The sequence below is a fragment of the Streptomyces sp. NPDC058246 genome, assembly GCF_042881985.1.
In the GTDB taxonomy this organism is placed as follows: Bacteria; Actinomycetota; Actinomycetes; order Streptomycetales; family Streptomycetaceae; genus Streptomyces.
The window spans coordinates 397784-510342 of the sequence record NZ_JBHVWZ010000001.1 but is presented as its reverse complement, the minus strand read 5'-3'; the positions used below and the strand labels follow the sequence as shown (position 1 = coordinate 510342).

At 70.7% G+C, this 112559-nt stretch carries 99 protein-coding genes and 2 pseudogenes (1 of these 101 cut by a window edge); 44 read left to right on the top strand and 57 right to left on the bottom strand.

Translation table 11 applies throughout. From position 1 onward, the window contains the following. A protein-coding gene (locus tag ACFVXA_RS02245; protein WP_383909654.1) for a peroxiredoxin crosses the window boundary here: on the top strand, nucleotides 1-147 show its end. The gene continues 321 nt to the left of window position 1, outside the view; only the last 147 of its 468 coding nucleotides appear in the window; the start codon falls outside the window, past its left edge; its stop codon occupies nucleotides 145-147. A gap of 349 nt (nucleotides 148-496) precedes the next feature. Then, the gene (locus ACFVXA_RS02240; RefSeq protein WP_383745659.1) at nucleotides 497-1444 is read left to right on the top strand and encodes a TauD/TfdA dioxygenase family protein; all 948 of its coding nucleotides are present in this window, start codon (nucleotides 497-499) and stop codon (nucleotides 1442-1444) included. Between the two features lie 352 nt (nucleotides 1445-1796). On the opposite strand, the gene ACFVXA_RS02235 is transcribed toward ACFVXA_RS02240, so the two are convergent. The 9 genes from ACFVXA_RS02235 to ACFVXA_RS02195 all read right to left on the bottom strand — a co-directional run bounded on the left by ACFVXA_RS02235 (nucleotide 1797) and on the right by ACFVXA_RS02195 (nucleotide 10926). Further along, the gene (locus tag ACFVXA_RS02235) at nucleotides 1797-1946 is read right to left on the bottom strand and encodes an FG-GAP repeat protein (RefSeq protein WP_383745657.1); all 150 of its coding nucleotides are present in this window, start codon (nucleotides 1944-1946) and stop codon (nucleotides 1797-1799) included. Between the two features lie 141 nt (nucleotides 1947-2087). Further along, nucleotides 2088-3287: an SPFH domain-containing protein gene (locus ACFVXA_RS02230; RefSeq protein ID WP_383745655.1), complete on the bottom strand. Its 1200-nt coding sequence runs from the start codon at nucleotides 3285-3287 to the stop codon at nucleotides 2088-2090. Nucleotides 3288-3299: 12 nt separating this feature from the next. Continuing rightward, nucleotides 3300-3551 carry a hypothetical protein gene (locus ACFVXA_RS02225; protein WP_362029934.1) on the bottom strand — a complete coding sequence of 84 codons (252 nt, stop codon included), beginning with the start codon at nucleotides 3549-3551 and terminating at the stop codon, nucleotides 3300-3302. A gap of 97 nt (nucleotides 3552-3648) precedes the next feature. Continuing rightward, nucleotides 3649-4527 (bottom strand): hypothetical protein, encoded by an 879-nt coding sequence (locus ACFVXA_RS02220; protein WP_362029931.1) that lies wholly within the window; start codon nucleotides 4525-4527, stop codon nucleotides 3649-3651. Nucleotides 4528-4698: 171 nt separating this feature from the next. Continuing rightward, complete coding sequence (locus ACFVXA_RS02215) at nucleotides 4699-5613, bottom strand: ROK family protein (protein ID WP_390023543.1); 915 nt, start codon at nucleotides 5611-5613, stop codon at nucleotides 4699-4701. 32 nt (nucleotides 5614-5645) lie between these two features. Next, nucleotides 5646-7292, bottom strand: coding sequence for an ABC transporter ATP-binding protein (locus ACFVXA_RS02210; protein WP_362029928.1), 1647 nt, complete (start codon nucleotides 7290-7292; stop codon nucleotides 5646-5648). Further along, the gene (locus ACFVXA_RS02205) at nucleotides 7289-8170 is read right to left on the bottom strand and encodes an ABC transporter permease (protein ID WP_362029925.1); all 882 of its coding nucleotides are present in this window, start codon (nucleotides 8168-8170) and stop codon (nucleotides 7289-7291) included. Before ACFVXA_RS02205 ends, ACFVXA_RS02210 begins: the two co-directional genes overlap by 4 nt. Then, nucleotides 8167-9126 (bottom strand): ABC transporter permease, encoded by a 960-nt coding sequence (locus tag ACFVXA_RS02200; protein WP_384021179.1) that lies wholly within the window; start codon nucleotides 9124-9126, stop codon nucleotides 8167-8169. Before ACFVXA_RS02200 ends, ACFVXA_RS02205 begins: the two co-directional genes overlap by 4 nt. A gap of 6 nt (nucleotides 9127-9132) precedes the next feature. After that, entirely contained in the window at nucleotides 9133-10926 is a 1794-nt protein-coding gene (locus ACFVXA_RS02195; RefSeq protein WP_362029919.1) for a peptide ABC transporter substrate-binding protein, read from the bottom strand. A 176-nt stretch (nucleotides 10927-11102) separates the two neighbouring features. Here ACFVXA_RS02195 and ACFVXA_RS02190 point away from each other — a divergent pair, with 176 nt between their 5' ends. The 3 genes from ACFVXA_RS02190 (at nucleotide 11103) to ACFVXA_RS02180 (ending at nucleotide 14903) form a co-directional block, all read left to right on the top strand. Next, nucleotides 11103-12374, top strand: a complete 1272-nt coding sequence (locus ACFVXA_RS02190; RefSeq protein ID WP_390023489.1) for an ROK family protein — start codon at nucleotides 11103-11105, stop codon at nucleotides 12372-12374. Nucleotides 12375-12776: 402 nt separating this feature from the next. Next, nucleotides 12777-14300, top strand: a complete 1524-nt coding sequence (locus ACFVXA_RS02185; protein ID WP_390023487.1) for a M81 family metallopeptidase — start codon at nucleotides 12777-12779, stop codon at nucleotides 14298-14300. A 396-nt stretch (nucleotides 14301-14696) separates the two neighbouring features. Further along, on the top strand, nucleotides 14697-14903 hold the full coding sequence (locus ACFVXA_RS02180) for a hypothetical protein (RefSeq protein WP_362029910.1): 207 nt from the start codon (nucleotides 14697-14699) through the stop codon (nucleotides 14901-14903). Nucleotides 14904-14998: 95 nt separating this feature from the next. On the opposite strand, the gene ACFVXA_RS02175 is transcribed toward ACFVXA_RS02180, so the two are convergent. Then, entirely contained in the window at nucleotides 14999-15649 is a 651-nt protein-coding gene (locus ACFVXA_RS02175; protein ID WP_384403822.1) for a DUF4360 domain-containing protein, read from the bottom strand. 434 nt (nucleotides 15650-16083) lie between these two features. Here ACFVXA_RS02175 and ACFVXA_RS02170 point away from each other — a divergent pair, with 434 nt between their 5' ends. Beyond that, nucleotides 16084-16902, top strand: coding sequence for an SAM-dependent methyltransferase (locus ACFVXA_RS02170; RefSeq protein ID WP_384403819.1), 819 nt, complete (start codon nucleotides 16084-16086; stop codon nucleotides 16900-16902). Between the two features lie 115 nt (nucleotides 16903-17017). Further along, nucleotides 17018-17560 (top strand): hypothetical protein, encoded by a 543-nt coding sequence (locus ACFVXA_RS02165; protein ID WP_384403816.1) that lies wholly within the window; start codon nucleotides 17018-17020, stop codon nucleotides 17558-17560. Nucleotides 17561-17570: 10 nt separating this feature from the next. Here the strand turns inward: ACFVXA_RS02165 and ACFVXA_RS02160 are convergent, their stop codons facing one another. The 3 genes from ACFVXA_RS02160 to ACFVXA_RS02150 all read right to left on the bottom strand — a co-directional run bounded on the left by ACFVXA_RS02160 (nucleotide 17571) and on the right by ACFVXA_RS02150 (nucleotide 19382). Next, a complete protein-coding gene (locus ACFVXA_RS02160; RefSeq protein ID WP_384403813.1) occupies nucleotides 17571-18089 on the bottom strand; it encodes a hypothetical protein in 519 nt (172 codons plus the stop codon). A 202-nt stretch (nucleotides 18090-18291) separates the two neighbouring features. Further along, nucleotides 18292-18795: a DUF6624 domain-containing protein gene (locus tag ACFVXA_RS02155; RefSeq protein ID WP_362029896.1), complete on the bottom strand. Its 504-nt coding sequence runs from the start codon at nucleotides 18793-18795 to the stop codon at nucleotides 18292-18294. Between the two features lie 107 nt (nucleotides 18796-18902). Continuing rightward, nucleotides 18903-19382, bottom strand: a complete 480-nt coding sequence (locus ACFVXA_RS02150; RefSeq protein ID WP_362030078.1) for an ATP-binding protein — start codon at nucleotides 19380-19382, stop codon at nucleotides 18903-18905. A gap of 411 nt (nucleotides 19383-19793) precedes the next feature. Between ACFVXA_RS02150 and ACFVXA_RS02145 the strand changes: the two genes are divergently transcribed. After that, nucleotides 19794-20552 (top strand): SDR family NAD(P)-dependent oxidoreductase, encoded by a 759-nt coding sequence (locus ACFVXA_RS02145; protein WP_390023541.1) that lies wholly within the window; start codon nucleotides 19794-19796, stop codon nucleotides 20550-20552. A 23-nt stretch (nucleotides 20553-20575) separates the two neighbouring features. On the opposite strand, the gene ACFVXA_RS02140 is transcribed toward ACFVXA_RS02145, so the two are convergent. Continuing rightward, a complete protein-coding gene (locus tag ACFVXA_RS02140; protein WP_383745638.1) occupies nucleotides 20576-21988 on the bottom strand; it encodes a hypothetical protein in 1413 nt (470 codons plus the stop codon). 252 nt (nucleotides 21989-22240) lie between these two features. Between ACFVXA_RS02140 and ACFVXA_RS02135 the strand changes: the two genes are divergently transcribed. From ACFVXA_RS02135 to ACFVXA_RS02120, 4 genes are all read left to right on the top strand, one after another. After that, on the top strand, nucleotides 22241-23107 hold the full coding sequence (locus tag ACFVXA_RS02135; RefSeq protein ID WP_383909683.1) for a helix-turn-helix domain-containing protein: 867 nt from the start codon (nucleotides 22241-22243) through the stop codon (nucleotides 23105-23107). 3 nt (nucleotides 23108-23110) lie between these two features. After that, nucleotides 23111-23347: a DUF397 domain-containing protein gene (locus ACFVXA_RS02130; RefSeq protein ID WP_362029888.1), complete on the top strand. Its 237-nt coding sequence runs from the start codon at nucleotides 23111-23113 to the stop codon at nucleotides 23345-23347. A 146-nt stretch (nucleotides 23348-23493) separates the two neighbouring features. Next, nucleotides 23494-23991 carry a hypothetical protein gene (locus ACFVXA_RS02125; protein ID WP_390023485.1) on the top strand — a complete coding sequence of 166 codons (498 nt, stop codon included), beginning with the start codon at nucleotides 23494-23496 and terminating at the stop codon, nucleotides 23989-23991. Nucleotides 23992-24026: 35 nt separating this feature from the next. Next, nucleotides 24027-24836 (top strand): SAM-dependent methyltransferase, encoded by an 810-nt coding sequence (locus ACFVXA_RS02120; RefSeq protein ID WP_362029883.1) that lies wholly within the window; start codon nucleotides 24027-24029, stop codon nucleotides 24834-24836. 18 nt (nucleotides 24837-24854) lie between these two features. Here the strand turns inward: ACFVXA_RS02120 and ACFVXA_RS02115 are convergent, their stop codons facing one another. The 3 genes from ACFVXA_RS02115 to ACFVXA_RS02105 all read right to left on the bottom strand — a co-directional run bounded on the left by ACFVXA_RS02115 (nucleotide 24855) and on the right by ACFVXA_RS02105 (nucleotide 29111). Continuing rightward, entirely contained in the window at nucleotides 24855-26258 is a 1404-nt protein-coding gene (locus tag ACFVXA_RS02115) for an FAD-binding oxidoreductase (RefSeq protein ID WP_383745632.1), read from the bottom strand. A 173-nt stretch (nucleotides 26259-26431) separates the two neighbouring features. Beyond that, nucleotides 26432-28546, bottom strand: coding sequence for a glycogen debranching protein GlgX (glgX, locus tag ACFVXA_RS02110; RefSeq protein WP_390023539.1), 2115 nt, complete (start codon nucleotides 28544-28546; stop codon nucleotides 26432-26434). Nucleotides 28547-28595: 49 nt separating this feature from the next. Continuing rightward, the gene (locus ACFVXA_RS02105) at nucleotides 28596-29111 is read right to left on the bottom strand and encodes a pep a2 (RefSeq protein ID WP_362029874.1); all 516 of its coding nucleotides are present in this window, start codon (nucleotides 29109-29111) and stop codon (nucleotides 28596-28598) included. 298 nt (nucleotides 29112-29409) lie between these two features. Between ACFVXA_RS02105 and ACFVXA_RS02100 the strand changes: the two are divergent. From ACFVXA_RS02100 to ACFVXA_RS02070, 7 genes and pseudogenes are all read left to right on the top strand, one after another. Then, nucleotides 29410-29613: pseudogene (locus ACFVXA_RS02100) on the top strand (DUF5133 domain-containing protein); the annotation flags it as partial. A gap of 150 nt (nucleotides 29614-29763) precedes the next feature. Then, nucleotides 29764-31743, top strand: coding sequence for an alpha-1,4-glucan--maltose-1-phosphate maltosyltransferase (locus tag ACFVXA_RS02095; RefSeq protein WP_383748445.1), 1980 nt, complete (start codon nucleotides 29764-29766; stop codon nucleotides 31741-31743). Beyond that, nucleotides 31740-33461, top strand: coding sequence for a maltose alpha-D-glucosyltransferase (gene treS, locus ACFVXA_RS02090; RefSeq protein WP_389472999.1), 1722 nt, complete (start codon nucleotides 31740-31742; stop codon nucleotides 33459-33461). Before ACFVXA_RS02095 ends, treS begins: the two co-directional genes overlap by 4 nt. Nucleotides 33462-33546: 85 nt before the next feature. Further along, the gene (locus ACFVXA_RS02085) at nucleotides 33547-34926 is read left to right on the top strand and encodes a phosphotransferase (RefSeq protein WP_390023483.1); all 1380 of its coding nucleotides are present in this window, start codon (nucleotides 33547-33549) and stop codon (nucleotides 34924-34926) included. Nucleotides 34927-35054: 128 nt separating this feature from the next. After that, nucleotides 35055-37268, top strand: coding sequence for a 1,4-alpha-glucan branching enzyme (glgB, locus tag ACFVXA_RS02080; RefSeq protein ID WP_390023481.1), 2214 nt, complete (start codon nucleotides 35055-35057; stop codon nucleotides 37266-37268). Between the two features lie 195 nt (nucleotides 37269-37463). Beyond that, nucleotides 37464-38051 (top strand): sigma-70 family RNA polymerase sigma factor, encoded by a 588-nt coding sequence (locus ACFVXA_RS02075; protein ID WP_362019828.1) that lies wholly within the window; start codon nucleotides 37464-37466, stop codon nucleotides 38049-38051. Next, on the top strand, nucleotides 38041-38796 hold the full coding sequence (locus ACFVXA_RS02070; protein WP_390023479.1) for a hypothetical protein: 756 nt from the start codon (nucleotides 38041-38043) through the stop codon (nucleotides 38794-38796). Before ACFVXA_RS02075 ends, ACFVXA_RS02070 begins: the two co-directional genes overlap by 11 nt. A gap of 53 nt (nucleotides 38797-38849) precedes the next feature. Here ACFVXA_RS02070 and ACFVXA_RS02065 read toward each other — a convergent pair whose 3' ends face one another. The 3 genes from ACFVXA_RS02065 to ACFVXA_RS02055 form a co-directional block, all read right to left on the bottom strand. Next, nucleotides 38850-39761: a serine/threonine-protein kinase gene (locus tag ACFVXA_RS02065; protein WP_362019755.1), complete on the bottom strand. Its 912-nt coding sequence runs from the start codon at nucleotides 39759-39761 to the stop codon at nucleotides 38850-38852. Next, complete coding sequence (locus tag ACFVXA_RS02060) at nucleotides 39758-41620, bottom strand: ABC transporter ATP-binding protein (protein ID WP_389467469.1); 1863 nt, start codon at nucleotides 41618-41620, stop codon at nucleotides 39758-39760. The genes ACFVXA_RS02065 and ACFVXA_RS02060 overlap by 4 nt, the downstream gene beginning before the upstream one ends. Nucleotides 41621-41991: 371 nt before the next feature. Beyond that, nucleotides 41992-43416, bottom strand: a complete 1425-nt coding sequence (locus tag ACFVXA_RS02055) for a M1 family metallopeptidase (RefSeq protein WP_383746974.1) — start codon at nucleotides 43414-43416, stop codon at nucleotides 41992-41994. A gap of 414 nt (nucleotides 43417-43830) precedes the next feature. On the opposite strand from ACFVXA_RS02055, the gene ACFVXA_RS02050 reads away from it, so the two are divergent. Together ACFVXA_RS02050 and ACFVXA_RS02045 are read left to right on the top strand one after the other, a co-directional pair. After that, entirely contained in the window at nucleotides 43831-44724 is an 894-nt protein-coding gene (locus ACFVXA_RS02050) for a Gfo/Idh/MocA family protein (RefSeq protein ID WP_383746972.1), read from the top strand. Between the two features lie 86 nt (nucleotides 44725-44810). Further along, nucleotides 44811-45776, top strand: coding sequence for an ATP-dependent DNA ligase (locus ACFVXA_RS02045; RefSeq protein ID WP_384026671.1), 966 nt, complete (start codon nucleotides 44811-44813; stop codon nucleotides 45774-45776). A gap of 71 nt (nucleotides 45777-45847) precedes the next feature. Here the strand turns inward: ACFVXA_RS02045 and ACFVXA_RS02040 are convergent, their stop codons facing one another. From ACFVXA_RS02040 to ACFVXA_RS02025, 4 genes are all read right to left on the bottom strand, one after another. Then, on the bottom strand, nucleotides 45848-46282 hold the full coding sequence (locus tag ACFVXA_RS02040; RefSeq protein WP_390023477.1) for a DUF6479 family protein: 435 nt from the start codon (nucleotides 46280-46282) through the stop codon (nucleotides 45848-45850). Nucleotides 46283-46325: 43 nt separating this feature from the next. Further along, entirely contained in the window at nucleotides 46326-47144 is an 819-nt protein-coding gene (locus tag ACFVXA_RS02035) for a methyltransferase domain-containing protein (RefSeq protein WP_389467479.1), read from the bottom strand. Nucleotides 47145-47181: 37 nt separating this feature from the next. After that, nucleotides 47182-48510, bottom strand: a complete 1329-nt coding sequence (locus ACFVXA_RS02030; RefSeq protein ID WP_383746969.1) for an MFS transporter — start codon at nucleotides 48508-48510, stop codon at nucleotides 47182-47184. A gap of 127 nt (nucleotides 48511-48637) precedes the next feature. Then, nucleotides 48638-49249, bottom strand: coding sequence for a LysE family transporter (locus ACFVXA_RS02025; protein ID WP_362019730.1), 612 nt, complete (start codon nucleotides 49247-49249; stop codon nucleotides 48638-48640). 69 nt (nucleotides 49250-49318) lie between these two features. Between ACFVXA_RS02025 and ACFVXA_RS02020 the strand changes: the two genes are divergently transcribed. The 3 genes from ACFVXA_RS02020 to ACFVXA_RS02010 all read left to right on the top strand — a co-directional run bounded on the left by ACFVXA_RS02020 (nucleotide 49319) and on the right by ACFVXA_RS02010 (nucleotide 53672). Beyond that, a complete protein-coding gene (locus ACFVXA_RS02020) occupies nucleotides 49319-50251 on the top strand; it encodes a LysR family transcriptional regulator ArgP (RefSeq protein WP_383746966.1) in 933 nt (310 codons plus the stop codon). Nucleotides 50252-50447: 196 nt separating this feature from the next. Beyond that, a complete protein-coding gene (locus tag ACFVXA_RS02015) occupies nucleotides 50448-52988 on the top strand; it encodes a SpoIIE family protein phosphatase (RefSeq protein ID WP_389467483.1) in 2541 nt (846 codons plus the stop codon). 330 nt (nucleotides 52989-53318) lie between these two features. Beyond that, nucleotides 53319-53672, top strand: coding sequence for a hypothetical protein (locus tag ACFVXA_RS02010; RefSeq protein ID WP_362019716.1), 354 nt, complete (start codon nucleotides 53319-53321; stop codon nucleotides 53670-53672). Nucleotides 53673-53706: 34 nt separating this feature from the next. On the opposite strand, the gene ACFVXA_RS02005 is transcribed toward ACFVXA_RS02010, so the two are convergent. From ACFVXA_RS02005 to ACFVXA_RS01985, 5 genes are all read right to left on the bottom strand, one after another. Next, a complete protein-coding gene (locus ACFVXA_RS02005) occupies nucleotides 53707-55596 on the bottom strand; it encodes a discoidin domain-containing protein (RefSeq protein WP_389517209.1) in 1890 nt (629 codons plus the stop codon). Beyond that, nucleotides 55569-55991, bottom strand: coding sequence for a hypothetical protein (locus ACFVXA_RS02000; protein WP_390023475.1), 423 nt, complete (start codon nucleotides 55989-55991; stop codon nucleotides 55569-55571). The genes ACFVXA_RS02005 and ACFVXA_RS02000 overlap by 28 nt, the downstream gene beginning before the upstream one ends. Nucleotides 55992-56084: 93 nt before the next feature. Continuing rightward, on the bottom strand, nucleotides 56085-57080 hold the full coding sequence (locus ACFVXA_RS01995) for a LacI family DNA-binding transcriptional regulator (RefSeq protein ID WP_362019707.1): 996 nt from the start codon (nucleotides 57078-57080) through the stop codon (nucleotides 56085-56087). 245 nt (nucleotides 57081-57325) lie between these two features. Beyond that, nucleotides 57326-58198 carry a universal stress protein gene (locus ACFVXA_RS01990; protein ID WP_390023473.1) on the bottom strand — a complete coding sequence of 291 codons (873 nt, stop codon included), beginning with the start codon at nucleotides 58196-58198 and terminating at the stop codon, nucleotides 57326-57328. A gap of 110 nt (nucleotides 58199-58308) precedes the next feature. Continuing rightward, entirely contained in the window at nucleotides 58309-59349 is a 1041-nt protein-coding gene (locus tag ACFVXA_RS01985; protein WP_362019701.1) for a LacI family DNA-binding transcriptional regulator, read from the bottom strand. A 364-nt stretch (nucleotides 59350-59713) separates the two neighbouring features. On the opposite strand from ACFVXA_RS01985, the gene ACFVXA_RS01980 reads away from it, so the two are divergent. Then, complete coding sequence (locus tag ACFVXA_RS01980; protein ID WP_390023471.1) at nucleotides 59714-61513, top strand: coagulation factor 5/8 type domain-containing protein; 1800 nt, start codon at nucleotides 59714-59716, stop codon at nucleotides 61511-61513. A 22-nt stretch (nucleotides 61514-61535) separates the two neighbouring features. On the opposite strand, the gene ACFVXA_RS01975 is transcribed toward ACFVXA_RS01980, so the two are convergent. The 7 genes from ACFVXA_RS01975 to ACFVXA_RS01945 all read right to left on the bottom strand — a co-directional run bounded on the left by ACFVXA_RS01975 (nucleotide 61536) and on the right by ACFVXA_RS01945 (nucleotide 71757). Next, nucleotides 61536-62792: an SGNH/GDSL hydrolase family protein gene (locus ACFVXA_RS01975; protein WP_390023469.1), complete on the bottom strand. Its 1257-nt coding sequence runs from the start codon at nucleotides 62790-62792 to the stop codon at nucleotides 61536-61538. Continuing rightward, nucleotides 62789-65206 (bottom strand): glycoside hydrolase N-terminal domain-containing protein, encoded by a 2418-nt coding sequence (locus tag ACFVXA_RS01970; RefSeq protein WP_390023467.1) that lies wholly within the window; start codon nucleotides 65204-65206, stop codon nucleotides 62789-62791. Before ACFVXA_RS01970 ends, ACFVXA_RS01975 begins: the two co-directional genes overlap by 4 nt. Before the next feature lie 204 nt (nucleotides 65207-65410). Next, nucleotides 65411-67258, bottom strand: coding sequence for a carbohydrate-binding protein (locus ACFVXA_RS01965; protein ID WP_362019689.1), 1848 nt, complete (start codon nucleotides 67256-67258; stop codon nucleotides 65411-65413). Nucleotides 67259-67379: 121 nt separating this feature from the next. Further along, the gene (locus ACFVXA_RS01960; RefSeq protein WP_362019686.1) at nucleotides 67380-68300 is read right to left on the bottom strand and encodes a carbohydrate ABC transporter permease; all 921 of its coding nucleotides are present in this window, start codon (nucleotides 68298-68300) and stop codon (nucleotides 67380-67382) included. Further along, on the bottom strand, nucleotides 68297-69220 hold the full coding sequence (locus ACFVXA_RS01955; RefSeq protein WP_362019683.1) for a sugar ABC transporter permease: 924 nt from the start codon (nucleotides 69218-69220) through the stop codon (nucleotides 68297-68299). The genes ACFVXA_RS01960 and ACFVXA_RS01955 overlap by 4 nt, the downstream gene beginning before the upstream one ends. A 26-nt stretch (nucleotides 69221-69246) precedes the next feature. Next, nucleotides 69247-70560 (bottom strand): ABC transporter substrate-binding protein, encoded by a 1314-nt coding sequence (locus tag ACFVXA_RS01950; RefSeq protein ID WP_383746943.1) that lies wholly within the window; start codon nucleotides 70558-70560, stop codon nucleotides 69247-69249. Nucleotides 70561-70578: 18 nt separating this feature from the next. Then, nucleotides 70579-71757, bottom strand: coding sequence for an ROK family protein (locus tag ACFVXA_RS01945; protein WP_389932941.1), 1179 nt, complete (start codon nucleotides 71755-71757; stop codon nucleotides 70579-70581). A gap of 184 nt (nucleotides 71758-71941) precedes the next feature. On the opposite strand from ACFVXA_RS01945, the gene ACFVXA_RS01940 reads away from it, so the two are divergent. Beyond that, nucleotides 71942-74050, top strand: coding sequence for an alpha-galactosidase (locus ACFVXA_RS01940; RefSeq protein WP_390023465.1), 2109 nt, complete (start codon nucleotides 71942-71944; stop codon nucleotides 74048-74050). Between the two features lie 135 nt (nucleotides 74051-74185). Here the strand turns inward: ACFVXA_RS01940 and ACFVXA_RS01935 are convergent, their stop codons facing one another. The 5 genes from ACFVXA_RS01935 to ACFVXA_RS01915 all read right to left on the bottom strand — a co-directional run bounded on the left by ACFVXA_RS01935 (nucleotide 74186) and on the right by ACFVXA_RS01915 (nucleotide 80081). Continuing rightward, entirely contained in the window at nucleotides 74186-74821 is a 636-nt protein-coding gene (locus ACFVXA_RS01935) for a hypothetical protein (protein ID WP_390023463.1), read from the bottom strand. Nucleotides 74822-74978: 157 nt separating this feature from the next. Next, nucleotides 74979-75926, bottom strand: coding sequence for a hypothetical protein (locus ACFVXA_RS01930; protein ID WP_390023461.1), 948 nt, complete (start codon nucleotides 75924-75926; stop codon nucleotides 74979-74981). A 155-nt stretch (nucleotides 75927-76081) separates the two neighbouring features. Then, entirely contained in the window at nucleotides 76082-77917 is a 1836-nt protein-coding gene (locus ACFVXA_RS01925) for a GMC family oxidoreductase N-terminal domain-containing protein (RefSeq protein WP_390023459.1), read from the bottom strand. Continuing rightward, nucleotides 77914-79398: a hypothetical protein gene (locus ACFVXA_RS01920; protein WP_390023457.1), complete on the bottom strand. Its 1485-nt coding sequence runs from the start codon at nucleotides 79396-79398 to the stop codon at nucleotides 77914-77916. The genes ACFVXA_RS01925 and ACFVXA_RS01920 overlap by 4 nt, the downstream gene beginning before the upstream one ends. Beyond that, nucleotides 79395-80081: a FadR/GntR family transcriptional regulator gene (locus ACFVXA_RS01915; protein ID WP_390023455.1), complete on the bottom strand. Its 687-nt coding sequence runs from the start codon at nucleotides 80079-80081 to the stop codon at nucleotides 79395-79397. Before ACFVXA_RS01915 ends, ACFVXA_RS01920 begins: the two co-directional genes overlap by 4 nt. A gap of 415 nt (nucleotides 80082-80496) precedes the next feature. Between ACFVXA_RS01915 and ACFVXA_RS01910 the strand changes: the two genes are divergently transcribed. Both ACFVXA_RS01910 and ACFVXA_RS01905 read left to right on the top strand, forming a co-directional pair. Next, nucleotides 80497-81693: a glycoside hydrolase family 64 protein gene (locus ACFVXA_RS01910; protein WP_383903403.1), complete on the top strand. Its 1197-nt coding sequence runs from the start codon at nucleotides 80497-80499 to the stop codon at nucleotides 81691-81693. A gap of 542 nt (nucleotides 81694-82235) precedes the next feature. Beyond that, nucleotides 82236-83036 (top strand): NPP1 family protein, encoded by an 801-nt coding sequence (locus ACFVXA_RS01905; protein WP_390023453.1) that lies wholly within the window; start codon nucleotides 82236-82238, stop codon nucleotides 83034-83036. On the opposite strand, the pseudogene ACFVXA_RS01900 reads toward ACFVXA_RS01905, so the two are convergent. The 3 genes and pseudogenes from ACFVXA_RS01900 to ACFVXA_RS01890 all read right to left on the bottom strand — a co-directional run bounded on the left by ACFVXA_RS01900 (nucleotide 83027) and on the right by ACFVXA_RS01890 (nucleotide 85474). Beyond that, nucleotides 83027-84164: pseudogene (locus ACFVXA_RS01900) on the bottom strand (sulfite oxidase). The gene ACFVXA_RS01905 and the pseudogene ACFVXA_RS01900 overlap by 10 nt on opposite strands. Before the next feature lie 127 nt (nucleotides 84165-84291). Further along, nucleotides 84292-84696 (bottom strand): TraR/DksA family transcriptional regulator, encoded by a 405-nt coding sequence (locus tag ACFVXA_RS01895; RefSeq protein WP_383903394.1) that lies wholly within the window; start codon nucleotides 84694-84696, stop codon nucleotides 84292-84294. 109 nt (nucleotides 84697-84805) lie between these two features. Further along, nucleotides 84806-85474 (bottom strand): TetR/AcrR family transcriptional regulator, encoded by a 669-nt coding sequence (locus ACFVXA_RS01890; RefSeq protein ID WP_383903391.1) that lies wholly within the window; start codon nucleotides 85472-85474, stop codon nucleotides 84806-84808. Nucleotides 85475-85591: 117 nt separating this feature from the next. On the opposite strand from ACFVXA_RS01890, the gene ACFVXA_RS01885 reads away from it, so the two are divergent. Both ACFVXA_RS01885 and ACFVXA_RS01880 read left to right on the top strand, forming a co-directional pair. Beyond that, on the top strand, nucleotides 85592-86155 hold the full coding sequence (locus tag ACFVXA_RS01885; RefSeq protein ID WP_362019648.1) for an NAD(P)H-dependent oxidoreductase: 564 nt from the start codon (nucleotides 85592-85594) through the stop codon (nucleotides 86153-86155). Between the two features lie 147 nt (nucleotides 86156-86302). Then, nucleotides 86303-86980 carry an AIM24 family protein gene (locus tag ACFVXA_RS01880; protein WP_362019645.1) on the top strand — a complete coding sequence of 226 codons (678 nt, stop codon included), beginning with the start codon at nucleotides 86303-86305 and terminating at the stop codon, nucleotides 86978-86980. A gap of 109 nt (nucleotides 86981-87089) precedes the next feature. On the opposite strand, the gene ACFVXA_RS01875 is transcribed toward ACFVXA_RS01880, so the two are convergent. From ACFVXA_RS01875 to ACFVXA_RS01865, 3 genes are all read right to left on the bottom strand, one after another. Further along, a complete protein-coding gene (locus ACFVXA_RS01875; protein ID WP_390023451.1) occupies nucleotides 87090-88865 on the bottom strand; it encodes a M4 family metallopeptidase in 1776 nt (591 codons plus the stop codon). A gap of 364 nt (nucleotides 88866-89229) precedes the next feature. Next, nucleotides 89230-90282: a polyprenyl synthetase family protein gene (locus ACFVXA_RS01870; RefSeq protein WP_390023449.1), complete on the bottom strand. Its 1053-nt coding sequence runs from the start codon at nucleotides 90280-90282 to the stop codon at nucleotides 89230-89232. Beyond that, nucleotides 90279-91349 carry a tetratricopeptide repeat protein gene (locus tag ACFVXA_RS01865; RefSeq protein ID WP_390023537.1) on the bottom strand — a complete coding sequence of 357 codons (1071 nt, stop codon included), beginning with the start codon at nucleotides 91347-91349 and terminating at the stop codon, nucleotides 90279-90281. The genes ACFVXA_RS01870 and ACFVXA_RS01865 overlap by 4 nt, the downstream gene beginning before the upstream one ends. A 326-nt stretch (nucleotides 91350-91675) precedes the next feature. Here ACFVXA_RS01865 and ACFVXA_RS01860 point away from each other — a divergent pair, with 326 nt between their 5' ends. Beyond that, nucleotides 91676-92647, top strand: a complete 972-nt coding sequence (locus ACFVXA_RS01860) for an aminoglycoside phosphotransferase family protein (RefSeq protein WP_383903385.1) — start codon at nucleotides 91676-91678, stop codon at nucleotides 92645-92647. Nucleotides 92648-92665: 18 nt separating this feature from the next. Here the strand turns inward: ACFVXA_RS01860 and ACFVXA_RS01855 are convergent, their stop codons facing one another. After that, nucleotides 92666-93508, bottom strand: a complete 843-nt coding sequence (locus ACFVXA_RS01855) for a helix-turn-helix transcriptional regulator (RefSeq protein WP_383903382.1) — start codon at nucleotides 93506-93508, stop codon at nucleotides 92666-92668. A 102-nt stretch (nucleotides 93509-93610) separates the two neighbouring features. On the opposite strand from ACFVXA_RS01855, the gene ACFVXA_RS01850 reads away from it, so the two are divergent. Both ACFVXA_RS01850 and ACFVXA_RS01845 read left to right on the top strand, forming a co-directional pair. Then, complete coding sequence (locus ACFVXA_RS01850) at nucleotides 93611-94318, top strand: SDR family NAD(P)-dependent oxidoreductase (protein WP_362019632.1); 708 nt, start codon at nucleotides 93611-93613, stop codon at nucleotides 94316-94318. A 94-nt stretch (nucleotides 94319-94412) separates the two neighbouring features. After that, nucleotides 94413-95039, top strand: coding sequence for an alpha-ketoglutarate-dependent dioxygenase AlkB (locus ACFVXA_RS01845; protein ID WP_362019630.1), 627 nt, complete (start codon nucleotides 94413-94415; stop codon nucleotides 95037-95039). A 57-nt stretch (nucleotides 95040-95096) separates the two neighbouring features. Here the strand turns inward: ACFVXA_RS01845 and ACFVXA_RS01840 are convergent, their stop codons facing one another. Genes ACFVXA_RS01840 through ACFVXA_RS01830 form a run of 3 tightly spaced genes read right to left on the bottom strand, consistent with a single transcriptional unit; the run spans nucleotide 95097 to nucleotide 98442 of the window. After that, nucleotides 95097-95696 (bottom strand): TetR family transcriptional regulator, encoded by a 600-nt coding sequence (locus ACFVXA_RS01840; RefSeq protein ID WP_362019627.1) that lies wholly within the window; start codon nucleotides 95694-95696, stop codon nucleotides 95097-95099. Next, entirely contained in the window at nucleotides 95693-97189 is a 1497-nt protein-coding gene (locus ACFVXA_RS01835) for an MFS transporter (RefSeq protein WP_362019816.1), read from the bottom strand. The genes ACFVXA_RS01840 and ACFVXA_RS01835 overlap by 4 nt, the downstream gene beginning before the upstream one ends. 50 nt (nucleotides 97190-97239) lie before the next feature. Then, complete coding sequence (locus ACFVXA_RS01830) at nucleotides 97240-98442, bottom strand: FAD-dependent monooxygenase (protein WP_383903374.1); 1203 nt, start codon at nucleotides 98440-98442, stop codon at nucleotides 97240-97242. Nucleotides 98443-98780: 338 nt separating this feature from the next. Between ACFVXA_RS01830 and ACFVXA_RS01825 the strand changes: the two genes are divergently transcribed. From ACFVXA_RS01825 to ACFVXA_RS01815, 3 genes are all read left to right on the top strand, one after another. Beyond that, nucleotides 98781-99185: a tyrosinase cofactor gene (locus tag ACFVXA_RS01825; RefSeq protein ID WP_362019622.1), complete on the top strand. Its 405-nt coding sequence runs from the start codon at nucleotides 98781-98783 to the stop codon at nucleotides 99183-99185. Nucleotides 99186-99218: 33 nt separating this feature from the next. After that, on the top strand, nucleotides 99219-100043 hold the full coding sequence (locus tag ACFVXA_RS01820) for a tyrosinase family protein (protein ID WP_383903372.1): 825 nt from the start codon (nucleotides 99219-99221) through the stop codon (nucleotides 100041-100043). A 112-nt stretch (nucleotides 100044-100155) separates the two neighbouring features. Beyond that, on the top strand, nucleotides 100156-100773 hold the full coding sequence (locus ACFVXA_RS01815) for a hypothetical protein (RefSeq protein WP_390023535.1): 618 nt from the start codon (nucleotides 100156-100158) through the stop codon (nucleotides 100771-100773). A gap of 12 nt (nucleotides 100774-100785) precedes the next feature. On the opposite strand, the gene ACFVXA_RS01810 is transcribed toward ACFVXA_RS01815, so the two are convergent. The 3 genes from ACFVXA_RS01810 to ACFVXA_RS01800 form a co-directional block, all read right to left on the bottom strand. Next, a complete protein-coding gene (locus ACFVXA_RS01810; protein WP_390023447.1) occupies nucleotides 100786-101487 on the bottom strand; it encodes a ribonuclease H in 702 nt (233 codons plus the stop codon). A gap of 143 nt (nucleotides 101488-101630) precedes the next feature. Further along, the gene (locus tag ACFVXA_RS01805) at nucleotides 101631-102629 is read right to left on the bottom strand and encodes an ArsR/SmtB family transcription factor (RefSeq protein WP_390023445.1); all 999 of its coding nucleotides are present in this window, start codon (nucleotides 102627-102629) and stop codon (nucleotides 101631-101633) included. A 111-nt stretch (nucleotides 102630-102740) separates the two neighbouring features. Then, entirely contained in the window at nucleotides 102741-103538 is a 798-nt protein-coding gene (locus tag ACFVXA_RS01800) for a VOC family protein (protein WP_389756343.1), read from the bottom strand. 142 nt (nucleotides 103539-103680) lie between these two features. On the opposite strand from ACFVXA_RS01800, the gene ACFVXA_RS01795 reads away from it, so the two are divergent. From ACFVXA_RS01795 to ACFVXA_RS01785, 3 genes are all read left to right on the top strand, one after another. Next, complete coding sequence (locus ACFVXA_RS01795) at nucleotides 103681-104697, top strand: zinc-binding alcohol dehydrogenase family protein (protein WP_390023533.1); 1017 nt, start codon at nucleotides 103681-103683, stop codon at nucleotides 104695-104697. A gap of 61 nt (nucleotides 104698-104758) precedes the next feature. Beyond that, nucleotides 104759-105985, top strand: a complete 1227-nt coding sequence (locus ACFVXA_RS01790) for a GAF domain-containing SpoIIE family protein phosphatase (RefSeq protein ID WP_362019608.1) — start codon at nucleotides 104759-104761, stop codon at nucleotides 105983-105985. A gap of 277 nt (nucleotides 105986-106262) precedes the next feature. Continuing rightward, nucleotides 106263-107204, top strand: coding sequence for an SGNH/GDSL hydrolase family protein (locus ACFVXA_RS01785; protein ID WP_390023443.1), 942 nt, complete (start codon nucleotides 106263-106265; stop codon nucleotides 107202-107204). Nucleotides 107205-107311: 107 nt separating this feature from the next. On the opposite strand, the gene ACFVXA_RS01780 is transcribed toward ACFVXA_RS01785, so the two are convergent. After that, a complete protein-coding gene (locus ACFVXA_RS01780; RefSeq protein ID WP_390023441.1) occupies nucleotides 107312-107599 on the bottom strand; it encodes a hypothetical protein in 288 nt (95 codons plus the stop codon). Between the two features lie 10 nt (nucleotides 107600-107609). Between ACFVXA_RS01780 and ACFVXA_RS01775 the strand changes: the two genes are divergently transcribed. Continuing rightward, on the top strand, nucleotides 107610-107753 hold the full coding sequence (locus ACFVXA_RS01775; protein ID WP_383903362.1) for a hypothetical protein: 144 nt from the start codon (nucleotides 107610-107612) through the stop codon (nucleotides 107751-107753). 60 nt (nucleotides 107754-107813) lie between these two features. On the opposite strand, the gene ACFVXA_RS01770 is transcribed toward ACFVXA_RS01775, so the two are convergent. Beyond that, nucleotides 107814-108296: a VOC family protein gene (locus ACFVXA_RS01770; protein ID WP_383744723.1), complete on the bottom strand. Its 483-nt coding sequence runs from the start codon at nucleotides 108294-108296 to the stop codon at nucleotides 107814-107816. A gap of 125 nt (nucleotides 108297-108421) precedes the next feature. Between ACFVXA_RS01770 and ACFVXA_RS01765 the strand changes: the two genes are divergently transcribed. The 4 genes from ACFVXA_RS01765 (at nucleotide 108422) to ACFVXA_RS01750 (ending at nucleotide 111978) form a co-directional block, all read left to right on the top strand. Then, nucleotides 108422-109618, top strand: a complete 1197-nt coding sequence (locus ACFVXA_RS01765; RefSeq protein WP_389746234.1) for an epoxide hydrolase family protein — start codon at nucleotides 108422-108424, stop codon at nucleotides 109616-109618. A gap of 160 nt (nucleotides 109619-109778) precedes the next feature. Continuing rightward, nucleotides 109779-110186: a (2Fe-2S) ferredoxin domain-containing protein gene (locus tag ACFVXA_RS01760; RefSeq protein WP_362019595.1), complete on the top strand. Its 408-nt coding sequence runs from the start codon at nucleotides 109779-109781 to the stop codon at nucleotides 110184-110186. Nucleotides 110187-110720: 534 nt separating this feature from the next. Next, entirely contained in the window at nucleotides 110721-111374 is a 654-nt protein-coding gene (locus tag ACFVXA_RS01755; protein WP_384396709.1) for an ATP-dependent Clp protease proteolytic subunit, read from the top strand. Nucleotide 111375: 1 nt separating this feature from the next. Beyond that, the gene (locus ACFVXA_RS01750; protein WP_362019589.1) at nucleotides 111376-111978 is read left to right on the top strand and encodes an ATP-dependent Clp protease proteolytic subunit; all 603 of its coding nucleotides are present in this window, start codon (nucleotides 111376-111378) and stop codon (nucleotides 111976-111978) included. A gap of 14 nt (nucleotides 111979-111992) precedes the next feature. Here the strand turns inward: ACFVXA_RS01750 and ACFVXA_RS01745 are convergent, their stop codons facing one another. Beyond that, the gene (locus tag ACFVXA_RS01745; protein WP_390023438.1) at nucleotides 111993-112487 is read right to left on the bottom strand and encodes a helix-turn-helix domain-containing protein; all 495 of its coding nucleotides are present in this window, start codon (nucleotides 112485-112487) and stop codon (nucleotides 111993-111995) included. Nucleotides 112488-112559: the final 72 nt, after the last annotated feature.

Here is a 112559-nt window from a genome sequence, read left to right as displayed (position 1 = left end):
AAGCGCGGCTTCTCCCTGGCTCCCACCAAGCGGGTCACCTTCGTCATCGCCCGGGACCGCACGATCCTGGAGGTCGTCCGCAGCGAACTGCGGATGAGCGCGCACGCCGACCGCGCTCTCGCCGCCCTGCGCGACCACAAGGACTGAGCCGCTGACGACACGGTGGCGCCGCAAGCGCCGAGTCGCTCACGACACCGTGGCGTCACGTACGTGAACAGGCCCCGCCCCTTCGCGGATGGTGGGCGGGACCCGTTCACTGCGCCTCATTGTCGGCGCCTCGCCCCGCCTGCGGCAGGGAGTGAGATCCGGCAGGTCAGCAGGGCGCCGCACACCCTGTGCGGGCGGCGCGCCTCCCGTGTGAACCGCCGGCCACGACCCCGCGCCACCTGCCCGGGCCCAAGATCCGCGTCACTCGCCGCGCTGCGCCCTGTGCCAAGGCCGGTTCAGCGTTCATGCTGGACACGGACGAGTCGACCGCACGATCAACGGAGCCCCCATGACAGACGAGGTCGCCCCTCTCGAGGTGAAGCCGGCCGCCGGTCACATCGGCGCCGAGATCACGGGGGTCGACCTGACGGAGGAGTTGCCCGACGAGGTCGTCGCGCGGATCCGGGCAGCGGTGCTGCGCTGGAAAGTGGTGTTCTTCCGGGGACAACGGCTGGATCACGCCTCGCACATCGCCTTCGCGCGGCGGTTCGGCGAACCGATCCGCCTGAGGTCGCGCGGCAGCGCGTCACCTGGGGACTTCCCCGAGGTCGAGACCACGGCCGACCGGCTGGAACTGGGCGGTCGTTACGGCATGGACCACGAGGAGTGGCTGCGGCGGCGCCGCCATTCGCTGCTGCGCGGGTGGCACTGCGACCACGGCGCCCGGATCGATCCGCCGGCCGCGACGATCCTGCGCGCCGAGACCGTCCCCCCGTACGGCGGCGACACCACCTGGTCCAACCTGGCGGTCGCCTACACGGGGCTCTCGGAGCCCGTACGGGAGTTCGTCGACGGTCTGCGCGCCGAGCACCGGCTGGGGGTCGGCTACCAGGCACGGCCCGGCGACGACGCATACGTACGGCATCTGCTGGATCACCAGATCGCCTCCGACCATCCGCTGGTCCGCGTGCACCCGGAGACCGGCGAGCGGGTGCTCTTCGTCAACGGCTACTACATCGAGCAGATCCTCGGGGTGTCCCGGATGGAGAGCCAGGCGCTGCTGGAAATGCTGCTGGAGCAGGCGACCCGCCCCGAGTACACCGTCCGGTTCCGGTGGGAGCCGGGCAGTGTGGCGTTCTGGGACAACCGGGCCACCATCCATCTGGCGCCCAGCGACACGGCCCATGTCGACCACCCCCGGGTCATGCACCGTGTGATGCTCGCCGGTGACGTCCCGGTGGGGGTCGACGGCAAGCCCTCGGTGGCGATCGTGGGCAGCGAGCCACAGCGCTGGTGAGGCGCGGCCGCCGGCCGCGGGGGGTACGGTCGGTCGCCGCCCCTGACGGGGCGTGAAGCCACCGGTCCGGACAGGACGGAGGCTCGGCGCCGAAGCGGACGGCGCCGGCCGAGTTGCCCAGCGATCCCGCGCCGTAGAGCCATGAGCCCGTCCGCCACGAGGCCGTTGGTGCCCGCGGGCAGTTCCCCGACCACGCCGTCCTCGGTGTCCTCGCCGGGCGCGGCGGCCAGGAGTTCGGCGGAGCCGTCCCTGTCCGTGTCGGCGAGCCGTACCTGTGCGCCCCACTGGTCGCCGGCCTCGGCGGTGCCGGGGACGTCCTCGCCGCCGTAGTAGACGCCGATCAGGCCGCCGGTCATGCCTTCCTCTGGCCGACGACGAGGTCGTCGTAGCCGTCCTTGTCCAGGTCGCCGGAGGCGGTGGAGGGCTCGAAAAACCGGGCTGGTGGTCGATGCGGTGAAGGAAGCAAGTTCCTTTCATCTGCGCCCGGTTCGACACGAGACATGCCAACGGAGTTGTGGTGCCCGAAGGGGTCGTGACACAGCAGTGACGCCTGTTGCGGGACGTGGACTTCAGGTCGGTTCGACGCGGGTGAGGGCGGCCGCCGCCGTGCGGCTGAGGTCGTCGAGGGCGGCCGCCACTCGGCTCAGTTCGCCGAGGACCGACCGTCCTTCGGCTCGTCCTCGTCGGTGTCCCGCGCCGGCGTACGCAGGAATCCCGGCAGTTCGAGCGGTCCGCTCGCCTTCTCGGAGCGGCCGTCGGAGTTCTGGCCGTTCAGGTTCTGCCGGACCGAGTCCAGGATCGTCAGGCCCTGGGCGACCAGGCCGGCCGCGATCTCGCCGAGACCGTCCGCGCCGTTCAGGACGTTGACGTTGGCTCCGGCGAGCCCGCCCGCCGCTTCCTTCACGATCTGCGGGAGCTGGTCGATCAGCATCCGGTCGAGTGCGACACGGTCGTACGAAGCGGCGGCCTCGGCCTGGATCTTCATGCGCTCCGCCTCGGCGATGGCGAGCACCTTGATCCGCTGGGCCTCCGCCTCGGCGGGCTTGACGATCTCGGCGACCAGCTGCTGCTGACGCAACTGGGCGGCACGCTGGGCCAGTTCGGTCTGGGCGAGGAGCACCTCCTGCTGCGCGTGGGCCTGCGCCAACGGTCCGGCCTGGGCGGCCTCCGCCTGCGCGCGGTCCACCTGAGCCGAGTACTCCGCCTTCACCACGGCGGTCTGCCGGGCGTATTCGGCCTGGTTGCGCGCGGCCACCTGTTCCGCCTCGACCGAGGCCTGGGTGGCCTGGGCCTGCGCGATCTGGGCCTGTCGCTGGATGGCCGCCTTGTGCGGTGCGGACATGGCGTCGATGTAGCCGACGTCGCCGTCGTCGATCGACTGGATCTGCAGCGAGTCGACGATCAGGCCGATCTTCGCCATCTCGGTCTTCGAGGTGTCGAGGACCTCCGCGGCGAGCTTCTGCCGCTCGGTGACGATCTCCTCGACCGTCATGGAGCCGATGATCGCGCGCAGGTGCCCGGCGAAGATCCGCCCGGTCAGCACCGACATCTGATCCTGGTCGGAGAGGAAGCGCTGGCCCGCGTTGATGATGCTCTCGGTGTCGTTGCCGACCTTGAACGCGATCACGGCGCGGACGTGCAGCGCGATGCCCTGCTTGGTCACGCAGGTCTCGGTGACCTCGGCCTCGCACATCGACAGCGTGAGAAAACGAGTCTTGCGGAAGATCGGGAGCACGAATTTTCCGTGCCCCGTCACCACTCGGAACGGCGCGCCCCCCAGTCCCCGCCTGCCTCCCGAGATCAGCATCGCCTCGTCGGGAGCGGGAACGCGGTAACCGAACATCCTGAATTCTCCTTAGCCGGCGTCGGCGGTGTCCCCGCCCAACGCGTCCAACGGATCGACCCACTCGATGACGTCGACCTCACGGCATCCACGTGATTCGATCACAAGCACAGTCGCCCCTGTCGGCAGGGGCTCCTGCGACCAGGCGAGGAAGGTCTCGGATCCGCCTCTGACGCGCACGAGGATCTCGCCGGGACCGGCGGTTCCCCGTGTGCCGATGAGCAGCTCCCCCGTGCAGCCGATCACGGCCTCGTCCTCCACCACTGCCGGCCGCCTCCCCATCCATCTGGTTCTGCTTCCGACCTTAGACCTCACCCGCGTCGGACGCCTACGCTCCTGTCGCTCCCTGTATCCGCAGGCCTCAGCTCCTGGTGAACCGGTAGGTCTTGCTGTCGGTCAGGACGCAGAAGCCCGGCGACACGACGATCACCCGCAGAGTGCCGGTGCGCCGGTCGTAGTCGATGCCCTCCGCCTCGAAGGTGCCCGAGCAGGAGCTGCGCAGCGGGAGCTGGCGCAGGGCCGTGACATGGCCGGAAACGTCCGAGCCGCCGGGCTCACCGGACAGGTCGATCTGGAGCAGCGGCTTGGTGATGCCGAAGAGCGTCCCGGCCGGGTCGTCGGACGAGCAGAGCAGCTGGGTCGCGGTGACGAAATCGCAGCCCTGTACGTCGCGTACGGCGTGGTCCAGGTTGATCGTGGACGCCTGCGGCAGGTTCGCTGAGGGGGAGGTGCTCGGGTTCACGCCGGGGGTCGGGAAGACCAGGAGCCGGCTCATCGTGCCGTACTCGCCGGACACCATCCACGAACCGCTCGGTGAGACGGTGACGAACGAGTTGTTCAGCGCCTCCCCCGCGCTCAGTGTGTGGACGTACTCCGACCAGCCGCCGCCCGGCGCCTGCACCCGGAACATCTTCGAGCCGCCGGAGTCGCTCTGGTACGGCTCGATGTAGTAGCCGTTGTAGGAGGCGTCGGGGTCGCCGACGTGGTTCCAGCCGCGGCTGCTCACGTCGGCGGGGATGGTGCCGATGCCCGTGTAGCGGTTCGCGCTGCCGGCCGGGACCTCGACGGAGGTCAGGCCCTGGCTCTCGGTCAGCGGGTCGGCGCGGTCCGAGCCCACCTCGTTCCAGGTGTCGGCGGCCGTGGCGGGCGCGCCGGTTGCGACGGACAGGACGGCGGCCGTGGCGAGCGTGACGAGACCGGCCAGGGCCGCGTGACAACGTTGCCGAGCGGGCATGCGCATGAGGTCGACTCCTCGGTGGGGGTGTCTGTTCGGCGCACAGTCTGGCCCGACAGCGTGGTCATGTACAGACCAATGAATGGACGTCAGTTGTCGGCTTACGGTCCGGAAGGCGACGCGCACGGCCTCTCCGCACGCCTCACCTACAGCTCCGGACGTGTCACCGTCAGCGCCCTACACCGGTGTCACCGCGCCGAGTTCCGTAAGCGCACGGGACGCGGCGCCTATCGCGACGGCTCCGGCGCCGAGCCGGGCCCGTACGACCCGGATCGGCTGCCCGCTGACGGGCGGCTCGGCGGCAAGGGCGGCCATGATCGACGGTTCGAGGAGGTCCCACGCACCGCTGACACCGCCACCGATCACGCAGGTCGCGAGGTCCACCAGGCCCGTCGTGATCAGCATCGCCCGGGCGATGCCGGCGCCCGCGGCCTCGTACACGGCGATCGCGTCGGGGTCCCCGTCCGCCGCCGCCCCGGCGACGCCCCGTGCGGTGAGGGTCCGTCCCGTCCGCTCGGCGTAGCGCGTCGCGAGGGAGCGGCCCGAGGCGAGGGTCTCCAGATGCCCGCGCCCCCCGCAGGTGCACGGGAGGTCGCCGAAGCCGGGGATGTGCCCGATCTCGCCCGCGGCCCCGTGCGGTCCGTCGAGCAGCGCGCCGTTCATCCACAGCGCGCCGCCCACTCCGGTGCCGAGCGTCATCCCGAGAACGTGCGGTTCGCCCGCGACAGCGCCCGTGGCCACCTCGCCGCGCAGGAAGGCGTTCACGTCGTTGTCGAGGAAGGCCGGGACGCCGAGCGCGTGCTCGATCGTCGCCGTCACCGGGAATCCGGCCCAGCCGGTGAAGGAGTCGCTCGCCACGAGGACCCGCCCGGTACCGGCGTCGACGACTCCCGCCGCACCGACTCCGACGCCGAGCAACCGCGAGGGGACGCGGCCCTGGAGCAGCCTGAGCGCGTCGAGTGCGGCGCGGACCATGGCCTGCCCGCCCTCGGCGGCCGGCGTGGGCACCTCGAAGCCTTCGACGACGGTGAGGTCGGCGGTGCACAGCACGACCTGGGTGGTCGTACCGCCGATGTCGACGCCGGCGTACACCTCGGGCGTCGGACGGCCGGTGCGGGATGCGGTCACGCCTTGACCCCCAGGGCGGCCCGGCGCTCCTCGCGGCGGCGGCGTTGCAGGACCGGGTCCGGTACCGGCACGGCGGCGATGAGCCGCCGCGTGTAGTCGGTACGCGGACGCAGGAGCGTGGTCGCGGTGCTGCCCTCCTCTTCGACGCGCCCGGCACGCAGGACGACGACGTGCTGGGCGAATTCCTGGACGACGGCGAGGTCGTGGGAGACGAACAGGCAGGCGAAGCCGAGTTCGTCCTGGAGTTCACCGATCACCTCCAGCACCGACCGCTGCACGCTGACGTCCAGTGCGCTCGTCGGCTCGTCGGCGACCAGCAGCCGCGGCCGGAGGACCAACGCACGGGCGAGGCTCACCCGCTGACGCTGACCGCCGGACAACTCGCGTGGCCCTCGATGCGCCAAGTCCCTTGGCAGCCGTACGAGTTCGAGGACATCCGCGACGCGGGCCCGGCGTTCGGCCGACGACATCCCCGCGCGGTGGACCCGCAGCGGCTCGGCGACGCACTCCCCCACACTCATCCGGGCGTCCAGCGACGCCACCGGATCCTGCAGCACGACCCCGACCCCGGCCAGCAGGGCCCGACGGGGCCGCCCCCTGGTCCTCGCGAGGTCGGCGCCGAAGAGCGAGACCGAGCCGGCGGACGGCGCGACGAGGCCGAGCGCGACGCGGGCGGCGGTCGACTTGCCGGAGCCCGACTCGCCGACGAGCCCGACGGTCTCGCCGGGGCGGACCGTGAGCGAGACGCCGTCCAGTGCCCGTACCGCCCGGCGTCCGCGGCCGAACCGCACCGAGACCTCACGCAGATCGACCACCGGGTCCGCGACGGGCCGGTCACCGGCGCCCCGTGCCGGCTCGGCGAGGGACAGCCTCGGCACCGCCCCCAACAGCCGCGCGGTGTAGTCGTGCGTGGGCCGCAGCAGTACGTCCTCCACCGCTCCCGTCTCCACGACCTCTCCCTGGAGCATCACGGCGACACGGTCCGCGAAGTCCGCGACGACGCCCATGTTGTGCGTGACCAGCAGGACGCCCGTGCCCGAGTCCGCGGCGAGCCCGCGCAGCAGGTCCAGGATCTCTGCCTGCACGGTGACATCGAGCGCGGTGGTCGGCTCGTCCGCGATGAGCAGGCTCGGCGCGTTGGCGATCGCCATGGCGATGACCACGCGCTGCCGCTGCCCGCCGGACAACTGGAAGGGGAACGCGGCCGCCCTCTTCTCCGGCTCCGGGATGCCGACCCGGCGCAGCAGGTCGACCGCCTCCCGGTGGGCCTCCTTGGCCCGGACGGTCCGGTGATTGCGTATGACTTCCGCTATCTGCGCGCCGATCCTGGTGAGCGGATCCAGGGCGGTCGCGGGTTCCTGGAAGACCATCGACGCCGTACGACCGCGCAGGCCCGCGAGGTCGGCCTCGGGGGCGTCGATGACGTCGGTCCCGCCGACGCGGACGCGCCCGGTGGCACGGGCGCTGCCCGGCAGCAGCCCCATCGCGGCGAGCGCGACGGTCGACTTCCCGGAGCCGGACTCGCCGACCAGGGCGAGCGTCTCGCCGGGCCGGACACACAGCGAAACGTCACGGACGGCGGGCACGTCGCCCGTCTCCGTCGAGAACGTGACGCCCAGGTTCTCGATCTCGAGCATGCTCATCCCCGCCCCCTCACGTCGAACGCGTCCCGCAGCCCGTCCCCGATCGCGTTGAACGCGCACACGACGAGGATGATGGCGAGGCCGGGCGGAACGATGAGCCACCAGCGTCCGGAGTACGCGGCGGTGAGCCCGGCGGACAGCATGCCGCCCCAGTCGGTCGACGGCGGTTGCACGCCCAGGCCGAGATAGGACACGTAGGCGACGAGCAGGATGGCGTCGGCGACCTGGAAGGTCGCGGCGACCACGATGGTCGACACCGAGTTGGGCAGGATGTGCCGGGCGATCGCCCGCCCGTGCGTGCCGCCGATGGCGCGGAGGGTCAGCACATAGTCGCGGTTCTTGAGGGTGAGTGTCTCCGCCCGGACGAGCCGGGACGGCACGAGCCACGACACCAGACCGAGGATGACGATGAGTCCGAGGGTGTCCGGGGTGGTGATGGCGGAGACCACGAGCAGGATGAACAGGGCCGGGATCGCGATACCGGCGTCGACGACGCGCATCATGACCGCGTCGATCCAGCCGCCCGCGTATCCGGCGATCGCTCCCCAGAGCGTGCCGATGACGGTGGCGAGGGTTCCGGCCGCGAGGCCGACGAGAAGCGACACCTTGCCGCCGTACATCAGCCGCCCGAGTTCGTCGTGCCCGACGGCGTCGGTGCCGAGCGGGTGGGCGCCGCCGGGGGCGAGGTTCACCTGCGTGAGGTGGGTGTGGGTCTGGTCCGTCGAGTACAGCAACGGGCCCAGGAAGCAGAGGAGCAGGAAGAGTACGACGACCACGAGGCCGGCGACGGCGAGTCCGTTCCGCCGGAACCGGCGCAGGGAGAGCCGGTATCCGGCGCTCGCCTCCATGGGTGGTGTCACCGGCAATACGGCGCTCATGCGCGGCCCGCCTTCACTCGGGGATCGATGATCCGCTGGACGACGTCGGCGAGCAGGGTGCCGACGACGGTCGCGACGGAGATGACGAGGACGCAGCCGAGCAGCACCGGATAGTCGGAGGACTGCGCGGCGCTCCAGAACAGCAGCCCCATTCCCGGGTAGTTGAAGAGCTGCTCGACCACCAGGGCTCCGCCGAAGAGCACGGGCACGTAGTAGCCGAGCATCGCGACGACGGGTGTGAGCGAGTTGCGGAACACGTGCCGCCACAGGATCGCGCGGGGACCCGAGCCACCGGCGCGCGCGGTGCGTACATAGTCCTCGGAGAGGTTCTCCAGCGTCGCGGCGCGCATGTACCGGCTGAACACGGCGACCATCGACGCGGCTCCCGCGACGACCGGAAGGACCAGCGCGTTCGGCTGCGCGAGCACCTGCCCGAGCGAGTCGCCCTGCGGCGCCTGCGACGGGAACCAGGGCAGCAACTGCGTGAACACGAGCACCAGGACCAGTCCGAGGAAGTACACCGGTGTCGAGTACGCGACGAAGCTCAGCGTGGTGATCACGTAGTCGACGGGCTTGTTGCGCCGGACCGCCTGCCACATACCGAGCGGCACGGCGAGGGCGAGTCCGACGAGCGCGGACAGCACGGTGAGGACGAGTGTCTTGGGCAGCCGCTGCTCGATGAGCCGGGAGACCGCCTCGTTCAGCGTGTACGAGGTGCCGAGGTCGCCGTGCAGGAGGGTGCGCAGGTAATAGACGTACTGCACGGGCAGCGAGCGGTCGAGGCCCTGTTCGTGGTCGAACTGGGCGATCTGCTGCGCGGTCGCCTGCGGGCCGAGGATTCCGCGCGCGGGCCCCCCGGGCAGCGCGTGCAGCAGGCAGAAGACCACCACGGTCACAATGAGGATCACCACGAGCGACTGGAGGACACGCCGGGTCAGATAGAGGAAGGTGTCCATGCGGCGTCAGCTGGTCCACTTCCACTGCGCGGGGTGGAAGTTGGCGAGCGAGTCCTGGGAGAAGCCGCCGAGCCCGTTCCTCACCACCGAGATCTGGTAGTCGGGCTCGGGCAGCCAGATCACCGGCAGGTCCTTGGCGACGGCGGCACTGTAGTCCCGTACCGCCTGCGGCGAGTTCGACGTGGTGGACGCGCTGATGAGCCGGTCGACCTCCGGGTTGGAGTAACTGCCGAAGTTCGAGCCGCCCTTGCTCTGGAAGAGCGAGTCACCGGTCGGGAAGGCGCTGAAGTACCAGCTGCCCGCGGTGCCGAAGAAGGAGAGCTGCCACGCGCAGATGGACTGGCTCGCGGTGCACGGTGGGGTCTGGGACAGCACCGAGTTGACGGGCGCGGTCTTGATCGAGAACTTGATCCCGGTCTTCTCCAGCGAGGACTGGATCGCGCTCATCATGTTGTCGGTGACGCTCGAGCCGGACTGCGACAGCACCCGCAGCTGGAATTTCGTGCCCTTGGCGACCCCCGCACCGCACTGGCGGGAGCCGGTGCCGGGATCGGTGCACACCATCACGCCGCCCTGCTCGCTCCATCCATGGCCGGTGAGCAGCTTTCGCGCGGCCGTCGTCGAGAACGGGTACGGGTTGCTCTGCTGCGTCGGCGAGAGGAAGTCCGAGGACTGGGCCTGGGGGATCGGGCCGTAGCCGGGTACCGCGGTGCCGTTGAAGATGACCTTCGCGAGACCGGCCTGGTCGATCGACCTCTGGACCGCCTGGCGGGCGTAGAGCTGCTTGAACACCGCGCCCATGGAGGGGTTGTTGAAGTTGTACGGCATGTACGTGATCGCCCAGCCGGACCACGGTTTCACCGTGTACCCCTGCGCGGTGAACCGGTCCTTCTGGTCGAGGTCGGTGGCCTCGATGTAGCCGTAGTCGACGCTTCCGGAGCGCAGCGCGTTCTTCTCGGCGTCCGCCGTCGTGAACGGCAGCAGGTTCACGGTCGCGATGTTCGCCTTCTCACCGCCGTCGTACTTCTTGTTTGCGGCGAGCACGACCTTGCCGGAGGTGGAGAACGACTTGACGGCGTACGGGCCGCTGATGGTCTTCCACAGCGCGTCCTTCTCGTAGCCGGAGATGTTCTTCGCTGCGGTGTTGAGGTACGTCCAGACCTTCTTCGCGCCGTCAATCGTCCGGTCGGCGTCCGAGACCCCGGCCGACGCGCCCGTTCTGTCCCAGGCGTGCTGCGGCAGCGGTGTGATCTCGCTCAGCTCGTTGGCCAGCATCCACTGGGAGTTGTAGGCCTTGTCGAAGGTGATGGTGAAGTGGCGGTCGTCGATGGTCTTGAAGGAGGTCCAGTTGTCCGGTGCCTTGCCGGGCGTATAGCCCGCCCACTGCGCCTTGTCGGCCTTGATGAGGTTGAACCAGAACTCGACGTCACGCGAGGTGATCGGCTTGCCGTCACTCCAACTGCGGTCGCCCAGCGTGATCTTGACGCTCTTTCCGTCGGAGCCGAAGTCGGCGGCGGTGGCTATGGACGCCTTCTTGTTCCAGGCGACCTCGCCGGTGGAGCCGTCGTACGCGACGAGCCGTTCCCACAGGCTGGCCGCGATGGAGATGTTGTTCGTGTTCAGGTGCGCGGCGGTGCCGATCGGCAGGATCCAGTTCGGCGTGAAGTTCGCTGGCAGCGCGTAGTCGATGGAGTCGCGTGACGCGGACGACGTGCCGCTCGTGCCGGAGCAGCCCGCGAGCAGCAGGGTGCCCGCCGAGACGACGGCACCGGCGACGAGTGTCGGGCGAGCAGGGGACATGGCTCTCCTCGGGGTGAGCGATGGCGTGTGGCGGAGCCAGTCAACGGCCCGACTGTTCGAAGAAACAGACGGCTCTCTGTAAAAAGCCTGTTTCTGCTGTTCTGCAAAAAGTCGCAGGGCCGCCCTTTGGCCGTACGCTCCCCCTCTCGGACCCCACGTCGGAAGTTACTTCGTCCATGTCTGAAAAAAGTGCGGCGCACCGCAGAGGCGTCACGGGCGTCTCCTCGCTGGCCGAGCGCGTCCTCGAACTCCTCGCCTCCGGGCAGGCCACCACGCGCACCGAACTGGCCGAACTGCTCGGTGCCGCGCCGTCGACGATCTCGCTCACGGTCGGCCAGCTGGTGGCCCATGGGCTGGTCGCGGAGCAGGGCACCCGGTCCTCCGCCGGAGGGCGTCCGCGCAAGGTGCTGCGGCTCGGCGGCAGCGAGGGGTTCGCCGTCGCGGCCGAACTCGGCGGCAGACACGCCCACGTCGGCGTGGTGCTGCCCGGGGGCGGACTCACCGATGTGTCGACGGTCCCGTTCGCGACGGCCGAGGGGCCCGAGGACGCGCTTCCCGGACTCGCCGAGACGCTGGAGGCCCTCGCCGAACGGCACGGCCGGGAACTGCTCAAGGGGGTCGGCCTCTCCCTTCCGGGTCCGGTCGACGTGGCCCGCGGCGTGGTGACGCTGCCCTCGCGGATGCCGGGGTGGAACAGGTTTCCCGTGCAGGCCTGGCTGGAGGACCGGTTCGGCGTTCCGGCGGCGATCGAGAACGACGCCAACTGCATGGCCGTCGGCGAACACAGCGTCCGGCCCGCCGAGCGACGCCAGTCGATCATGGTGAAGATGGGGTCGGCCATCGGCGCGGGCGTGATCGCCGACGGTCGGCTGTACCGGGGCGGAACCGGCGCGGCGGGCGAGATCACCCACGTACGCGTGGAAGCGGGCCACGACATTCCCTGCTCCTGCGGCAACACGGGGTGTCTGGAGACCGTCGCCTCGGGCGCCGCGCTGGTGCGCATCCTGCGCGAGCGGGGCCTCGACGTCGCCTCCATCGAGGATGTCGTCCGCCTCGCGCACGACGCCGACCCGGAGGCGACGCGCGCGGTCCGCCAGGCCGGCCGCTACCTCGGCATGGTGCTCGCCGCGAACGTCAACTTCTTCAACCCCGACGCCGTCTACCTCGGGGGCATCCTCTCCACCCTCGAACCGTTCGTCGCCGCCGTGCGCAGCCAGTTGTACGAGGGCTGCCATCCGCTGGTGACCCAGCAGCTGGTGATCGAGCGGGCGAGCCTCGGCGCGGACGCGGGGCTCGTCGGCGCGGGCCAGTTCGCGCTCCAACGCGCGCTGGCGCACGCGCTCCAGGCCGTGACCGGCATCGGCATCAGCACCGGTGCCGGCACCGGCACCGGTGAGACGACCCTGGGGCCCGTGGCGCGACGCGGCGTCGCGCGGACGGAGGCCTGACATCGACCGTCGCTCGGCTCGGGCCGGTTCGACTCAGTTCGGCTCGGCCTGGCCCGCTCGGCTCGGTCCGGCCTGGCCCGCTCGGCCCGCTCGGCTCGGCCCGCTCGGCTCGGCTCGGCCCGCGGAGGCATCCCGCGGGACAGGGGGAGGAGGAGGAACAGCCCACCCCACAGCCCGCCCGCCGCCCACCCGCAGGTCGTACGGGCAGCGGTGCCACAACGGGCCGCCCAACCGGCCCACAGGAAGTTCCGGCCGTCCCACAGGACGTCCGCCCCACCGTGCAAGAAGCCCGCGCCACCGCGCAGGACGCCCGCGTGCAGCCCCTCGCCAGGAAGCAGAGCAAGAACGACCAGCCACGCCACGCCCCCGCCAGCAAGTGCAGCCATGCCGCAAGGAGGAGCCATGCCGCAATCGCGTACTCCCGTCGCCCGCCCCGTCATCGCCATCGCCGGGCTCGGCATCGAGTCGTCGACGTTCTCGCCGGCGCGGACCGAGGCCCCCGCCTTCCATCCGCTGCGCGGCGCGGGCGTGCTGACGCGCTATCCCTTCCTCACGCCCGGGACACCCCTGCTCGCCGCCGCCGACTGGCGAGGCGCGCTCGTCGGCAAGGCGCTGCCCGGCGGCACGGTGACGGCCGCCGCGTTCGCCGAGCTGTCCGGCGAACTCATCCAGCGGCTCGCGGCGATGCCACGTCTCGACGGCATCTGGTACGACATCCACGGCGCCATGACGGTGGAGGGCGTCGACGACGCCGAGGCCGTCCTGCTCGCCCGGATCCGTGCGACCGTCGGTCCGGACGTGATCGTGTCCACCTCCATGGACCTGCACGGCAACGTCTCGCGCGAACTCGCGCACATGAGCGACCTGATCACCTGTTACCGGATGGCCCCGCACGAGGACCACATGGAGACGAAGGAACGGGCCGCCCGCCATCTCGTGGACCTGCTCACCACCGGTGCGCCCCGGCCGGTCAAGGCCTGGGTCCCGGTGCCCGTACTGCTGGCGGGAGAACAGACCTCGACCCGCATCGAACCCGCCAGGAGCGTATACGCGGCGATCGGCGACGTGGAGGCGACGGACGGGGTCACCGACGCGGCGATCTGGGTCGGGTACGCCTGGGCCGACGAACCGCGCAACCGCGCCGCCGTCGTCGTCACCGGCCCCTCGGAGGCCGCCGTGAGCGCGGGCGCCGAACGGCTGGCCCGGGGCTTCTGGGAGGCGCGGCGCTCGTTCGCGTTCGTCGCGCCGACCGGATCGCTGGACGAGTGCCTCGACGACGCCCTGGCCTGCGACGACCGGCCGTACTTCATCAGCGACACCGGCGACAATCCGACGGCCGGTGGTGCCGGCGACGTCACCTGGGGGCTCGAACAGGTCCTGAATCGGCCCGAGTTCAAGGACGCGTCCGGCCCTACCGTCATCTACGCCTCGGTGCCCGGCCCGGAGGCCGTGGACGCGGCGGAGCGGGCGGGTATCGGCGCGACCGTCACGGTCACGGCCGGTGCCGAGGTGGACAACCGGCATGCCGGGCCGCTCACCATGACGGGCATCGTGCACGCGGTCCGGCACGGTGACCGGGACGCCGAGACCGAGGTGGTGCTGCGGGTGGGCAGTGTGTACGTGATCATCACCAGGCTTCGCAAGCCGTACCACCACGAGCACGACTTCACCGGCCTGGCGCTCGATCCGCGCGGCGCCGACATCGTCCTCGTCAAGATCGGCTATCTGGAACCGGAACTCTTCGACATGTCCGCCGGCTGGAAACTCGCGCTCACTCCGGGCGGCGTCGACCAGGACCTCGTCCGGCTGGGGCACCGACGTATTCGCCGCCCGATGTTCCCGTTCGACCCGGACATGGCCGAACCGGACCTCACGGCCCGGATCATCCCGCCCTCGAACACACCGCTCACCGGGGACGACGAGTGACCGATCGGGTCCTCCCCGAGCTCCTCGGTGCTCCCGGCCGTCCGCCGGGCGGGGACACTCCTGTCCGATGTCCGGCGGAGCGGGGCAACGTTGCCGGACGGGGCTCCGGGGCTGTCGGCCCCACGCGGCGGCCATCAGGCGCACACGCAGGGCAAGCCCTGCTCAGCCGCAGGGGCGCGAGGGTCCTCCCCCAGCACATCCGCGGGCCGCGACCGACATCGCCTTACGCCCGAACGGGGCCCGTCCCTCCGAGGGGCGCCCCCGACCCGCGTCCGCGCAGGGGCACAGCTGCCCCCGGACACCGGCGCGACCCGCGTCCGCCCCACGTGACGCGTCGCGCGGGGCGTGCGGAATGCCCGTAGCGTGAGAACAGGTCAGGTGGAAGAGGGAGAGATCATGTCAACCAGCCAGCCCGATTCGCCCGCGCCGTCCGACGACAAGGCGACCCCCGACTCCCTGCTGCACACCGGCTCCGACGGCCCCGTGACCGCCGAGGACCTGGTACTCGCCGCGGGTCGCGACATCACTCCGAAGAGCCTCGCCTGGGCCGAGCGCAAGCTGAAGGAGGAGGGGCCCGCGGCCATGGACAAGCTGCTGCCCTAGCTCTACGGCCCTTGACCGGCTCTGATGCGGCGGAGCCGGTCAAGGGCCTGCGGGAGGCGGTACTGGATGTGGCGCGGCAGGTCAGGAACGGTGGTTCAGGAAGCGGGGCACTCCTTCCAGGCCAGGTGGTAGATCGTGCTGATGTCGCCGTCCGTGGAGTCCATGGTCATGAAGCTGCTGCTGCCCGGAGCGGATGTGCCCGCGCTGACGCGGAGCTCCGTGTTGATGTTGAAGTTCCGCTGAACACCGCAGGGCGCCCACACCAGTTGTGCCCAGTCGGTGGTGTCCGTGGCTTGCCAGTTGTCGTCGTACGGACCCTTGAAGGGGTGGGTGATGGCGGCCGTGTTCGGGGAGCCCTGGAAGTAGTACGAGGCCTTCTCCGAGCTGCTCGCGCCCTGCTGGAGTGCGGCGAAGCCGCGGTAGTCCGCGCTGGCGATGGCGTACGTGAAGCCCTGCGGGACGTGGACGATCAGATTGAGCTGGCAGTTCTTGCGGAACGCGGTGGGGTCGGCGTTGCCTCCGACCTGGGCGAGGTACTCGCTGTAGGTCACCGTGAAGGCGGTGTTGTCCGGGGAGACCGCGACGGCGGCGGTCCCCTGGGGACAGCCGGAACCGTTCACCGTGGCGACCTTGATGACGATCTTGTCCGGGGGCGGGTCGACGATCCCGGAGGACGGGTCGTGCGTCGGCAGCGCCGAGGCGAGCAGGGCGGCGATGGCGCCACCCAGAAGCGGCCAAGCAGCCATGGTGCTCCAATCCGTTGCGTGGTGTTCCGGCGGCAGCACGGGACGTGTGCCGCCGTGAAATGGGGGGTGCGGTTCCCCGCGAGGGCGAGGGACCGTCGCTGACCAGTGCGTGGGATCAAGCGTGGCTCGTTGAATCATGCACATGACAAAAGCGCATGCGCACTCCACTCCCGGTTGTGAAGGAGCCGTGAAGACCGGGAGTGACCGGATCGTACGTACGGACGCCGGGGGCGGCCAGGGTCATCTCCGGCCATTCGATGGGATCGGGTGTCCGGTGCCGGATCGGGTGTCCGGTGCCGGATCGGGGGCTGGGTCAGGGTGGCCAAAACTCGTGCGTCGGCGCGGAGTTGAGGCGGCGGAGCCGGGCATCGGCCGCACCGGTTCGTCTAGGTTGATGTTCGGCCGTCGAACATCGCTGCGCAGGAGGCGCTCTCGTGTCAGATCCCGACCCCCAGTTCGCTGCCGCCGCCGAGACGCGTGCCCGGATCGACACCACCAAGCCCCACTCCGCGCGCTTTTGGAACTACTTCGTCGGCGGCAAGGACAACTACGAGGTCGACCGCGAGATCGGCGACCACATCAAGGAGATCTTTCCCGGCCTGGTGGATGTGGCGCGTACCAGCCGGCACTTCCTGGGCCGCGCGGTCCGCTATCTGGCGGTGGACCAGGGCATCCGCCAGTTCCTGGACGTCGGTACCGGTCTGCCGACCGCCGACAACACCCACGAGGTGGCGCAGCGACTGGTACCGGACGCGCGGATCGTCTACGTCGACAACGACCCGATGGTGCTCGCGCACGCCCGTGCCCTGCTGACCAGCACGCCCGAGGGCGAGACGGCGTACCTGGACGCCGACCTGTACGACCCGGACGCCATCCTGAAGGCCGCCGCGGGCACGCTCGACCTCGAGCGGCCGGTCGCCCTGATGATCCTCAACACGCTCGGCCACGTCGCCGACTACGCGCAGGCGCGAGCGCTGGTGTCCCGGCTCATGGACGGTCTCCCGTCGGGCAGTCACCTGGTCATCAGCGACAGCACCTCCACCAGCGAGGGCATGATCGCGGCATCGGAGGCGTACAACTCCAGCGGGGCCGTGCCGTACTACGTGCGCAGCGTCGAGGAGATAGCCGGCTTCTTCGACGGTCTCGAACTGGCCGAGCCGGGCATCGCCCAGGTCACGCGGTGGCGCCCGGACGGTCCGTCGAGCTCCGACGGCGCCGTCGACGCGTACGGCGGCGTCGGCCGCAAGGCGTAGTGATCCGGCCATACGGGGGCGAGGGCGGGGGCCTGTGGCAGGGCGGCGGCCGGGTGACCGCGCGAATCACCCGCCGCCTCATCGCGCCCACCCCGCCCCTGCGAGACTGAGCCGCATGGATCCTCGACACCTGAGACTCGGTCGCCGGCGCATATGGATGAGCAGCGCGGCCTGTTTCCTGGTGCTCGGGCCGATCGGCTGGTTCCTGGGTGGCTGGATTCCCGTCGTGTTCCTGGCGATCGCCCTCGCCGCGGCCACCTGGGTCTCGCACTGGCGGGCTCCCGGATGGCTCGCGCCCGCCATCGAGAAGGGGCAGCGGGAGAGCCGTCGGGACGTGGCGACCTTCTGCGTGGTCATCGCCGTCAGCGGCTACGCCCAGCCCCTGACTCTGCCTTCCCACGCCTCCCGGGACATGGCGGCCCTGCGCCTGGAGGCGTATCGCGCCGCCGCCGACGACGATCTGTCGGAGGAGCTCCGCCACCTGGCGGCCGACGCGCTGGCCGCCGCCGACCACGCGTACGCGGAGGACACCCCGGCGGGCTGGCGGGCGGCCCGCGCGAGCGCTGAGCGACTGGCGCACGCCGCCCAGGAAGGCAACCCGTACGTCCGCCAGCTCCTCATCCAGTGGGTGGAACAGAACCCCGCCGAGGGGCGCTAGCGGGCGGCCTTCACGATTCCGCTTCCCTGCGCAGGAAGTTGCTCACCTGGCAGGCGAGGCTGTCCCTGGCCGTGTCGGCACGTGTGGCCGCGTCGACGGACGCCTCGTACGGGTCGATGCCGCCCGCCCAGAGGTAGCGCTCGGTCCACTCGTCGTCGACCTTCAGCTGGATCTGGATGTCCAGGCGGTGCAGGAACGCGTCGGGGCCCGCGGCGTGGAGGACGGCCGTGGCCCGGCGCAGCGGATAGACGTCGTAGCCCTCGATGAACTGTGAGTTCCGCCAGTCGAGGAACGCGCTCTCGCCGTCGGCGCCGATGCGAATATCGATCTGCCCGTCTTCGAGATGGACCCCGAAATGCTCGGTCGTACGGTTTTCCACGGTCACCCGAAATCGGAAGTAGGTGAGCCCGTCGGCGGCGTCGTCGCGTCCCTGCGGGGGCTCCGCCCTTTCCACACCGTGAACGCGGACACGCAGGCCGGCATGCTCCTCGTACTCCTGCCAGTCCCCGACCACGTTCGGCTCGCGCACAGTCCACCTCTCCACCTCAGAGAGATGTTTCCTATCTGTGCCGTCAACGAAGTGTCAAATGAGCGGAACATCTCGGGCCGGTGATTTCCCTTTTCTTGATCGGCGATCAAGCCGTGCCCAGCCGGAATCTTTCCGGTGCGGCCCCGACGGCATTTCGCCGCGTGCTGCACATCACGTTCCACCCGTCACCGTCCCGGGTGACTCATCCCCCCTCGCGCAGCGTCCGCATCTGCTCGTCGAGCGGCCCCAGGCCGACGTCCCGGCGGCGTTCGTCGAGGGTCTGCGGACTGCGGACGGGGTACGGGCGGAGGGTCAGGGGGTTGACGCGGGTGCCGTAGAACTGCGGTCGGCCCTCTTCGACGGCGCAGTGGTCGGCGATATACGCGTGGTGCACGGCGGGACAGCGCCCGTCCGCCGCGGCCTGGGCGATCAGATCGCGGCACCTGAGCTGGAGGTCGAGGTCCGGGGCATGCAGCAGGATCATCAGGGCTGCCGTCGAGGCGGGCGCCCCGACCAGGTCCGCGGTCGGCCAGCCGTACCGGCGCACGATCGTCCGCAGCGCGTCGGCATTGGTGTCCCGGTACTCGGTGAGGGCGCGCCGGTACTCCGAGGTGGGGTCCACCCGCGCCTGCCGCATCAGGTGCCGCTCCTGGTCCGCGCGTCGGACCAGTTCCCGGGCGAGCGCCGCCGCCAGCTCCGGGACCATCCGTGGCACGTCCTCGTGCCCCGACGACCTGCGGCCGGGCCCCGGCCGCGCACTCTCAGGCCCCGGCCCGACGTCGCCGTCGACCGCGAGGTGCCCGGGAACACCCTTCACGGCATCCCCCGAAGCGTCAGCGTGAACCACACCTTCTTCCCCGGGGTGCCCGGGTCGGGCGGTGCGGTGCCCCAGTCGTCGGTCAGCGCGGCGACGATGGCCAGTCCACGCCCCGACTCCTCGGCATCGTCCGCCGTACGCAGACACGGCAGGGTCGGCGAGCGGTCCGCGACCGCCACCCGCAGCTCGTGCTCGGTGCACTCGGCGATGACGGTGATCATGTCGCCGCGGTCCGGGCTGCCGTGCTCCACCGCGTTGACGAAGAGCTCGTCCACCGCCAGGACAGCGTTGTCAAGGTGCTCGCTCGGCAGCCGCGTCTGGGCGAGGTGCTCGGCGAGCATGCTTCGTACCCCCGCCGCGCGGGAGGGATGGGCGGGGACGGTGATCCGCAGGAGGCGGCCTTCGCTCGCGGGCCGCACCGGCATCGCGGGCGCCACCCGGATCGCGGGTGTCACCGAGGTCGCCGCGGGTGTCACCGACGTCAAGGGGGGCACAGGGACGGTGGCGGCCTCAGGGGACCCGGACCGCCCGGGCGACGGCGCCCGGTCGTCCGCGCGGGCGTCGGGCCCCGGTGCCAGGGGTTCGCGGGCCGGCGCGGGCGCATCGTGTGCCAGTGAGGGCGACGGCCCGCGGCGATGTGCCCTGGATGCCGTCATGGATCCTCCTTCTGATGCAGCACGGGTGGGGGCGGTCTCGGTGGCTGCCCGTGCAGCCAACACGCCGGACAAGGGCCCGGACCAGGGGGTATCGGGGTTGTCCGGTTGCAGGCACGTAGTGGTGTGGGATGTATGTTCGATCGCGTGAGGAACGTGAGCGGGGGCCAGGCCGCGGTGCGGCGGAGCGATGGCGCCGCGGCGCAGCGAAGCGGTGGCACCGGATGGCCGGGGATGCGCGGCAAGCGCGTACTGGTCACCGGTGGGACGCGCGGACTGGGCGAGCAGATCGTGCGGCTGCTGGCCGCCGAGGGCGCGCGGGTGGCGACCTGTGCGCGCACCGCGCGGGATCTGGCGGACCTGGCCGCGTCGATGGGCCCCGCCGTGTTCACCCGGTCGCTCGACGTCACCCGGCGGGGCGAGCTGGAAGGGTTCGTCACCGCTTCGGCGAAACGTTTCGGCGGTCTCGATGGAGTAGTGGCCTGTGCGGGCGGGTCTCGCGGGGGCGGGTTCGAGCAGGCCGACGCCGAGGACTGGGCGGCGACCTGGGAGGTGAACGTCGGCCACGCGGCACGGCTGGTGCGGGCCGCGGTCCCGCATCTGCGGGCGGCGGGCGGCGGCTCGGCCGTGGTGATCTCGTCGATCTCCGGCTGGAAGCCCGGTCCGCACGTCCAGTACGGGGTCGCCAAGTCCGCGCAGATCCATCTGGCCGCGTCGCTCGCCCGCGAGCTCGGCCCCGACGGCATCCGGGTGAACGCCGTCTCCCCCGGGTCCATGCTCATCCCCGGCAGGCGCTGGGAGCGTATGCGCAGGGAGGAGCCCGAGGCGTTCGCCCGGTTCGCGGCGACGGAGCTGCCGGGCGGGGAACCGGTCGCGCCGCAGGAGGTCGCCCGGGTGGTGGCGTTCCTGCTGTCGGACTGGTCGAGCGGCATCTCGGGCGCGCATCTGCCGGTCGATCGCGCCCAGAACGCCCCCTCCCCCGACGGGTACTAAGGCACCCGGCGCACGCCCTCCGGTCATGCCACTGCCCCCAGTACGGCACGGGACGTGCGCTCGAACTCCTGCACCACGGGCTCATGGCGGCGCGGCTCGAGACGTCTGCGGAAGTCGCGCAGGGCCTGGATCGACCGCTCGCTGTGCACGGTGCTGAGGGTGTCGAGCGCCTGGGTCGCGGTGCCGACGGCCTCGTCGAGGCGGTTCTGCTGGAGGTGCGCGGTCGCCAGGACCGAGCGGCTGATGGCCTGGCGCCTGCGCCGGTCGGCGTTGGCGCGGAGCGACTCACTCGCCGTCCGCTCCGCCTGCGCGGCCTGCCCCAGGTCCCGGAAGCACAGGGCGGATTCGGCCTGCAGATAGTGGTGGTCGAGATAGCGCACCCACACCGACTCCTGCGCGGCTCCCTTGCTCGCGTCCAGCTGTTGCTCGGCCAGGCGCAGCGCCTCGGACGCCTCCTGCGAGCGGCCCTGCGCGGCCTGGCCGCGCGCCGACATGGCGTACAGCCGCATCATCCCGAGCGGGCTGCCCGCCCCCTGCGCGGTGACGATCCCGGCGCGGGCCAGGGCCACCCCTTCGTCGGGGCGGCCGAGGTTGGTGGCCAGATGGGAGAGTCCGGCCAGGATCTGGCCGCCCAGCACCCGGTCGCGCCCCTCGGCGCACAGTCTCAGTGCCTGGGTCATGTACCGCTGGGCCAGGCCGTACTCCCCCGCGTCGTACGAGCTCCAGCCGGCCATCGCGGCGAGGCGCGCGGCGGCGGCGTACAACTGGCGGCGCAGTCGGGGCGGTGTGCCGCGGCGCTGGAGCATCGGGACGACCTCGGTGGACAGGTAGTGCACGATGCTGGTGCGCACTCCGCCGCCGCCGTAGTGGTTGTCCATCTGGTCGAACATGGCGATCATCGCGTGCACCTGCTCGACCGGGCCGCCGCTCGCCATCAGGGCCGGCTCGACGGCGTCCTGGTGTTCCAACAGCCAGAGCAGCCACTCACGCTGAGGGTGCGTCAGGGCGGCGGCGACGAAGGGGACCGAGCCGAGGAGGCTGCGGCGGGAGATGTCGGTGGACCCCAGCTCGGCCAGGGTGTGAAGGGTTTCTGCCACGTCTTCGCCATAGACGAGCGCCCTGCTCACGACCGGACGCTGCTGATCGGAAGGGAAGCCGAGGTCCGCGGGCGACACGGCGCGGCCGAGCCGCTCGGACAGCACGGCGGCGATCAACTCCGGTGTGCTGCCCCTCGGTTGCTGGCCCTGGAGCCAGCGGGTGACCGACGCCTTGTCGTAGTGGGAGTCCGTGCCCTGGCGACGGCCCAGCTCGTTGACCCGCAGGGCGAGTGAGGCGTAGGAGCAGCCGGCTTCCTTGAGGGCGTCGGCCAGCACCTTGTTCGCCCCGGTGGGGGCCTTGCCGGCGTTCCTTGCTTGTCCGTCGGTCACGGTGGCCATCCCGGTCTCGCCTCACGGTCACGTGCGACTGCGCCCGTACGCACCTGGCGAGACATCAATTCCCGTACGGCCGAGCACAGTTAGACGCCGTCGCCACGAAGGGTGCGACACGTCACTCGATCACTATGGTCGCCGACACACTCACCTTGCAACCGGCGTTCTGATAATTTCAGAACGATTCGCATCGCCCTGTCTCTGTCATCCACCGCGTGGCACACTGCACGCTGTGACAGCCGTTCCGGGAGGTAGGACGTGAGCGAGAACCGCTCTGGCGGCAGCGCACCCACCGTCCTGCGGATGGTTCTCGGAAAGCGGCTGAGGCAGCTGCGGGAACGGGCGGGCGTGTCCTTCGAGGACGCGGCCCGGGCCATCGAGGTCACTCCATTGACGGTCCGCCGGATAGAGAAGGCCGAGGTCGGACTCCGTATCCCGTACGTGCGGGAGTTGCTGCACACCTACGGGGTTCCGGCGGCGGAGATCGACGACTTCCTCGCCCTGGCCAGGGAGGCCAACCAGCCCGGCTGGTGGTACACGTACCGCGACGTCCTGCCGGAGTGGTTCAGCGCCTATGTGAGCCTGGAGAGCGAAGCCAGCGTCATCCGCCTCTACGAACCCCACTACGTTCCCGGCCTGTTGCAGACGCACGACTACGCCACCGAGCTGATGCGCGTCGGCTTCCCCAACGAACCGAAGGAGGACATCTCCCGCCGTGTCGCCCTGCGGATGAAGCGCCAGGACCTGCTCGCCAAGCCGGACGCGCCCGCCATCTGGGCCGTCCTGGACGAGACCGTGCTGCGCCGGCCGGTGGGCGGGGCCGAGGTGATGCGGGCCCAGATCGACCGGCTGCACGAGGCCCTGGACATGCCGAAGGTCCGGATCCAGATCATGCGATTCCACGTGGGCGCCCACCCGGGCGCCTTCGGACCCTTCCACCACTTCCGCTTCGGCTTCTCCGAACTCCCCGACGTCGTCTACACGGAGAGCCTCGTCGGCGCGGTCTACGTCGACCGGCCCGACGACGTCGTCAGCTATCTCGAAGTACTGGACCGGATGTCCGTGCAGGCGGAGCCGGTCGCTCGGACCAGGGCCATCCTGGGTGAACTGCGTAAGGAGTTGTGATCCATGGGATCCGTCTACAGCGGCATGCGCGCCGTCGAACTGGGCACCGAGGGCTGGGAGAAGCCCTGGAGCGGCACGAACGGCGGAAGCTGTGTCGAGGCCAAGCGGCTGCCCGACGGCAGCGTCGCCTTCCGCCAGTCCAGGGACCCCGAGGGGCCCGCGCTCATCTACTCGCGGGACGAGATGATCGCGTTCCTCCAGGGCGCCAAGTCCGGGCAGGCCGACTTCCTGGTCGTCTGAGCACCGTCGCCGTACCGCCCGCACAACCGCGCCACTACGGCCGCACAACCGGACAACCCGCACGCAGCCTCCCGCCGTGCGGGTTGTCCCCCGCACACTGAGGGAGTCGGTCGTCCGGGAGGGAGTCGGAGGGAGTGGGTGCGGGGATGATCCTCCACCAGGCCCTCGCCCAGTGCGGCACGCTCGTCGTCGAAGGTCCCGACGGCATCGGCAGGAGCGGACTGATCACCGAACTGGCCCGCCACGGATTCATGATCCGCCGCTCGAGCGGGCACCTTCACCATGTGGACCCCACCCAGCCGTACCGTGAACTGCTCGCCGCACCGGGCCGATTGGCCATCGACGGCAGCCTGATCCACGAACTGGTCTACGGGCCGCTGCGCCGCGGGCGCTCCCGGGTGACGTGGATCCAGGCACTCGACTTCGCCGAGGCGGTGGCCGAACGCGATGGCGCCCTCGTCCATGTGACCGGCGAGACGGACGACACCGAAGCGGTCCGCGCGTTCGAACGGGCACTGAACACGCTGGCCCAGCATGTCCCCGTCGTCACGGTCGACGCGGCGGAGCTGGGCCATCCCGTCCGCGCCCCCGCTCTCCCTGTGTCCCAACTGGGCGGCTACACACAGGCGTTGACGATAGGTTAGAGACCGACCGCGTGACGTACGGCAGGAGACATCCCATGGCAGACGGCCACCCCACCCCCGACCAGGACGCGCTCTCCAAGATCGACACCACGGTGCCGCACTCGGCGCGCATCTGGAACTACTGGATGGGCGGGAAGGACAACTACGAGGTCGACCGGGCGGCGGGCGACGCCTATCGCGAAGTCGCCCCGAACATCGAGACCATGGCCCGGGCATCCCGCGACTATCTGATCCGCACCGTCACCCTCGTGACGGGCGAGCTCGGCATCCGCCAGTTCCTCGACATCGGCACCGGCCTGCCCTCGTACGACAACACCCACCAGGTCGCGCAGCGGGTGGCGCCCGAGTCGCGCATCGTCTACGTCGACAACGACCCCCTGGTGCTCCGCCATGCCCAGGCGCTGCTCACCAGCACCCCTGAGGGCGTCACCAACTACATCGACGCGGACCTGCACGACCCCGAGAAGATCATCGAGGCGGCGAGCCGCATCCTGGACTTCGACCAGCCCATCGCCCTGATGCTCATGGGCATCCTCGGCCACATCCAGGACTACGAGGAGGCCAAGTCGATCGTCCGCCGCCTCCAGGCCGCGCTGCCCTCCGGCAGTTACTTCGTGCACTACGACAGCACCGACACCGACGCCGCGCTCAAGGAGGCCCAGCAGGGTTACGACGACACCGGCGCGATCCCGTACGTGCTGCGCAGCCCGGCGCAGATCAGCGCGTACTACGAGGGCCTCGAACTGATCGAGCCCGGGATCGTCTCCTGCCCCCTGTGGCGCCCGGAGCCCGGCACCTCGCCCGAGCCCACGGACGTCCACGGAGGTGTGGCCCGCAAGCCCTGATCAGACCGCTGAGGCAGTTCAGGCCAGGGCCGGTGTCGCCGGCTCGATGTTCTGGTTGAGGCGGAACAGGTTGCCGGGATCGTAGGCGGCCTTGATCCGGGCCAGGCGTGCGTAGTTGTCGCGGTAGCTGGCCCGTACGCGCTCCTGGCCCTCGTCCATCATCATGTTGACGTAGGCCCCGCCCGCGGAGAAGGGGTGCAGGGCCTCGGAGTAGTCGACGCTCCACCGCTTGATGATCTCGGCGTTGGCCGGATCGGGGTCCACGCCCGCGAACACCGATGCCCAGCGGGAGTCGCGGTAGCTCCACGCGGTGTCCCCGGGTGCGTGGTCGTGGACGGCACAGTCGATGGGGTACATGTGCATGGTCGACTTCCACGTGGGCATCTCGGCACCGAACCGGGCGTGCAGGGCGACCGCCTCGTCGGGGATCTCGTTGACGAAGTCCGCGCGCCAGTACCACTGGTCGCCGGGCGGGTAGATCCCGTCGAAGGCGGACTGGATCGCGGGGTGCGGCATCGGCGCCGGGCCGTGCACCAGCGGCGCGGGCAGCGCGTCGAGCAGGGGGGCCATCTCGGCGGCAGCCGCCTCCGCGTCGTCGCCGACCCGGCACCACACGACGCCGCAGACCTTGCGCAGGTGGATCTCCTCCGGGAACGGCGGGCCGGGCGGGACCGAGGCGAACAGGAAGAAGCCGTTCAGTTCGCGGGGCGCCTTCGGCAGGAAGTCGCGGTACGCGCTGAGGACCTCGGCGCCGAGTTCGACGGGCCAGAACGTGGGGCCCGCGACGACCGTGCTCACCTCGTGCAGCCGGAACAGGAACGAGGTGACGACGCCGAAATTGCCGCCACCCCCGCGGATCGCCCAGTGGAGATCGGCGTTCTCGTCGGCGCTCGCCCGCACCTTCTCCCCGCTCGCCAGGACGAGCTCGGCCTCCAGCAGGTTGTCGATGGTCAGCCCGCACTTGCGGGTGAGGTGCCCGATGCCGCCGCCGAGCGTGATGCCTCCGACGCCCGTCGTGGAGATGATGCCGCTCGGCGTGGCCATGCCGTGCTCGTGGGTGGCACGGTCGACCTCGCCCAGGAGGCAGCCGCCGCCCACCCGCACCGTGCGGGCCTCGGGGTCCACCTCGACGTCCTTGAGCGGGGAGAGGTCGATGACCACCCCGTCGTCGCAGGTACCGAGGCCCGCTCCGTGATGGCCGCCGCCGCGCACCGCGAGCGGCAGGCCGTGGTCACGGGCGAAGCCGACGACCCTGGCGACGTCCTCGGGTCCGGTGCAGCGCGCCACCAGGGCGGGCCGCCGGTCGATCATCGCGTTGTAGACGGTACGGGCCTCGGCGTATCCGGAGTCGTCCGGGCCGATCAACTGCCCTTTGAATCCCGTCAGTTCCTGGCGGGCCGCCTGTGCTGGTGTGGTGTCCATGTGCATCCCCGCATCTGGGGACCCGCTCCGCGTTCCGGTGCCCGGGACCCTTGGCCGGTCCCCGCCGATAGGTCCGATATACCCCTTATGGCCCAGTCAAGCAAAAGCCTACCCCCGCGCCCTCCGCCCAGCTCACCCGAGCGCGCGCGGCTCCCCGTGGTCGCACACCGCGCCTAGACCGTCGCCGCCGCCGGGGGCCGGGAGAGGAGTACGAGGCTGCGGGGCTCGACGCGGACCTCGGTGCCGGCCTTGCGTTCCGACTCGTCCGGCAGACCCTGGGGGTCGGCGGTGTCGATCCGTGACGTCCATCGCTCGCCGTAGCCGGCGTCCGGCAGACGGAAGGTCACCGGCTCCCAGTAGCTGTTCAGAAGCAGCAGGAAGGAGTGGTCGACCACGGGGGCGCCGTACGGGTCGGGTTCGGCGATGGCGTCGCCGTTGAGGAAGACGGCGACGGCGTGGGCGTCGGGGCGCAGCCAGTCCTCGTCCGTTATCTCGCGCGCGTCCGGTCGCAGCCACATCAGGTCGGGCAGGGGCTGGTGTGCGTGCGTCGCGGTGTCGCCGAGGAAGAAGCGACGGCGCCGCAGTACGGGGTGGGCGGCGCGCAGCTCGATGGCGCGCCGGGTGAAGTCCATGAGGTCGCGCTGTTCGTCGCTCAGGTTCCAGTCGATCCAGGAGATCTCGTTGTCCTGGCAGTAGGCGTTGTTGTTGCCCTGCTGGGTGCGGCCCAGCTCGTCGCCGTGGGCAAGCATCGGGACGCCCTGGGAGAGCAGCAGGGTGGCGAGGAAATTGCGCTGCTGGCGGGCCCGCAGTTCCCGCACCCCCTCGTCGTCGGTGGGGCCCTCGGCACCGCAGTTCCAGGAGCGGTTGGCGCTCTCGCCGTCGCGGTTGCCCTCGCCGTTGGCCTCGTTGCGCTTGTCGTTGTACGAGACCAGGTCGTGCAGGGTGAAGCCGTCGTGCGCGGTCACGAAGTTGATGCCGGCGCGCGGCCGGCGCCGGTCGTGCTGGTAGAGGTCGGAGGAGCCGGTCAGCCGGGAGGCGAACTCGCCGAGGGTGCGATCGCCGGACCGCCAGAAGTCCCGTACGGAATCACGGTACTTTCCGTTCCATTCCGACCACAGCGGCGGGAAGTTGCCGACCTGGTAGCCGCCGTCCCCGACGTCCCACGGCTCGGCGATGAGCTTCACCCTGCCGACCACCGGATCCTGCTGGACCAGGTCGAAGAACGCCGACAGCCGGTCCACCTCGTGGAACTGCCGCGCGAGTGTGGCCGCGAGGTCGAAGCGGAAGCCGTCGACGTGCATCTCGGTGACCCAGTAGCGCAGCGAGTCCATGATCAGCTGGAGCACGTTGGGGTGCCGCATCAGCAGGCTGTTCCCGGTACCGGTGGTGTCGTAGTAGTGCGCCGGGTCCCCTTCCACCAGGCGGTAGTACGCGGCGTTGTCGATGCCGCGGAAGGAGAGCGTGGGGCCGTTCTCGTTGCCCTCGGCGGTGTGGTTGTAGACGACGTCGAGGATCACTTCGAGGCCGGCCGCGTGCAGCGCCTTGACCATGGCCTTGAACTCGTCGACCTGTTCGCCGTGGGTGCCGTGCGCCGCGTAGCCGTTGTGCGGCGCGAAGAAGCCGATCGTGTTGTAGCCCCAGTAGTTCGACAGACCGCGGTCGCGCAGGAAGCCGTCCTGGGCGTACTGGTGCACCGGCATCAGCTCGACGGCCGTCACGCCCAGTGAGGTCAGATGCCCGATGACCGCCGGGTGGGCCAGGCCCGCGTAGGTGCCGCGCAGTTCGGCGGGGACCTCGGGGTGCGTGCGGGTCAGACCGCGCACATGGGCTTCGTAGATCACCGTCTCGGCGTACGGCCGCATGGGTGGGCGGTCGTGGCCCCAGTCGAACTCGGGGTCGGTCACCACGCCGAGCAGGGTGTGGCCCGCGGTGTCGGCCCGGGAGGGCCCGTCGGGTGCGTGCTCGAAGAGCGAGGGGTGGTTATCGGCCTGCCCGTCGACGGCTCTGGCGTACGGGTCGAGCAGCAGCTTCGCCGGATTGCACCGGTGGCCGGCGGACGGGTCCCAGGGGCCGTGCACCCGATAGCCGTAGCGCTGCCCGGGACCGATGCCGGGGAGGTAGCAGTGCCACACGAAGCCGTCGACCTCGGTGAGCGTGACCGTACGAGAGTCGCCGAACGCGTCGATCAGGACGAGATCGACGCGTTCGGCGACTTCGGTGAAGAGGGCGAAGTTGGTTCCCTCGCCGTCGAATGCCGCGCCCAGGGGATAGGGGCGCCCGTTCCAGATGCGCACCTGATCACCGTAGGGCGATCACGGCCTCCGTGTCGCCACGGACTCACCCGACCGCGACGGCGGCCTCCGTGGTGTCGCGGAATCCGGCGAGGGCCGGCTCCGGCAGGGGCAGGCGGCGGGGCGCCTTGCGCGCCTCCCGCAGGCTGGGGGCGGGTTTCGGCGGGACCAGCGGGGCCCGTTCGGCGGCCGGGGCCCGCCAGGAGAACCAGATGATCTTTCCGCCGGCACCGGTGGCGCAGCAGCCCCACCCCTCGCTCAGCGCGGCGATCTGCGCGAGGCAGCCCTGGGGGGCGTTGTGTGGCCGGATGTCCTGGCTGTTGTCCGAGACGGCCGCGATGAGGCGCTGGCCGTTCCACCACATCTCGATGGTCGTGTTCTTGTCCGTCGCGTGCTCCTCGATGGTGTGGAGCAGCGCTTCGGCGCAGCGACAGACGGACTCGACGAGAATCTCCAGGTTCCAGTACCGGAGGTGTGCGGCCAGAATGCGCCTGACCTGTCCGACCCGTTCCGGGCTGACCTCCACGTCGAGGTGGTAATAGCAGGGCACTGCAGCTTTCATCGTCGTTGGCTCCTCACGGCGAAGCTCTCGCCTCTCCTCGCCCCTGCGGGCCGAGCCCCGAACACGAAGCGTGAGCACTGATCGCTTCTGAGTCAGTCCCAGAGTGCGAGTGCTACTCCATTCGTGCAACACGAGAGCGCCATCCGATGTTGTTGAAGAGCCAACAAGACGCTCGGTGTCGGTACGGGCACCATGGGTGAGGGCTCTGATCTCCGTAACGGATCGGTGCCTCTGCGTGTACGGCCCCCACTCGCCATCCAGGCGAGCCGTGCGCTGTCGAGAAAGGGTGACCAGCGTGATGCTGCTGCCTGCCAAAGCCGAGGTCGCGAGACATCTGGAGCGATACCGGGCCTGGGAACGCCTGTTGCTCGCGGCCCCCGCCGACCATGTGGTGCGGGGCAATTTCGAGAACACCGGGTACACCCTGTGCGTCCTGATGGGAAAGCGCTGCGCGCGCGAGGCCGCGGACGCCGCCGAGCACTATGTGCGGGACGTTCCGGCAACGATCTGAAGGCGGGTCGGGCCCACGGATGTGAAGGGCACCGTGGGCCCTGGAAGGTGAAGCGCGGGTTCGACTCAGGGATCTGACCCGCCGGTTGGGCGCGGCAATCCGAAGCGCACGTTGGGCTCGAGGACGGTGGAGGCGAAACGCATGGACGCACAACCGGACACCGGTCGTATCCCGATCGTGGATGTCCGCCCGGTCGTCGAGTGCGGCAGGCGCCCCGCGAAGGCGGTCTCCGGCGAGACCTTCCAGGTCACCGCCACCGTCTTCGGCGAGGGCCACGACGCCGTCGCCGCCAACGTCGTGCTGCGCGACCCGGGCGGCCGCCCCGGCCCGTGGACGCCGATGCGTGAGCTGGCCCCCGGCAGCGACCGCTGGGGTGCCCACGTCACACCGGGCGAAATCGGCCACTGGACCTACCTGGTGGAGGCGTGGAGCGACCCCGTCACCGCCTGGCGCCGCGCCGCCGAGATCAAGGTCCCGGCCGGGATCGACATCGGGCTGGTCCTGGAGGAGGGCGCCACCCTGTACGAGCGGGCCGCCGCCGCGGTCCCGGAGCCGGCGGGCCGGGACGCCGTGCTGGCGGCGGCGAACGCCCTGCGCGACGAGTCCCGGCCGCCGGCCGCCCGACTCGCCGCCGCCCTCACCCCGGAGGTGGACTCCACCCTCGCGCGGTATCCGCTGCGCGAACGGCTCACCCGCTCCCTGCCGCAGCCGCTGCTCGTGGAACGGAAGCGGGCGCTGTACGGCTCCTGGTACGAGTTCTTCCCGCGCTCGGAGGGCACCCCTGAGCGGCCGCACGGCACATTCCGTACGGCCGCCGAACGCCTGCCCGCGATCGCGGAGATGGGCTTCGACGTCGTCTACCTCCCGCCGATCCACCCCATCGGCACCACCTTCCGCAAGGGCCCCAACAACAGCCTGTCGGCGAGCCGTTGGGACGTGGGAGTGCCCTGGGCGATCGGCTCCTCGCAGGGCGGTCACGACGCGGTCCACCCGGATCTGGGGACGATCGACGACTTCGATTCGTTCGTACGCCGGGCCGCGGACCTGCGCCTCGAAGTCGCCCTGGACTTCGCGCTCCAGTGCTCCCCCGACCACCCGTGGGTGGAGAAGCACCCCGAGTGGTTCCACCACCGGCCGGACGGCACAATCGCGTACGCCGAGAACCCGCCGAAGAAGTACCAGGACATCTACCCGATCGCCTTCGACGAGGACATGCCGGGCCTGATCGCCGAGACCGTACGACTGCTGCGGTACTGGATGGATCACGGTGTCCGGATCTTCCGGGTCGACAATCCGCACACCAAGCCGGTGGTGTTCTGGGAGCGGGTGATCGCGGACATCAACCGCACCGACCCCGACGTGATCTTCCTGGCCGAGGCCTTCACCCGGCCCGCGATCATGCACAGGCTCGCGGCGGTCGGCTTCCAGCAGTCGTACACCTACTTCACCTGGCGCAACACCAAGGACGAGCTGACCGAGTACCTCACCGAACTCTCGGGCGAGGCCGCCGCCTATATGCGCCCCAACTTCTTCGTCAACACCCCCGACATCCTGCCGGGCTACATCCAAGGCGGCGGACGCCCGGCCTTCGAGGTGCGGGCGGTGCTCGCCGCGACACTGTCACCGTCGTGGGGGATGTACGCCGGATACGAGCTCTGCGAGAAGGCCCCCGTCACGGAGGGCAGCGAGGAGTACCTCGACTCCGAGAAGTACCAACTACGGCCACGTGACTGGGAGTCGGCCGCGCGCGAGGGCAGGTCGATCGCACCGCTGATCACCCGGCTGAACCGGATCAGGCGGCAGCACAAGTCCCTGCAGGAGCTGCGGAACCTCCATTTCCACTCGGCGGACAACGACGCCCTCATCGCCTACAGCAAGCGCACGGGCGACGACACGGTCGTGGTGGTGGCGAACCTCGACCCTCACCACAGCCAGGAGGCCACGGTCTCGTTGGACATGCCCCGACTCGGCCTGGACCGGCACGAGTCGGTACCGGTGCGCGACGAGCTCACCGGCGAGACCTACCGATGGGGCAGGGCCAACTATGTGCGGCTGGGACCGGGCGGTGCGCATGTGCTCGCCGTCGGCCCCGCACCGCGGATCGGAGGGTCACCCGCATGATGGTCAACGAGCCCGTACCGGACACGTTCGAGGACACACCCGTCAGGGAGCGCGACCCCGAGTGGTTCAAGCGCGCCGTCTTCTACGAGGTCCTGGTCCGCTCCTTCCAGGACAGCGACGGCGACGGTGTCGGCGACCTCAAGGGCCTGACCGCGAAGCTGGACTACCTCCAGTGGCTGGGCATCGACTGCCTGTGGCTGCCCCCGTTCTTCAAGTCCCCGCTACGGGACGGCGGGTACGACGTCTCCGACTACACCGCCGTCCTGCCCGAATTCGGTGACCTCGCCGACTTCGTCGAGTTCGTCGACGCCGCCCACCAGCGCGGCATGCGCGTGATCATCGACTTCGTCATGAACCACACCAGCGACCAGCACCCGTGGTTCCAGGAGTCCCGCGCCAACCCCGACGGCCCCTACGGCGACTACTACGTCTGGGCCGACGACGACAAGCAGTACCAGGACGCCCGGATCATCTTCGTCGACACCGAAGCCTCCAACTGGACCTTCGACCCCGTCCGCAAGCAGTACTACTGGCACCGCTTCTTCTCCCACCAGCCGGACCTCAACTACGAGAACCCCCGTGTCCAGGAAGAGATCCTGGCGGCGCTCCGTTTCTGGCTCGATCTGGGCATCGACGGCTTCCGGCTGGACGCGGTGCCGTACCTCTACCAGGTGGAGGGGACGAACTGCGAGAACCTCCCCACCACCCATGAGTTCCTCAAGCGGGTCCGTACCGAGATCGACGCTCTCTACCCCGACACGGTGTTGCTGGCGGAGGCGAACCAGTGGCCCGAGGACGTCGTCGACTACTTCGGCGACTTCCCCTCCGGCGGCGACGAGTGCCACATGGCCTTCCACTTCCCCGTCATGCCCCGCATCTTCATGGCCGTGCGCCGCGAGTCCCGCTACCCCGTGTCCGAGATTCTGGCGAAGACCCCCGCCATCCCCTCCGGCTGCCAATGGGGCATCTTCCTGCGCAACCACGACGAGCTGACCCTGGAAATGGTCACCGACGAGGAACGCGACTACATGTACGCGGAATACGCCAAGGACCCGCGTATGCGCGCCAACATCGGCATCCGCCGCCGGCTCGCCCCGCTACTGGACAACGACCGCAACCAGATCGAACTGTTCACCGCCCTGCTGCTCTCCCTGCCCGGCTCACCGATCCTCTACTACGGCGACGAGATCGGCATGGGCGACAACATCTGGCTCGGCGACCGCGACGCCGTCCGCACCCCCATGCAATGGACCCCCGACCGCAACGCGGGCTTCTCCTCCAGCGACCCCGGCCGCCTGTTCCTGCCCACGATCATGGACCCCGTCTACGGCTACCAGGTCACCAACGTCGAGGCATCGATGTCCTCCCCGTCATCGCTGCTGCACTGGACCCGCCGCATGATCGAGATCCGCAAGCAGAACAAGGCGTTCGGACTCGGCTCCTACACGGAACTCCAGTCCTCCAACCCGGCCGTGATCGCGTTCCTGCGCGAATACAAGGACGACCTCGTCCTGTGCGTGCACAACTTCTCCCGCTTCGCACAGCCCACCGAACTGGACCTGCGCACCTTCAACGGACGCCACCCGGTGGAACTCATCGGCGGAGTGCGCTTCCCGGCCATCGGCGAACTCCCGTACCTGCTGACCCTCGCCGGTCACGGCTTCTACTGGTTCCGGCTCCGCCGCGCGGTCACGCCCAGCATCATCAGGCGATCTTGACGGTGCGCCTGAGTGTGCGTCCGTATCCCCGCGAGTACCTCGGTGTACCTCCCCAGCACGCCCGCCTCTGAAAGGACGTGTCGCCATGGCGAAGACCGCACTGCACCGTCCGAGCGGCCTCGGCCTCGACTCCGCTCCGCTGCTGACCTCGCTCGCCGAGCTGCTGCGCGCATGGCTTCCGCGGCAGCGCTGGTTCGCGGGCAAGGGCAGGCCCGTCACGGATCTGACCCTGGTGTCGTCGACCGAGCTGTATCCAGGGTGTCTGCATCTGCTGGTCCGCACCGAGCACCTCGACCCGCCGCCCCATGGCGGCCCCGGCACTCCCCCGCCCGACGACTGCTACCAGCTGCTCCTCGGCGTGGGGGACGTCCTGCCGCCGCGCCTCACTCACGCCGTCATAGGCCGGCCCGACACGGGCCCGCTGGCGGACATGGTCGTGTACGACGCCCTCCACGACCCCAAGGCGGCGGGAAAGCTCCTGGAGTGCCTCCGCCGTCCGGGCACGGCGGGCCCCCTGCGTTTCGAGCGTGACACGCGCGTGGCCGTGCCCGCCGGTCTCGCCCCCCGTCTCCTGGAGACCGAGCAGTCCAACTCCTCGCTGGTGTACGGGGATTCCTTCATCCTGAAGATCTTCCGTCGCGTCCAGCCCGGCATCAACCCGGACCTGGAGGTGCCGTGGGCGCTGTCCCGGCAGGGCTGCACCCGCGTACCCGCCCCCGCGGCCTGGTTCCGGACCTCACGGCCGCAGGAAGCCACGCTCGGAGTCCTTCAGCCCTACCTGCGCGAAGCCGCCGACGGCTGGACTCTCGCACTCGAATCCCTCGCCGCGGGGCGGGAGTTCACGAACGAGGCGTACGAACTCGGCCGGGCCACCGCCGAGGTGCATCTCGCGCTGGCCTCGGCGTTCCCCTTGGACATGCCGAGCCCGCGGCAGAACATACGACTCGCGGCCGCGATGAGCGAGCGACTCGACGCCGCGGTCCGCTCCGTGTCCGAACTCCAGCCGTACGCACGCGGGTTGCGCTCCGCCTTCGAGGCGCTCGCGGCCCTCGACACCGCGATCCGCCCCGCCCAGCGGATCCACGGCGACCTCCATCTCGGCCAGGTGCTGCGGGCCGGACGGCAGTGGTCCGTGATCGACTTCGAGGGTGAGCCGGCCCGCCCGCTCGCCGAGCGCCGACGCGTCCAGTCCCCCGTGCGCGATGTCGCCGGAATGCTGCGGTCCTTCGACTACGCGGCCCGCTCGCGTCGGCCCTGGCGTCCCGAGTGGGCGCAAAGCTGCCGCGAGACCTTCTGCGCGGGCTATGCGGCCGAGGCCCGGTGGGACCCGCGCGAGGAACCCGAACTGCTGCGTGCCTACGAGACGGACAGAGCCGTCTACGAGGTGCTCTACGAGGCGAGACACCGTCCTGACTGGCTGCCCGTGCCGATGGCGGCGGTCAGGCGTCTCGCCGAACGCTGCTGAGCCCGGCCGACAGTGATGGCCCGGTCTCTCCGGCAGTGCGAATCCGTCTCTGCGGCAGTGACAACCCGTCTCTCCGGCAGTGATCATCCACCCACTCCCCGCTACCCCCTCCTGAGGAGGCTGACGTCGTGACAGTACGCACCACATCGGCGAGCGTCCGACCGACCGCCGCCGCTTCGTTGGACGCGACAGACAGGGGGCGGCTGCTGTCGGGCGCCCACCACGATCCGCACGCCCTGCTCGGCGCGCACCCGGTACCGGGCGGCGTCGTGTTCCGCGCGCTGCGTCCGTACGCCCAGGCGGTGGCCGTGGTGGTGGACGGGATGCGCACCCGGCTGGACAACGTGGGTGACGGCCTCTTCTCCGGGGTGCTGCCGCTCGACGCGATCCCCGAGTACACGCTGTCGGTGACCTACGACGGCACCGACTTCGAGGCACAGGATCCGTACCGCTTCCTGCCCGCGCTGGGCGAGGTCGATCTCCACCTGATCGGCGAGGGCCGCCACGAGGAGTTGTGGAAGGCGCTCGGCGCCCACCCGATGGCCCATGAGGGCGTCCTTGGCACCCGCTTCACGGTGTGGGCCCCGAACGCGCGGGGCGTCAGGGTCTGCGGGGACTTCTGCCACTGGGACGGCTCCACGGGATTTCCGATGCGGTCGCTGGGCTCCTCCGGCGTGTGGGAGCTGTTCCTGCCCGGCTTCGGCGAGGGCACGCTCTACAAGTTCGACATCACCCGTCCCGACGGCACGCACACACTGCGCGCCGACCCGATGGCCCGGCGCACCGAGGTGCCTCCGGCGACGGCCTCGATCGTGACGGAGTCGTCCTATGCGTGGGGCGACGCCGGGTGGATGGCGGAGCGGGCGGAGCGGACGGCTGTGCACGAGGCTCCCTTCTCGGTCTACGAGGTGCATCTGCCGTCCTGGCGACCAGGATGGACCTATCGTCAGCTTGCCGATGAACTGCCGTCGTATGTACGGGACCTGGGCTTCACCCATGTGCAGTTCATGCCGGTGGCCGAGCATCCCTTCGGCGGGTCGTGGGGCTATCAGGTCACCGGGTTCTACGCGCCGACAGCACGGCTGGGCACCCCCGACGACTTCAAGTACCTGGTCGACGCGCTGCACCGGGCCGGGATCGGCGTGCTGATGGACTGGGTGCCGGCGCACTTCCCCCGCGACGACTGGGCACTGGCCGAGTTCGACGGACGCCCGCTCTACGAACACGAGGACCCACAACGCGCCGCCCACCCCGACTGGGGCACCCTGGAATTCGACTACGGACGCCGCGAGGTACGCAACTTCCTGGTCGCCAACGCCGTGTACTGGTGCGAGGAGTTCCACATCGACGGACTGCGCGTCGACGCGGTCGCCTCGATGCTGTACCTCGACTACTCCCGCGAACCGGGCCAGTGGAGCCCGAACGAACACGGCGGCCGGGAGAACCTCGACGCGGTCGCCTTCCTCCAGGAGATGAACGCCACCGTCTACCGACGCAATCCGGGAGTCGTGACGATCGCCGAGGAGTCCACCGCCTGGGACGGTGTCACCCGGGCGACCTCTGACGGAGGTCTCGGCTTCGGGCTGAAGTGGAACATGGGCTGGATGCACGACTCGCTCGAATACGTGCAGCGCGAGCCGGTTCATCGCCAGTACCACCATCACGAGATGACGTTCTCGATGGTGTACGCCTACAGCGAGAACTACGTCCTGCCCATCTCCCACGACGAGGTCGTGCACGGCAAACGCTCACTCGTGTCGAAAATGCCCGGCGACTGGTGGCAACAACGCGCCACCACCCGCGCCTACCTCGGCTTCATGTGGGCCCACCCCGGCAAACAACTCCTCTTCATGGGCGAGGAATTCGCCCAGGGCGCCGAATGGTCCGAAGCCCACGGACCCGACTGGTGGCTCCTCGACCCCGCCTACCCGGCCGAACCCGACCACCGCGGCATCCGCGACCTCGTCCGCGACCTCAACACCGCCTACCGCCACACCCCCGCCCTCTGGCAACGCGACACCGACCCCGCCGGATTCACCTGGATCGCCGGCGACGCCGCCGAGGACAACGTCTTCGCCTTCCTGCGCCACGACACCGACGGCACCCCCCTCCTCGCCGTCAGCCACTTCTCACCCGTCGTCCGCCACGGCTACCGGCTCGGCGTCCCCGAAGACATCCCCGCCTGGCACGAAACCCTCAACACCGACACCGCCCGCTACGGCGGCAGCGACACCCTCAACCCCCACCCCGTCAAACCCGAACCCCACCCCTCCCACGGCCGCCCCACCAGCATCCAACTCACCCTCCCACCCCTCGCCACCATCTGGCTCCGCCCCGCCTGAAACCCCGGCCCCCGCCCCCAGACCCCCGCCAAAAGATCACGCAGTTCCCCGCGCCCCTGGACAGGGCCGCGGGGAAGGTCCTTGCGACACCAGCTGGTCCGTTCGCGCTCCGGCCTCCGGAGCGAGAAGAATCGGAGCATGAGCTTCCGCAAAGACCGGGCAATCTCCTGGCGCGGGCGGACCGTATATACGGGTATGCAGGGATTCCGGTTCTCAGTGAGCCCTCTTCCGGACGAGGCTCTGCTGTCCGGGCTGGCCACCGGTGACCCGGAGCTCGCCGTCACCTTCGTACGGAGGTTCCAGCACACGGTCTTCGGTGTCGCCATCGCCGTGATCGGGGATCCGCAGCTCGCCGAGGACATCACCCAGCAGACGTTCGAGCGCGCGTGGCGCCATGCGCAGATGTACGACTCACGCCGCGGTTCCGTGACGACCTGGCTGACGACCATCGCCCACAACCTCGCCATCGACGCCGTCCGCTCGCGGCGCCCGGATCCGGTGGCCCCCGAAGACCTGGACGCTCTCCTGGACGTCGTCAGCGCGACGCCGGAGCAGCACGCGCTGGCCGACGAGGCATCGACCCGGCTGCGGGCGGCCGTGGCGGAGCTGCCGCGCGAACAGGGCCGTGCCCTGGTGATGGCGGGTATCTATGGAATGACGGCCCAGCAGATCGCCGACTGGGAGAAGATTCCGCTGGGCACCGCCAAGACGCGGATCAGGACGGCGATGGGAAAGCTGCGGACCACGCTCGCGTCCCCGAAGCGAGGCAATGATGTCCAGTGACGTGCCCTGCGAGAAGCTGCGGGAGGTCGGCGCCGAGCTGGCGCTCGGCGTACTGCCAGGCCGTGAGCGGGCCGGCGCGATCGCCCACCTGGAAAGCTGTGCGGACTGCCGGGAGTACATCGAGCAGCTGACCCTCGTCGGCGACGGGCTGATCGGGTTGCTGCCGGGCAGTGAGCCGCCGGTCGGGTTCGAGACCCGGGTGACGCAGGCCCTGACACAGGCGGCGTCGGCGCGCGAGGGACGTTCGCCGGCCCTCGGGTCCGGCATCCCCCGCCTGGGCCTCGGCGGCCGGGTGCGGCTGCGGGTCGCCTCCGCCGTGGCCGCCCTCGTACTCGCCGTCGGGTTCGGCGGCTGGGCGGTCGGCACGGTGATCGAGAACGTCGCGGCCGGCACTTCCCCGTCCGCCGAGAACGAGGCGGGCATGTTGTCGGGAGAACTGACCTCGGCCCAGGCCCTCGGGAAGCCGACCGGTGAGATCTACGCCCACCCCGGGTCTCCGGGCTGGATCTACATGACCGTGGACCTCGCCGTGGCCGGTACCCCGTACAGCGGCACGGTCTCCTGCCTGCTGGAGCGCAGCGACGGCAGCACGGTCCGCGTCGGCACCTTCACCATGCATGAGGGCTACGGCTTCTGGGGCGGGCCGGCCGCCGTCGACCCCGCGGGGCTCTCCGGCGCCCGGCTGACGGCGCCCGACGGCAGCGTGCTGGCCACCGCCCACTTCGAAACGGCCGAACTGGCGTGACCCGGCGGGCTCCGCGGCAGCCCGCGTGCCGTGCGAGGCAGTCGTACCGGCGCTCAGATGTGCGCGGCGCGCGGCCCCCGGCCCGGGAGCATCGTGCCGAGGGCCGCGGCCAGCTCGGGAACCGTGAGCCGGGCCGACGGGTCCTGCCGGAGGCAGCCGTCGATGGCCGCGGCGAGAGTCCGTGGCAGGCGCCGCCGCGACGCGATGGGCGCGGCGCTCGCCTCCAGCTGGGGGTACCAGTCGTCCCGGCCCCCTGTGGCGGTCTCCTCCGCCTCCCCCGTCCGCGCGTCGTAGGACTCGTCCACGGTCTCGCCCCGGTCGAACGGCACCTCGCCGCTGGCCACCTCGTACAACGTGATGCCGATGCCCCATACGTCGGCCGCGGCCGACAGCGGTCCGCCGCGCGCCTGCTCGGGTGAGAGGTAGCAGAACGTGCCCACCCCGTGGGGAGCGACCCCGGGCGGTCGCGCCACGCTGAGGTCGAGCACCTTCGCGTGGCCGCAGTCCACCACGATGTTGGACGGCTTGAGGTCGAGATGCAGCAGGCCGTGACCGTGCAGGTAGTGGATCGCGGAACACAGCTGCACACCGAGCAGGGCCACGTCGGAGGCGGCCGGCCGGTGCCGCAACCGGTCGATGAGATGCGACAACGTCTCCCCGGTCAGCGTCTCCAGGACGACGAGCGGCTCGGGCGACTCGAAGGTCTCGTAAGCGCGGACCAGGTGCGGGTGGGTGAAGGTCCGCAGCCACCGGCCCTCTCGCAGCAGTTGATCACGCAGCCGCGTCTCGTCGCGAAGGTCCGGACGCATCACCTTGACGACGCAGCGGCAGGCGCGTTCCTCGCTCCAGGTGTCGTACAGGTCCAGCCATCCCGTGCGGGCCAGGTGCCCCAGAATCTCGTAGCCCGGAACCGGACGGGTGCCCGGTGCCAGGGGCGGGGCCGGTCCTGCCTGAGCAGCGGTCATGGCAGCACCGTTTCCGGTGCCGGGGAGTCCGCCCGGGCGGGACCGGCCACGGCGTGCAGCCGGTGGAGCCGGGCGTACGTCCCGCCGTGCACCAGCAGGTCGTCATGGGGTCCGGATTCGACGACCCGCCCGCGGTCGAGTACCACGATGCGGGTGGCGTCACGGACGGTGAGCAGGTTGTGCGAGATGACGACGGTCGTCCGCCCGGCCATGAGACGGCGCAGCGGGTCCATGATCCTGCGGGCGGACTGCGCGTCGAGGCCCGTGGTCGGTTCGTCCAGGAGCAGGACGGGCGCGTCCCTGATCATCGCCCGGGCGATCGCCAGGCGCTGGCGTTGTCCGCCGGAGAGCGTCCGACCGCGCTGGCCGACCATCGTGTCGTAGCCGTCCGGAAGCAGCCGGATGAACTCGTGGGCGTCCGCGGCGACGGCCGCCGCGACGATCTCCGCCTGCGTCGCCCGGGGCCGGCCGTAGGCGATGTTCTCGCGCACCGTGCCGTGGAAGACGAGCGTCTCCTGCAGCACCACCGCGACGTTCTCCCGTACGTCGGACAGGGACAGGTCCCGCAGATCGATGCCGTCGAGACGGATCCTGCCCTGATCGGGGTCGTAGAAGCGGAGCTGGAGCTTGGCGACCGTGGACTTGCCGGCCCCGCTCGCGCCGACCAGCGCCAGGGTCTCGCCGGGGGCGACGTGGAACGACACATCGGACAGCGCCCAGCGTGACGTACCGGGGTAGCGGAAGGACACGCCGTGGAACTCGATGTCGCCCCGCGCCCGGCCGATCCGGCGGACGTCGGCGGCCTCGACGACCTGGGGGCGCTGGTCCAGCAACTCGATGATCCGCTCCGCGGAGGCCGACGCGGCGTAGAAGGTGTTGCCGAGGTGGGAGAGGTCGCGGATCGGGCTGTAGAGCTTGCCGATCAGTGCCAGGAAGACCAGCAGCCCGCCCAGGGTGAGCTGGCCCTGCGCCAGTTTCCAGGTGCCGAGACCCATGACGGCGAGGGCGCCGGACACCTCGATGATCTCGACGAGCGGTCGGTAGACGGCACGGATCCGCGCGGACGCCATCGCGGCACGGAACTTGCCGGTGTTCTCGCGCTCGAAGCGGCGTTCCTCCCAGCTCTGCCGGTTGTACGCCTGGACCAGGGCCACGTTGCTCAACGATTCCTCGGCGACCGCGCTGAGCGAACCGCTGCGGCGTCTGCGCTCCCGTGACGCCTCCTTGATCAGCCGGGAGAAGTGCCGGGCCGCGCGCCAGAACAGCGGCACGATGACGAGCGCGAGGAGCGTCAGATCCCATTGGAGGTAGCAGAGAAGTCCGAGGAAGACGCCCAGCCTGATCACCTGGTAGAGCGCGTCCGCGACACCCGAGAGCAGGAACGTCTCGACTGCGTCCACATCACCCGTGACACGCGACAGCACGTCTCCGAGCCGCCGCCGTTCGAAGAACCCGAGCGACAGTCCCTGGACGTGCCGGAACACGTCGGAGCGCAGGTCCAGCAGGAAGCGTTCGCTGACCCAGGTGGACGTCATGTCGTCGGCGAACCCCAGAATTCCGGAGCCGATGATGAGCCCCAGATAGGTCGGCGCGATCCAGAGGAAGGGTCTCAGGTCGCGCGGGACGAGCACGTCGTCCACCACGATCTTGAAGAGCCACAGCTCGGCCGCGTCGACGAGGGGGCCGATCAGGCTGAAGACGACGAGCGGGACGAGCCAGCGTCGGCGGCCTCGTGTGTAGGGCCAGAAACGCCGGAACACCTCGCGCGGGGGCAGGGGCGGCGCCGCCGCCACCACGGCGTCGGCGTCCTCGCCGACCGACAGCAGACGCCGTAGAACGCGCCTCGGGATACGCACCATGGCCTGGATCCGTCGTGGCTCGACGACAGAGCGGACCGGGTCCTCCAGTTCCCGGTCCGCTCAGCCTTCAGTGGTCGTGACCAGACCTGTGATCGTCGGACTCGTGGGAACGACGGTGGCGACGGTGCCCCCTCATCGAGGAGCCGTCGTGCCTCGAGGTCGAATCCTTCCGGTGGTCACGGTGTCTGGCAGGAAAGACATCGCTGAAAATCGCCATTGCATTCCTCCCGCTGAAACATCTCTCCTAGGCAATACGCGTCAGAACGGGATTTGGATGGCGATTCCAGGAAAAAAGGCAAACAGATTTGTTCCCGGTGCCCCCCGGGACAAGCAGGGCACCGGGAACCGCAAGATCATTCAGCGAGGGTCCCTCAGGGTGACGAGGGCTTGCCCGCGGTGCCGATCCACGTGTGGAAGAGACCGTCGAGGTCCTTCCCGGACTCCCGCTCGGCGAGCCGGATGAACTGGGCCGTGGTGCCGTGCCCGTCGCGGTGGCAGGAAGCCCAGGTGCGCAAGATGCGGAAGAACACCCGGTCACCGACGGCCGTGCGGAGCTTGTGCAGCGCCATCGCACCCCGCGCGTACACGGGCGTGGCGAAAATGCGCGCCCCGCTGCCCGGGTCCGCCGGCGGGAACGCCCACAGATCGCTGCTCGCCGGGCTGGCGTACAGGGAGTCGAAGGTCTTCTGCGCGCTCTTGCCGCCGTGCTGTTCGGCGTAGAGCCACTCGGCATACGTCGCGAAGCCCTCGTTGAGCCAGATGTCCTTCCAGGTGGTGAGGGTGACGGAGTCTCCGAACCACTGGTGGGCGCTTTCGTGGACGAGGGTGCTGAGGTCCGGCGCCGAGTCGTAGACGGGCCGGGTCTGGGTCTCCAGCGCGTACCCGACCTGGGGCGCCCTGTCGACGATGGACCCGGCGGCGCGGAAGGGGTAGGGACCGAACAGCTTGCTCTCCCAGGCCAGCACGGACGGCAGCTTCTTCAGGGCCGGGGCCGCGTCGGCCGCCTCGCGCGGATCGACCGCGTTGTAGACCTTGAGGCCGTCAGGGGTGGTGAACTGCTCGACCTTGAACTTTCCGACGGTGGCCGTGGCCAGGTAGGCCGCCATCGGTTCGGACTGCCGCCAGCGGAAGGTGGTCCGCTCGTGAGAGGTCTTCTGGCCCAGGAAGACGCCGTTGGCGACGGCGGTGCGCCCCTTGGGGACGGTGAGCGTGAAGTCGTACGACGCCTTGTCCTGGGGGTGGCTGTCGGCCGGGAACCACGTCATGGCGCCCTGCGGTTCGCCGGCCACGAACGCGCCGTCGTCGGTGGGAATCCACCCGTCCAGGGAGCCGTCGGGATCCGTGACCGGCTTGGGGGTGCCGGAGTAGGTGACGGTGACGCGGAACTCCTGGCCCTTGCGCAGCGCGTCCCGCGGGGTGACGACGAGTTCCTGGCCGTCGCGGCTGAAGGAAGCCTTGGCGCGGTCGACGGTGATGCCCGTGACCTTCAGCCCTTTGAAGTCGAGGTCGAAGCGGGTGAGCCGCTGGGTGGCCCGCGCGGTGATGACGGCCTTGCCGTCGAGGTGACGGCTCTGCGGGTCGTAGCCGAGCGTCAGGTCGTAGTGGCGGACGTCGTAGCCGCCGTTGCCCGCCAGGGGGAAGTACGGGTCTCCCGCGCCGGAGGAGCCCACGGTCCCGGCCGCCGCCGGTCCGGCACCGACGAGCAGGGCCGCGAGAGCGACGGGAAGCGCCGCGACGACGGCCTCACGGCGAAGGACGGTGGTGCGTCTGGCGGCCTGTTGCGGGCGTGGCGTCACGTGGGACCCTCCCGGTCGATGGAGATGTCGATGGAGATCATGCGCGGTCACTCGCGAGCGTTCGCGCGTTGCTGGAGTTCTTTCGTGCGGCGCCGGCGAGCACTCGCGGACTGACGGAGTTCTTTGGTGCGTCACTGGCGAGCACTCGTGGGTTGCTGGTGCTCATTCACGAGTCGGATGTGATCACCGGGTAAGCCTATGAGTCTCCCCGCGCTCCAGCCCCCTCGATCAGGTCAAGTTACGGCGAACCCGATCACCACGATCCTCGATGCCCCGTAGCGCACGCCCGATGTCCCGGCGCGGCACGGGCCCGTACTCGACGGCCCCGTCTCCGTGTGAGGCCCGCCGCCCCCTGGTCGAAGCCCCGTACATCGTGGTGAAGTTTGTCCACTCGTACCGCAAGGGAGATGTGCCGTGACCGGAACCCCGCACGCCTGGCCCCACGCCCCGGTCAAGGTCGGGCTCGTCGGCGCCGGGCCATGGGCGCGTGCCGTGCACGCGCGCGTGCTCGCGGCCGGGCCCGAGACGGAGCTGACGTCGGTGTGGGCACGCCGGCCCGAGGCGGCCCGCGAAACGGCCTCCCCCTACGGGGCCGGCGTCGCCGCGACCTTCGAGGAACTGCTGGACGGCTGCGAGGCGGTCGCCTTCGCGGTTCCGCCCGCCGTGCAGGCCGAGCTGGCATCGCGGGCGGCGAAGGCCGGCAAGGCGCTGCTCCTGGAGAAGCCGATCGCTCTGGACCTGTCCTCGGCGCAGGGCCTGGTGGACGCGGTGGAGAGCGCCGGCGTCGTCACCCAGCTCGTCCTGACGAACCGTTATCACCCGGTCACCCGGCGGTTCCTGAAGGACGCCCAGGGCCTCGACACCGTGGGCGCACGGTCCTGCTGTCTGAGCGGCGCCTTCCTGGGCGGCGACTTCGCGACCCCCTGGCGCCTCGAACACGGCGCGCTGCTGGACATCGGGCCACACATTCTCGACCTGCTGGACGCGGCCCTGGGTCCCATCACGCGGGTGCGCGGCGCCGGAGACCTCCGCCGCTGGGTCGAACTCACCTGCGAACACGCGAGCGGAGCCGTCAGTCAGGCGTCACTGTCGGGGGCGGTCGAGGTCGAGCACGGCATCACGCGGATCGAGCTGTTCGGCCGCCATCCCGAGCTGACGTTCGACAGTGCCACGCTCGACCACGAGGAGTCGTGGCCCGTGCTGCGCCGGGAGTTCGCCACCGCCGTCCGGACGGGCCGGTCCGGTGAACTCGATGTCCGGCGGGGGCTGTACCTGCAGACCCTGATGGCTCAGGCACTGGAGAGTTAGGGCGCCACCGCCGCAGAGCGACGCCGTTCAGGCGAAACGGCCCGCACCGGAGCGTGGACGCGGGGAGCTGTGTCGACAACTCTGCTGTGACCCTGCCGCTCATCGCTCCCATGCTCGCCACACCCGGCACCCTGCCGCCCGCCGGGCAGGACATGCGCTGGGCGTACGAGACGAAGCACGACGGACAGCGCGCCGTGGTCTACCTGCCCGGGGACGGCAGCGTGCTGCTGCGCGCGCGGTCGGGGGAGGACATCACCGCCGCGTATCCGGAACTCGGTGCGCTGGGCGGTGTTCTCGGCTCGACCCCCGCGATCCTGGACGGTGAGGTGCTGGTCCTGGACGATCAGGGGCGCGGCGACTTCCAGCTCCTGCAGTCCCGCATGGGGCTGGCCCGGTCTCCGGGCAAGGCGGCTCGTCGTGCCGCGGAGGCTCCCGCGCATCTCGTCGTGTTCGACGTCATGTACCTGCGGGGCGATCTGACGGGCCTGCGCTATGCGCGCCGTCGGCAGGAGTTGGAGGGGCTCGCTCTCGACGGGCCGTTCTGGTCGACACCGTCCGCGCTGGTGGGCCACGGCGATCTGGCCCTGCGAGCCACGCGGGAAAGCGGCCTTGAGGGGCTTGTCCGCAAACGTCTGGACTCCGTGTACGAGCCCGGGGTGCGCTCGCGCGCCTGGGTCAAGATCCGCAACGTACGGACCGTGGACGTCATCATCGGCGGCTGGGTCCCCGGCAAGGGGCGCCTGTCGGGGCTGCCGGGTGCCGTGCTCGTGGGGCAGCGTGACGCGGGTCGGCTGCGGTATGCCGGGAGCGTGGGAACCGGCTGGAACGAGGCCGAGCGGTCGGAACTCGCCCGGCTGCTGCGCGCCGCGGAGACCGACCGCTGCCCGTTCGAGCCCGTCCCCCGGGTCGCCGGAGCGCACTGGGTCGTGCCCCGACTGGTCGGCGAGGTCGGGTACAGCACCCGTACCCGAGCCGGAATGCTGCGGCAGCCGTCGTGGCTGCGCCTGCGCCCCGACCTGGCACCCGAGGACTCGGCGGCCGACCTCCCTTAGGGCGGGCACGTCGAGATGGGCACGTCGAGATGACCGCCCCGTGGGACGGTCATCTCATGGCGCGGGCCCGGTTACGTCCTTCCGGGGCCGCCGCTGCCGAAGGAGCCGCTGGATCCGGGGACCCAACGCTTGCGATGCTGGTCGTCGGCGTGCTTGCTCCCCGCGGCATGCATGTTGTACGGCATCAGCCGCTCACTCTCGTCGACGGCGTGCGGCACCTCGTCGGGTTCCCGCATCTCCCGGATCTCGTGAACCGCTCCGGACTCGGGCAGCCTGGGTTGCTCGTCGGCGCGCGGCGGATCGGACTCCTGGCGCCGCACCTTGATACCCAGCCGGACAGCCCAGACGAGCGCACCGGCGATGACGAGGCCACCGACAAAAGCGGCGACCGCATTGACCGTCGAGTTCGCTGCGATCAGTTCATAGCTCGCGGTGTTCATCTGCTCGTGTACCCCCAATACCAGGGGAAAGCTCCGTACGATCTCCGTCAGCGACGGCGATTCCATTGTATTCCGGATCATTCCGGACGGTACTCTCCCGCGTTCCGGATCATTCCGGACGGTGTGCCACGGCTCCGAACATGGTCACGGACATGTGCAGGGCACCCTGTGCGGCGGCCTCCGTGAGGTCCGCGTAGAGGCGGTCGCGCTGTGCTTCCGTGATGTGCTCCCGGCGCACCGCCGATTCGCCCAGCATGCGGATCAGCGGCCAGGCGACCGACGTGTGGTCCTGGAGCAGGGCCTGCGACCCCCGGTCGTCGATCACCAGACCGGCCGCCGTGAGCCGGCCGACCAGTTTGCGGCCCGAGTACGGGTCGGCGGCCGCGGACAGCGCGCCGGAGGTGAGGGCCTCCACGGTCTCCGGGTCACCAGGGTGCAGGATCGTGGTCGCCCAGTCGGTGTCCAGGACGGCGACCCGGCCGCCGGGGCTCAGCACGCGCGCGATCTCGGCGACGGCCTCGTCCGGTTCGAGGAGGTGCTGGAGCACCCGTTCGCACCACACGACGTCGACCGAGGCGTCGGGCACCGGCAGGGTGAGCGCGTCGCCGTCCATGAAGCGGGCCGGGCTGTCCGCCTCGGCCGCCCGCTGCTCGGCCACCGCACGCAGTCCCGGGTTCGGTTCGATGCCGAGTGCCTCGCCCCCGGGGGCCACGTCCGCCGCGAGCCGCCGGGTCTGCGATCCGGTGCCGGATCCGATGTCGATCGTGCGCTCTCCGGGCCGCGCGGCCAGCGCCGCGTGGGCCCAGGCCCGCAGCCGTCGTACGCCGTCGTTGGCGTCCTGCGCGTCCAGTGCGCCCACCAGCCGGGCGGCGCCGTCGGCGGTGATGTTCCGCGCGTGGAATTGCGAGGTAGGTCGTGTGTCCCCCATGGGGGTCACTCTAGGGCCGGCTGGTCCTGGTCCGTGGTCAGATCGTGTAGCGCCGCAGGGCCGGGGTCGCGGCGGCCAGACCCAGCACGGCGGCGATCACCAGCAGGCCGCCGCCCGCGACGGCGGCGCGCGCTCCGAGGGCCGAGCCGACCGTGCCGTGCAGGACGTCGGCGAGCCGGGGGCCGCCCACGACGACCACGGTGAAGACGCCCTGCATCCGGCCGCGCATCTCGTCGGTGGCGGCGGACAGCAGGATCGCCCCGCGGAAGACCATGGAGACCATGTCGGCCACTCCGGCCGCCGCGAGGAAGGCCACCGCCACCCACAGGCTGGTGCTCAGGCCGAATCCCGTGATGGCCGCGCCCCAGGCCGCGACCGCGACGATGACCATCAGTCCGTGTCGGCGGGCGCGGGAGAAGGTGCCCGACAGCAGTCCGCCGATGACCGCGCCGATGGGTATCGCGGCGAACAGCAGGCCGAGCGCGAGCCCTTCGCCGTAGGGCGCGTACGTCTGAGCGGCGAGTTGCGGGAACAGGGCGCGGGGCATGCCGAAGACCATGGCGATGATGTCGGCGAGGAAGGACAGCAACAGCACCTTGTGTACCGAGATGTAGCGGAAGCCGGCGGCCACCTCGCGCCAGCCCGCCCGCTGGGACGCGGCTTCCGTCAAAGGCGGCAGGGCGGGCAGTCGCACCACAGCCCACACCGTGACGCACAGGGCGAGCGCGTCGATCAGATAGAGCTCGGGCAGGCCGATGACGGGGATGAGCGCGCCGGCGAGCAGCGGCCCGGCCACCAGGCCTGTCTGCATGACGGTCGAGCCGAGCGCGTTGGCGGCGGGCAGTTCGTCCGCGGGGACCAGTCGGGCGATGGAGGCGTTGCGGGCCGGGGAGTTCAGGCCGAAGAACGCCTGCTGGAGGGCGAGCAGCGCCATCAGGACGAGCACTGAGTCGAGTCCGGTGGCGGCCTGGATCCAGAAGAGCAGTGAGGTGACGGCTATGCCGCTGTTGGTGATGAGGAGCAGCTTGCGCCGGTCCATGCTGTCGGCGATCGCACCGCCCCACAGCGCGAAGACCACGAGGGGCACCAGACCGGCCAGGCTGGCGTATCCGACCCAGGCCGAGGAGCCGGTGATGTCGTAGATCTGCTTGGGCACGGCGACGGCGGTGAGCTGGCTGCCCACCGCCGTGACGATGGTCGAGGACCACAGTCGGCGGTAGGCGGGGCGGCGCAGCGGCCGGGTGTCCATCGTCCAGCGGCGCCAGCCGCGCCGTTCCGCCCGCTCCGGGCCCGGTGTGCCGTCCGGACCCGGTGTCCCGTCCTGCGCCGCGGGGTTGCTCTCCGTACTGCTCTCGCTCGTGTCCACGCTCGTCCTGGCTGCTCGATACATCTTTCGGTTCAGGCATCACTATGGCCGAGCCGGACCGGAACGCGTCCCTGGGGGACCTGATCTGTGCACGGCATATACGGCGACACAGGCATCGACTGCCGGTTCAGGCGCCGGCGATGAGCGTGGCGCCCATGGCGATCATGGTCGTGGCGACCAGACCGTCCAGCACGCGCCAGGACGAGGGCCGGGACAGGAAGCGGCCGAGCAGCCGGGCGCCGAAGCCGAGCGCGGCGAACCAGCACAGGCTCGCCAGGGCGGCGCCCAGGCCGAAGGTCCAGCGCAGCGCGCCGCGGTCGGCCGCGATCGAGCCGAGCAGGAACACGGTGTCGAGGTAGACATGCGGGTTGAGCCAGGTCAGGGCGAGGCAGGTGAGGACGGCGCGGCGCCGCGAGCCGGTCGACACGGTCGCCGCCCGGAGGGCCGCGGGCCTCAGCACCCGCCGGGCGGCGAGGAATCCGTACACCAGGAGGAAGCCGCCGCCGACCAGTCCGACCGCGGTGAGCGCCGCGGGCCAGGCCACGACCAGCGCGCCCACCCCGCCGACGCCCAGCGCGATGAGCAGGGCGTCGGACAGGGCGCAGATGCCCACCACGGCCAGTACGGCGTCCCGGCGGATGCCCTGACGCAGCACGAACGCGTTCTGGGCTCCGATGGCGACGATGAGGGAGAGGCCGGTGCCGAATCCGGCGGCCACGGCGGTCAGGGCGGCTGTCATGACAGCGACGCTAGAAAACTGATTGTCAAGAGTACAGCTAAAGATTCTTACGTATCATTAGCGCTTGTGATGACGGAGCTGCCGGAACTTCCCCTCGATCAGGTGCGCACCCTGCTCGCGGTCGTCGACGAGGGCACCTTCGACGCGGCGGCCGCCGCGCTGCATGTGACGCCGTCGGCGGTCAGCCAGCGCGTCAAGGCGCTCGAACAGCGCACGGGCCGGGTTCTGCTGGTGCGGACGAAGCCGGTGCGGCCCACCGGGTCCGGCGAGGTCGTGGTGCGTTTCGCACGGCAGCTGGCCCGGCTGGAGCGCGAGGCGCACGCCGAGCTCGGCATGACCGGTTCCGGGGAACCGACGAAGCTGTCGATCGCGGTGAACGCCGACTCGCTGGCGACCTGGTTCCTGCCCGCGCTCACCCGCGTACCGCCGGAGCTGCGGCTCTGTTTCGAGTTGTGCCGCGAGGACGAGGACCACACGGCCGCCCTGTTGCGCGAGGGGGTGGTGATGGCGGCGGTGACGTCGTCGCCGGACCCGGTGGCGGGCTGCTCCGTACGGGCCCTCGGCCGGATGCGGTACCTGCCGGCGGCGAGCCCGGGGTTCGCCGAGCGGTGGCTCGGCCGGGGGACGGAGGCGTCCCTGCGCGACCTGATCGCCGAGGCTCCGGTGGTGGTCTTCGACCGGAACGACGACTTCCAGGACGACTTCGCCCGAGCCCTGCGGGCCGGGCCGGGCGCGAGCGCGCTGCGGCACTTCATGCCCACGTCGGAGGGGTTCGTCGACGCCGTCGTGGCCGGAATGGGCTGGGGCATGGTGCCCGAGGCGCAGGCCGAGCCACTGCTGCGCGCCGGGCGGCTGGTCGACCTCGCGCCGGACCGGGGCGTCGACGTTCCGCTGTTCTGGCAGCAGTGGAAGCTCGACTTCCCCGCGCTCGCCGCGGTGGCCGAGGCCGTGGCGGCCGTCGCCGCCGAGGCGCTCGCCCCGGGACCGGGTTTGGGTTCCTGAATCACTCGCTGCACGGCGGCTCCTGAACCGCGTACGACCCGGTATCTTCGCGCTGGGTACAAGTGAGCCATCGGGGCCGGAACGGGCCGCGCGGCCCGGTGCCCCCGGAAGGCGTGCGTCGAGGTGCGGCCAGGGGCCTGGGAGGCGCATTCTTGCTGTGATACCCCCCTGGCGGCGGGCGGACGAGGGCAGACCGATGACTGCGAGCGCCGAGCGTGAGGACCAGGCGCTGGAAGGCCTGGCCGCCTTGCTCAGCGGGGCCGTGCGCGACGCGATCCGGGCGGCACGCGGCTTCGCTGGAGGCGTCTATCTGCGGTCGAGCACGCCCGGGCTGCTCCGGCTGGCGGTACTCGCGGGGCTTCCCGGCCCGCTGTTCCGCCCCTGGTGGCGCATGCATGTGGACCGGCCGTTCCCCGTCGCCGACGCCCATCGGCTCGGCGTGGAGGTGCTGCTCGCCGACGCCACGGAGACGATGCGGCGCTATCCGCAACTCGCCGCGGGACTGCCGTTCCAGTTCGGTTCGCTGTACGTGCCGGTCGTGGGGGCCTCGACGCCGTTCGGCGTACTGACCGTGCTGCGCCCCGCGACCTCGGACGCCACCGAGGTACTGCCGGACCGTGACCGGATGACAGCGGTGGCGGAGGATCTGGGTGCCGCTCTGGCGGGGCTGGTGAAGGACGGGCACAGCGTCCTGTGGGACGGGGAGCCGGAGTGCTTGCGGCCACCGGCCCAGGACCCTTCCGCGCGCTGTGTCGGTGGGTTCACCTGGGATCCGGTCGACGGCACCGTCACCGCCGACGACGACTTGTGGTCCCTGCTCGGCATCGGCCGCGAGGGCTTCACCGGAACACTGGAGGCACTCGCCGAGGCGGTCACCCCCGACGATCCGCGGCTCCTTTTGGCCGCGCTGCGCGAGACGGCCGCCGGGCACCCGCCGCCCCACCCGCTGCCGGTGCGTACCGCGGACGGCGGGCTGCGCGTCCTGGAGCTGTGGACCGCGGGGTCGGCGCCCGGACCGCCGTACCGGGTCTGCGGCGTGGTCGTCGAACCGGACCCCGGCACGGCCGCGGACGCAGCGGCCGACCTGCTCCCGGAGGGCGTGTTCGCGTTGGACCTGCTCGGCGTGATCACGTACGCCAACCCGCGCGCCGCCGAGCTGCTCGGCCGGCCCCGGTCGGAGCTGCTGGGACGGCCCCTGTGGGACGCGGTGCCCTGGCTGGACCGGCCGGCGTACGAGGATCATCTGCGCGGCGCGCTGTTGTCGCCCGAACCGGTGCACTTCCAGGTCAGACGTCCGCACGGGAACGGCCACGAGACGAGTCCGGAGCGCAGGGGAGGCGCGTGGCTGACGCTGTCCGTCTATCCCGGTTCCAGCAGTCTGACGTGCAAGATCGTGCCGGTGGGGCGGGTCTCGGACACCGCCGAGGCCGCCGCGTTCGACGCGCGAGCCGCGGTCGGGCGGACCGCCGTGGACGAGCCCGGGACCGGCGTTCCGGCGACGGCACCGCTGTACCGGCCCATCGTCCTCGCCATCGCACTGACCGAGGCCGTGACGGCCCGGCAGGTGTCCGAGGTGGTGATGCGGGAGTTGCTGCCCGCGTTCGGCGGACGCCGCCTCGCCATCTATCTGCTCCAGGACCGGCGCATGTATCTGGCCTGGGAGACCGGCTTCCCCCAGGGCTTCCTCGCCCCGTTCGACGGCGTGGGCCTGGACGCCAAGATACCTGGGGTCGAGGCACTCACCAGCGGCCGGCCGCTCTTCTTCGAGTCGATGCAGCAGCTGGCGGCCGCCTATCCGGGCATCGCGCTGGACGCCAAGGAGGGGGCGCGGGCCTTCCTGCCGCTGATCGCCTCGGGACGGCCGGTCGGCTCCTGCATCCTCGGTTTCGACCGCTCCCGCACCTTCAGCACCGAGGAGCGTACGGTGCTCACGGCGCTCGCCGGACTGATCGCGCAGGCACTGGAGCGGGCCCGGCGCTACGACAGCGAGGCCGCACTCGCCCGCGGGCTCCAGGAGGCCCTGCTCCCCCACCGGCTGTCGGCGCACCCCCTGGTGAAGACGTCCGGGCGCTACCTGCCCGGCACGCTCGGCATGGACGTGGGCGGCGACTGGTACGACGTCGTCGAGGCCGGCGACGGGCTCGCCGTGGTCATCGGGGACGTCCAGGGGCACGGCGTCCAGGCGGCGGCCACCATGGGCCAACTGCGCAGCGCGGTACGGGCGTTCGCGCTCGGCGACCGCTCACCGGACGAGGTGATGAGCGGCACCAACCGGCTGCTCATCGACCTCGATCCAGGACAGTTCGCCAGCTGCTGCTACATCCGGATCGACCCGGTCACGGGCATCGCCCGAGCCGCCCGGGCCGGGCATCCGCAGCCCCTGCTGCGCCATCCCGACGGCCGCACCGAGGTCCTGGACCTGCCCGGCGGGGTGGTGCTCGGGGTGGACCCGCAGGCCCGGTACCCGGTGACGGAGCTGGTGCTGGAGCCAGACGCCGTCCTGGCCCTCTACACCGACGGTCTGGTCGAGCGGCCCGGCACCGACATCGACGAGGGCGTCGACATCCTGCGCGCGACCCTGGCCCGCGCGGGCACCCCGGACAGCACGCCGGGCAGCCGCTACTTGTCCCGCGCGGCCGATCTGCTCACCTCTGAGGCCCGGAAGGCCACGGAACGCCCCGACGACATCGCGCTCCTCCTCACGATTCTTCGGGCGCCGGACGCGACCGGACAGTAGGCGCCCGGCGGCCGGGTCCCGGACCCCGCACAGCGGACGCCCAGGACCGGCTCCCCGCCGGATCCGTGTCAGTGGGCCGCGTCGAGCCGGGCCCGCTGATCCGGTGTCAGTTCCAGCGCGAGCACGCTCACCTCACGCCGGTTCTTCGGGTCGCTGCCGATCGTGCGGTACTTCATGGTGTCCCTCCCGTTCGAACCCGGGATCCGCGGGCTCGAACGGGAGTCTGGAACTTGAAGTGCTCTTCAAGTCAAGCCTTCCTGAACACCCTCCAGCGCCGCCCTTCATGACACCGAGGCCACAGCAGAGGCCTCACCCGTCTAGGCTCACGGCATGGAACAGACGGAGATCATCCTGCGCGCCATCGGCGTCCTCACGGAGACCAACGCGATGGTGCGCAGGATCGCCCAGGACGACGACGCCGAGGTCGAATCGACCGAGACCCAGCTCGGCGCGCTCGTCACCGAGGTGTTCCCCCGCGTAGAGGTGGCCGCCGACGCCGGGCCCGCCGAGGCGGGCCAGGCCGTCGCGGACGCCTACCTGCCCGCCACCATCTCGCTCGTGGGCGCCTTCGCGTTCCTCTTCTCCGAACTCGCCGACCTCCACGATTCCGGGCGCACCGACATCAAGACGGCCGATCTGCTGCAGGACCTGGCCCTGCGCATGTCCAGGGCGGACAACACCTAGGAACCGGACGGTACGAGCCTGCCCGGCGGCCCAGTCACTTCTTCTGCTCGACCCGCACCCAGTCGATCTCCGCCTGCACTCCCCCGGCCGCGACCTTGTCCACGCTGGACTGCGGGAGCCCCCAGTACGGCGTGGTGACCTGGTTCCAGCCCGCCGGGTAGGCGCCGCCCAGGGCGAGGTTGAGGATGACGTACTGGTTGTGGTCGAAGACCCATTGGCCGCGGGTCGATTCCAGCTTGTTGCGCGTCGTCTCCTGGACCAGGGCTCCGTCGACGGAGAAGCGCATGGCGGTCGGCGTCCACTCCACGGCGTAGGTGTGCCACTGGTCGGCGCGGCCCCCGGCGGGGTAGGTCTGGCGGGCACCGATGTTGCCGTCGGCGGAGTAGCCGGGGCCGTGCAGGGCCGTGCTCGTCCAGTCCGCGTAGCCGATGTTCTCCATGATGTCCGTCTCACCGGACGCCGGCCACGAGACCGACGGGTCGTCGACGTTGCTGCCGAGCAGCCAGAAGGCGGGCCAGAAGCCGTCGCCGACCGGCAGCTTCATCCGGGCACTGACCCGCCCGTAGGTGAAGTCGAACTTGGTGTTGGTGTCGATCCGTCCGGAGCTGAAGTCGTAGGTGCCGCCACCCGCCTGGGTGCAGCCCTTGCAGTACTTGGCCTTCAGCAGGAGGCTGCCGTTCTGCGTGCTGATGTTGTTGGTCGAGTCGACGTACGCCTGCGACTCGCCGTTGACCGGGCCCATCTCCGTTCCGGTCCTGACGACGCGCCACTTGGAGCGGTCGAGGGCGGCGCCGGTGAAGTCGTCGAAGAACGTCGTCTGGTACGTGCCCGACTGCTCCCCGGGCAGGGCGGGGTAAGCGGCGGAGGCGCTGCCACCGGTGCCCCAGACCTGGAACTCGTAGAGCGAGTAGCCGAATTGGGCCGTGTAGGGGGCGGGGTTGTAGAAGGAGCGACGCTCCTTGCCGAGCATGCGGACATAGCGTCCGGTGACGGGCTGCGGCAGCGTGACGGTGTCGTGGCGGCCGACCGCGTCGGCAGGGGATTTCACGTCGGCGCGACGGGCGGCCACCTCGGCGGCGGTCGGCTGGTAGACGGTGCGCCAGGTCTTGTTGTCGTCGGAGACCTGGAGTTGGTAGTCGACGGCGTAGGCGGCCTCCCAGTACAGGTCGACGGAGTTGATGGTCGAGGATGCGCCGAGGTCGACGGAGATCCAGCGGTCGGCGTTCCAGTCGCTGGACCAACGGGTCGCGTCGTCCTTGAGGTTGGCGGGCCAGCCGCCGTCGGTGGCGAAGGCCGGTGAATTGCCCGCGTGCTGGTAGAGGTTGGAGTAGGCGGGGTGGTTGAGCGCGAGGTTGGTGCGGGTCGTCGACGCCGGTGCGGGTTCGCCGCCGTAGACCTTGAACGAGTACAGCGAGTAGCCGTAGGGCGTGGCCCGTTCGACACCGCGCATCCGTATGTACCGTCCGGTGACTTCCTGCGGGTAGGTGTGCGCGGTGACGGATCCGCCGGTGCCCGCCGTCTCGGTGTAGAAGGGGGTCCAGTCGGTGCCGTTCTTGGAGACCTCCAGGACGTACTTCTTGCCGTAGGCGGCCTCCCAGTCCAGGACGACGCGGTCGATCCGGAGGGTGCTGCCGAGGTCGACGCGGATCCAGGCGTCGTCCGCGAACTGACTGGACCAGCGCGTCGAGCCGTTGCCGTCGAACGCGAGGCCCGGCGTGGTGCCGGAGTTCTCGCTTCCGGAGGCGGTGACGGCGGCGGGGTTGGCCGCGTAGGCGGCCGCGGCCCGGTCCGTGTCCCAGGTCGCGGCGGCCGCGGCTGCGGTCCGCGGCTCCGGCGCGGCGACGGCCGGTCCTGCCGACAGAAGCGAGACGGCGGACAGGGTGGCCAGGGCGATCATCAGCGTGCGGGGGGTACGGGATGGCATGCGGCTCTCCTTGGGGAGGTTGGGGGTGCCAAATCCGTGCTGACGTACGGAATGCGCTTGACGTGCCTGGTGTGCTTGGGGTGGCTGGTGCGGTTGGCATGTCTGATGTGCTTGAGCTGGCTGGTGTGCTTGGGGTGGCTGCTGCGGTTGGCGTGCCTCGTGTGCTTGAGCTGGCTGGTGTGCTTGGGGTAGCTGGTGTGCTTGGGGTAGCTGCTGCGGTTGGCGTGCCTCGTGTGCTTGAGATGGCTGGCGTGCGTGACGTGCCCGGTGTGCTTGAGACGGCTGGTGTGCTTGACGTGCCTGGTGTGCTTGAGGTGGCTGGTGTGCTTGACGTGCCTGGTGTGCTTGAGGTGGCTGATGTGCTGAGGGGGCTCTGTGCTTGAGGTGCGTGCCATGACTGATGTGCTCGGCCTGCTGGATTCGGGGTGTGCCGTGTCGTGTGCCGCCACAGTGGCGCTCGGCGGCAGAGGTGGGTCGTCGGGCCGTGCCTAGCGGGCCGGAGCCGAGGCGCGGACGATCATTTCCGTGGGCAGGACGACAGGCGAGGCCGGCGAGTCCCGTCCCGCGAGACGGGCGAGGAGCATCCGGGCCGCCGTCTCCCCCATCTCGCGCATCGGCTGGCGGACCGTGCTGAGCGAGGGCTCGGTATGCCGGGCCACCGGGATGTCATCGAAGCCGATCACGGCGACGTCGTCCGGTACGCGTATCCCGGCGTCCCGCAGCGCGCCCAGAACGCCGATCGCCGCGAGGTCGTTGTGCGCGAAGACCGCGTCGAACTCCCGTCCTTCGGCGAGCAGTCGGCGCACACTCGCGCGGCCGTCGGCCTCGGTGAAGTCGCCCTCGACGACCAGGTCCACGGCGAGACCGTGGTCGGCATAGGCGGTACAGAACCCGGTGAGCCGGTCACCTACGCAGCCGAACCGCCGCGGCCCGGTGAGCACCAGAGGGCTGCGCCGGCCGTCGGCCAGCAGGTGACGTGCCGCCGCCGCCCCGCCCTCGACGTTCGCGGCCGTGACGGACGGGAACTCCGGGTGGTGCCCCCGGTCGTCGATCAGCACGACGGGCAGGCCGTCCCGGTGCAGCGCCGTCAGCATGTCGAGGGTGTTCTCCGGCTCCACCACGAGCAGCCCGTCGAAGGCGCGCGCCGACACCTGGCTGGTGAAGCGCGCGACGGACTCGGTGCCCCGGTTGCAGGTGAACAGCAGCAGCCCGAAGTCGGCGGCTTCCACCGTGTCGACGACGCCCTGCAACACCTCGCCCATCCAGGGCCAGGTCAGGGAGGGAACCAGCATGCCCACCGTCCGGTTGCTGCCGCGGGCCAGCCCGACGGCACCCGAACTGGGTACATAACCCATGCGGTCGATGACCTCGCGGACCCGGGCGGCCGTCGACGCGTCGACCTCGCCGCGGGTGTTCAGCACCCGCGACACGGTCGTCTTGCTCACGCCGGCCGCCTGGGCCACATCGGCGATGGTCACGGCCACAACTGCCTCCCGGCACACGTGGATCGCGGCTTCACGCGCCGTCGGCGGAACCGGTACCGGAAGCGGTACCGGAACCGGTTCCGGCGCTGGGCGGGGAGTCAACCCGACTGTCATGGTGCCGTCAATACTTCACACCGAGATTGCCCGGACCGAACCTCGACTCCGCCTTTGGCTTCGGAACTTGAACGCGCCCGACGCACTCAAGTAGCCGTCCACACCGACGCGGGCCGCTCGTGCCCCCCGCCTCAGGAGTGCGGAACCACCGCCACCGGACACGGCGCGTGGTGCATCACCGCATGGGCCACCGAACCGATGCGTGCCCCCACCGCCGAGTGCTCGGCGCGGCGGCCGACCACCATCAGCTGGGCCCGGTCGGCCAGCGACAGCAGTACCTGTCCGGCGCTGCCCATCTCGACGTGTTGCGTGACGGGTACGTCGGGGAAGCGCTCCCGCCACGGCTGGAGCGCCTCGGCGAGCGCCTTCTTCTCGTACGGTTCCAGACCGCCGACCTCGTCCAGCAGTTTCAGCGATCCCGGGCTGTAGGCGAACACCGGCGGCAGACTCCACGCCCGTACGGCACGCACCGCGGCACCGCGTGCCGCCGCGGTCTCGAACGCGAACCGGAGGCCTGCCGCGCTGTCGTCCGCTCCGCCCTGCTGGCCCACGACGATCTCCCGGCCGCCCGCTTCGGACGCGGCGCGGTCGTCGGCCCGCACCAGGACGACGGGACACGGCGCCTCGGCGATCACCTGCTGGCCGACGGAGCCGAGCAGGAAGCCGACGATCGTGCCATATCCGCGGGATCCCAGGACCAGCGTCCCGGTCGCCGCGGCCTCGGCCAGCAGCGAGTCGACGGCGGAGCCGTGCATGGCCTCGGACGTCACCGGCAGATCCGTGTGCCGGTCGGCGACGGCGCGGGCCGCGTCCTCGACCATGTCCCGGGCCCAGCTCGCCTGCTCGTCCCGGTCCGCACCGCCGAGCAGTTCGTGGTGGGACCGCTGCCAGGCGTACACCACGCGCAGGGGCAGCCCGCGGCGGACGGCTTCCCTGCCCGCCCAGGCCAGCGCGGCCCGGCTCTCGGGGGATCCGTCCACGCCCACGGTGATCCGGTCGGTCATGCGCCTGCCTCTCCGTCACCGGCTCGCCCGCCCTGCCGGTCCCTCGTCCCTGCTGACCGGTCCAGTGTCCGTCACGGTCGCGGCCGCAGCGCGCAGGGCCCGGACGCCGCCTAAGCGGATTCGCGCACCACGAGTTCCGGATCGAAGATCACCGAGGTGGGCTCGGTGCGCGCGCCCCGGAGGTGCTCGTCGAGGAGCCGGGCCATCACCGCGGCCATCTCCTCGACCGGCTGCCGCACGGTGGTCAGCGGCGGACGGCAGGCCGTGGCCGCGCTGGAGTCGTCGAAGCCGATGACCGCGACGTCGTCCGGCACCCGTCTGCCCCGCTCGCGCAGCACTTGGCAGGCCCCCTGGGCCATCAGGTCGTTGGCCGCGAACACTCCGTCCACGTCGGGGTGTTCGGCCAGCAGCCCGGACATCGCCGCCATGCCGCTGTCGAGCGTGAAACCTCCCTCGGCGACGGGTACGTACGGATGCCCCCTGCGCGCCATCGTGTCGCGGAATCCGGCGAGCCGGTCCTGGCTGGCGGAAACGCCCAGTGGTCCCGTGACGGTGACGATCCGTCGGCAGCCCCGGTCCAGCAGATGGTCGGCGGCCATGCGGGCGCCCTCCCGGTGGGCCAGGTCGACATAGCTGAGCGGCACCGGGCGCGACGGCCGGGCGAAGAGCACCGCCGGCAGACCAGCATCGGCGAGCAGCGCCGGCAGTGGATCGTCGGCGTGGGTGGAGACGACGAGCGCACCGTCCGCGCTGCCCTGCCGCAGATCGTTCAGCGCCTGCTGTCGCGTCTGCGCGGAGTCGGCGAACATCAGCAGCGGATGCATCGACCGGGGGCGCAGGTAGTCCACCACACCGCTGACGACCCGGCCGAAGAACGGGTCCGCGAACACCCGTGCCGTGAAGGCGTTCCGCTCCTCGCCGGACACGTCGCCCGCGCCGGAGACGATGAGCGCGACCGTCTCGGTCCGCCGTGTCACCAGTGACCTGGCCGCCCGGTTGGGTGCGTAGCCGGTCCGTTCGACAGCCCGGCGGACCGCGTCCTGAAGGGCGGGATCGACGCTCTGGACGCCGTTGATGACCCGGGAGACGGTGGCGCGCGAGACGCCGGCCTCCCGCGCGACATCCTCCAGCGTGGGGGCCCGTCTGCTCATGTCCGCAGCCTATCGGCCGGGCATTGCGAGGGCATAGAGCGCTCTCTCGCACCACGCCCGCCCGTCGGCTCGAAGGTGACGCCCGAGACCGGGCGCCACCGCGCCGGGTGCGGCGAAGGACGGGGGCGGCCCTCTTGCGAGCACCTCTTGAACACAATCACCCTCAGCCCTGCGAACGCTCCAGGGCTCGTACATCAATGAACTACCGCAATTCCTCCGCCTGTTGATGCTTCATCGGGCAACAATCCGCCGGACTCGTGTGACAACTCTTGACGCTGTGTTCACGCGGATGAAGCATGCATCGGCAAGAGAGCGCTCCCCGCACCTCTCACCGTTCACTTCCTGAACCAGGAGAGTCGCCGCCATGCCTCACACCCCCACGCATTCCCCGGACTCCGGCCGCTCCCCGCTGGCCAGACGATCCGTCCTCGGAGCGATGGCCGCCACCGCCGCCGCGCCCGCGCTGCTCGGAATGTCCTCACCGGCGTCCGCCGCCTCCGTCCAGCAGCCGCGAGCCCTGCCGGGTGGCGGCGATCTCGGCCCGAACGTCATCGTGTTCGACCCCTCGACCTCGGGCATCCAGGCCAAGCTGGACGAGGTGTTCAGGCAGCAGGAGTCGGCCCAGTTCGGCACGGGCCGCTACGCGCTGCTGTTCAAGCCGGGCACCTACAACGGGCTCAACGCCCAACTCGGCTTCTACACCTCGATCGCGGGCCTCGGCCTGTCCCCCGACGACACGACGATCAACGGCGATGTGACCGTCGACGCCGGCTGGTTCAACGGCAACGCCACCCAGAACTTCTGGCGTTCGGCGGAGAATCTCGCCCTGGCCCCGGTCAGCGGCACCAACCGGTGGGCGGTCGCGCAGGCCGCTCCCTTCCGGCGGATGCACGTCAAGGGCGGTCTCAACCTCTCCCCGACCGGCTACGGCTGGGCCAGCGGCGGCTACATCGCCGACAGCCGCATCGACGGGTCGGTCGGACCGTATTCGCAGCAGCAGTGGTACACCCGGGACAGTTCGGTGGGCGGCTGGCTCAACGCCGTCTGGAACATGGTGTTCTCCGGTGTCCAGGGCGCCCCCGCGCAGTCCTTCCCGAACCCGCCGTACACCACCCTCGACACCACGCCCGTGTCCCGGGAGAAGCCGTTCCTCTACCTCAACGGCAGCGAGTACCGCGTCTTCCTGCCGGAGCAGCGGACCAACGCGCGCGGCACCACCTGGGGCAGCGGAACCCCGCGCGGCACATCGCTGCCGCTCACCCAGTTCTACGTGGCCAAGCCCGGCGTCACCGCCGCCACCCTGAACGCCGCGCTCACGCAGGGCCTCCATCTGCTGCTGACCCCGGGGATCTACCACCTCGACCAGCCGATCCAGGTCAACCGCGCCAACACCGTTGTCCTGGGCCTCGGTTACGCCACCCTGATCCCGAACAACGGCGTCACCGCCCTCAAGACGGCCGACGTCGACGGAGTGCGGCTCGCGGGGTTCCTCATCGACGCCGGACCGGTGAACTCCCCGACGCTGCTGGAGGTTGGCCCCACGGGCGCCTCGGCGAACCACTCCGCCAACCCGACCACCGTCCAGGACGTCTTCGTCCGGATCGGCGGCGCGGGCGCCGGCAAGGCCACCACCAGCATGGTGATCAACAGCCGCAACACGATCATCGACCACACCTGGGTCTGGCGTGCCGACCACGGCACCGGCGTCGGCTGGGACACCAACCGGGCCGACTACGGCATCCGCGTCAACGGCGACGACGTCCTGGCCACCGGTCTGTTCGTCGAGCACTTCAACAAGTACGACGTCCAGTGGTACGGCCAGCGCGGCCGCACGATCTTCTTCCAGAACGAGAAGGCGTACGACGCGCCGAACCAGGCCGCCATCCAGAACGGCAGCGTCAAGGGGTACGCGGCCTACAAGGTGGCCGACTCCGTGACCACGCACGAGGGATGGGGCCTGGGCAGCTACTGCTACTACAACGTCGATCCGACGATCGTCCAGCACAACGGGTTCGCCGCGCCGAACAGACCGGGCGTGAAGTTCCACGACCTGCTCGTCGTCTCGCTGGGCGGCCAGGGTCAGTACGAGCGCGTCATCAACGAGACAGGTACGCCGACTTCGGGCACATCCACGGTGCCGTCCACCGTCGTCTCGTACCCCTGACCGCCCCGCCCGGAGCCCGTCGTCAACAGGACGTCAGGCTCCGGAGGTCCACCGCGTCGGCCATCGCCTGCATCCCCTTGTCGTTGGGGTGCAGGTGGTCGCCGCCGTCGAAGAACGGCAGGATCAGCTGCGGGTCGTACGGATTGCGGGTGATCTTGTCGAAATCCGTCACGGCGTCGAGCGCACCGCTGTTCCTGATCCAGTCGTTGACACCTTGGCGTACGGCCTCGGCGGCGGCGTCGTACTCGTACCACCCCTTGAAGGGCATCACGGTCGCGCCGACGACGCACTTGCCCGCCGCGTGGGCCTGGTCGATGATCTCCTGATACCCGGCGATCATGTCGTCCACCGTGACGCCGGAGTGGGCCTTGATGTCATTGATGCCTTCGAAGAGGAAGACCGTGCGGACCCCCGGCTGGGAGAGGACATCACGCTGGAGTCTGTTCAGCGCGGCCTGCCCTGCCCCGTCCGCGAGCACCTTGTTGCCCGAGATCCCCTCGTTCGCCACGCCCTTCACGGTGAGGCCGGACGCGGCCTGGAGTCGCCGGGACAGGTAGTCGGGCCAGCGGCGGTTCTCGTCCGTGGTCGAGGCCCATCCGTCGGTGATGGAGTCACCGAGGGTCACCACCGAGCCGACCGTCGCGGACGTCTCCACGTCGACGGCGTCCAGCCAGTACCAGGAGCCCATCGGATCGGTCCAGCCGGCCGCGCCCTCCTCGGCGGCGTGGTCGCCCGCGGTGGCGTAGTTGGTCTGCATCGCCATGCCGTGACCGGTCGTCGGTCCCTGGGCACCCGTCACGTACAGGCTGATGACCAGGTTGCTCTGGGCGGCCAGCTTTCCGGGCAGCGGATCGCTGAGGACGGTCTTGCCGGCCGGGACGGTGACGGACGCGGCCCCGCCGAAGGACAGCCGGCGGTTGGAGCCGTGGACCAGTTCCGCACCCTGCTTCTGCAAGCCGGCGTACGCGCTGGCGAAGGTCACCGGGTGGTCGCCGAAGGCGTTGGACAGCCGGATCCGCATGTCGGTGCCACCGACGCTGGTGCGCACGATCAGCCGGTAGCTGCGATCGGCGGGGCCGGCGCCCTGCCGGTCGGCGCTGGCGCCCCAGGTGACCACGGAGTGCTTGGCCTGCGACACGGCGGCCGGCGTCACCGGCGTATCGGCCGAGACCCGCGGCTGTGCCTGCGCCGCCGCCGAGGCCGTCAGGGGCCCGCAGATCGCCATGAGCAGAGCCGATACGACGCCCACCGCACGGCGGCGGAACCGGGCGGCGCTCATCCGAGGCCCCGCAGCGTGACGGACGCGCCGGGCTTGAGGCTGACCTTGCGCGAGGCGCCGCCCGCCACGACGGTCGTGTCCCGGCCGCCGACGCTCGTCAGCGTCACCCGGGTGACCTTGCCGTTCTTCCAGCTGAGGTCGGCGACGAAGCCGCCGCGGACGCCCACGCCGGACACCGATCCGGACGCCGCCCAGGCGGCGGGCAGTGCGGGGAGCAGCTCGATGTGTCCGGGCCGCGAGTAGACCAGCGTCTCGACGATCGCGGCGGGGGTGCCGAAGTTCGCGTCGATCTGGAAGATGCCGCGGCCCGTCTCCACCTCGTAGATGTCGAAGAGGTTCATCGCGCTGCCGTTGCTGCCGTTGGACGACGGCTTCAGGTTGTTGACGATCAGCTGGTAGGCCTTCTCCGCGTTCTTCAGCCTCGCCCAGCACAGGCTGCGCCAGGCGTTGGCCCAGCCGAAGCTGTTCATGCCGCGCGCGGTGAGCAGGGCGGTCGCGCCGTCGACGATGTCCTTCGGCGTGGAGCCGTCCGGCCGGATCCGGTCGCCGGGGAAGAGCCCGAACAGCGGGGAGAGGTGCCGGTGGGTGGTCTCGCCGAGGTTGTCGGGCGACATCCACTCCTCCAGCCAGCCGGTCTTGGGGCTGACCACGGGCAGGTAGAGGCGCTCCCGCAGACCGCCGACGGTCTTGCTGTAGGCGGCGTCCTTGGCGAGCAGCTGGGTCGCGGTGCGGTAGTTGCCGAAGAGGTTCCACACCAGTTCCTGGGCGTACGTGATGCCCTTGGCGTCGAGCGGTCCCTGCTCGGGCGACCAGTCGCTGTCGGCGATCAGGACCTCACGTTCGGCCCCGGACGCGTCGGTGACCGTCGTCGTGATCAGGCGGGCCTCCCAGAACTCCACGGCGCCCTTGAGGAGCGGGTAGATCTTCTTCAGGTGGGCGCGGTCCTGGGTGTACTCGTAGTGCTCGAACAGGCTCTGGCAGAGCCAGGCGTTGCCGGCCGGGTGCCACCACCAGCCGCCTCCGCCATAGGGGTTGGTGGAGATGGCCACGGTCCAGCCGGCGATCTTGCCGCTGGAGTTGCGGTACCGGTTGGTGGAGTCGTTGAACAGCCGCTGGGTGACGTCCGTCCAGTCGGGCAGCTGTGCGAGGCAGTAGTCCGTGAAGGCGTCGAAGCAGTCGGACAGGCCCGCCCGGTCCGCCATCCAGTAGTTCATCTGGATGTTGATGTCGGTGTGGTAGTCCGCCATCCAGTCCGGGTCGTTGCCGTCCAGCCAGGGGCCCTGGAGTCCCATCGGCAGGCTGCCCCGGGATCCGGAGATCATGAGATAGCGGCCGAACTGCAGGTAGGCGGCCTCGAGTTCGGGGTCGGGGATGTCGTCGCGGTGGCGCGCCCGCAGCCGCTCCCAGGTGTCCAGCTCACGCTGTGCGGCGGACGAAGTACCGAGGTTGATGTCCAGCTGTCCGAACACGGCCCGGAAGTCGGCGACATGCGTGTGGAGCAGAGTGCTCGCGGAGTGTCCGGCCGCGTTCAGGACCTTGGTCCTGGCGAGGCGCTCCGGGTTCAGAGCGGGGTCGCGGAACTTCGCTGCCGCGTCGGGCGCGTAGTTGGTGCCGCCGCTGACGACGACGGTGAGGTCCTTGCAGCCACTGAAGGAGATCGACGTACCGTCGACGCGGACCCTGCCCGTGCTGCTGTACGCGGTGACGGCGGCGCCGTACTTCAGGCCGTTGGCGAAGGAGGCACCGAACGACGCGTACCGTCCCGCGCTGTTGGCGGTGGTGGACTCTCCGTGGGTGCCGGCGAGGGAGACGGTGCCGGTGTAGGAGCCGCCGCCCTGCTGGGAGAAGGACAGGACGATGGCGTCGTCGGGGCGGCTGGCGAAGATCTGCCGCCGGTAGGTGACGCCGGAGATGTCGTACGAGGTGCTGATCAGGCCCTGGGCCAGGTCGAGGATGCGACGGTAGTTGTCGACGTTGCCCAGGTCGTGGTCGGGGATCGCGACGGTGAGCTTCGCCAGCAGGGTCAGCGAGCCGAAGTCGTCGCGACCGTAAGGGAATTGGCCGTCGCTCTGCAGCTTGTCGTTGAGTCCGCCGGTCCACAGCGTGGCGTCGGTGATCATCAGGAGCTCGCTGGAGGGGTCGTTGCTCGCGAGCGCGCCGAGGCGCCCGTTCCCGACCGGCAGCCCCTGTTCGATCATCGACTTGGCGGAGCCGGGAGCCTGCCACCACAGCTGGTTCTTCGCGGCGTCGGCCGCGGACAGCAGGGGCGACTCGGTGGGGCGCAGGGGGGCCGCCGAGGCCGTGAAGGCGGGCAGGCCACCGAGTGCGGTGGCCGCACCCGCGGCGGCGGCGAGAGCGAGGAAGCCTCTGCGGCTGGGGGTGTTGTCGCGTGGTTCGGTGTGCTGGATGTCCACGGTGGTGCACTCCAAATCCGGGGAGCGGCTCGTGCGGGGACGACGGCTGCTGACCGTCGGGAGGGGGCCATGAGGCCGGTCCCCGCGGGGCCCGGGTCGTGTCACCGGGCCCCGCGGGAGGCAGGTCGGACGGGCTGCGGAACGCAAACCGTCCGAGGAACTCGGACGGACCACGGAACCCGGGACCGCCCGCGGAACTCGGCGTCAGACGGTCTGCGGAACGACGATCCTGTCGATGTCGGGCGCGTATCCGCTGCCGCTGTCGAAGGTGATCGTGTTGGAGCCCGCCTTCAGCGCCAGCTGGACGCTGACCGTCTCGGCCGTGCTCCAGTCGCCCGTGGAGGGGAACTTCTCGCTGGTGCCGTTGCCGCTGTTGGAGAAGACGGTCACCGAGCGGGAGTCGCCGCTGACGTAGGCGACCTTGACGGTGTAGATGCCGTCCTTCTTCACCGTGACGTCGTTGAACCGCAGCTTGCCGCCGGTGTAGAGGTTGCCGACCTTCTTGCCGCCGGAGCAGGCGTCGCAGCCGGCGACGGAGGCGTTGCCCGACAGGGTGTTGGCGGCGGCCTCGGCCTCGTAGCTGGTGGTCGTCAGGGTGCCGCCGCCGGGCTTGACGGTGAACAGCCGCGAGCCGTGTGCGGGCAGCGCCTCGGTGATCTTGTTCTTGTGGGTCCCGAGGTTCGCCTTGTTCCACAGGTCGCGCACGGCGGCGTCGCCGGTGAAGCCGAGGGAGGCCCAGCCGGCGGTGACGGAGGCCGGTGAGTCGGCGAGGTTGAACAGGGCGACGGTGTAGCTGCCGTCGGCGTTCTTGGTGCCCCAGACCTGCTGGTCGCCGACCGGGGTGACCGGACGCGCCACGGGCGAGTCGTTCTGGTCGACGGCGATGACTTCCTTGTTGGTCAGCAGGGAGACGCCGTAGCTGTCCAGCTTGGTGATGTCGTCACCGGTGAACAGGGGCGACTTGTTGATGGCCCACAGGGTCATGTAGCTCTGCCGCTCGGCCTTGGTGAGGCCGTCCATCTCGCCGTTGCCGACATCGATGGCGTCGAGGTCGTTCCAGCCGCCCGGGCCTGCCTTGCGGCTCCACGCCGGGGCGTCGTCCCAGCGGTCGTTGACCGAGTTCTCCCAGGTGACCAGGGTGTTGCAGTAGCACTCGACGTCGGTGTCGATGCGCCAGCCGTTGGAGTACTTCTTCCAGTCGGCGGCGTGGCCGATGTCGAGCGACCAGGAGAGTTCGAGGTGGATCTGACGCCCGGTCGCGGCGATGGCCTTCTGCCAGGCGGCGACGTCGGGGACGTTGTTGTAGTTGTCACCGGACTTGAACGATCCCGGGCCCACACCGTCCAGCTTGAGGAAGTCGTAGCCCCAGTCGGCGAACTGCTGCGCCTGCGAGTCGATGTACTTCTGCGCGCAGGACTTGTCGAAGTCGATCTTGTAGGCGTTGTCCCAGCCGTTGGTGGTGCGCAGGTCCGAGTAGACGATGTCGGCGGTGGTACAGCCGGGGGCGTTCCAGATCGGCGTCTTGCCGTCGCCGTACGCCCCCTTCTCCAGGCCGACGGGCAGGTAGATGCCGGCCTTCAGCCCCTTGGAGTGGATGTGGTCGGCGACCGACTTCATGCCGTGGGGGAAGCGGCCCGGGTCGGGCGTCTGCCGGCCGTACTGGTCGAAGCCGGTCTTCCAGGTCTTGTCCATCCACCAGCCGGCGTCGATGTTGACGTGGTCGTAGCCGTACTTCTTCAGCTTGGCGGCGAGCGCGTCCGTCTGCTTCAGGACGTTCGCCTCGGTGAGGTAGCTGTAGTCGCCGTCCGGGTTGAGGCCCGGGTACTTCGACGACTGCATGCTCCAACTCGACCAGCCCATGTACGGCTTGGCGGCCGCGGCGGCGGTCGTGGCGGTGTCGGCCTGCACGGCAGCGGAGTTGGTCCCGGCCTGGGCGGCCGGGACGGCCGTCGCGACGCCCGCGGTGAGGGCGAGGACGAGGACGGCTCTTATGGAACGACGGCCGGAGCGCTGGGCGGCTCCGGGCATGGCGACGTACGAGGATGACCGCATGGGTCGGACCTCCTGGGACGGTGTCAGCGGGGGCGGTGAAGGCGGGGCGGCTCGGGGCCCCAGCGTGCTCGCGGCTCGGGTGGGCGCCTTCCTGCGGCTCAGGTCGGCGCGTTCAGACGGCTCAGCCCTTGCCCGAGCCGATGGTGAGTCCGCTGATGAACTGGCGCTGGAGCGCAAAGTACACCAGCAGTGTGGGGATCGCGGTCATCAGTGCACCGGCCGCGATGAGGTTGGGATTGGTGAAGTACGCGCCCTGGAGGTTGGCCAGGGCGGAGGTGATGGGGCGCTTGTCGCCGGACTCGATCAGCGCGAGCGGCCAGAAGAAGTCGTTGTAGATCCAGATCGATTCGAGCGTCGCCAGGGCCGCGAATGCCGGGCGGCACAGCGGCAGGATGATCTGGAAGAACTGCCTCCACACGGGGGCGCCGTCCACGAGTGCCGCCTCGGAGATCTCCTTCGGGATCGTCTTCATGTAGTTGCTGAGGACGAAGGTGCAGAACCCGGACTGGTAGGCGATGTGGATCGCGATGATGCCCCAGGCCGAGTTGTAGAGCAGGAGCGAGTCGCTCATCCACTGCGGCAGCGGGATGAGGAGGTAGAGCCGGTACAGGGGGGTGATGAGGACCTGCGCCGGGAGCAGGTTGCCCGCGGTGAAGAGCATCAGCAGGACGATGTTCCAGCGGAAGTCGAAGCGGGAGACGAAGAAGGCGACCGCCGCCGAGAACAGCAGGGTGCACAGGACCGAAGGGACCGTGATGAGGACGGAGTTCCAGAAGAAGTGCGGCATCCCGGACTGGTTCCAGGCGTCCGTGAAGTTGCCGAGGCTCAGGCTGTGCGGCCAGGAGAGATAGCCGTGCTTCGCCGTGTCCGAATAGGGACGCAGCGAGGTGTACATGGCCCACAGGAGCGGGACGAGCCAGAGCAGGGAGATACCCGCCAGCATCAGGTGGCGACCGGTCTGGCGACGGGGCCGATTGGCGCTCCTCGGCTGCTCGGGCCGGGGCTTCGTCCCGGAGCCCGGCCGGGTCATGGTCGTGGTCACTGGTCCTCCTTCCGGAAGTTCTGGACGAGGAAGGTCCCGATGGCGGCGAGGGAGACCACGAGCAGGACGACCGCGAGGGCGGACCCGTAGCCGATGTGACTGGACTCGCCGATGATGTTGTCGGTGATGAGCAGCGACAGCAGCTCCATGCCCGGTTTGCTGCCGACGCCGCCGCCGAGGACGTAGACGACGTCGAAGGACCGCAGGGACTCCATGACCGTGATGACCAGGATGATGACGTTGACCGGTTTCAGGGCCGGGAAGACGACCTTCAGGAAGGTCTGGCGTCCGTTGGCGCCGTCGAGCGCGGCGGCCTCCTTGAGTGCCGGGTCGAAGCCCTTCAGGCCGGCCAGGTAGAGGATCATGATGTAGCCGGTGTGCCGCCAGCTGGAGGCGACGAGTACGGCCCACAGGTTCAGGTCGGGGTTGCCGAGCCAGTCGATGTGGTGGCCCGAACCGGCCGCGTTCAGGATGCCGTTGAGAAGTCCGGTGTCCGGGTTGTAGATGATCTCCCAGATGAAGCCGACGACGGCCAGGGAGAGCACCATCGGCAGGAAGATCGCGGTCTGGTAGATCCTGGTGAAGCGGATCTTCCGGTCGAGCTGGTAGGCCAGGAAGATGCCGAACGGGGTGGGCAGCAGCGCCGTGAACAGCAGCCAGATCACGTTGTGCCGCACCGCGGGCCAGAACGGCGGGTAGTTGGTGAAGATCTCCTTGTAGTTGTCCAGGCCGATCCAGTGGATGTCGGACAGGTCGATGCCGTCCCACGTGGTGAAGGACAGTCCCAGTGAGGCCAGTGCGGGCAGCCAGACGAAGAAGAGCAGGGCGGCGAGCGGGATGCCGATGATGACGGTGAGGAAGATCCGGTCGCCTGGGCCGAGGCGGCGGGGTCGCTTGGGGGTGACGGGCGGGGAGGACACGGTGCGGGAGGCCTTTCCGGTTCGGGTCAGGCCGTGAAGAAGCGCGAGCGCTGGGACTCGATCTTCTTCAGCGTGCCGGCTCCGTCGTCGGGGTGGCCGAGCCACTCGGTCAGGCCGGGCAGGACGACGGTGGAGATGAAGCCCGGGTCGCTGTCGCGGTCCGCGAACTGGCTGATGTGCTTGGCGGAGGCGATGAGATCGGCGGACTTCTTCTGGAGTGCGTTGTACGAGTCCGTCTTGGCCTGCTCGTTGACGGCGAGGTTGCTCGGGTCGACGCCCATGTAGAGCTCTTCGGCCTGGGCTCCGCCGAGGAACTCCAGGAACTTCTTCGCGCCGCTGTCGTTCTTCGGGCTGCGGCTGAGCATGAAGCCGTCGGTGGGTGCCTCGACGGCGTCCTGGCCGTGGGCGGAGTCCACCTCGGGGAAGGGGAAGAAGTCGATGTCGGCGCGTATCTTCTCGTCGGTGATCTGCTGCCCGAGGAAGAGGCCGATGACGGCCATGCCGGACTTCTTGTCGAGCAGGGACTGGGCGGCGTCCTGCCAGGAGCGGCCGGCGGCGCCCTGCTGGTAGTAGGCGGCGAGTTCGCGCCAGTGGTCGAGGAGGGCGACCGCGCGCTTGTCGGTCCAGGAGACCTGCCCGCGCATCAGCGACATGTGGAAGTCGTAGCCGTTGGTCCGCAGGTTGAGGTAGTCGAAGGCACCGAGGATGCTCCAGCTGTCGCCGCCGCCGTAGCCGGAGGCGATCGGGGAGAGACCGTCCTTCTTCATCTGCTTGGCGAGCGCGAGGAACTCGCTCCACTTCTGGGGGACTTGGTAGCCGCGCTCCTTGAAGAGGCTCTTGCGGTAGAAGACCGCCCACGGGTAGTTGTACAACGGGACGAAGTAGTACTTGCCGTCCGCGCCGCGGGAGAGCTGCTTGGTGGCGTCGCTGAAGCCGGCACCGATCTTGTCCCACACGTCGTCCAGCGGGCTGGCGAGCTTCTTCTTGGCGAAGTACTGCATGCGGTAGCCCGCGAACCAGGTGAAGACGTCGTCCGGGGTGCCCTGCAGATAGGTGGAGATGCTCTTCTGGAAGGTGTCGTGATCGACGGTGTTCGTCTTCACCTTCAGCCCGCTGTCCTTGGCGAACGCGTCGGTCACGGCGGCGTAGGCCTTCTTCGGCGTGGCGTCGGCGCCGTTGGATCCGAAGGTCACCGTCTTCGGGTCGGCGCCCGCCCCGCTGCCGCAGGCGCTCAGGAGGGGCGCCCCCAGTGCGGCCGCACCGAGTCCGAACAGCCCACCGACCACTCTGCGCCGACCCGGGCCACGCGCAGCCAGGTGATGGCGGCTCTGCTGCGTCATCGTTACTCCTCGTGCGTGCTAGTACGTGTCTGATCTGATGAAGGACTGGATCGCGGTGGCCGCGGCCCCGCGCGCCCACTCCTCGAAGGGGAGCGGGCGGGTCTGTAGGTCGCATCGCGCGGCCGACCCGAAGGCGGCCGCGGCGAACGCGTCGCGGATCTGCTCGGCGAACAGGTCGTAGGCGGCCAGACCCTCACCGGAGATGATCACCCGCTCGGGGCCGAGCAGGTTGGCCACGGTCGCGATGCCGCGCCCGATCGCCGCCCCCGCCCGCGCGTACACCTCCCGCGCTCCGGGGTCGCCGTCGTGGGCCAGGTCCAGGGCCGCGGCGGCGTCGGCCACTTGGACGCCGGTCACCTCCCGGACCCTGCCGACGATCGCCGAGTCCGCGGCGATCGCCTCGACACAGCCGCGGTTGCCGCAGTGGCAGAGCGGACCTGCCGGGTCGATGGCGACATGCCCGATCTCGCCGGCCACGCCGTGCGCCCCCGACACGACCTGGCCGTGCACCACCAGGCCGCAGCCGATGCCGGCGCCGACGGTCACCACCGCGAAGTCGGACAAACCCACTCCGGCGCCGAACCACTGCTCGGCGACGGTGAGCGCCCGGACGTCGTTGTCGACGGTGACCGGCAACCCGGTGGTCATCGCGGCCAGTTCGGCGAGCGGGACATCGCGCCATTCCAGGAACGGCGAGTAGCGCACCACTCCGGCCGCGCGGTCCACGTCACCGGACACCGCGATGCCCAGTCCCTGGACCCGCACTCCGAAGCCGTCGGCCTCGGCCCGCAGCTCCTGGACCAGGGAAGCGGTCGAGGCCAGCACCACTTTGGGGTCGCGGGTGGTGAGCGGCACATGCCGGGCGACCCTGATCCGGCAGCACAGGTCCGTGAGCACGGCGATCAGTTCGTCGCCCGTCATCTTGACGCCGATGAACAGCGCCCTGCCTCCGTCGACCCGCACCGGGTTGGCCGGCCGTCCCAGGGACGTCTGCCGCGCGTCCTCGTCGACGTCCTCCAGGAGGTAACCGGCCTCGATCAGGGGCCGGACCGCCTTGGTGACCGCCGCCGCGGACAGCCGCGTCCGGCCGGATATCTCCGACCGGGTGAGCGGACCGTGCGACAGCACGGTGGTGAAGATCTGCGAGGCTGCCGGTGTGTGGGCCGGGAACGCCTCGGTGGGAGAGGTCGAGCGCATGGCCGGAACCTAAGTCCCTTATTTTCTGCTGTCAATGAAAGAAGCAGGATTATCTTGAGGATGCTGTCTGATGGGCATGCAACCTGCAAATGGCAGATACACGCGAAGTGTTGACATGTGATCGAAGGTCGGGGTTGGCTTTCGAGCATCTCGTGGCACTACCGGAACGTGAGGATCCCTGTCGATGATCTCCTTCGCCCCGGACACCGGGGTCTGGCTGCTGGCCACACCGCACACGTCGTACGCGCTGCGCGTCGACGAGACCGGCGCGCCCTGCCACCTCGCTTGGGGCCCGCGCCTCACGCTCGCGGAAGCCGAGGAACTCGTCGTGCCCCGGCCCGCCTCGACCAGCAGCTTCGAGGGAAGACCCCCCGTCGGGGAGGAACTTCCCGTGGACGGCGGGACGCGCTACGGACCGCCGTCACTGCAAGTCCGGTTCGCGGACGGATCCCGCGCCTTCGAGTGGCAGCCGACCGGCCATCGCGTCCACGAAGGCGAGCTGGAACTGGCCTTCCGCGACCGCCGCTACCCCCTGCATGTGGCGCTCCACTACCGTGTACGCGACGACACGGACGTCATCGAACGCTGGACCGTCGTCCGCAACGCCGGCGACGAGCCGGTCACCCTGCTGCGCGCCGACTCGGCCGCCTGGGCCCTGCCCCCGCTGCCGGAGTACCGGCTCAGCCATGTCACCGGACAGTGGTCCGCCGAGACCCAGCTCCGCCGAGACCAACTCCCTTACGGAGAGCTGGTGTTGACGAGCCGTCGCGGTGTCACCAGCCATCACGCGAACCCCTGGGTGATGCTGGACGCAGGCGAGGCGACGGAGGAGCACGGACGGGTGTGGAGCGCCGCCCTCGCGTGGAGCGGAAGCTGGCGGATCACCGCGCAGCGCACTCCGGACGGGCGGGCCGGATTCACCGGAGGCGTGGGCCACGACGGTACGAGCGTGCCGCTCGCCCCGGGCGAGGAGTTCACCACTCCCCCGTTCGCGGGCCTCTTCAGCGAGGGCGGCTTCGGCGCGGCCAGCCGTGCCTGGCACGCCTACACGCTCGCCCATGTCCTGCCGCATCCGGGCGAGGTCGCGCCGGTGCTCTACAACTCCTGGGAGGCGACGGGCTTCGACGTCGACGAGGTCGGCCAGAAGGCGCTCGCCGAACGGGCCGCGGAGCTCGGGGTCGAGCTGTACGTCGTCGACGACGGCTGGTTCGGGGCGCGCCGCAGCGACCGGGCGGGACTCGGCGACTGGACCCCCGCCCCCGACCGCTTCCCCGAAGGGCTGGCACCGCTGGTCCAGGCCGTGCACCGACTCGGAATGGCCTTCGGCCTGTGGGTGGAGCCGGAGATGGTGAACCCGGACAGCGACCTCTACCGCCGGCACCCGGACTGGGTCCTGCACTTCCCGGGCCGTCCCCGCTCCGAGCTGCGCAACCAGCTCGTCCTCAACTTCGCCCGCCGGGACGTCGCGGACTGGGCCTACGGCTGGCTGACCGGGCTGGTCGGCGAGTACGGCATCGACTTCCTCAAGTGGGACATGAACCGGGCGTTCAGCGAGGCCGGCTGGCCCGGCCGGCAGGACGGCGCCGACCGCCTCGGACCCCAGTACGTGCGCAATCTCTACGACGTCATCGACCGTCTGCGCGCCGACCACCCGGCGCTGCGGATCGAGTCGTGCAGCGGCGGGGGCGGCCGGGTCGACCTGGGCATCCTGTCCCGTACGGACCAGGCGTGGGCGTCGGACAACACCGATGCCGCCGACCGGATGGGGATCCAGCACGGCTATGGCCAGGTCTATCCGGCGCGCACCATGGGCTCGTGGGTCACGGACGTACCGAACCAGCTCACCGGCCGTACGGTCCCGCTCCGCTTCCGATTCCATGTGTCGATGGCCGGAGCGCTCGGCATCGGGGGCGACCTCACCCGCTGGTCCGAGGAGGAACTGCGGGAGGGCGCCGACCTGGTGGCCGAGTACAAGAAAGTACGCCATCTCGTGCAGCACGGCAGGCTGGACCGCCTGTCGCCGCCGTCCGCGGACACCGGTTCCGTGGTGCAGTACACGGCTCCGGACGCCTCGGAGACCCTGCTGCTCGCCTACCGGCGCGTCGGCCGCCACGGCGCCCCGGTCCTGCCCGTCCGCCTGCGCGGCCTGACCTCCGGGGCCCGCTACCGTGACGCCCGCACCGGGGCCGTGCACCACGCCACCGTGCTCGGCGCGTACGGACTCCACCCGGACCTGCCGCCGGGCGACTGGTCCAGCACGGCGGTCCACCTGGTGCGTGAGCCGGAGGCCTGACCAGGAGACCGGGGAGAGCTCCCCGAGGTTTCGCAGTCAGCGGTCAGCGGTCGATGGACGGGACCGGCGGTTCCTCGTCGCCGCGCGGCTGGGCGATGAGGTGCCGGACCCGCCGCTCGACGAGCGCGAAGAGCCCTAGTACCGCTGCGCCTTGGTCAGCCGAGGCGTCAGCTGGGTTCCGGCGGGCTGCCTGCTGATGGCGATGGGCTGGGCCCGCTTCCCCGGGTCGAGGTTCTCCGCGCCCACGTACCTGGTCTCCACGACCTTCTCGTGGGAGTCCAGGAAGTCGATCTGCACGGCGTAGGAGGCCTTCTGAGCGGTCTTGTTGGTGATGGTGACGACCACGGCGAGCAGCCCGCCTGTCTCCGCCTTCGGCAGCCCGGTCATCGAGACCTCCGACCGGGCGTTGCCGCCGCCCTGCACGTCCTTCAGCTCCTTCTCCGCCGCCGCGGCTGCCCGTGCCGTGTCGGCGGAGACCGACGCCTCGAACGCCGACGCGGCGGCCGAGGCGGAGGAGGCCGCCGCCGACGCCGAGGCGCGGGCGGAGTCGATGATGGACGAGGCGGCCGAGGACAGCGCGGACGGCGCCGTACCGGTGAAGTTGGACGCGTTCGGCGCGGTCGGACGCGCGCTGGCGGAGACACCGCCGCCGGCGTTGTTGTCCGAGGTGCACGAGACGAGCAGTGAGCCGCAGGCACAGGTGGCCAGGAGGGAGGCGATCCGGCGCGATCGACGCGCGCGGACCTGGCCGTCGGGGATACGTGTGCTCATGCGGACTCGTCCTCCTCCTGGCGTACCGGACTCCCTCATGCTCCGTGCCGGACTCGGCGTCCGCGAACGCACTGGCCCATTGGAGTAGCCCGGCCGCGGGGAACAAGGGAACAGCGGTTGGCCCTGGAAGTGCCCGTTGGCTCTTCCCCTCGTGTGGTCAGCCGGTCAGGGGCCGCCACCGGTCTGCCTGCGCGGGGTCGATACTGCTGAGCCAGACCAGCGTCCCACCGATCAGGCCGGGCTTGTCCCGGGTGGCCAGGGCCGGGGCTTCGAGCATGTCGGCAGCCTCTTCCAGGTAGGTGACCAGCGTGTCGAGTACGTCGCCGGGGCCTTCGTTGTAGCGGGACCACCGGCCCAAGTAGCCGGTCGCGGCGTCCAGGTACAGGCCCGAGGTGCTGTCGGCCGGGCCCAAGGCGACAACCGGAATCCGGGTTGCCTTCCACACGGTGATCCGGTCGTGCTCGGGGCGGCGGGCGTTGAGGGCGTCCTCGTGGGCCTGGGCGTCCATCTTCAGCCGGTAGGCGGCGGCCACGGCGTCCAGGGTCATCAGAGCCCTATTGCCCGGAAGGCATCCCCAGCCATTGCTCCCGTCGTCGCCCGAGGTCAGCAGCCACAGGACGTGCAGCTCGACGGGTATCCGGATGCCGAGGTCGTCTTCCAGGGCGGCGATGGCGGCGGGGCAGGCGCCCGCGCGAAGTGCGGCGTAGGAGTCGGGGGCGTTGTGCTTCAACCAGCCGGTGATGCGCCGCCAGGCATCGGCGACCTGCCGTACGGTGACCGTGGCGGCGACGGGGTCGACAGGCCGGTCCTGCTCCTGCTCCTGCTCCTGCTCCTGAGCGTCCGTGGCGGGCTCGGTGGGGGGAGCCGCGCTCAGAAACCGGATCTCGATCCGGGCCGGCTCGCGGATGTAGCCGACGGACAGGTCGGGGCAGTCCTCGAACATGTCGCCGTCGACCGTCACGGTCAGGATGCCGGGCAGTCCCGAGGACCGGCCCATGTCAGGGTCGTCGGCCAGCCGACCGGCCAGGGCCTTCAGCGCGTAGGGGACGCCTCCTCCGAGCTGGGCGGCGATGTCGCGTACGTCCGGCTGGATTTCGACCTTCACAGCCTGGTGCTCCTTGCTGGTCGGATGGAGGGCGTTGACCCTCACACGGTAGGACGCCCGCCCTCACTCGCGGGCAGTCACTGCTCAGGGGCACTTGCGCCATGGAGTCGTGGCTGTACGCGCCCTGGTTGTGAGGTCGTGGTTCACCTACGGCATCAGCCCTCCCTTTCCAGCCAGGTCTCCGAGATCGCGAGGGCCGCCGCCATGATGCTCAGCTGCGGGTTGACCTGCGGGCAGCTGGGCAGGACCGAGCCGTCCGTGACGAGGACTCCCCGGGTGCCGCGGAGTCTGCCCTCGGGGTCGGCGGGGGCGCGCTGCGGATCGGCGCCCGCGGCGACCGTACCGGTCGGGTGGAACGCCGAGAGATGCAGGTTCCGCGCGGTGGCTCGGGCGAGCGATTCATCGAGTTCGTCGAGCGAGCGCGCACGGGGGGCGAAGGGGACGCCGGTGAGGATCTCCTCGGCGCCCGCCGCGAAGAGCAGCCGGCCCATGGCGCGTACGGCCGTCATCAGCCGGTGGCCGTCACGGGGATCCAGGTCGTAGCGGACGAGCGTGCGGTCGCGGCCCCTGACCCGGCCGGAAGGGCGGTCGGCGATCATGGCGCCGAGGGTCGCGAGATGGCCGGCGCCCTCCAGCTCGCGGCGCAGCTCACGCCCCAGACCGGGGAGGACGAAACTGCCCATGCCGGGCGGGCTCGCGGTCGCCTCGATGAGTACGCCGCGGTCGTGCAGTTCCTCGATCCCGGCGCTCTGCAGCACGCCCTGCCAGGCGGTGACCGGCTCGGCGAAGCGCCCCGCGACGCTGGTGGCCGGGTGCACGCTGAGGTTGCGGCCCAGGCACGGATGTCCGCCGAGGCCCGAGCGGCGTAGCAGCGGTGGTGTCTGGAGCGCTCCGGCAGCCGTCACGACGAGCGGGCCGAGGATCTCCAGTTCGCTGCCGTCCGGCCGCCGCGCCCGCACTCCGGCGGCGCGCGGCGCTCCGGGTCCGTCGTGGTCCACCAGGATGCGGCGGACCCGCGCGCCGGTGACGATCCGGGCTCCGGCGGCGCACGCGTCGGGCAGCACGGACAGCTGCACGCTCTGCTTGGCGCCGGTGGGGCAGCCGACCACGCACTGGCACGAGCCCTTGCAGCCGGGCGCGTTACGGCGCAGCGGACCGGCCCGCCAGCCGAGCCGCTCGGCGCCGGAGAGGGCCAGGAGGCCGTTGTTCCCGAGCACGTCGAGTGGCTGGGTCGCCACCCGGAGGGTGCGCTCGATCTCATCGAGCCGGGGCCCGAAGCGTTCGGCGAGATCGAACCCGTACGCACGGCTCCACCGGGCCAGCACCTGGTCGGGAGTGCGGTAACAGGTACCGGAGTTGACCACGGTGGTGCCGCCGACCGCGCGGCCGACCGGCAGCAGCAGCGGTGGGTTGCCCACGGCCACCGTGCCGCCGCCGTCCCGGTACAGCTCGGCGAAGCGGTCGAGGGGCGCCCGGCGTCCGAAGGAAGCCGTCGTGTGGTGTTCGCCCTCCTCCAGGACGACGACGCTCAGTCCGGCGCGCGCGAACGTCCGGGCGGCCACGGCACCGCCTGCGCCAGACCCCACGACCACCACGTCGGTGGTGGAGCGGGCCGGCCACTCCCGCGCCGGAGTGCAGTCGAGCGGCGGGTCCTCGGGCGCCGGTAGGGCGGGCGGCGCGGCCGGCATCCGCTCGGTGCCCGCCGCGAGCATCACGGGCACCTTGAGGAGGTCGAGCAGCGGCACGAGCCGGGGGCGTGCGGCCAGCGAACCGAGCAGGCTCTCGCGGGCGTCGGGATCGAGCGCGGCCAGTCGTCTGCCGGTACGCAGCACGGCGTACGTCTCCAGGGCCGCGACGGCGGTGTGCACTCCGGCCCGGGCGGGCCGGGGCAGTGCGGCGAGCACCGTGTCGAGCCGGTTCGGCACGCGGGCGGGCCAGTCCTCGTCGCCGGTGTCGGCGAGCAGCGCGGCGACGAGTCCCTCGGCGGTCACCGGTCGCCCGCCTCGGCGTGCGCGGTGCCGTCCAGGACCCAGGATGCCTCCGGGCGCCACCGGCCCCACCAGCGCTCCAGCACGACGCGGGCGTCGGCGGACTCGCTGTTGCGGCACACCGCGCGGGCGCCGTCCGGGTCGCGGTACTCCAGGGTGAGGGTCCGCTCGGCGGGCTGGTCGACCTCGACACGGATCCGGCGCAGCGCCGTCCGTCCGGTCACCGTCCACCCGGGCAGCCCGAATGCGGCCCGGAACCGTCCGACGCCCAGCCAGCCGACTGCCGACCGCTCCGCCCGCCGCGGCCAAATCCGGCCATCGCGGCACAGCCGCAGGAAGACCAGCGGAGGCAACCGGCGCAGCCCCGGCCGGGTGGACACGGCCGCGACGATCTCCAGGACGTCGCCGCCGCCCAGCTCCGCGTGCAGCCAGGTCCATCGGTGCGCGTTGCCGTGCCCGTAGATACGGGCCGAGGCGCCGATCGCGCCGCGCAGGGTCAAGGTGTGCTCCCCGTAGGAGAGTTCACCGTCGTACGTGGCGCGCGCGGCCGGGAGCATCTGGGCGGCGGGCAGCAGGGGCCGACGCCAGGACCAGCGGGGGAAGGTGAACAGGGCCGGTCCTTGGGGGCGTTCGGTGAGCTTCCAGTGGAAGTCACCGGCGCTGCCGCTCAGTTGCTTCGGGGTGGCCGTGACCTTGTCTCCCGCGAACCCGTCCGCGGGCCCGGTCCAGGGGACGGGCCCGAAGCGGGCGTGCCGCACCGCTCCCTCACGGGGAAACACCGCGACCCATCCGTGGGCGAACGGCTCGGATCCGTCTGCGGGCGCGGTGAGTTCGTGGTGCAGCCAGATACCGGTGCCGGTGGTCGGGTCGGTCAGCGTGGTGTACCAGACCTCGGTGCGGCCCGGTGCGCCGTCCCAGCGCGGCGCGAAGTGCGCGGCCCGCTCATCACGACGCGGGACGCGGGAGCCGGGGGCCGCGGCCGCCGGCACACGGCCGTCACGGCCGTCACGGCGCGGAAAGCGGAAGCCGAGGCCGACGACACGGCCCTCACGGCGCGGAAAGCGGAAGCCGAGGAGGAACGGTGCGAGGCCGGTCCCGAGCGGGAACCGCAGCACCCCTTCGCCGACCCGCGCGTCACCCTCGTACAGCGTGAAGGGCAGGACGGTCATCGACGTGACCGGGCGGCGCGCGGTGACGGACTTCCAGCCGTCCAGGGTGAGGCGGCGGCCGTCGCAGGTGAACCCCAGCTGATAGCGGATGCGCCGACGGGCGATCGGCGACACCTCCAACTCGCCGTCCGCGCAAGGGTCGTCGGCGCATCCGGCGATACGCACCCGGCCGGTCAGGTGCGCCCGGGTCGTGCGGTGCGGGCGCAGTATCCCGTCGGCCTCGGCGCGCAGATCGAGGCGGATGCGGCGCTCCGCCGACTCGGTGTCGAGACGGACGGTGCCGAGCATCGTCTCCGTGAACACGGTGCCCCTCATGCCAGGCCGTCCAGCATGATGCGCTCGGTGTCCCGCAGATAGGCGTCCGCCGCCGTGTACGCCCGCCTGGCGTCTGCGTCCACCACCGCCTCCACCACCGGCGCGAGCCGTTCATAGGCCGCGTGCGGGTCGGTGAAGGGCCCCTTGAGCAGGGAGCGGACGGGGAGGTAGGCGTTGAAGAGCGTGTTGGTCAGCAGGACGTAGACACGGTTGCCGGTGGCCCGGGCGAGGGCTCGGTGCACCTCGACATCGGCGAGCTGGACCGCGTCGGGGCCCTCTGCCTCCTGTACGGCTCGCAGCAGCGCGCGAAGCTCAGCGTGGTGTGTGCCGGTGGCTCGTGTCGCGGCCCGCTCGGCGATCAACGCGCCGATACCGCGCCGTACTTCGAAGATCTCGTGGACCCATTTCGCGTCGTGTCGCACGAGCATGGGCAGCAGATCCGCGCCGCCCAGACGCGTGTAGTCCCGCACCCGGGTGCCGACGCCGTGCCGGGTTTCCAGCAGGCCGGCCTGGACGAGTCGCCCGAAGGCGTGCTTGAGCGTGGTGCGGGTGACGCCGTAGCCGTCGGCGAGTCGGCGCTCCGGCGGCAGGTAACTTCCCGCTGGATGACGGCCGTTGAGTATGTCCGTGCGCAGCCGGTCTTCCAGGACGTCCACGATGGTCTCGCGGGGCAGTGCCTCCACGGTTCCCCTCCGGCGAGTGAATGAGTGGATGAGCGAACAAGCGGATGATGAGTGGATGAGTGGCTGAGCCACTGAACCAGTGAGGGCGCCCCATGGTCAACCCCTCACCAGGAAACGGCTGTTGACGGCCGCTTCAGCCGCCCACCACCGGGACCTTCCCGGCGTTCCTGCTCGCAGTCTCGCCGCTCGCGGTCTCGCCACTCGCGGCCTCCAGCAGCCGCCCTTCCTCCATTCCGCGCCCCCAGATGACCGGCCAGGAACCCCTGCGCTGTCGCCGCCCTGTGCGGGCCCGGCTGGAGACAACGGCACTTGGACCGGACCAACCTCGTTCATATCGTTGACATGTACGCCACCCGGCGGAATTCTGAGAGCGCTCTCAGGCCGCTCTCGGAGCACTACCGGACGGAGGAAGAGAATGCCCAGAAGGATCAGATGGCGGGCATGGGCGGTGGCGGCGGCCACCGTCACCGCGGCGCTGTTGACGTTCGGGGCGCCATCCCGGGCGGAAGCCGCCGTCCCGGCGACCATCCCGCTGAAGTTCACGAACAACTCCGGCCGCAGCGACCCGGTCTACATCTATGACCTCGGCACACTGCTGTCGACGGGCCAGCAGGGCTGGGCCGACGCGAACGGCACGTTCCACGCCTGGCCCGCCGGCGGCAATCCCCCGACTCCCGCGCCCGACGCCTCGATCGCGGGACCGGCCAACGGGCAGTCGAAGACGATCCGGCTCCCCAAGTTCTCCGGCCGCATCTATTTCTCGTACGGGCAGAAGCTCGACTTCCGGCTGACGACCGGCGGCCTGGTGCAGCCGGCCGTGCAGAATCCGAGCGACCCCAACCGCAACATCCTCTTCAACTGGTCCGAGTACACACTCAATGACTCCGGACTGTGGATCAACAGCACACAGGTCGACATGTTCTCGGCGCCGTACGCCGTCGGGGTCCAGCTGGCCGACGGCAGCACGAAGAACACCGGCCACCTCAAGGCGGGCGGCTACAACGGCTTCTTCAACGCCCTTCGGGGCCAGCCCGGCGGCTGGGCCAATCTGATCCAGACCCGGTCCGACGGCACCGTCCTGCGGGCCCTCGCCCCCGGCCACGGCATCGAGGCGGGCGCGCTGCCGAGCACCGTGATGGACGACTACGTCAACCGCGTGTGGCAGAAGTACAGTTCGTCGACGCTGACGGTGACGCCGTTCGCCGATCAGCCGAACACGAAGTACTACGGCCGGGTCTCCGGTGGCGTCATGAACTTCACCAACAGCGCCGGTGCGGTGGTCACCAGCTTCCAGAAGCCGGACTCCGACAGCATCTTCGGCTGCTACAAGCGGCTCGACGCGCCCAACGACCTGGTGCGCGGCCCCATTTCCCGGACCCTGTGCGCGGGCTTCAACCGCTCCACGCTCCTGGTCAATCCCAACCAGCCGGACACGAGCTCGGCGAACTTCTACCAGGACACGGTGACCAACCAGTACGCCCGCAAGATCCACGCGCAGATGGCCGACGGAAAGGCCTACGCGTTCGCCTTCGACGACGTCGGCAACTATGAGTCGCTCGTCCACGACGGCAATCCGCAACAGGCTTATGTGACGCTGGATCCGTTCAGCTGACGGGGGGACCAAGCGGCGGCCGGGCGAGCAGGAAGCCCGGCCGCCTCGGCGTGGACAGCCGTCACGGCGTGGACAGCCGTCACGGGATGCCCTTCGTCGTGGGGAGTACCTCCAAGTGGCTTGCGCACCAATGGAGTTGGAACCCCAGGCCGACACCTGGCCCGAAAGGCACAGTTCGCACCACACCCGACCATCCACGCATCTGGTCTAGACCCTTGACTGGCCTCGCTGCTGCCAGTTGAATCGGCCCGTAAACGGAATCCGCCGTTCAAGGGACTGAACGAGCCGCGCCCGGTCGACGAACGCGCAGTCCCCGAAGCGGAGTTCCTGGCACGCAGTTCCTGGCCCGCTTCCCTGCCGAACATTTCGCCGAGTTCTCCGCCAAGTCCCTGAGGGTTGCTTGCTGATGTCACTTCGGTGAGCGCCTGCCTCAGCTCATGTGTGCGGCCGGCGGCCACGAACAGTTCAGTGCCACGACGACTGTCCCCCCATACGGCCTTCAAGGCTGAGGAGTTGGAATGCGCAGCACGCCGTCATCCAGAATGAGCCCCTCCAGAACAGCCCCCCTCCCCAAGCGTCCGGGCGGCAGACTGCGCCGGTCCACGCTCGCGAGCGTCCTCGGTGCCGCGGCCCTGGTCCTGGCACTCCCGACCGCCGCGCAGGCCAACGTCCTCCAGGCGCTGCCGCAGAACGCCGACGGGCTGGAGCAGACCTTCTCCCCCGCCTACGACTACGACGGGGACGGCTGCTACACGACCGCCGCCATCGGCGCCGACGGCACCATCAATTCAGGGCTCTCCCTGGGCGGCGACGTGAACGGTCACTGCCACGACCCGGCCCAGCTGAACAACGCCAACACCTACTCGCGCGAGAAGTGCAACAACGGCTGGTGCGCGGTCATGTACGCCAGCTACTTCGAGAAGGACCAGGCCACGCTGGGACCGGCGGCCATCGGGCACACCCATGACTGGGAACACGTCATCGTGTGGATCAGTAACAACCAGGTCCAGTACGTCTCGGTCTCGCAGCACAGCTCCTATCAAGTGGCGGCCAGTTCCGCGGTGCGCTTCGACGGGACCCACCCGAAGATCGTCTACCACAAGGACGGCGTCTCGACGCACGACTTCCGCTTCGCGAACACCAACGACGAGCCGCCGGAGAACGCCACCGGCGGCTGGTTCTACCCGCGCCTCGTCGGCTGGGAGGGCTATCCGGCCGGCTACCGCGACAAGCTCATGAACGCCAATTTCGGCGAGGCCACGATCAAGATCAAGGACGGCTCCTTCAACGACAACCTCGCCTACTCCATGCCGTCCGGAATCCCCTTCAACCCCTACGCCTGAGGTAACGCGCGGGCCTGGGGCAGACACAGGACGGGGACCCGCTGGACGAGGTTGTTGGCGAAGCCGCCGCGATTCCACGGCGGGTCCAGCGGCTGGGTGTGCCCCCTGGGCGTCGGTGGCCCGTGCGCTGAGCACATGGCTGCCGGGTGTGGCCGTCCAGGTGGCACGCCACCGGCGCCAGGCCCAGCGGTCGGCGTCCCGCGGACCGAGTTCCGCCTCGGACCAGGAGCGTCCTCCGTCGGTGCTCACCTGCACGCCGGTGACCGGGGCGCGGCCGGACCAGGCCCGCCCCTCCAGCGGTACGGGTCCCGGCCGCACCACCCGTGCCCTGGACATGAAGTCGGGGAATCCGGGCGGAACGAGCAGGGCGCGCGGCGCGATCCGGGTGACCGGTTCGCCCGCGTCCCCGGCGTCCTGCCGGAGCCGGTAGGCCACCGCCTGCTGGAAGCCCGTGAACGGGGTCTCGGTCACGGTGATGTCGCGGAGCCACTTCACATGCGCCATGCCGTACCAGCCGGGTACCACCAGCCGCAGCGGACTGCCGTGCTGCGGCGGCAGCGGGGCGCCGTTCATCTGGTGGGCGACGAGCACTTCGGGCTCGATTCCCGTGGCCACTTCCAGGGGGAGCGCCCGCTGGTAGTCCTGTTCGACCCCACGCTCGACCCCGTGGTCGGCACCGGTGAAGACCACGTCCACCGCGCCGGTTTCGACACCGGCCTCGGCGAGCAGCAGCCGCAGCGGTACGCCGGTCCACTCGGCGGTGCCGACCGCCTCGACCAGCCACGGCTGGCTCACCGGCCGGGGCGTCAACAAGGCCCGCCCGTTGCCCGCGCACTCCATGGTCACCCGCTGCGTGAGGGTGGGGTACGCCTTCAGCTCGTCCGTCCCGAGCAGCAGCGTCCGCCGCACCCGGCCCCGGACGGCGAGGCGCCACGAGCCTTCGTCCGCGTACGGGATGTCGTAGTGCGTGAGCACGTAATGCAGCCCCGGCGGCGTGACGTCGTACCGCAGGGCCTCCAGCGGCATCCCGTGATTCCGGGCGGCGAGAGCCAGTTCCTCCTGGCTGATGCCCTCGCCCAGCCCGGCCAGCCGCGCGGGTGCGCTCACGTCCTCGAGGTGGTGCCCCATGTCCGCATTGTCCGCCCGGCTGCCGAGGCGGCGCCAGGGCTTCCCGCAGCCGGTCACGCGGTGTACGCAGGGCCGGATCCGGGGCCGCGGACCGCCCGACGGGCCGTGCCGGAGGGGTGGCCGGGACTCACGGCCGTCCCCGCCGACGGGGGCCGAGCGCGGCACAGCGCACACAGGTGTTCGCCGCCGGGCGCACCTCCAGGCGTTCCGCCGGGATCGGCTCGCCGCAGGCCGCGCACCGCCCGTACTCACCGAGCTCAAGGCGTTCCAGCGCTTGATCGAGATCGTCCAGATGGTCGCGCGCCTGGGCCAGCAGGGAGGCGACATGAGCCCGCTCGAACGCGGTGCTCGATCCCTCCGGGTCGTGCTCGTCATCGATCGCGACCAGGGCATTCGCCTCGACGATTCCGTCGTACTCGCGGTTCAGCGCCGCGATCCGCGCGCTCGTACCGGCACGGTCGGCCGCGAGCCGCTCACGGACGGTGCGGAACTCGTCCGAGGAGAGACCGGTATCTCGGGGTGGGTCGCTCATCCCTATGGCAACGTCGACGCCCGGATCCGCATTCCGGGGCGCCGCCGCGCAGATCGAGCGATCCGGTGCCCTGCCCTACCGGCGCGCCCTCAGGGCAGTTCGCCCGAGGTCACCCTCCCTGCCCGGATGGCGGCCGGACGGTCCGGTCCACCAGATCGTGCCAGCCGGACTCGAGGCGCTCCAGGGACATTCCCCGCTGTCGGGTCAGGTGGTGGATGAGGGCCGGGTCCAGGTATCCCATCAGCGTCTGGGCGACGAGTTCGGCGTCGGCGGCCGGGTCGGCCTGGCGGAGCAGCACGCAGAGGTGCATGAAGCGGACGCGGTACGGGGCGGAGTTGAAGCGGCGGGAGGGGTCGGGCTCGGCCGCGAGATACAGGTCGAGCTGCTCGGACGCCTCGCGCAGGGACCGACAGCCGAAGGCGTGCAGGCGCTCCACGGGTGACGCCCCCGGGCCCAGTGGAGGCGGACCGGTCATGAAGGCGGCCTGGAAGCGCTGCTCGGTGTGGTCGAGGAGCGCCATCAACAGACCGGTCCGGTCACCGAAGCGCCGGAAGACCGTCCCCTTGCCCACCGACGCGGCGACGGCGACGGCCTCCATCGTCAGCTTGCCCACCCCGTGCTCCTCGACCAGGCGCGCGGCGGCCTCCAGCAGCCGCGCGCGGTTGCGTGCGGCGTCGGCGCGCAGCTGCGGGACGTCACCGGGCGAGGTGAGTTCCATCAGCATGGGTTCGTCGGCGGGTTCCGGTCGCTTCGGGAAGGGCGGGAGTGGGGTGGACATGAAGCCAGCGTAACGGCTCGCCAGGACAACTGGACTGCGGTCCGCTTCAGTGCTAGAACTTTAAACGGACCTCGGTCCGGTTTATTGCGGCAATGTTTCAGCTTTCGGGAGTTCACCATGTCCGTACGTATCCTCTCGCTCGTCGGCAGCCTTCGTGCCGGCTCCCACAACCGCCAGCTCGCCGAGGCGGCCGTCAAGCTCGCTCCGGAGGGAGCCGAGGTCGATCTCTTCGAAGGTCTGGCCGAGGTCCCGTTCTACAACGAGGACATCGACGTCGAGGGCAGCGTCCCCGCCGCCGCCGTCCGGCTGCGTGAGGCCGCCGGCCAGGCCGACGCCTTCCTGCTCTTCTCGCCGGAGTACAACGGCACGATCCCGGCCGTGCTGAAGAACGCCATCGACTGGCTGTCCCGCCCGTACGGTGCCGGCGCCTTCAGCGGCAAGCCGGTCGCCGTCGTCGGCACCGCGTTCGGCCAGTTCGGCGGCGTCTGGGCGCAGGACGAGGCCCGCAAGGCCGTGGGCATCGCCGGCGGCACCGTCCTGGAGGACGTCAAGCTCTCCATCCCCGGCTCCCTGACCCGCTTCGCCGAGACCCACCCCGTCGACGACGCCGAGGTCGCCGGCCAGCTGACCGAGGTCGTCAGCCGCCTGCACAGCCACGCCGGCACCGCCACCGCCGCCTGACAACTCCCGTGAGGGCCGGTCCGCTTCACCCGGACCGGCCCTTTCGCATGTCACGAGACCGTCGCCGCATGTCACAAGAGCGCCGCCCATGCATCAAGGACGTCCGCGATCTTGGCGGAACGAGATCCTCCGCGACAGGATGCCCGCATGAAGGGTGATCTCTTTTCCAGTGACCACATGGTGCAGCCCGCCGTCGCGCCGGGCATGACCATCCAGAACGCCAAGTCCATCAAGTACGCCGTCAACGGCGAGATGCTCGCGCGGCAGGGCGCGATGGTCGCCTACCGGGGCAATCTCCAGTTCGAGCGCAAGGGCCAGGGCGTCGGCGGCATGCTCAAGCGGGCGGTCACCGGTGAGGGGCTGCCGCTGATGACCGTCCGCGGCCAGGGCGAGGCCTGGTTCGCACACGAGGCGCAGAACTGTTTCATCGTCGGCATCGAGCCGGGCGACGTGTTCACCGTCAACGGGCGCAACGTCCTGTGTTTCGACGCCACGTTGTCGTACGAGATAAAGACCGTGAAGGGCGCGGGCATCACCGGCGGCGGCCTCTTCAACAGCGTCTTCACCGGCCACGGCAGCCTGGGACTGATCTGCGAGGGCAACCCGCTGGTGATCCCCGTGTCGTCGCAGCAGCCGGTGTACGTCGACACGGACGCGGTCGTCGGCTGGACCGCCCATCTGCACACGTCGCTGCACCGCTCGCAGTCGATCGGCTCGATGATCCGCGGCGGCTCCGGGGAGGCCGTGCAGTTGAAGCTGGAGGGCGAGGGTTACGTCGTCGTGCGTCCTAGTGAGGTGACGCCGCAGAAGGCGCAGCAGCACTGAGACCAGGTCGAAAAGGGGTGCCCCGCCGTGCGGCGGGGCACCCCTTTCGTCATCCGTCGGCGCCGGAGGAAGGACGTCGTCATCCGTCAGCGCCGGGACATGTCGTCCGTCAGTGCCCCGCGGCCGGAGTGTTGGCGGCGGTCACGTTGACGGCGGACCAGGCCTTGCCGACCGCCTTGTACTCGGTGCTGTTGGCCCCGTACATGTCGGCGGCGGCCTTGAGGGTGGCCTTCCGCGCGTCGTGGAAGTCGGTCGTGGAGACCATGTAGCGGGTGAGCGCCCGGTAGAAGATGGCGGTGGCCTTGGTGCGACCGATGCCGGTCACCCGCGAACCGTCGTACGTCGGCGAGTCGTACTGCACGCCGCCGATCGTCTTCCGGCCGCTGCCCTCCGCGAGCAGGTAGTACGCGTGCGAGGAGACGCCGGAGCCCGCGTGGACCTCGGTGTCGTAGACCTCGGGCGCCCAGTAGTCGACCGTGCCCTCGAGCTTGTCGAGGGAGGGATGGTCGAGGCGGCGCAGGAACTTCTGCGCCAGGCCCAGCTTCTCGCCCATGAGGTAGTTCGGCGGGTTCTTCGGGTTGTTGGCGGCGAACTCGACGTTCGACCCGAAGATGTCGGCCAGCGACTCGTTGAGGGAGCCGGGCTCGCCGTACTGGTTGCCGTCCGCGTCCACCCGGGTGGGCTCCAGGGCGGCGGTGGCGTCGACGACTCCGTGGGTCAGCTCGTGACCGGTGACGTCCAGGACGACCAGCGGCTTCTTGAACAGGTCGCCGTCCCCGTCGCCGTACAGCATGCAGCCGCACACCGAGTCCCAGAAGGCGTTGCCGACCTTGTTGCCGAAGTGGACCATCGCACGGGCACCGGCGCTGTTGTTCTTGATGCCCTTGCGGCCGAAGGTCTTCTTGTAGAAGTCCAGCGTCTTGGTGATCCCGTACTGGGCGTCGACGGCGGCGGTGGTCCGGCTGGACGTGGTGCCGGTGCCCCACTTGTTGTCGCCGTCGGTGAACGTCTTGCCGCGCGAGAAGGCTTCCAGCTCCTGCCCCTTGGCGTCCCGGGTCTCGGTGTTCCACCGAGTGGGGTCCTTGAGGAGGAAGCTGGTGCGCGCCGTCTGCGTGGTGGTCAGCGCCACCTTGCCGGCGAAGAGAGAGGCACCGCTGCCGGTGGCGGTCGCCGGGTAGTGGCCGGCTCCCGTCGTGCCGACGAGGCCGGACAGCCCGGTCGACGCGCCCGTCTCGGGGCTGGCCTGCTCGCCCCGCTCGCGCAGCGTCTCCTCCAGCGACGGCGAGATGAACTCGTCGTTGTCGGGGGTGTTGCTGCGGATCCTGCCGGTCTGGGCGTCCACGACGACGGTCCGGGAGCCGACCTCCGCGGTGTCGCTGTCGGTCACGCGCACCTGGTAGGCGAGCGCGGCCGCGCCGTCGCGGGCGTCCACGACGAGTGCGGCGTTGCCCGCGTCACCCTTGGCCGCCGCGGCGGCCTTCTGCTCGGCCTGCTGGGGCGTCAGCTTCGCCGCCGTGGTGGCGGGCTTGACCACATGGTCGGCGGCCCGGGTCACGCCGAGGTAGGCGGACTGCTTGCTGAGGTGCACGACCAGGTCGCCGCCGAGGACCGGCATGCCCTGGTGGGTGCGGACGAAGCGGACGTGCTGCTTGCCGTCCGGGTCCGTCATGACGTCCTTGGCCTGAAGGGTGTCGCCCTGGGTGACACCGGTGGCCGACGCGTGGGCGAACGCCGCCGCCCGGGCCGCGTCCACCGGCGAGGAGGCCGAAGTCGCGGTGCGAGCGGGCGAGTCGGGCGCGGCCGCGAGGGCGGGGCCCGCCGGGAGCGTGGCGGCCGTCGTCACCGCGACGGCGATCGCCACACGGCGTATGTGGGGTCTACGCACTGAGTTCCTTTGTACAGAGGCGGCCGGGATCGCCAACCGCCGTGAGGCACAGCGCTGTTGGGCGCCGTGGGGGCTTTCGGGCCCCGAGGCGACACCCTCACCGATTCACCATGTACATGTAAAGAAGAAAGATCCCTTTTATTGCTTTCCGGGCGATCTCTTTACGAATGTTCACTTCTCGGTGATCAACGGGTGACCAGCTGTGCGTCGACTGTGCGTCGACCGGACAGATGTGAGGGGGAATGAGGCGGTTGCCTGGTGGGGCCCGTTGACACGCGTATGTGACCCATGTCGCAACACCTCCGGCCCGGAGCGGACGGACCGGAGGCATGGAGGTGCGGAGGCGGTTCGAGGCGTCGAGGCGTCAGATCGTGCGGTGCGCGAGGGAGGAGAGCAGCGCGCGCAGCTCCTCGGCGGGACGCGGGGCGAGCGACGCGCTCGCCATGAGCCCGTCCGCCGCGGCGAGCTGACGACGGGCCTCACGCAGTGCCGCCGCACGACCGCCCGCCCGCTCGACCAGGGTCGCCGCGCGCCGTACGGCGGTGTCGTCCAGGGCCGCCGGCGAGCCGAGGAGTTCGGCGAGTGCGGAGCCACCGGACGCGGTCAGCGCGAGGAGGACCGGGAGCGTCTTCTTCCCCTGGCGCAGGTCGCCGTGGACCGGTTTGCCCGTGACGGCCGGGTCGCCCCAGATGCCCAGAAGGTCGTCGGCGATCTGGAAGGCCACCCCGAGATGGCGCCCGGCACGGTCCAGGGCGGTCACGGTCTCCCGCGGCGCTCCGGCGAGTTGTGCGCCCAGGGCGAGCGCACAGCCGAGCAGGGCACCCGTCTTGCACTCGGCCATCGACGCGTACTCCCCCACCCGCACCGACTCGGGCCCCCTCCAGGGACGGTCGGCGAACAGCAGGTCGTCCGCCTGCCCGCGGACCAGGTCGCGCAGGGCCGCGCTCAGATGCCGTACGGCCGCGGCCGCGTGCGGAGTCGCGGGCGCCGTCAGGGTCTCCACGGCCAGTGCGAACAGCGCGTCGCCCGCGAGGACGGCGGGGCCGGTGCCGTACGCCTTCCACACCGCGGGGCGGCCGCGGCGCAGCGCGTCGCCGTCCATGATGTCGTCGTGGAGCAGCGAGAAGGTGTGCACGAGTTCCACCGCGACGGCGCCCGGTACACCCGCCTCGGCAGGACCGCCGGCCGCCTCCGCGCCCAGCACGGCCAGCGCCTGCCGTACGCCCTTGCCCTGGCTGCGGACCGCGGGGGCACCGCCCATCTCGCAGTGACCGAGCGCGTATCCGGCCATCTCCGCCACCCAGGGGTGCAGCCCGCCGACCGCCTCCACGAGGGCCGGGGCGACCAGTTCACGGCAGCGGCGCAGGATCTCCGGGGCTGCGGGCGGCGACTGCAGGGCCGTGGAGAGAGGGGTCATCGCGCGGCTCCCGCGTCCGTGGCCTCGGCCGGGCCGGGCTCCGGCGCGAGGCCGAGCTCCGCCCGCGCCCGCTCGACCATCTGCCGGGCGTGCCGCAGCCCGATGCCCTCCAGCACCTGTGCCAGTTCGGCCAGGTCGGCGGCGGTCTCGGCGCGGTCGCGGCCCAGGCGTGCCAGGGATTTGACGAGGCCGAGCCGGGACAGGGCCCGGCCGCGCGGCTCGCTCATCGCCTCGAACTCCGCCAGCGCCTGCGTGTAGACGCCGCAGGCCTGCTCGTAACGCCCGGCCCGGTAGAGGACGTTGCCGCGCATCTTGTGGTTGTAGGCGAGCGCGCCGGACAACTTCATCGCACGGCAGGACACCTCCGCCTCGCTCAGCAGCTCCAGCGCGCGGTCCACGTCCCCATCGCGTACCGAGACGATGTCCGCCAGGCCGCGCAGGGCCCAGGCGTGCCCGCGCCGGTCCTCGGCGCGCGCGGCGATCCCGGCCGCCTCCTCGAACATGGCGTACGCGGTGTCGTAGGCGCCGGTGTTGCGGTGTATCTGCGCGATGCCCTCCAGGGCCCAGACGGTGTGGCGGGCCTCGCCGCGTTTGCGGGCCTCGGCCAGGAGCTGTTCGTGCAGTGTGGTCACGGCCGCGTAGTCGCCCTGGATGCGGCCGGTCTCCGCCATCCCTGCCAGGGAGTAGCCGCGGACGACGACATCCCCGGCCTGCCCGCCGAGTTCGGCCGCCAGCCGCAGCAGCCGCCACGCCAGCGGGAAGGCGCCGCGCTGCCGTGCCAGCGTCCCGCCGCTCCACAGCGCCCACGCCATCGCCCCGGTGTCCCCGGCGTCGCGGGCCGTGCGATAGCTCGCCTTCCACGCCCGGTCGGCGTCCGCGACCTGGCCCAGCCGGCGGTGCGCCTCGGCGACCGCGAGACCCGATCGGGCCGCCTCGGCCCGCGCCCCCGCGCGCTCGGCGGCGTGCAGCTGCTCGGTGCCGGCCGCGAGGACGTCGGTCAGCGAGGAGTTCACGGACAGGGTGGTCAATGCGCCCTGGTACTCGGGGGCGAAGGCCTTGCCGTACATGAATGCCTTTCCGTCTGCCACGGGCCGACGGCGTCCGCGCGCCGGCCGGTGGTGCTGGTCATGTGGGGCGGCGACATGCGGCGACTCTGCTATACGCTCCGCGTATACATGGCATGTATACGCGGAGCGTATAGTGCAGGGGATTTCCACCTGGGAATCCCTGACTCATGAAGGTCGTCGCGCCATCCGCCCGTTGCCGATCAAGACGAAGGCTGTGCCCGCGAGGTTGCCTGATGCCCTCAGGAAGCCGAAAACCCGATGCACGGATCGCCGAACACGCCGCAGGATGGCCGACATCGACCTCCCTCCATCGGAAGCAGGCGTTGATGACCCCAGGCCCGATGCACGCCCACGAGGCGCGGATCGACGACTCACTCGTACGTCGGCTACTGGCTGCCCAGTTCCCGGAGTGGGCCGAACTGCCCCTGAAGCGCGTCGAGTCGGCCGGAACCGTCAACGCCGTCTACCGCCTCGGCGACGACATGGCCGTACGCCTCCCCCGCATCCCTGAGGGCGCCGGCGACGTGGAGAAGGAGTGCGCGTGGCTGCCGAGGCTCGCTCCGCTGCTGCCGCTCCCCGTACCCGAGGTCATCGCCCTCGGCGCGCCCGCGGAGGGGTATCCGTGGCCCTGGGCCGTGCTGCGCTGGCTCGACGGCGAACTCCCCGTGGCCGGTGCCCTCGCCGACGCGGGTGGAATGGCCGTCGGACTCGGCGCGTTCGTCGCCGCGATGCGGCAGGTCGACCTGCCCGGCGGACCACCCGCCTACCGGGGCGCGCCCCTGGTGACCGTGGACACCGTGACGCGTTCCGCGATCGCCGAACTCGACGGCACCATCGACACACCGGCGGCCACGGCGGCCTGGGAGGCGGCGCTGGCGGCGCCGCGCTGGACCGGCCCGCCCGTGTGGCTGCACTCCGACCTGATGCCGATGAATCTCCTCGTCCGCCAGGGCGGCCTCGCGGCCGTCCTCGACTTCGCCACCGTCGGCATCGGTGACCCCGCCTGCGACCTCGTCGCGGCCTGGAACCTCCTCCCGGCCGAGGCGCGGCCCGCCTTCCGGCAGGCCGCCGGCGCCGACGACGCGATGTGGGCACGCGGCCGCGGCTGGGCCCTGTCCATGGCTCTGACGCAACTCCCCTACTACCGCACGACGAACCCCGTGATCGCGGCCAACGCCGCGTATGTGATCCGCGAGGTCCTGGGCGAAGTCGACCAGGGCCTGTCCCGCGGATCATGCCGCAGACGCGGGGCTCGGCACGCCTGCGTCGACAGGCACCGGAGCCGTCCTCCGACCTGATCCGCCGGACAGGACCTGTCAGGACTCCACCAGTGCCTGGGTGCCGAGCACGCCGAGGAGGGCGATGCGTTCGGCGTCCTCCGTGTCGGGCTCTGCCGTGTAGATCATGATGCGCAGGTCACTCCCGGAGACGCTCAGCACATCGCAGTCGAGGGTCACCGGGCCCAGTTGCGGGTGCTCGACGGTCTTGTGCGACGCCTCGTGGCGGCCCACGGCTCCGGAGTCCCACAGTTCGGCGAACCGAACACTGCGCGCGCGCAGTTCGGCGATCAGGCCGCGCAGCCGCTGGTCCGCCGGATACCGGCTCGCGGTCGCCCGCAGATCGGCGACCAGGGCGGCCTCGAACTCACGCCGGACCTCCGGCGACTGGCGGACCCGGCTGTCGGGGCCGACGAAGTTGCGCCACACGCCGTTGCGCTCGTTCCCGCGCCATCCCGAGGGATCGCCCAGCAGCGCCGCGTAGAGCGGGTTGGCCAACAGGAGCGTCCACGCCGCGTCATAGACGGCGACGGGCGTCCCGGTCAGCCGGTCCAGCAGCCGGTGCACGCTGGGAGTGATGTGGGCGGGCACCATGTCCCGTCCGGGCGGCACGAGCCCGGCGACGTGGAAGAGATGTTCGCGCTCGGCCCCGGACAGCCGCAGCGCACGGCCCAGCGCCTCCACGACCTGCTCCGAGGGATGGGACGCCCGGCCCTGTTCGAGGCGCGTGATGTAGTCGACCGAGACCCCCGCCAGCAACGCCAGCTCCTCGCGGCGCAGACCGGCCGCACGCCGGTGACCGCCCGCCGGCAGCCCGGCCGCCTCAGGGGGGACCCGGTCGCGCCAACGCCGTACCGTCCGCCCGAACTCCGTGCTCGCCATACCCCCCACTGTGCACCGCCGCGCGTGGACATGCCTGGTACCGGCAGTCCCAGGAAGACGCGACTCCTGGCCGACCGTACCTTGGGTCCGGAGACTGGAGACATGACTACGACACTGATCACCGGAGCGAACAAGGGTCTCGGCTTCGAGACCGCCCGCCGACTCGTCGAGGCGGGCCACACCGTCTACGTGGGCAGCCGCGACCCCGGGCGCGGGCGGCGCGCCGCCGAACAGCTGGGGGCGCGGCTGGTCGTCCTCGATGTCACCGACGACGCCTCCGTCGCCGCCGCGGCGAAGACCGTCGAGGCCGACGGCGGCCTGGACGTACTGATCAACAACGCCGGCATCGAAGCGCGCGGGGAAGGCAATACCGTCGTCGGCGCCGGCGAGGTGACCGCCGACATGATGCGGGAGGTGTTCGAGACGAACGTCTTCGGCGTGGTGCGCGTCACCCACGCGTTCCTGCCGCTGCTCCAGCGGTCCGCCGCCCCGGTCGTGGTGAACGTGAGCAGCGGTCTGGCCTCGATGGCCCGCGTCACCGACCCCGCGAGCCCGGCCTACGCCTACCCCGGCGTCGCGTATCCGGCGTCGAAGGCCACCGTCAACATGATCACCGCGCAGTACGCGAAGGCGTTCCCGGACATGCGGATCAACGCCGTCGAGCCGGGCTACACCGCCACCGACCTCAACGGCCGTACGGGCACCCAGACCGTCGAGGAGGGCGCCGAGATCATCGTCCGCATGGCGCGGATCGGCCAGGACGGACCCACCGGAGGCTACTTCGACGCGGCCGGGCCTCTCCCCTGGTAGTGCCGACCTGTCAGTTGCCGGCCCTCTCGCCGGGTGAGACGTCACCCACGAGGTGCATGGAACACGTATTCGATTACCGGAGTACGCTGGTCGCATGTCCATGCACCTCCAGGGGTCGCTCTTCGACCAGACCGACGAGCTCCGCCTCAGTCCGCTGCACGGGACGCGCCGCACCGTGCTGGGCGCCGGGGCCTGGATCGACCTGCTGCCCGGCTGGCTCGGCGGGGCCGACGCGCTCTTCGCGCGGCTCGCCGCCGAGGTGCCGTGGCGGGCGGAGCGACGGCAGATGTACGAGCACGTGGTGGACGTACCGCGGCTGCTCGCCTACTACCGCGCGGACGACCCGCTGCCGCACCCGGTCCTCGACGAGGCCCGGGACGCGCTGTCCGCGCACTACGCCACCGAACTCGGCGAACCGTTCACGACGGCCGGGCTCTGCTACTACCGGGACGGCCGGGACAGTGTGGCCTGGCACGGGGACAGGATCGGCCGGGGCGCACGCGAGAACACCATGGTCGCGATCCTGTCCGTGGGCGCCCCCCGCGATCTGCTGCTGCGGCCCCGCGGTGGCGGGGACACCGTGCGGCGGCCGCTCGGCCACGGCGACCTGATCGTGATGGGCGGCTCCTGCCAGCGCACCTGGGAGCACGCCATCCCGAAGTCGGCGCGGGCGGCGGGCCCCCGGATCAGCATCCAGTTCCGGCCGCAAGGGGTGAACTGAGTCCCGTGGTGCAGGCCCTGCCCCGGCCGGCCTGCACCAAGGCCTGCCCCAGGGCTGTCACGGCGTGAGCTGGTTCTGTACCGACGGGGCGTACCGGTCGACGATGTCGTCGACCGTGGTGGCGCGCAGATGGGTGCCGCGGGCGATGCCGTACATGACGCCGAGGCCGAGCAGGGTGCTGACGGCGAGTTCGGCGCGCAGGCCCGCGTCGGGTCCGTCAAGGCGTTCGGCGAGCCGGTCGCTGACCTGAGTGCGGAAGTTGGCGCGCAGTATGTCGCCCTGTTCGCCCTGGAGCGGCGCGAAGACGATCCGCAGGACGGGGTCGGCGCCGCGCTCGGTCTGCCCGACGAGCAGATGGCGCACCATGTGACGGCCGAGGTCCTCCAGCGGCGCGTCCAGCAGGGCCTCGGCGTCGGACTCGAAGGACATGACCCGCGCGAACAGCGCGTCCTTGTTGCCGAAGTACTTCAGGATCAGCGGCGCGCTCACCCCGGCGCGGTCGGCGACCGCCTTGAGCGTGATGTCCGCGTGGGCGTGCCGGGCCAGGAGGTGGCGGGCGGCGCGCAGGATGGCCGCCTTCGTCGCCTCGGCGTCGCGGCGGGGCGGTGCGGCGGCGGGGGCCGTGAGACCGGGGTGCGGGGTGGTCACGCTGTTCATGCTCCTTCGAGGGCCTCGTCGCGGGGCGCTTCCGTACGGCCGCGGGCGCGCCCGGTTTCGCGTGCGCCGGGGTCGGTGGGTATCGCGAGGGCGGCCGCGCAGGCCACCAGTGCGACCGTACCCGCCATGACGAAGGCCAGCAGATAGCCGTGCAACGTGGGCACCGCGGCGCCGCCGAGGAGGCTCGTGTGGTGGACCAGCACGGCGGCGACCGCGGCGCTGCACACGGCCTGCCCGATGGTGCGCATCAGGACGTTGACGCCGTTGGCGGACGCGGTCTGCCCGGCGGGTACGGCGCGCAGGATCAGCGTGGGCAGGGCGGAGTAGGCCAGGGTGGTGCCCGTCGCGCAGACCGTGGCACCCAGAATGATCAGCCACAGGTGGCGGCTGTCCAGGATGCGTATGCCATAGCCGAAGGCGATGACCGCCGTGCCGAGGGCCAGCGTGACGCGGGGGCCGCGGGCCGCCGATATGCGCGCCGAGACGGGCGAGAACAGCAGCATGGTCACACCGCCGGGCAGCAGGCACAGGCCGGTCGCGACGATGGACAGCCCGAGCCCGTACCCGGTCTCCTTGGGGGCCTGCACGAGTTGTGCCGTCACCAGCGAGTTGCCATAGAAGGCGAAGCCGGTCAGCAGCGCGGCGAGGTGCGGCAGGGCGACCCGCGGGCGGGCGGCCAACTTCAGGTCGACCAGCGGGCGTTCGGCGCGCCGCTGCTGCACCCACCACAGGGCCATGATGACCACGCACGCCGCGAACAGGCCCAGGATCCGGGGGCTGCCCCAGCCCCACTGACCGCCCTGCGACACTCCGAGCAACAGACAGACCAGACCCGCGGCCAGGCCCAGCGCGCCCACGGTGTCGAAGCGGCCCGGCTCGCGGACGGGCGACTCGCGCACCGCCCACCAGGCCAGCGCGAGTCCGGCGGCGCCGAGGGCCGTGGTCGCCCAGAACATGACGTGCCAGTTGGCGTACTGGACGATCAGCGCGGCGAGCGGCAGCCCCAGAGCGGCACCGATGCCGACGGTGGAGCTCATCAGCGCCACGGCCGAACCCGTGCGCTCCGGCGGCAGTTCGTCCCGCAGGATGCTGATCGACAGCGGTACGACGGCGGCCGCCGCGCCCTGCAGGGCGCGCGCCACGATGAGCACGCGGATGTCGGAGGTGAGCGCGCACATGAGCGAGCCGACCGTCATCATCGCCAGGGCCATCAGCAGCACGCGCCGCTTGCCGTACATGTCACCGGCCCGGCCGAGCACGGGCGTGAGCACCGCTCCCGAGAGCAGCGTCGCCGTCACCATCCAGGAGACGGCGCCCGCCGAGGCCCCGGTGAGTCGCGGCAGGTCGGGCAGCAGGGGCACCACCACGGTCTGCATGACCGCCATGAGGATCCCGCCGAACGCCAGGACAGGGATCGTCAGTCGGTCACGCAAGCCCACGATGGACACTCCAGGAGTCGGCACGAAAAAATTAGGTGAATGATGATTCACCATACCGGTGAATCGCAATTCACCCCAACGTGTCATCCGCTCCTCGTGAGCGACTAGCGGCTGGAACGGGCCTGTACCGTGCGCGCAAGGCGCGGCCCCAGCCACCGCTTGAACCGGCGCAGCGGCTCCAGCTGTCCGGCCGCGCGGTCGATCCGGTAGTACAGCTGCGGCGGGATGTACGGGAGCAGCGGCGAGTGCCGCTGTCCGAGCAGGGCGAACATCTGCGCCGGTGGGAGCCGGATGTAGCGCGGGAGGTTCTCGTACCACTGGGCGCTGTGCCGGGCGGCGCTCTGGACCGACAGGAGCGCGGCCTTTCGGTCCCGCTCGTAGTGGGTGAGAGCGGATTCGAGCTCCTGGTGCGCGCGCAGCGATCCGGCCAGGGAGAGGGCGTCCTCGAGCGCGAGCGTGGTGCCCGCGCCGATCGAGTAGTGGGTGGTGTGGGCGGCGTCGCCGATCAGGACGAGGTTGCCGCGGTGCCAGGTCCGGTTGGTCAGGGTGCGGAAATTGAGCCACTGGGCACTGCCGTCGGCCTGCGCCCGGCCGATCAGCCCGTGCCCGTCCAGCAGGTCGGCGAAGAGCTTCTCCAGCAGGGCCAGCCCGTCGGCCTCGTTCGCCCGGTCGAGTCCGAGGCCGGTCCAGGTCTCCGGGGAGCATTCGACGACACAGGTGCTGTGGTCCTCGCTGAACCCGTAGGCGTAACACCAGATCCAGCCGTGGTCCGTCTCCACGAAGGAGAAGGTGAAGGCGTCGAAGACCTTCGTCGTACCGAGCCAGATGTAGATGTTGCGGCCCAGCGTGATCTCGCTCCCGAAGTGGGTGGCATGGCGCTCGCGCAGCGCGCTGTTGACCCCGTCGCCGGCGACCACGAGGTCGGCGTCGGGCAGCCGGTCGGCGGTGATCCCGTGCTCGAACTCGACGCGTACACCGAGCGACGCGGCGCGCTCGGCGAGCAGGTCGAGCATGCGGCGGCGGCCGATGCCGAATCCCTCGTCGCCGTGGTGCACCGTCGTTCGGTCGCCCACGTGGGCGACTCCGTCGCTCCAGCGGACCGAGTTCTCGCCGACGGCGAGCGCGGACTCGGGGTCGCCCTCGCGGAGTTCGTCGAGCAGGCCCGCCCAGTACGTCACTCCCCAGCCGTAGGTGGATCCGGCCGGATTCCGCTCGTAGACGGCGATGTCGTGGGACGGGTCCTGGCGCTTCATCAGGATCGAGAAGTACAGGTTCGCGGGCCCGCCGCCGACGCACGCGATCTTCACGCGCACTCCCCTTTGTTGCACAAAGCGGTTGATTGGTGACGAAGAGTAGCAGGAGCTGTCACCTGCGGAGTTCACGTCATATCGCGGACGTGAGCCGCGCCACTCCCCACGGGCCGCCCCGGCAAGATCATCGGCGGCAGGCCGTCCAGCAGGAGGAATTTCCCCTTCCAACGGCCCGCGGGGACCTCGCACGGAAAGATCATCTTCGTTCAACCTTGCACGACATGTACTTGATTGTCCTGATCGCAGCCAACCGACATTCGGCGATTTCTCCCGCTCTTTGATGACCCGATAGGCATACCGGGTCGTCAACAGAGCTGATCACTGGAGGTCTCCGCATGCCGGAACTCACTCGTCGCCGCGCCCTCGGGGCCGCGGCCGCGCTGACCGCCGCGGCCGGTGCCCAGGCCGTCACGGCAACCGCCGTGTCCGCCGTACCGAGGGTGTCGCCCGCGCCCGGGCTGTCGGCCGCCGAGCACCACCACGGCGGCCCGGCAGCCTTCGACGAGGTCTACCGGGGCCGCCGCATAGAGGGCCGCCCCATGACAGGGGGCGGTCACCACCACGGCGCCGGATACGCCGTGTTCATCGACGGCGTGGAACTGCACGTGATGCAGAACGCCGACAGCAGCTGGATCAGCGTCGTCAGCCACTACGACCCCGTACCCACCCCGCGCGCCGCCGCCCGCGCCGCGGTCGTGGAGCTGCAGGGGGCCCCACTTGTCCCCTTCGACGCCAACTGACCAACCCCGCAAGCAGATCGTGGAGTCCCGCACATGACCGTACGCAAGAACCAGGCGAGCCTGACCGCCGACGAGAAGCGGCGTTTCGTCGACGCACTCGTGCAGCTCAAGCGCAGTGGCCGGTACGACGCCTTCGTCACGACGCACAACGCCTTCATCATGGGTGACACGGACAACGGCGAGCGGACGGGCCACCGTTCACCGTCGTTCCTGCCCTGGCACCGCAGATTCCTCCTCGAGTTCGAGCAGGCACTGCAGAGCGTCGACTCCTCCGTCGCCCTGCCGTACTGGGACTGGAGCACCGACCGCACCACGCGTTCGTCGCTGTGGGCGCCCGACTTCCTCGGCGGCACCGGGCGCAGCCTGGACGGCCGGGTGATGGACGGCCCGTTCGCGGCCTCGTCGGGCAACTGGCCGGTCAATGTGCGTGTGGACAGCCGTACTTACCTGCGCCGGTCCCTCGGCAGCGGCACCCGCGAGCTGCCGACCCCCGCCGAGGTGGAGTCCGTGCTCGCCATGACGACGTACGACATGGCGCCCTGGAACAGTTCCTCGGACGGCTTCCGCAATCACCTGGAAGGCTGGCGGGGTGTCAATCTGCACAACCGGGTCCACGTCTGGGTGGGCGGCCAGATGGCCACCGGCGTCTCCCCCAACGACCCGGTCTTCTGGCTCCACCACGCCTACATAGACAAGCTGTGGGCCGACTGGCAGCGCCGCCACCCCGGCTCCGGCTATCTGCCGCTCGCCGGCACCCCCGACGTCGTCGACCTCAACGACACGATGAAGCCGTGGAACAACGTGCGGCCCGCGGATCTGCTGGACCACACCGCGTACTACACGTTCGACACCGCCTGATCACGACCTTTTTGCGCAGGCCCCCCAGGTTCCGCACGCCAGGAGCCCCGGAGCCTGAGCAAAAGGAGCGGCGCATGTCCGCGCCGGTCGGCAGGATGAGGGCGTGCTGATCATGGACGCCGTACTGGAGACCTACGAAGCCGCCGACTTCGCCCTGTGGCCCACCGCGGGCCGGCCCGCGGACCGCTTGCTCGTCCTCTCCGGCGACCTGTCGCCGCTCGAGGTCGGTACCGCGATGGCGGTGCTGTCCGGCTACAACACGACACACGAACGCCATGACCCCGGCCCCGAGGAGGACGCCGCGTTGCTGCGCCGCCTGGTGTCGGTCGAGTCCGTCACCGCCCCGGGCGGTCTGCGGCTGCGCGACGCCGCTACGGGAGTCACCGTGGCGCCGGGGTGCTGCTTCGGTCTCGAGAACTGGCGGGACTGGCTGCATCTGCTGGACGGCGAAACACCCTGGCTCGGCCACGATCCGACGCCGGGTGTCGAACACCGCGGAGGGCTCGTCCGGCTGTGGCCGGACGCGGAACGCCCGGCAGGCCCGCCGATCGAGCTGCCCCTGAGCGAACTGCCCAGGCTGCTCGGCTCGGTGCGGAGCACGCTGGCCGGGTTCCTTGGCCTCGTCGAGCGGTGGGCGGCAGAGGACTTCCCCTCCGCCCTCGCCGCTCAGCTCGTCGCGAAGCTGCGTGCGGACCTGGCCGTCAGTGCGTCTCCGGCAGAGGGCTCCTGACGAGCGGGGCGGTTACGCGTTGCTCGTCTCGACGGTCCGGCAGTCGGGGTGCCCCCAGCCCTGGCCGTTCTTGGCGATGGGCTCGCCCGCGGCGTACACGCGGCCGCAGACGCAGCGGCCGGAGAACTTCGCCTTGATCGTGCGACTCGACGTGCTCTGGCGCGCGGCGGTCTTGGCGGGGGCGCGGCGGCGGGCCGGCGCCGGGGTGTCGGGAGACGCCGGCGGCTCCGGGGACCCGAGGTCGCTGCCCGCGGGCTGCTGGACGATGGCCGCCTGGCTCGCGGCGCGGTCGGCGAAGTCGTTGAGGCGGTCGCCGTCGACCTGGTGGGCGGGGACGTAGCGGAACTCCACGGTCCGGCCGGTGAGGAGTTCGTCGATACGGACGACCAGTTCCTGGTTGGCGACGGGCTTCCCGGCGGCCGTCTTCCAGCCCTTGCGCTTCCAGCCCGGCAGCCAGGTCGTGACGGCCTTCATCGCGTACTGGGAGTCCATCCGGATCTCCAGCGGCACCTCCGGCGCGATCGCCGTCAACAGGCGTTCCAGCGCGGTCAGTTCGGCGACGTTGTTGGTCGCCGTGCCCAGCGGGCCGGCCTCCCAGCGGGTGGGGGTCTCGTCCCCGTCGGCGACGACCCAGGCCCATCCGGCGGGTCCCGGGTTTCCCTTCGAGGCCCCGTCACAGGCGGCCACAACGCGTTCAGGCATGACCCCGATCATGCCACGCCCGGGCTGGGCCCTGTCCGGCGGATCACGTGCGTGGGTCCTGGCCCGGTGCGGCGAGAGTGCGAGCGTGGCGTCGCGGAGGCAGGCGGGAAGGTGACGACAAGGCCTCGTGCCGGGGGTGCGGGCTCACCTGAGGCTCACCTGGCCCCGGAGAAGCTGCCCGTGCTCAGCAGCCGCAGGCCCAGCGGGGTCGCCGTATGCAGGACGTACCTGCCGTCACGATGGCTGGCCACCAGTCCCCCGTCGCGCAGCACACCGATCTGGTAGCTGACGCTGGGCAGCGCGATCCCCACCGCCTCGGCCACCTCGGAGGTGGTGCGCGCCTCGCGGCCCGCCACCTCGGTCAGTACCGCGGTCCTGGTACGGCCCAGCAGGCGTTCGACCCCGTCGTCCGTGCCGCGCGCGAAGGCGAGGGGCGCCTTCTCCACCGGGTAGACGAGCACCGGGTCGAGGCCTGGGTCCGCCAGCGCGGTCGGCCGCCGCCAGCAGAAGAAGGACGGGACGAGGAGCAGGCCGCGCCCCTCCAGATACAGGTCGCGCTCGGTGGGGTAGTCCACTTCGAGCACGGGCGCCTTCCAGCGGGCCAGCGGGCGCAGTCCGTCGAGCAGCGCCCGGGTGCCACCGTCGAGGAGGGCACGGGAACGCAGGTCGACATCGTTGCCGACCGCCGTGCGGATGTGCGGCCAGTGTGGTTCGACGAGGGCGCGGAAGGAGATTCCCAGGGCGGCCGCCAGCGACGTGAGCGCGTCGCTGCCGGGCCTGCCCAGCGAGGTCGTCCAGTTCGGCAGCGGGCGCGACTCTGCCAGCCGCGTCAGCTCGTGGACCAGCCGAGCGCGAGGGGTGCGCCGCACCTGGTCGAGGCCGGCCGGCAGGCCGCCGCCCGTCACGGGCGGCGTGAGGAAGTCCGGGATGTAGCCGGCCGCGGGGATCAGGGCCCGCAGCGGGCTCAGCGCGCGGACCGCGACCGGGTCCTTGGAGAGCCGCTCCTTGGCCGCGCGCCTCCATGGCCCGAAGTCGAGCGGTCCCTGGCCGGTCTCCAACCGGCGGACGCCGCAGATCAGTTCCCACAGCGGGTCCGGTTGCCGGGCAATACGAATGTTCTGCAGATCGTGCGAGGTGAAGTGAATGCGGAGCATGCCGTCTCTTTCGCTCGCCGTCCTGGTGGGGAGTCCGGCCACCCGTAGGTGCCGCGGCCACAAGAAGGGACGAGCTCCGCATCCCGGCGGTTGCCCTCGCGAGGGAATGCCTCAGGACACGTCGGTCATCCTGGGCATGTCCCCCTGGGTCGTCCCCATGTCGAGAACGGAGAAGGACGCGCCCTGCGGATCGCTCAGCGCCGCGAACCGTCCGAACGGGCTGTCCATCGGCCCGAAGCGCAGAATCCCGCCACGTTCCGTCGCCTTCGCCACCGCCGCGTCGCAGTCGTCGACCGTGAAGTACACGTTGATGTACGGCGGTACCTCGGGCGGGAAGTCGTCCGTCATCTTCATCCGGCCCAGGACCGCCTTCTCGCCCAGGCTGAAGATCCTGAAGTCGACGGCGTCGTCCTCGACCTGCTGGGCGGTGTACCGGAAGACGGCGGGGAAGAACGCGTCGGACTTCTCGGGGTCGCGGGTGAAGACCTCGGCCCAGGCGTACGCGCCGGGCACGGCCGTCGCCTCGAAGCCCTCGTGGATGCCCGCCTGCCAGACACCGAAGACGGCGCCGCCGGGGTCCCGGGCCAGCGCCATGGTGCCGAACTCGCCGACCTGCATCGGTTCCATCAGCACCTCCCCACCGTTGTCCTTGATCGCCGTCGCGGTCGCGGCGGCGTCGGGCGAGGCGAAGTACAGGCACCAGGCGGACTGGCCCTCCTGCCCGGTCATCGGCGGGACGACGGCGGCCACCGCCTTTCCGTCCGCGTACGCCTGCGTGTAGTTGCCGAAAGCGGAGGACGACTCGCCGAACGTCCAGCCGAGCACGTCACCGTAGAAAGTCTTGGCCCCTTCGACATCACTGAACATCGCGTCCGCCCAACAGGGCGTTCCTTCAGGCTGTACGGCCATGACGTCGACCTTCCCCGGCTCGGTGAACGGCTTCCACTGTCACGCTAGCCAGCCCGCCGCCGGGCCGCGCGCCGAGCGGAGCTCCCTGCACGACACTGGAGAGCGGGCACAGCTGGTCGTCGAGGGGACGGGGCACCGGATGATGCACGCGTGGGAAGTGGCCCGGCCCGGGCCGATCGAAGGGGACCCGCTGCGCTTCGTCGAGAAGCCGGTGCCGGCTCCGGGGCCCGACGAGTTGCTGGTGCACGTCCGCGCCTGCGGGGTGTGCCGAACCGATCTGCACGTCAGCGAGGGCGACCTGCCCGTGCGCCGGTCCGGGGTGACGCCCGGGCACGAGGTCGTCGGCGTGGTCGCGGGGAGCGGCGAGGACGCGCGCGGCTTCGCCCTCGGCGACCGGGTGGGCGTCGCCTGGCTGCGCCGTACGGACGGCACATGCCGGTACTGCGCGCGCGGGGCCGAGAACCTCTGTCCGGCGTCCGCGTACACCGGTTGGGACGCCGACGGCGGCTACGCGGAGTACACGACCGTTCCGGCCGCCTTCGCCTACCGGCTGCCCGGCGACCTGGACGACGTCGCCCTGGCCCCGCTGCTCTGCGCGGGCATCATCGGCTACCGCGCGCTGCTGAGGGCCGCGCTGCCGCCGGGCGGGCGGCTCGGCCTGTACGGCTTCGGCGGCAGCGCCCATCTGTGCGCGCAGCTCGCCGTCGCCGAGGGCGCCACCGTGCACGTACTGACCCGCGACCCGGCCGCGCGGCGGCTGGCGCTGGACCTGGGGGCCGCGTCCGCGCGCGGGGCGTACGACGCGCCGCCCGAGCCCCTGGACAGCGCGATCCTGTTCGCGCCGGTCGGCGACCTGGTCCCGGTCGCCCTGCGGGCGCTGGACCGCGGCGGGATCCTGTCCGTCGCCGGGATCCATCTGAGCGACACCCCGCCGCTGCGCTACGAGCGCGAACTCTTCTACGAGAAGGAGCTGCGGAGCGTCACCTCCAACACGCGCGCGGACGGCCGCGACTTCCTGGCGCTCGCGGCGCGACACGGCGTGCGGGCCACGACGCACACCTACCCGCTGTCCGAGGCGCAGCGGGCCCTGAAGGATCTGAAGGCGGGCTCCTTCGACGGGGCGGCCGTCCTGGTGAACGACGTCGCGCCACGGAACTGAGCATGCGGACCCGCCGTCCACGTGCGTGGATGGTCAAAGGAGGGCGGGGCGTGGAGGTGGCATGACAGGCCGAGGCGGTGAGGACCCTGCGGACGCGCGGACGCCGTTCGACGTCATCGGGGACGCCGTCGAGTCGATCGGCACCACGTTGGACGAGCGGAACACGTGTACCGAGCTCGCCGCGTTCGTGTGCCGGCACTTCTGCGACGCCGCGGCGGTCGACCTGCTGCCCACGGACGCCCCGGCCGACCGGCCCACAGCCGGTCCCGACCTGGCGCGCGTCGCCACGGCGGGCCGCACCGAACTGCTGACGCCGTGGCCACCGTACGGTGCGCGGCCGCTGTCGGTGCGGGCCCTGGACGAGGGACATCCCATCAGCGCCTCGATCGACCTGTCGGGCCGGGTCCCGCGGCAGGTCATGACCGTGCCGCTGCTCGCGCACGGACGGCTGTACGGGGTGCTCCTTGCGGTCCGGCAGGGGCCCTCCTTCACCGATCTGGACACCGCCGGCACGCACTACGCGGCACGCCTCGCGGCCGTCCACCTCGGCCACTCACGCCAGCACAACGCCGTGCGCACCACGGTCCTCGACCTTCAGCGGGCGCTGCTGTCGGAGCCGGGACGGCCGCATCCCAACCTCGACCTGGCCACCCGTTATCTGCCGGCCGGGGGCAGCACCCTGGTGGGCGGGGACTGGTTCGAGACCGTACGACTGCACTTCGGGCGCACCCTGCTCGTCGTGGGCGATGTCATGGGGCACGGCCTGGAGGCGGCGGTGGACATGAACGCGTACCGCTCGATGCTGCGCTACGTCGCCTCCACGGATCTGCCGCCGCACCGGGTGCTGCGCCGGTTGGACGCCGCGGTCGCCGAGGACGGCAGCAGGCGCCCGGCCACCTGCCTGCTCGTCCAGGTCGACCCGGCCCGCGGCACCGCGGCTCTGTCCGGCGCCGGGCATCTGCCTCCGGTGGTGTTCGCCGGCGACGGCTCCGGAGAGCTGCTGCGTCTGCCGGTCGGTCCCCCGCTCGGCACCGGGGTCGGCGGCTACGAGCAGGTCACGCGTGCGCTCTCGCCCGAGGACACCCTGGTGATGTTCACCGACGGTCTGGTGGAGCGCCGCGGGGAGGACATCGACGAGTCGCTCGCCCGGCTCGCCGGACTGCGGGTGCCGTCGGCTGCGAACGTCGACGACCTCCTCGACGAGGTTCTGCTCAAACTCGACGCCCGCCACGCGGAGGACGACGTGGCCGTACTGGTCGCCCGTATCCACCGTCGGCACACGACGTGAGTCGGCAGTCGACGTGAGGCTCGCGGTGCGCAGGTGATCACGGCCGGTCCCTGGCGCTGCGCGTGGATCGCCCGTTGACCCGCCGAGCCGGGTTACCCGGCGTCACCCCGCGCTGGGTCGCGCGCGCTGCCGGGTGGTGCGGGATGTGTCCTCACCTCGCGGCGGGCCCGGCCCGGTCGGCCGGAGGGGCTCCGCCTGGCCGACGCATGTCTTCCCCCTTCCGCCGCCCTGTGCTTGCCTGGGGAGCTCTTTCGGTGGGCGGGGCGGGAGTTGTCGTATGCGAAAGCCGTGGATCGTGGGGGCGCTGTTGGCCGGTCTGCTGCTCGGCGCGTGCGGTGATCCGGCGTCGGGCCCGCAGGCGCCGCCGGCGCCCCCGGCGGTGCCGGGCGCCTCGCAGTCCCCGCCCGCGACCACGCACCAGGGCGCCGCCGTCTCCCCCGATTCCGGGGATTCCCGGTCTGCGAGCGCTACGGCGAAGGCGGCGCCCTCGGTCCTCTACCTCGGGGACTCCCTCGCCATGGAGAACCAGGTGGTGCTCGGCGGACTCCTCCGCGACCGGCTGCACGCCCGCTACACGAGCGCCCCCTATTCGGGCACCACCCTGTGCGACTACCTGGAAGGCACCACCGACAGGTCCCTCGTCCCGGCCGCGGACAAGGCGGCCGCCCTGGTGCGCTCGCTGCGCCCGGACTTCGTCGTCCTGCAGTTCTGGGGCAACTCCTGGGGCTACACGCCCTGCATGGACGGCATCACGTACGACAAGGCGCGCGCCACCTACTTCAAGCGCTACGAAGCCGACATGGACCGGCTGACCGACCAGATCACGCGGGCGGGCGGTGCCCAGCGCCCCCGGATCATCTGGCTCCTCCAAGGCCCCGACCCGATCACCCCCGCTCGCGTCCAGACCGTGAACAGCCTGTACGAGAAGCGTGCCCGGGCCTCCGGCGACCTCCTGGCCGACGCCGGCCGGACGGTCAGCCCGGCATCCGCCCGCTACACCTGGTCCCAGTACCTGCCCTGCACCGCGTACGAGCGCGATCACCCCCAGTACTGCACCCAGCCCACCCGCGACCGCACCGCAGTCCACCGGGACGACGACTACCTGCACTTCTGTCTGGCCCCGACCACATCCACGCCCAAGCCGTGCCCGGTCCGCTCACCCGGGATCCTGCGCATAGCGCGGGAGATCACCCGCGTGATCGCCGACCACGTCCACTGACGGCCGGCGGACCACCACCGCGGCGGCTCACGTCACCGGATCAGCCGGGCACCCAGCATCGGGAGCAGTCGGTCCGTCAGCACGCGGTGGGCCGGTTCGGAGGAGAGCTACAGGAGCTTGTGGCGCGTGCCGTCGACCATGGTGACCGTGAGACCCGACGTGGTGACACCGCTGTGCAGGCGCGCGCTGTCGATCCCGTCGAAGGGGATGATCTTGTTGGTGCGGTGTGCCGCGAGGACGGCGGTGGGGTCGAAGCCGACGGCGTGGCCCGGACTCGGCGTCCACAGCGAGGATCCGAAGGAGTTCGCCACGGAGTCCATCAGCCCGCTGCGTACACGGACCAGACCGGTCGGCAGCAGCCACAGCACGCTTGCCCGGCTGCTGCGCGGCCGCACCACGTTCGTCGTGGCGCACCGGCTGTCCACGATCCGGGGCGCGGACCGCATCGTCGGGATGGGCGACGGGGCGATCCGGGAGGTCGACTCGCACGAGGAGCTGCTGCGGCGCGCCGGCGCGTACACGGCGCTGCACGGCGGTCAGCTCGCCTGATCCGTCCGGGGAGCTCCCTCATCGGGGGGGCTCCCCGGACGTCCGGTCCGCGCCGGTCCGCTACTCGCCCGCGTACACCTTCTCCAGGGCGACGATGTCCAGCTTGGACATCTGCATCATCGCCTGGGTGGTGCGGCCGGCCTTCTCCGGGTCCGGGTCGCCGATCAGGTCGATGAGCCGGCTCGGGACGACCTGCCAGGACAGGCCGTACTTGTCCTTGAGCCAGCCGCAGGGGCCCGCCTCGCCGCCGTCGTCGATGAACTTGTTCCAGTAGTGGTCCACCTCTTCCTGGTCGTCGCAGTGGATCTGGAACGAGATGGCCTCGTCGAACGTGAACTGCGGGCCTCCGTTCAGCGCGACGAACTTCTGTCCGTTGGCCACGAACTCGGCGGCCAGCACGGAACCGGCGGGGCCGGGCCCGGACTCCGTGTAGCGGCCGATCCTGCCGAGCTTGGAGTTCTTGAAGATCGAGACGTAGTAATGCGCGGCTTCTTCGGCCTGGCCGTCGAACCACAGACACGTGGTGAATCCATCGGCGGGCATGCGTACCTCCTCGGGCGGGAAACGTCGTCACCACTGTCGACCGTTCGTCGTCCGAAAACTCATCGGCGGCACGCCGGGAAATATCCGGAGGTGTCCGTCGCGGGCCGGAACTACCATGCGCGGAGATGACTTCTTCAGACAGCACTCGCATCGACCCCTTCCGTATCGACGTCCCGCAGAGCGAGCTGGACGACCTCCATCAGCGGCTCGACCGCACCCGCTGGCCGGACGCCCTGCCGGGCGTGGGCTGGGCGTACGGAGTCCCGCGGGACTATCTGGAAGGGCTCGTACGGTACTGGCGGCACACCTACGACTGGCGGGCGGCGCAGGCACGGCTGAACGCCTGGCCGCAGTTCACGACGGAGATCGACGGCGCGCGGATTCACTTCGCGCACATCCGGTCCCCGGAACCGGATGCCACACCCCTGATCATCACCCACGGCTGGCCGGGATCGATCGTCGAATTCACGGACATTGTCGGGCCGTTGACCGATCCGCACGCGCACGGCGGCGATCCGGCCGACGCGTTTCATCTGGTCGTGCCCAGCATTCCCGGATTCGGGCTCTCCGGGCCGACCCGGGACACCGGCTGGGAATTCACCCGGGTGGCCGCCGCGTTCGCCGAGCTGATGGATCGGCTCGGTCATCCGCGGTACGGCGTGCAGGGCGGGGACTGGGGCGCGGCCATCTCGCGGGAACTGGGCCGCGCCCACCCCGAGCGCGTCGTCGGCGTACATCTGAATCTGCTGCCCGGTTCCTCCGCGACCACCGAACCGACCCCCGACGAACTTGCCGCGTTGAGCCCCGACGAGCGGGAGCGCACGCTGGTCTCGTGGCGGCGCGGCCGGGAGTGGATCCGCGACGAACAGGGGTACGCCGACATCCAGTCCACCCGGCCACAGACCCTCGCGTACGCCCTCACGGACTCGCCTGTGGGACAACTCGCCTGGATCGCGGAGAAGTTCAAGCAGTGGACGGACTCTCAGGACCGCCCCGAGGACGCCGTCGACCGGGACCTGCTGCTGACCAATGTGATGCTGTACTGGCTGACCGGCACGGCGGGTTCGTCCGCCCGTATCTACTACGAGCGGGCCCACGCGGACTACTGGGGGAAGCCGCCCGAGCCGTCGACCACCCCGACCGCTCTCGCCGTCTTTCCCCGGGAGAATTTCGTAGCGCTGCGACACGTGGCCGAGCGCACCGACAACATCGTCCGGTGGACCGAATTCGACCGGGGCGGTCACTTCGCGGCGATGGAGGAACCGGATCTGCTGATCGCCGATGTGCGGGCCTTCTTCCGGGAGCTCCGCGCGGCCGGCTGAGAGCATCGGCCCCTCGCTGGGGGGCGCCCGACACCGAACACCAGGCGTCTCGTACGGTGATCATCGGCGCCTTTCCGCGAGAACTCCCTACTCCGGCGGAGAACAACGGCGCCCCGCATGAAAGGATCCGCCTCCCGTGACCGGCGCCACGCCTCGGAGCTTGCGCACGACCGCGATCGGCGCCGCCGGTTCCCGGCCCTGCACCCTGGTCGTCTGCCGGGGCTGCTGCTGCGGCAACCCGCGCAAGTACCCCGGCACCGACCACGACTGGCAGTTGGAGCGGCTGCGGGCCGGTGCCGAGGCGTCCGGTGGTCGCTTCGCCGTCCGTACGACGGACTGCCTCGGCCCCTGCGACCAGGCGAACGTCATCGTCGTGCAGCCCTCCGCCGCCGGGCGCCGGGCCGGCGGCCGGCCCACCTGGATCGGCTTCGCCATGGACGACGACTGCACGGAGGAGGTGCTGCGGTGGGCGGACGCCGGCGGACCGGGCCTCGCCGACCCTCCGGTCACCCTGGAGCTGCAGTTCATCCGCCCACCGCGCGAGGCCCGGTCCCGCACCCGCAGGTGACGCCGGAAGGAGCCGCGCGCGTCACGTGGCGGCGCTCTCGGGCGGGAAGTCCGGGTAGACCGCACCTGAGGGCGTGACCGGGCCCAGGCGCGGATTCCGGGTCCGATCGAGCCGTAGATCTCGGCGTGCACCAGGTCAGCACAGCGCGCCGCGCGTGCCGGCAGTTCCGCCGCGCGTTCCTGGAGGATCGCCACCGCCGCGTCGTCGGCGTACTCCTCGATGACCAGCTAGCCGCCGGGCCCCGCGGAGAACCACCGGTAGGTGAGGGTCCCCCGCCCGTCCTCACCTGTTCCTGGAGGGACTGCGCCAACTCCTCGAACTCCGCCCGTCGTTGGTCGTGGGCCGTGAACCGCGCGCGTACGAAGACGCTCATACCGCATTCGATCAGCTCGGCGGACGGCGGGGAGACTCCGCCAGGCGCGGCGCTCTGCCCGCAGCGAATCTGCGGCGGGCAGAGAAAGCTGATCCACGGGCGCGTTCGGGCCGACAGTGGAGTGCGCGGCGAAGGCAGCCGCGTCACGACTAGGAGGACCGATGACTCCACTCATCACCGGCTGGGACCCGGCCCGCGCACCGCGGGCCGAGGAGGGCGACACCCCGCCGTCACGCTTCGACGACCATCTGGCCGCGCAGCTGCTCGCGCAGCGCATCGTCTTCCTCGGCACCCAGGTCGACGAGGTCTCCGCGAACCGGGTCTGCGCCCAACTGCTCCTGCTATCGGCGGAGGACGCGCGGACCGACATCAGCCTGTACATCAACAGCCCCGGCGGATCGGTGACCGCGGGCCTCGCGATCTACGACACGATGCGGCTGATCCCGAACGACGTCTCGACGCTCGCCATGGGCTTCGCGGCGAGCATGGGCCAGTTCCTGCTCAGTGTCGGCACGCACGGGAAGCGCTTCGCGCTGCCGAACGCGCGGATCATGATGCACCAGCCGTCGGCCGGCATCGGCGGCACCACCGCCGACATCGAGATCCAGGCGCAGAACCTGGAGTTCACGAAGAGGGCCATCGAGCGGATCACGGCGGAGCACACCGGACAGAGCGAGGAGACGATCTCCCGGGACGGCGACCGCGACCGCTGGTTCACGGCGGAACAGGCCAAGGAGTACGGCATGGTCGACCGGGTCGTGGAGTCGCTCGACGACGTCCGCCCGGCCGCGTCACGGCGACGGATGGGACTCTGACATGGGGACGTACACGATTCCGAACGTCGTCGAGCGGACCCCGCAGGGCGAGCGCTCGTACGACGTGTTCAGCCGGCTGCTGTCGGAGCGGATCATCTTTCTCGGCACGGAGATCGACGACGGGGTCGCGAACGTCGTCATCGCGCAACTCCTCCATCTGGAGTCGTCGAGCCCGGAGAGCGAGATCGCGATCTACATCAACTCCCCTGGTGGCGCCTTCACTTCGCTCATGGCGATCTACGACACGATGACGTTCGTGCAGGCGCCGATCTCGACGTTCTGCGTCGGGCAGGCGGCGTCCACGGCGGCGGTACTGCTGGCCGGGGGCGATCCCGGACGGAGGTTCGTCCTGGAGCACGCGCGCGTGCTGCTCGGCCAGCCTGCGAGCGGCGGCCGGCAGGGCACGGTCTCGGACCTCAGCCTTCAGGCGAAGGAGATGCTCCGCATCCGCTCGCAGGTCGAGGAGGTCCTCTCCCGGCACACCCACCACGACGTCGCGACACTGCGCGCGGACATGGACCGCGACAAGGTGTTCACCGCGCAGGAGGCCGTGGCGTACGGGCTCGCGGACGAGGTGCTGAGCCGGCGGCTCGCGGTGCTCTGATCCCCGCGAGCCGGTCAGGCGGCCAGGCACATCCCGTTGTACGGCGAGGTCGTACGGTTCCTGCCGGGCTGCCGCGTCCGGACCGGTCGGGTGAGCTCCTCCTGGGCCAGCGAGAGCAGATCCGTGAGACCGAGGCCCAGGGCGCGGGCGGCGGCCGCGAGGACTTCGGAGGAAGCCTCCTTGCGGCCGCGCTCCAGCTCGGAGAGGTACGGCATGGAGATCCGGGCCGCGTCGGCCACGTCCTGGAGCGTGCGCTCCTGGGCGAGGCGCTCGCGCCGCAGAACGTCGCCCACGAGGTCCCGCCACAGCGGCTCCTTGGCCGTGGGCGCCGGAGACATGGGGCCGGGCGCGAGGACCGGACCGGGACGCTGCGGCGCTCGTGCCGGGGCGCCGGCCGGAGCGGGGGCGGTACCCGGCGTGGCCGCCGGACGCAGCGGGATGACGCGGGCCTCGTTCGGCGCTCGGGTGCCGTTCGTCGCGTGGCCGCGGTTCGGGGCTTGGTTGCTCACCCCTTCAGCCTAGAAGGGATGGACCGCACGGGAAGGGATCGACGTTCTGCTCTCGGTGAATCCGGGGCGGCG

What these genes read in the sequence shown, in the direction of transcription:
- ACFVXA_RS02065 (WP_362019755.1), bottom strand. Translation starts at nt 39,761, where the DNA reads ATGACCGCTGCTCAGGCAGGACCGGCCCCGCCCCTGGCACCGGGCACC.
- ACFVXA_RS02195 (WP_362029919.1), bottom strand. Translation starts at nt 10,926, where the DNA reads ATGTCCCCTGCTCGCCCGACACTCGTCGCCGGTGCCGTCGTCTCGGCG.
- ACFVXA_RS02140 (WP_383745638.1), bottom strand. Translation starts at nt 21,988, where the DNA reads ATGGCCACCGTGACCGACGGACAAGCAAGGAACGCCGGCAAGGCCCCC.
- ACFVXA_RS02180 (WP_362029910.1), top strand. Translation starts at nt 14,697, where the DNA reads ATGTCAACCAGCCAGCCCGATTCGCCCGCGCCGTCCGACGACAAGGCG.
- ACFVXA_RS01920 (WP_390023457.1), bottom strand. Translation starts at nt 79,398, where the DNA reads ATGAGGGGCACCGTGTTCACGGAGACGATGCTCGGCACCGTCCGTCTC.
- ACFVXA_RS02000 (WP_390023475.1), bottom strand. Translation starts at nt 55,991, where the DNA reads ATGGCACGCACCTCAAGCACAGAGCCCCCTCAGCACATCAGCCACCTC.
- ACFVXA_RS02105 (WP_362029874.1), bottom strand. Translation starts at nt 29,111, where the DNA reads ATGAAAGCTGCAGTGCCCTGCTATTACCACCTCGACGTGGAGGTCAGC.
- ACFVXA_RS01850 (WP_362019632.1), top strand. Translation starts at nt 93,611, where the DNA reads ATGACTACGACACTGATCACCGGAGCGAACAAGGGTCTCGGCTTCGAG.
- ACFVXA_RS02175 (WP_384403822.1), bottom strand. Translation starts at nt 15,649, where the DNA reads ATGGCTGCTTGGCCGCTTCTGGGTGGCGCCATCGCCGCCCTGCTCGCC.
- ACFVXA_RS01860 (WP_383903385.1), top strand. Translation starts at nt 91,676, where the DNA reads ATGACCCCAGGCCCGATGCACGCCCACGAGGCGCGGATCGACGACTCA.
- ACFVXA_RS01965 (WP_362019689.1), bottom strand. Translation starts at nt 67,258, where the DNA reads ATGCGGTCATCCTCGTACGTCGCCATGCCCGGAGCCGCCCAGCGCTCC.
- ACFVXA_RS02025 (WP_362019730.1), bottom strand. Translation starts at nt 49,249, where the DNA reads ATGACAGCCGCCCTGACCGCCGTGGCCGCCGGATTCGGCACCGGCCTC.
- ACFVXA_RS02035 (WP_389467479.1), bottom strand. Translation starts at nt 47,144, where the DNA reads ATGGGGGACACACGACCTACCTCGCAATTCCACGCGCGGAACATCACC.
- ACFVXA_RS01880 (WP_362019645.1), top strand. Translation starts at nt 86,303, where the DNA reads ATGAAGGGTGATCTCTTTTCCAGTGACCACATGGTGCAGCCCGCCGTC.
- ACFVXA_RS02205 (WP_362029925.1), bottom strand. Translation starts at nt 8,170, where the DNA reads ATGAGCGCCGTATTGCCGGTGACACCACCCATGGAGGCGAGCGCCGGA.
- ACFVXA_RS02220 (WP_362029931.1), bottom strand. Translation starts at nt 4,527, where the DNA reads ATGCGCATGCCCGCTCGGCAACGTTGTCACGCGGCCCTGGCCGGTCTC.
- ACFVXA_RS01950 (WP_383746943.1), bottom strand. Translation starts at nt 70,560, where the DNA reads ATGACGCAGCAGAGCCGCCATCACCTGGCTGCGCGTGGCCCGGGTCGG.
- ACFVXA_RS01885 (WP_362019648.1), top strand. Translation starts at nt 85,592, where the DNA reads ATGTCCGTACGTATCCTCTCGCTCGTCGGCAGCCTTCGTGCCGGCTCC.
- ACFVXA_RS02040 (WP_390023477.1), bottom strand. Translation starts at nt 46,282, where the DNA reads ATGGAATCGCCGTCGCTGACGGAGATCGTACGGAGCTTTCCCCTGGTA.
- ACFVXA_RS01795 (WP_390023533.1), top strand. Translation starts at nt 103,681, where the DNA reads ATGCACGCGTGGGAAGTGGCCCGGCCCGGGCCGATCGAAGGGGACCCG.
- ACFVXA_RS02145 (WP_390023541.1), top strand. Translation starts at nt 19,794, where the DNA reads ATGCGCGGCAAGCGCGTACTGGTCACCGGTGGGACGCGCGGACTGGGC.
- ACFVXA_RS01810 (WP_390023447.1), bottom strand. Translation starts at nt 101,487, where the DNA reads ATGATCGGGGTCATGCCTGAACGCGTTGTGGCCGCCTGTGACGGGGCC.
- ACFVXA_RS01815 (WP_390023535.1), top strand. Translation starts at nt 100,156, where the DNA reads ATGGACGCCGTACTGGAGACCTACGAAGCCGCCGACTTCGCCCTGTGG.
- ACFVXA_RS01945 (WP_389932941.1), bottom strand. Translation starts at nt 71,757, where the DNA reads ATGCGCTCGACCTCTCCCACCGAGGCGTTCCCGGCCCACACACCGGCA.
- ACFVXA_RS02125 (WP_390023485.1), top strand. Translation starts at nt 23,494, where the DNA reads ATGATCCTCCACCAGGCCCTCGCCCAGTGCGGCACGCTCGTCGTCGAA.
- ACFVXA_RS01935 (WP_390023463.1), bottom strand. Translation starts at nt 74,821, where the DNA reads ATGAGCACACGTATCCCCGACGGCCAGGTCCGCGCGCGTCGATCGCGC.
- ACFVXA_RS01800 (WP_389756343.1), bottom strand. Translation starts at nt 103,538, where the DNA reads ATGGCCGTACAGCCTGAAGGAACGCCCTGTTGGGCGGACGCGATGTTC.
- ACFVXA_RS02155 (WP_362029896.1), bottom strand. Translation starts at nt 18,795, where the DNA reads ATGGTCCCGGAGCTGGCGGCGGCGCTCGCCCGGGAACTGGTCCGACGC.
- ACFVXA_RS01910 (WP_383903403.1), top strand. Translation starts at nt 80,497, where the DNA reads ATGCCCAGAAGGATCAGATGGCGGGCATGGGCGGTGGCGGCGGCCACC.
- ACFVXA_RS01980 (WP_390023471.1), top strand. Translation starts at nt 59,714, where the DNA reads ATGCCTCACACCCCCACGCATTCCCCGGACTCCGGCCGCTCCCCGCTG.
- ACFVXA_RS02230 (WP_383745655.1), bottom strand. Translation starts at nt 3,287, where the DNA reads ATGTTCGGTTACCGCGTTCCCGCTCCCGACGAGGCGATGCTGATCTCG.
- ACFVXA_RS02075 (WP_362019828.1), top strand. Translation starts at nt 37,464, where the DNA reads ATGCAGGGATTCCGGTTCTCAGTGAGCCCTCTTCCGGACGAGGCTCTG.
- ACFVXA_RS01890 (WP_383903391.1), bottom strand. Translation starts at nt 85,474, where the DNA reads ATGTCCACCCCACTCCCGCCCTTCCCGAAGCGACCGGAACCCGCCGAC.
- ACFVXA_RS02015 (WP_389467483.1), top strand. Translation starts at nt 50,448, where the DNA reads ATGACTGCGAGCGCCGAGCGTGAGGACCAGGCGCTGGAAGGCCTGGCC.
- ACFVXA_RS01975 (WP_390023469.1), bottom strand. Translation starts at nt 62,792, where the DNA reads ATGAGCGCCGCCCGGTTCCGCCGCCGTGCGGTGGGCGTCGTATCGGCT.
- ACFVXA_RS02130 (WP_362029888.1), top strand. Translation starts at nt 23,111, where the DNA reads ATGGGATCCGTCTACAGCGGCATGCGCGCCGTCGAACTGGGCACCGAG.
- ACFVXA_RS01790 (WP_362019608.1), top strand. Translation starts at nt 104,759, where the DNA reads ATGACAGGCCGAGGCGGTGAGGACCCTGCGGACGCGCGGACGCCGTTC.
- ACFVXA_RS02010 (WP_362019716.1), top strand. Translation starts at nt 53,319, where the DNA reads ATGGAACAGACGGAGATCATCCTGCGCGCCATCGGCGTCCTCACGGAG.
- ACFVXA_RS02210 (WP_362029928.1), bottom strand. Translation starts at nt 7,292, where the DNA reads ATGAGCATGCTCGAGATCGAGAACCTGGGCGTCACGTTCTCGACGGAG.
- ACFVXA_RS01805 (WP_390023445.1), bottom strand. Translation starts at nt 102,629, where the DNA reads ATGCTCCGCATTCACTTCACCTCGCACGATCTGCAGAACATTCGTATT.
- ACFVXA_RS01865 (WP_390023537.1), bottom strand. Translation starts at nt 91,349, where the DNA reads ATGTACGGCAAGGCCTTCGCCCCCGAGTACCAGGGCGCATTGACCACC.
- ACFVXA_RS01770 (WP_383744723.1), bottom strand. Translation starts at nt 108,296, where the DNA reads ATGCCCGCCGATGGATTCACCACGTGTCTGTGGTTCGACGGCCAGGCC.
- ACFVXA_RS02165 (WP_384403816.1), top strand. Translation starts at nt 17,018, where the DNA reads ATGGATCCTCGACACCTGAGACTCGGTCGCCGGCGCATATGGATGAGC.
- ACFVXA_RS01940 (WP_390023465.1), top strand. Translation starts at nt 71,942, where the DNA reads ATGATCTCCTTCGCCCCGGACACCGGGGTCTGGCTGCTGGCCACACCG.
- ACFVXA_RS01855 (WP_383903382.1), bottom strand. Translation starts at nt 93,508, where the DNA reads ATGGCGAGCACGGAGTTCGGGCGGACGGTACGGCGTTGGCGCGACCGG.
- ACFVXA_RS01990 (WP_390023473.1), bottom strand. Translation starts at nt 58,198, where the DNA reads ATGACCGACCGGATCACCGTGGGCGTGGACGGATCCCCCGAGAGCCGG.
- ACFVXA_RS02120 (WP_362029883.1), top strand. Translation starts at nt 24,027, where the DNA reads ATGGCAGACGGCCACCCCACCCCCGACCAGGACGCGCTCTCCAAGATC.
- ACFVXA_RS01985 (WP_362019701.1), bottom strand. Translation starts at nt 59,349, where the DNA reads ATGAGCAGACGGGCCCCCACGCTGGAGGATGTCGCGCGGGAGGCCGGC.
- ACFVXA_RS01785 (WP_390023443.1), top strand. Translation starts at nt 106,263, where the DNA reads ATGCGAAAGCCGTGGATCGTGGGGGCGCTGTTGGCCGGTCTGCTGCTC.
- ACFVXA_RS02085 (WP_390023483.1), top strand. Translation starts at nt 33,547, where the DNA reads ATGGCGAAGACCGCACTGCACCGTCCGAGCGGCCTCGGCCTCGACTCC.
- ACFVXA_RS02185 (WP_390023487.1), top strand. Translation starts at nt 12,777, where the DNA reads ATGCCGCAATCGCGTACTCCCGTCGCCCGCCCCGTCATCGCCATCGCC.
- ACFVXA_RS02200 (WP_384021179.1), bottom strand. Translation starts at nt 9,126, where the DNA reads ATGGACACCTTCCTCTATCTGACCCGGCGTGTCCTCCAGTCGCTCGTG.
- ACFVXA_RS02190 (WP_390023489.1), top strand. Translation starts at nt 11,103, where the DNA reads ATGTCTGAAAAAAGTGCGGCGCACCGCAGAGGCGTCACGGGCGTCTCC.
- ACFVXA_RS01895 (WP_383903394.1), bottom strand. Translation starts at nt 84,696, where the DNA reads ATGAGCGACCCACCCCGAGATACCGGTCTCTCCTCGGACGAGTTCCGC.
- ACFVXA_RS02070 (WP_390023479.1), top strand. Translation starts at nt 38,041, where the DNA reads ATGTCCAGTGACGTGCCCTGCGAGAAGCTGCGGGAGGTCGGCGCCGAG.
- ACFVXA_RS01755 (WP_384396709.1), top strand. Translation starts at nt 110,721, where the DNA reads ATGACTCCACTCATCACCGGCTGGGACCCGGCCCGCGCACCGCGGGCC.
- ACFVXA_RS02235 (WP_383745657.1), bottom strand. Translation starts at nt 1,946, where the DNA reads ATGTCTCGTGTCGAACCGGGCGCAGATGAAAGGAACTTGCTTCCTTCA.
- ACFVXA_RS02115 (WP_383745632.1), bottom strand. Translation starts at nt 26,258, where the DNA reads ATGGACACCACACCAGCACAGGCGGCCCGCCAGGAACTGACGGGATTC.
- ACFVXA_RS02095 (WP_383748445.1), top strand. Translation starts at nt 29,764, where the DNA reads ATGGACGCACAACCGGACACCGGTCGTATCCCGATCGTGGATGTCCGC.
- ACFVXA_RS02005 (WP_389517209.1), bottom strand. Translation starts at nt 55,596, where the DNA reads ATGCCATCCCGTACCCCCCGCACGCTGATGATCGCCCTGGCCACCCTG.
- ACFVXA_RS01820 (WP_383903372.1), top strand. Translation starts at nt 99,219, where the DNA reads ATGACCGTACGCAAGAACCAGGCGAGCCTGACCGCCGACGAGAAGCGG.
- ACFVXA_RS01825 (WP_362019622.1), top strand. Translation starts at nt 98,781, where the DNA reads ATGCCGGAACTCACTCGTCGCCGCGCCCTCGGGGCCGCGGCCGCGCTG.
- ACFVXA_RS01750 (WP_362019589.1), top strand. Translation starts at nt 111,376, where the DNA reads ATGGGGACGTACACGATTCCGAACGTCGTCGAGCGGACCCCGCAGGGC.
- ACFVXA_RS01835 (WP_362019816.1), bottom strand. Translation starts at nt 97,189, where the DNA reads ATGGTGAATCATCATTCACCTAATTTTTTCGTGCCGACTCCTGGAGTG.
- ACFVXA_RS02060 (WP_389467469.1), bottom strand. Translation starts at nt 41,620, where the DNA reads ATGGTGCGTATCCCGAGGCGCGTTCTACGGCGTCTGCTGTCGGTCGGC.
- ACFVXA_RS01845 (WP_362019630.1), top strand. Translation starts at nt 94,413, where the DNA reads ATGTCCATGCACCTCCAGGGGTCGCTCTTCGACCAGACCGACGAGCTC.
- ACFVXA_RS01840 (WP_362019627.1), bottom strand. Translation starts at nt 95,696, where the DNA reads ATGAACAGCGTGACCACCCCGCACCCCGGTCTCACGGCCCCCGCCGCC.
- ACFVXA_RS02240 (WP_383745659.1), top strand. Translation starts at nt 497, where the DNA reads ATGACAGACGAGGTCGCCCCTCTCGAGGTGAAGCCGGCCGCCGGTCAC.
- treS (WP_389472999.1), top strand. Translation starts at nt 31,740, where the DNA reads ATGATGGTCAACGAGCCCGTACCGGACACGTTCGAGGACACACCCGTC.
- ACFVXA_RS01765 (WP_389746234.1), top strand. Translation starts at nt 108,422, where the DNA reads ATGACTTCTTCAGACAGCACTCGCATCGACCCCTTCCGTATCGACGTC.
- ACFVXA_RS01905 (WP_390023453.1), top strand. Translation starts at nt 82,236, where the DNA reads ATGAGCCCCTCCAGAACAGCCCCCCTCCCCAAGCGTCCGGGCGGCAGA.
- ACFVXA_RS01870 (WP_390023449.1), bottom strand. Translation starts at nt 90,282, where the DNA reads ATGACCCCTCTCTCCACGGCCCTGCAGTCGCCGCCCGCAGCCCCGGAG.
- ACFVXA_RS02020 (WP_383746966.1), top strand. Translation starts at nt 49,319, where the DNA reads ATGACGGAGCTGCCGGAACTTCCCCTCGATCAGGTGCGCACCCTGCTC.